This window comes from Streptomyces cinereoruber (assembly GCF_009299385.1).
In the GTDB taxonomy this organism is placed as follows: domain Bacteria; phylum Actinomycetota; class Actinomycetes; order Streptomycetales; family Streptomycetaceae; genus Streptomyces; species Streptomyces bikiniensis.
In genome coordinates, this window is record NZ_CP023693.1 from 4875000 (window position 1) to 4990342 (window position 115343).

General features: G+C 70.8%; 95 protein-coding genes (1 of these 95 only partly in view). 54 read left to right on the plus strand and 41 right to left on the minus strand.

The genetic code is table 11. The features are described from left to right. The 3 genes in view from CP977_RS22160 to CP977_RS22170 are tightly spaced (each overlapping or abutting the next) and all read right to left on the minus strand, a layout consistent with a single transcriptional unit that may run on beyond the window. Positions 1 to 151, minus strand: the start of a protein-coding gene (locus tag CP977_RS22160) for an FtsX-like permease family protein (RefSeq protein ID WP_109185616.1). Its footprint begins 2225 nt before the window's first position; only the first 151 of its 2376 coding nucleotides appear in the window; it begins with the start codon at positions 149 to 151; its stop codon lies beyond the left edge, outside the window. Then, positions 148 to 831, minus strand: a complete 684-nt coding sequence (locus tag CP977_RS22165; protein ID WP_062752445.1) for an ABC transporter ATP-binding protein — start codon at positions 829 to 831, stop codon at positions 148 to 150. Before CP977_RS22165 ends, CP977_RS22160 begins: the two co-directional genes overlap by 4 nt. After that, positions 828 to 1352 (minus strand): PadR family transcriptional regulator, encoded by a 525-nt coding sequence (locus CP977_RS22170; protein WP_062752444.1) that lies wholly within the window; start codon positions 1350 to 1352, stop codon positions 828 to 830. The genes CP977_RS22165 and CP977_RS22170 overlap by 4 nt, the downstream gene beginning before the upstream one ends. A 303-nt stretch (positions 1353 to 1655) precedes the next feature. Between CP977_RS22170 and CP977_RS22175 the strand changes: the two genes are divergently transcribed. Next, positions 1656 to 3881, plus strand: a complete 2226-nt coding sequence (locus tag CP977_RS22175) for a transglycosylase domain-containing protein (protein ID WP_152370700.1) — start codon at positions 1656 to 1658, stop codon at positions 3879 to 3881. Positions 3882 to 3964: 83 nt separating this feature from the next. On the opposite strand, the gene CP977_RS22180 is transcribed toward CP977_RS22175, so the two are convergent. From CP977_RS22180 to CP977_RS22190, 3 genes are all read right to left on the minus strand, one after another. After that, positions 3965 to 5911, minus strand: a complete 1947-nt coding sequence (locus CP977_RS22180) for an ATP-binding SpoIIE family protein phosphatase (RefSeq protein ID WP_152370701.1) — start codon at positions 5909 to 5911, stop codon at positions 3965 to 3967. Positions 5912 to 6222: 311 nt separating this feature from the next. Beyond that, the gene (gene fomD, locus CP977_RS22185) at positions 6223 to 6888 is read right to left on the minus strand and encodes a cytidylyl-2-hydroxypropylphosphonate hydrolase (RefSeq protein WP_062752441.1); all 666 of its coding nucleotides are present in this window, start codon (positions 6886 to 6888) and stop codon (positions 6223 to 6225) included. A gap of 82 nt (positions 6889 to 6970) precedes the next feature. Next, positions 6971 to 8380 carry a class II fumarate hydratase gene (locus CP977_RS22190; protein ID WP_152370702.1) on the minus strand — a complete coding sequence of 470 codons (1410 nt, stop codon included), beginning with the start codon at positions 8378 to 8380 and terminating at the stop codon, positions 6971 to 6973. A gap of 106 nt (positions 8381 to 8486) precedes the next feature. Between CP977_RS22190 and CP977_RS22195 the strand changes: the two genes are divergently transcribed. Continuing rightward, a complete protein-coding gene (locus tag CP977_RS22195; protein ID WP_062752439.1) occupies positions 8487 to 10031 on the plus strand; it encodes a ricin-type beta-trefoil lectin domain protein in 1545 nt (514 codons plus the stop codon). A gap of 63 nt (positions 10032 to 10094) precedes the next feature. On the opposite strand, the gene CP977_RS22200 is transcribed toward CP977_RS22195, so the two are convergent. From CP977_RS22200 to CP977_RS35540, 5 genes are all read right to left on the minus strand, one after another. After that, positions 10095 to 10781, minus strand: a complete 687-nt coding sequence (locus tag CP977_RS22200) for a lipoprotein (RefSeq protein ID WP_062752438.1) — start codon at positions 10779 to 10781, stop codon at positions 10095 to 10097. 38 nt (positions 10782 to 10819) lie between these two features. Next, positions 10820 to 11470 carry an HAD family acid phosphatase gene (locus tag CP977_RS22205; RefSeq protein ID WP_062752437.1) on the minus strand — a complete coding sequence of 217 codons (651 nt, stop codon included), beginning with the start codon at positions 11468 to 11470 and terminating at the stop codon, positions 10820 to 10822. Positions 11471 to 12043: 573 nt separating this feature from the next. Then, the gene (locus tag CP977_RS22210; protein ID WP_109185295.1) at positions 12044 to 12445 is read right to left on the minus strand and encodes a VOC family protein; all 402 of its coding nucleotides are present in this window, start codon (positions 12443 to 12445) and stop codon (positions 12044 to 12046) included. Next, a complete protein-coding gene (locus tag CP977_RS22215; RefSeq protein WP_109185618.1) occupies positions 12442 to 12963 on the minus strand; it encodes a cupin domain-containing protein in 522 nt (173 codons plus the stop codon). Before CP977_RS22215 ends, CP977_RS22210 begins: the two co-directional genes overlap by 4 nt. Before the next feature lie 70 nt (positions 12964 to 13033). Then, positions 13034 to 13657, minus strand: a complete 624-nt coding sequence (locus CP977_RS35540; protein WP_372460615.1) for a hypothetical protein — start codon at positions 13655 to 13657, stop codon at positions 13034 to 13036. Positions 13658 to 13818: 161 nt separating this feature from the next. Here CP977_RS35540 and CP977_RS22225 point away from each other — a divergent pair, with 161 nt between their 5' ends. Then, on the plus strand, positions 13819 to 14325 hold the full coding sequence (locus tag CP977_RS22225) for a MarR family winged helix-turn-helix transcriptional regulator (RefSeq protein WP_152370703.1): 507 nt from the start codon (positions 13819 to 13821) through the stop codon (positions 14323 to 14325). A 392-nt stretch (positions 14326 to 14717) separates the two neighbouring features. On the opposite strand, the gene CP977_RS22230 is transcribed toward CP977_RS22225, so the two are convergent. Next, positions 14718 to 16388 carry a fumarate hydratase gene (locus tag CP977_RS22230; RefSeq protein ID WP_152370704.1) on the minus strand — a complete coding sequence of 557 codons (1671 nt, stop codon included), beginning with the start codon at positions 16386 to 16388 and terminating at the stop codon, positions 14718 to 14720. Between the two features lie 196 nt (positions 16389 to 16584). Between CP977_RS22230 and CP977_RS22235 the strand changes: the two genes are divergently transcribed. Beyond that, entirely contained in the window at positions 16585 to 17307 is a 723-nt protein-coding gene (locus tag CP977_RS22235; RefSeq protein WP_062752433.1) for a DUF1707 SHOCT-like domain-containing protein, read from the plus strand. A 169-nt stretch (positions 17308 to 17476) separates the two neighbouring features. Continuing rightward, positions 17477 to 17848 carry a WhiB family transcriptional regulator gene (locus tag CP977_RS22240; RefSeq protein WP_062752432.1) on the plus strand — a complete coding sequence of 124 codons (372 nt, stop codon included), beginning with the start codon at positions 17477 to 17479 and terminating at the stop codon, positions 17846 to 17848. Between the two features lie 138 nt (positions 17849 to 17986). Here the strand turns inward: CP977_RS22240 and glpX are convergent, their stop codons facing one another. Continuing rightward, a complete protein-coding gene (gene glpX, locus CP977_RS22245; RefSeq protein WP_053645839.1) occupies positions 17987 to 19018 on the minus strand; it encodes a class II fructose-bisphosphatase in 1032 nt (343 codons plus the stop codon). A 140-nt stretch (positions 19019 to 19158) separates the two neighbouring features. On the opposite strand from glpX, the gene CP977_RS22250 reads away from it, so the two are divergent. Next, a complete protein-coding gene (locus CP977_RS22250) occupies positions 19159 to 19692 on the plus strand; it encodes a DUF4245 domain-containing protein (protein WP_183953231.1) in 534 nt (177 codons plus the stop codon). Positions 19693 to 19803: 111 nt separating this feature from the next. On the opposite strand, the gene CP977_RS22255 is transcribed toward CP977_RS22250, so the two are convergent. The 4 genes from CP977_RS22255 to CP977_RS22270 form a co-directional block, all read right to left on the minus strand. Beyond that, complete coding sequence (locus CP977_RS22255; protein ID WP_062752431.1) at positions 19804 to 20394, minus strand: malonic semialdehyde reductase; 591 nt, start codon at positions 20392 to 20394, stop codon at positions 19804 to 19806. Positions 20395 to 20566: 172 nt separating this feature from the next. Next, positions 20567 to 20815 carry an exodeoxyribonuclease VII small subunit gene (locus CP977_RS22260; protein ID WP_062752430.1) on the minus strand — a complete coding sequence of 83 codons (249 nt, stop codon included), beginning with the start codon at positions 20813 to 20815 and terminating at the stop codon, positions 20567 to 20569. Positions 20816 to 20871: 56 nt separating this feature from the next. Next, the gene (gene xseA, locus CP977_RS22265) at positions 20872 to 22089 is read right to left on the minus strand and encodes an exodeoxyribonuclease VII large subunit (RefSeq protein WP_062752429.1); all 1218 of its coding nucleotides are present in this window, start codon (positions 22087 to 22089) and stop codon (positions 20872 to 20874) included. Positions 22090 to 22227: 138 nt separating this feature from the next. Then, positions 22228 to 23616 (minus strand): APC family permease, encoded by a 1389-nt coding sequence (locus CP977_RS22270; RefSeq protein ID WP_229991394.1) that lies wholly within the window; start codon positions 23614 to 23616, stop codon positions 22228 to 22230. A 130-nt stretch (positions 23617 to 23746) separates the two neighbouring features. Here CP977_RS22270 and CP977_RS22275 point away from each other — a divergent pair, with 130 nt between their 5' ends. Continuing rightward, positions 23747 to 24790 (plus strand): 4-hydroxy-3-methylbut-2-enyl diphosphate reductase, encoded by a 1044-nt coding sequence (locus CP977_RS22275; RefSeq protein ID WP_079131047.1) that lies wholly within the window; start codon positions 23747 to 23749, stop codon positions 24788 to 24790. Positions 24791 to 24854: 64 nt separating this feature from the next. Next, positions 24855 to 25601 carry a polyphosphate--glucose phosphotransferase gene (gene ppgK / locus CP977_RS22280; protein ID WP_062752427.1) on the plus strand — a complete coding sequence of 249 codons (747 nt, stop codon included), beginning with the start codon at positions 24855 to 24857 and terminating at the stop codon, positions 25599 to 25601. Between the two features lie 198 nt (positions 25602 to 25799). On the opposite strand, the gene CP977_RS35545 is transcribed toward ppgK, so the two are convergent. Continuing rightward, complete coding sequence (locus CP977_RS35545; RefSeq protein WP_372460614.1) at positions 25800 to 26600, minus strand: DUF6542 domain-containing protein; 801 nt, start codon at positions 26598 to 26600, stop codon at positions 25800 to 25802. A 161-nt stretch (positions 26601 to 26761) separates the two neighbouring features. On the opposite strand from CP977_RS35545, the gene ychF reads away from it, so the two are divergent. The 7 genes from ychF to CP977_RS22320 all read left to right on the plus strand — a co-directional run bounded on the left by ychF (position 26762) and on the right by CP977_RS22320 (position 40140). Beyond that, a complete protein-coding gene (gene ychF, locus CP977_RS22290) occupies positions 26762 to 27850 on the plus strand; it encodes a redox-regulated ATPase YchF (protein WP_062752426.1) in 1089 nt (362 codons plus the stop codon). A 623-nt stretch (positions 27851 to 28473) separates the two neighbouring features. Beyond that, on the plus strand, positions 28474 to 32157 hold the full coding sequence (locus CP977_RS22295; protein WP_152370705.1) for a DEAD/DEAH box helicase family protein: 3684 nt from the start codon (positions 28474 to 28476) through the stop codon (positions 32155 to 32157). Beyond that, a complete protein-coding gene (locus CP977_RS22300; RefSeq protein WP_167308895.1) occupies positions 32154 to 33671 on the plus strand; it encodes a restriction endonuclease subunit S in 1518 nt (505 codons plus the stop codon). Before CP977_RS22295 ends, CP977_RS22300 begins: the two co-directional genes overlap by 4 nt. A gap of 5 nt (positions 33672 to 33676) precedes the next feature. Next, the gene (locus CP977_RS22305; RefSeq protein ID WP_152370707.1) at positions 33677 to 35317 is read left to right on the plus strand and encodes a class I SAM-dependent DNA methyltransferase; all 1641 of its coding nucleotides are present in this window, start codon (positions 33677 to 33679) and stop codon (positions 35315 to 35317) included. A gap of 132 nt (positions 35318 to 35449) precedes the next feature. Further along, positions 35450 to 36961: an HsdM family class I SAM-dependent methyltransferase gene (locus CP977_RS22310; protein ID WP_167308894.1), complete on the plus strand. Its 1512-nt coding sequence runs from the start codon at positions 35450 to 35452 to the stop codon at positions 36959 to 36961. A gap of 58 nt (positions 36962 to 37019) precedes the next feature. Next, on the plus strand, positions 37020 to 39170 hold the full coding sequence (locus CP977_RS22315; RefSeq protein WP_152370709.1) for an AIPR family protein: 2151 nt from the start codon (positions 37020 to 37022) through the stop codon (positions 39168 to 39170). 76 nt (positions 39171 to 39246) lie between these two features. Next, positions 39247 to 40140: an IS982 family transposase gene (locus CP977_RS22320; RefSeq protein ID WP_152370710.1), complete on the plus strand. Its 894-nt coding sequence runs from the start codon at positions 39247 to 39249 to the stop codon at positions 40138 to 40140. A 103-nt stretch (positions 40141 to 40243) separates the two neighbouring features. Here CP977_RS22320 and CP977_RS22325 read toward each other — a convergent pair whose 3' ends face one another. Next, positions 40244 to 40636 (minus strand): type II toxin-antitoxin system VapC family toxin, encoded by a 393-nt coding sequence (locus CP977_RS22325; RefSeq protein WP_152370711.1) that lies wholly within the window; start codon positions 40634 to 40636, stop codon positions 40244 to 40246. Further along, on the minus strand, positions 40633 to 40899 hold the full coding sequence (locus CP977_RS22330; RefSeq protein ID WP_152370712.1) for a hypothetical protein: 267 nt from the start codon (positions 40897 to 40899) through the stop codon (positions 40633 to 40635). Before CP977_RS22330 ends, CP977_RS22325 begins: the two co-directional genes overlap by 4 nt. Positions 40900 to 41291: 392 nt before the next feature. On the opposite strand from CP977_RS22330, the gene CP977_RS22335 reads away from it, so the two are divergent. Beyond that, on the plus strand, positions 41292 to 42368 hold the full coding sequence (locus CP977_RS22335) for a tyrosine-type recombinase/integrase (protein WP_229991393.1): 1077 nt from the start codon (positions 41292 to 41294) through the stop codon (positions 42366 to 42368). A 358-nt stretch (positions 42369 to 42726) separates the two neighbouring features. Here the strand turns inward: CP977_RS22335 and CP977_RS22340 are convergent, their stop codons facing one another. The 5 genes from CP977_RS22340 to CP977_RS22360 all read right to left on the minus strand — a co-directional run bounded on the left by CP977_RS22340 (position 42727) and on the right by CP977_RS22360 (position 51140). Further along, positions 42727 to 43470, minus strand: coding sequence for an HNH endonuclease family protein (locus CP977_RS22340; RefSeq protein ID WP_152370713.1), 744 nt, complete (start codon positions 43468 to 43470; stop codon positions 42727 to 42729). Between the two features lie 32 nt (positions 43471 to 43502). Then, entirely contained in the window at positions 43503 to 44879 is a 1377-nt protein-coding gene (locus tag CP977_RS22345; protein ID WP_152370714.1) for an AAA family ATPase, read from the minus strand. Positions 44880 to 45064: 185 nt separating this feature from the next. Continuing rightward, a complete protein-coding gene (locus CP977_RS22350; protein ID WP_229991392.1) occupies positions 45065 to 48307 on the minus strand; it encodes a type I restriction endonuclease subunit R in 3243 nt (1080 codons plus the stop codon). Beyond that, positions 48304 to 49530, minus strand: a complete 1227-nt coding sequence (locus CP977_RS22355; protein WP_152370715.1) for a restriction endonuclease subunit S — start codon at positions 49528 to 49530, stop codon at positions 48304 to 48306. The genes CP977_RS22350 and CP977_RS22355 overlap by 4 nt, the downstream gene beginning before the upstream one ends. After that, positions 49530 to 51140 carry a class I SAM-dependent DNA methyltransferase gene (locus tag CP977_RS22360; protein WP_208420661.1) on the minus strand — a complete coding sequence of 537 codons (1611 nt, stop codon included), beginning with the start codon at positions 51138 to 51140 and terminating at the stop codon, positions 49530 to 49532. Before CP977_RS22360 ends, CP977_RS22355 begins: the two co-directional genes overlap by 1 nt. A 570-nt stretch (positions 51141 to 51710) precedes the next feature. Between CP977_RS22360 and CP977_RS22365 the strand changes: the two genes are divergently transcribed. Next, entirely contained in the window at positions 51711 to 52811 is a 1101-nt protein-coding gene (locus CP977_RS22365) for a tyrosine-type recombinase/integrase (protein WP_229991391.1), read from the plus strand. Between the two features lie 224 nt (positions 52812 to 53035). On the opposite strand, the gene CP977_RS22370 is transcribed toward CP977_RS22365, so the two are convergent. Both CP977_RS22370 and CP977_RS35550 read right to left on the minus strand, forming a co-directional pair. Continuing rightward, on the minus strand, positions 53036 to 53428 hold the full coding sequence (locus tag CP977_RS22370; RefSeq protein WP_062752425.1) for a hypothetical protein: 393 nt from the start codon (positions 53426 to 53428) through the stop codon (positions 53036 to 53038). Further along, on the minus strand, positions 53428 to 53709 hold the full coding sequence (locus CP977_RS35550) for a hypothetical protein (RefSeq protein ID WP_062756887.1): 282 nt from the start codon (positions 53707 to 53709) through the stop codon (positions 53428 to 53430). Before CP977_RS35550 ends, CP977_RS22370 begins: the two co-directional genes overlap by 1 nt. A 104-nt stretch (positions 53710 to 53813) precedes the next feature. Here CP977_RS35550 and CP977_RS22380 point away from each other — a divergent pair, with 104 nt between their 5' ends. Continuing rightward, on the plus strand, positions 53814 to 55994 hold the full coding sequence (locus tag CP977_RS22380) for a DEAD/DEAH box helicase (protein ID WP_183953232.1): 2181 nt from the start codon (positions 53814 to 53816) through the stop codon (positions 55992 to 55994). A gap of 301 nt (positions 55995 to 56295) precedes the next feature. On the opposite strand, the gene CP977_RS22385 is transcribed toward CP977_RS22380, so the two are convergent. After that, the gene (locus tag CP977_RS22385) at positions 56296 to 57546 is read right to left on the minus strand and encodes a hypothetical protein (protein WP_152370719.1); all 1251 of its coding nucleotides are present in this window, start codon (positions 57544 to 57546) and stop codon (positions 56296 to 56298) included. A gap of 634 nt (positions 57547 to 58180) precedes the next feature. On the opposite strand from CP977_RS22385, the gene CP977_RS22390 reads away from it, so the two are divergent. From CP977_RS22390 to CP977_RS22410, 5 genes are all read left to right on the plus strand, one after another. Continuing rightward, positions 58181 to 59032 carry an AzlC family ABC transporter permease gene (locus CP977_RS22390; RefSeq protein ID WP_199834577.1) on the plus strand — a complete coding sequence of 284 codons (852 nt, stop codon included), beginning with the start codon at positions 58181 to 58183 and terminating at the stop codon, positions 59030 to 59032. Beyond that, positions 59029 to 59361 carry a branched-chain amino acid transporter permease gene (locus CP977_RS22395; RefSeq protein WP_062752420.1) on the plus strand — a complete coding sequence of 111 codons (333 nt, stop codon included), beginning with the start codon at positions 59029 to 59031 and terminating at the stop codon, positions 59359 to 59361. Before CP977_RS22390 ends, CP977_RS22395 begins: the two co-directional genes overlap by 4 nt. A 177-nt stretch (positions 59362 to 59538) precedes the next feature. Continuing rightward, the gene (locus CP977_RS22400) at positions 59539 to 60522 is read left to right on the plus strand and encodes a helix-turn-helix transcriptional regulator (protein ID WP_062752419.1); all 984 of its coding nucleotides are present in this window, start codon (positions 59539 to 59541) and stop codon (positions 60520 to 60522) included. Positions 60523 to 60681: 159 nt separating this feature from the next. Beyond that, positions 60682 to 63330, plus strand: coding sequence for an AfsR/SARP family transcriptional regulator (locus CP977_RS22405; protein WP_152370720.1), 2649 nt, complete (start codon positions 60682 to 60684; stop codon positions 63328 to 63330). A 142-nt stretch (positions 63331 to 63472) separates the two neighbouring features. Next, complete coding sequence (locus tag CP977_RS22410; RefSeq protein WP_109185303.1) at positions 63473 to 64240, plus strand: DUF4232 domain-containing protein; 768 nt, start codon at positions 63473 to 63475, stop codon at positions 64238 to 64240. A 55-nt stretch (positions 64241 to 64295) separates the two neighbouring features. On the opposite strand, the gene CP977_RS22415 is transcribed toward CP977_RS22410, so the two are convergent. After that, positions 64296 to 65126 (minus strand): pyridoxal-phosphate dependent enzyme, encoded by an 831-nt coding sequence (locus CP977_RS22415; RefSeq protein ID WP_152370721.1) that lies wholly within the window; start codon positions 65124 to 65126, stop codon positions 64296 to 64298. Positions 65127 to 65316: 190 nt separating this feature from the next. On the opposite strand from CP977_RS22415, the gene CP977_RS22420 reads away from it, so the two are divergent. Beyond that, complete coding sequence (locus CP977_RS22420) at positions 65317 to 66894, plus strand: S8 family peptidase (RefSeq protein ID WP_062752417.1); 1578 nt, start codon at positions 65317 to 65319, stop codon at positions 66892 to 66894. Positions 66895 to 67096: 202 nt separating this feature from the next. Then, on the plus strand, positions 67097 to 68266 hold the full coding sequence (locus CP977_RS22425) for a DUF4190 domain-containing protein (RefSeq protein WP_159072871.1): 1170 nt from the start codon (positions 67097 to 67099) through the stop codon (positions 68264 to 68266). A gap of 64 nt (positions 68267 to 68330) precedes the next feature. Here the strand turns inward: CP977_RS22425 and CP977_RS22430 are convergent, their stop codons facing one another. Beyond that, positions 68331 to 69695: a glycoside hydrolase family 18 protein gene (locus tag CP977_RS22430; RefSeq protein WP_062752416.1), complete on the minus strand. Its 1365-nt coding sequence runs from the start codon at positions 69693 to 69695 to the stop codon at positions 68331 to 68333. A gap of 243 nt (positions 69696 to 69938) precedes the next feature. Here CP977_RS22430 and CP977_RS22435 point away from each other — a divergent pair, with 243 nt between their 5' ends. From CP977_RS22435 to CP977_RS22455, 5 genes are all read left to right on the plus strand, one after another. Beyond that, on the plus strand, positions 69939 to 70691 hold the full coding sequence (locus tag CP977_RS22435; protein ID WP_062752415.1) for a GntR family transcriptional regulator: 753 nt from the start codon (positions 69939 to 69941) through the stop codon (positions 70689 to 70691). Between the two features lie 617 nt (positions 70692 to 71308). Continuing rightward, on the plus strand, positions 71309 to 71488 hold the full coding sequence (locus tag CP977_RS22440) for an SPOR domain-containing protein (RefSeq protein WP_062752414.1): 180 nt from the start codon (positions 71309 to 71311) through the stop codon (positions 71486 to 71488). 46 nt (positions 71489 to 71534) lie between these two features. After that, on the plus strand, positions 71535 to 71963 hold the full coding sequence (locus CP977_RS22445; RefSeq protein ID WP_062752413.1) for a (deoxy)nucleoside triphosphate pyrophosphohydrolase: 429 nt from the start codon (positions 71535 to 71537) through the stop codon (positions 71961 to 71963). A gap of 267 nt (positions 71964 to 72230) precedes the next feature. Continuing rightward, positions 72231 to 72653, plus strand: a complete 423-nt coding sequence (locus tag CP977_RS22450; protein ID WP_062752412.1) for an ATP-binding protein — start codon at positions 72231 to 72233, stop codon at positions 72651 to 72653. Between the two features lie 144 nt (positions 72654 to 72797). Continuing rightward, a complete protein-coding gene (locus CP977_RS22455) occupies positions 72798 to 75368 on the plus strand; it encodes a SpoIIE family protein phosphatase (RefSeq protein WP_062752411.1) in 2571 nt (856 codons plus the stop codon). A gap of 34 nt (positions 75369 to 75402) precedes the next feature. Here CP977_RS22455 and CP977_RS22460 read toward each other — a convergent pair whose 3' ends face one another. Both CP977_RS22460 and CP977_RS22465 read right to left on the minus strand, forming a co-directional pair. Further along, positions 75403 to 76110, minus strand: coding sequence for a PspA/IM30 family protein (locus CP977_RS22460; protein WP_062752410.1), 708 nt, complete (start codon positions 76108 to 76110; stop codon positions 75403 to 75405). A gap of 62 nt (positions 76111 to 76172) precedes the next feature. Beyond that, on the minus strand, positions 76173 to 78284 hold the full coding sequence (locus CP977_RS22465) for a TPM domain-containing protein (RefSeq protein ID WP_152370722.1): 2112 nt from the start codon (positions 78282 to 78284) through the stop codon (positions 76173 to 76175). A 259-nt stretch (positions 78285 to 78543) separates the two neighbouring features. Between CP977_RS22465 and CP977_RS22470 the strand changes: the two genes are divergently transcribed. From CP977_RS22470 to CP977_RS22530, 13 genes are all read left to right on the plus strand, one after another. After that, complete coding sequence (locus CP977_RS22470; RefSeq protein WP_152370723.1) at positions 78544 to 81039, plus strand: ABC transporter family substrate-binding protein; 2496 nt, start codon at positions 78544 to 78546, stop codon at positions 81037 to 81039. A 348-nt stretch (positions 81040 to 81387) separates the two neighbouring features. Next, positions 81388 to 83289, plus strand: a complete 1902-nt coding sequence (typA, locus tag CP977_RS22475) for a translational GTPase TypA (protein WP_062752407.1) — start codon at positions 81388 to 81390, stop codon at positions 83287 to 83289. A gap of 560 nt (positions 83290 to 83849) precedes the next feature. Continuing rightward, positions 83850 to 85487 (plus strand): peptide ABC transporter substrate-binding protein, encoded by a 1638-nt coding sequence (locus CP977_RS22480; RefSeq protein WP_062752406.1) that lies wholly within the window; start codon positions 83850 to 83852, stop codon positions 85485 to 85487. 171 nt (positions 85488 to 85658) lie between these two features. Then, complete coding sequence (locus tag CP977_RS22485) at positions 85659 to 86591, plus strand: ABC transporter permease (protein ID WP_062752405.1); 933 nt, start codon at positions 85659 to 85661, stop codon at positions 86589 to 86591. Further along, on the plus strand, positions 86584 to 87540 hold the full coding sequence (locus CP977_RS22490; RefSeq protein ID WP_062752404.1) for an ABC transporter permease: 957 nt from the start codon (positions 86584 to 86586) through the stop codon (positions 87538 to 87540). Before CP977_RS22485 ends, CP977_RS22490 begins: the two co-directional genes overlap by 8 nt. 14 nt (positions 87541 to 87554) lie before the next feature. Next, positions 87555 to 88610 carry an ABC transporter ATP-binding protein gene (locus CP977_RS22495; RefSeq protein WP_062752403.1) on the plus strand — a complete coding sequence of 352 codons (1056 nt, stop codon included), beginning with the start codon at positions 87555 to 87557 and terminating at the stop codon, positions 88608 to 88610. Then, positions 88603 to 89715, plus strand: coding sequence for an ABC transporter ATP-binding protein (locus CP977_RS22500; protein ID WP_062752402.1), 1113 nt, complete (start codon positions 88603 to 88605; stop codon positions 89713 to 89715). The genes CP977_RS22495 and CP977_RS22500 overlap by 8 nt, the downstream gene beginning before the upstream one ends. Before the next feature lie 182 nt (positions 89716 to 89897). Further along, positions 89898 to 91523, plus strand: a complete 1626-nt coding sequence (locus CP977_RS22505) for a peptide ABC transporter substrate-binding protein (protein ID WP_062752401.1) — start codon at positions 89898 to 89900, stop codon at positions 91521 to 91523. Positions 91524 to 91617: 94 nt separating this feature from the next. After that, a complete protein-coding gene (locus CP977_RS22510; RefSeq protein WP_062752400.1) occupies positions 91618 to 92541 on the plus strand; it encodes an ABC transporter permease in 924 nt (307 codons plus the stop codon). Continuing rightward, entirely contained in the window at positions 92534 to 93520 is a 987-nt protein-coding gene (locus tag CP977_RS22515) for an ABC transporter permease (RefSeq protein ID WP_062752399.1), read from the plus strand. The genes CP977_RS22510 and CP977_RS22515 overlap by 8 nt, the downstream gene beginning before the upstream one ends. 6 nt (positions 93521 to 93526) lie before the next feature. Beyond that, positions 93527 to 94510, plus strand: a complete 984-nt coding sequence (locus tag CP977_RS22520; protein WP_062752398.1) for an ABC transporter ATP-binding protein — start codon at positions 93527 to 93529, stop codon at positions 94508 to 94510. After that, positions 94503 to 95702 (plus strand): ABC transporter ATP-binding protein, encoded by a 1200-nt coding sequence (locus tag CP977_RS22525; protein WP_062752397.1) that lies wholly within the window; start codon positions 94503 to 94505, stop codon positions 95700 to 95702. Before CP977_RS22520 ends, CP977_RS22525 begins: the two co-directional genes overlap by 8 nt. 181 nt (positions 95703 to 95883) lie before the next feature. Further along, on the plus strand, positions 95884 to 96822 hold the full coding sequence (locus tag CP977_RS22530) for a hypothetical protein (RefSeq protein ID WP_229991390.1): 939 nt from the start codon (positions 95884 to 95886) through the stop codon (positions 96820 to 96822). A gap of 19 nt (positions 96823 to 96841) precedes the next feature. Here the strand turns inward: CP977_RS22530 and CP977_RS22535 are convergent, their stop codons facing one another. Further along, complete coding sequence (locus CP977_RS22535) at positions 96842 to 99037, minus strand: S9 family peptidase (protein ID WP_152370724.1); 2196 nt, start codon at positions 99035 to 99037, stop codon at positions 96842 to 96844. Between the two features lie 178 nt (positions 99038 to 99215). Here CP977_RS22535 and CP977_RS22540 point away from each other — a divergent pair, with 178 nt between their 5' ends. From CP977_RS22540 to CP977_RS22560, 4 genes are all read left to right on the plus strand, one after another. Continuing rightward, on the plus strand, positions 99216 to 99410 hold the full coding sequence (locus tag CP977_RS22540) for a hypothetical protein (protein ID WP_015035959.1): 195 nt from the start codon (positions 99216 to 99218) through the stop codon (positions 99408 to 99410). Between the two features lie 101 nt (positions 99411 to 99511). Then, entirely contained in the window at positions 99512 to 100402 is an 891-nt protein-coding gene (gene mshB, locus CP977_RS22545; protein WP_062752395.1) for an N-acetyl-1-D-myo-inositol-2-amino-2-deoxy-alpha-D-glucopyranoside deacetylase, read from the plus strand. Beyond that, positions 100399 to 100878: a DUF6113 family protein gene (locus CP977_RS22550; RefSeq protein ID WP_222987458.1), complete on the plus strand. Its 480-nt coding sequence runs from the start codon at positions 100399 to 100401 to the stop codon at positions 100876 to 100878. The genes mshB and CP977_RS22550 overlap by 4 nt, the downstream gene beginning before the upstream one ends. Before the next feature lie 175 nt (positions 100879 to 101053). Then, a complete protein-coding gene (locus CP977_RS22560) occupies positions 101054 to 103222 on the plus strand; it encodes a hypothetical protein (protein WP_208420660.1) in 2169 nt (722 codons plus the stop codon). Between the two features lie 84 nt (positions 103223 to 103306). Here CP977_RS22560 and CP977_RS22565 read toward each other — a convergent pair whose 3' ends face one another. From CP977_RS22565 to CP977_RS22575, 3 genes are all read right to left on the minus strand, one after another. Continuing rightward, the gene (locus tag CP977_RS22565; RefSeq protein WP_109185312.1) at positions 103307 to 103618 is read right to left on the minus strand and encodes a hypothetical protein; all 312 of its coding nucleotides are present in this window, start codon (positions 103616 to 103618) and stop codon (positions 103307 to 103309) included. A 188-nt stretch (positions 103619 to 103806) separates the two neighbouring features. Then, positions 103807 to 104685, minus strand: coding sequence for a transglutaminase family protein (locus CP977_RS22570; RefSeq protein ID WP_109185313.1), 879 nt, complete (start codon positions 104683 to 104685; stop codon positions 103807 to 103809). Further along, positions 104682 to 105683, minus strand: a complete 1002-nt coding sequence (locus CP977_RS22575) for a GNAT family N-acetyltransferase (RefSeq protein ID WP_062752392.1) — start codon at positions 105681 to 105683, stop codon at positions 104682 to 104684. The genes CP977_RS22570 and CP977_RS22575 overlap by 4 nt, the downstream gene beginning before the upstream one ends. Positions 105684 to 105795: 112 nt before the next feature. Here CP977_RS22575 and fdxA point away from each other — a divergent pair, with 112 nt between their 5' ends. Both fdxA and CP977_RS22585 read left to right on the plus strand, forming a co-directional pair. Continuing rightward, a complete protein-coding gene (fdxA, locus tag CP977_RS22580) occupies positions 105796 to 106116 on the plus strand; it encodes a ferredoxin (RefSeq protein ID WP_015035968.1) in 321 nt (106 codons plus the stop codon). Positions 106117 to 106255: 139 nt separating this feature from the next. Continuing rightward, on the plus strand, positions 106256 to 107353 hold the full coding sequence (locus CP977_RS22585; RefSeq protein WP_152370726.1) for a bifunctional succinyldiaminopimelate transaminase/glutamate-prephenate aminotransferase: 1098 nt from the start codon (positions 106256 to 106258) through the stop codon (positions 107351 to 107353). 83 nt (positions 107354 to 107436) lie between these two features. Here the strand turns inward: CP977_RS22585 and CP977_RS22590 are convergent, their stop codons facing one another. Next, positions 107437 to 107844: a hypothetical protein gene (locus tag CP977_RS22590; RefSeq protein ID WP_062752390.1), complete on the minus strand. Its 408-nt coding sequence runs from the start codon at positions 107842 to 107844 to the stop codon at positions 107437 to 107439. A 312-nt stretch (positions 107845 to 108156) separates the two neighbouring features. Further along, on the minus strand, positions 108157 to 109086 hold the full coding sequence (locus tag CP977_RS22595) for a hypothetical protein (RefSeq protein WP_062752389.1): 930 nt from the start codon (positions 109084 to 109086) through the stop codon (positions 108157 to 108159). 29 nt (positions 109087 to 109115) lie between these two features. On the opposite strand from CP977_RS22595, the gene dapE reads away from it, so the two are divergent. Both dapE and CP977_RS22605 read left to right on the plus strand, forming a co-directional pair. Continuing rightward, positions 109116 to 110210 (plus strand): succinyl-diaminopimelate desuccinylase, encoded by a 1095-nt coding sequence (gene dapE / locus CP977_RS22600; RefSeq protein WP_062752388.1) that lies wholly within the window; start codon positions 109116 to 109118, stop codon positions 110208 to 110210. A gap of 105 nt (positions 110211 to 110315) precedes the next feature. After that, positions 110316 to 111065, plus strand: a complete 750-nt coding sequence (locus CP977_RS22605; RefSeq protein WP_062752387.1) for an LOG family protein — start codon at positions 110316 to 110318, stop codon at positions 111063 to 111065. A 54-nt stretch (positions 111066 to 111119) separates the two neighbouring features. Here the strand turns inward: CP977_RS22605 and folP are convergent, their stop codons facing one another. After that, a complete protein-coding gene (folP, locus tag CP977_RS22610) occupies positions 111120 to 111980 on the minus strand; it encodes a dihydropteroate synthase (protein ID WP_062752386.1) in 861 nt (286 codons plus the stop codon). Between the two features lie 102 nt (positions 111981 to 112082). Here folP and CP977_RS22615 point away from each other — a divergent pair, with 102 nt between their 5' ends. Both CP977_RS22615 and CP977_RS22620 read left to right on the plus strand, forming a co-directional pair. Beyond that, a complete protein-coding gene (locus tag CP977_RS22615; protein WP_062752385.1) occupies positions 112083 to 112496 on the plus strand; it encodes a hypothetical protein in 414 nt (137 codons plus the stop codon). After that, positions 112493 to 113119: a DNA-3-methyladenine glycosylase I gene (locus CP977_RS22620; RefSeq protein WP_062752384.1), complete on the plus strand. Its 627-nt coding sequence runs from the start codon at positions 112493 to 112495 to the stop codon at positions 113117 to 113119. The genes CP977_RS22615 and CP977_RS22620 overlap by 4 nt, the downstream gene beginning before the upstream one ends. 9 nt (positions 113120 to 113128) lie before the next feature. Here CP977_RS22620 and chcB read toward each other — a convergent pair whose 3' ends face one another. Then, the gene (gene chcB, locus CP977_RS22625) at positions 113129 to 113932 is read right to left on the minus strand and encodes a 2-cyclohexenylcarbonyl CoA isomerase (protein WP_062752383.1); all 804 of its coding nucleotides are present in this window, start codon (positions 113930 to 113932) and stop codon (positions 113129 to 113131) included. 311 nt (positions 113933 to 114243) lie between these two features. Here chcB and CP977_RS22630 point away from each other — a divergent pair, with 311 nt between their 5' ends. Then, positions 114244 to 114411 carry a DUF3117 domain-containing protein gene (locus CP977_RS22630; protein ID WP_009997451.1) on the plus strand — a complete coding sequence of 56 codons (168 nt, stop codon included), beginning with the start codon at positions 114244 to 114246 and terminating at the stop codon, positions 114409 to 114411. 196 nt (positions 114412 to 114607) lie between these two features. Here the strand turns inward: CP977_RS22630 and CP977_RS22635 are convergent, their stop codons facing one another. Further along, entirely contained in the window at positions 114608 to 115273 is a 666-nt protein-coding gene (locus CP977_RS22635) for an O-methyltransferase (protein WP_079131044.1), read from the minus strand. Positions 115274 to 115343: the final 70 nt, after the last annotated feature.

Genomic DNA, 115343 nt, shown 5'->3' on the forward strand with positions numbered 1-115343 from the left:
TGTTCGGCAGGGAGGCGGCGAGCAGCAGCAGCGCCACGCCGAAGCCGACGCCGGTCGCGGTCAGCAGGGTGCGCAGCAGGCCGGGGCGGCCGCCGGTGACGGCGAACCGGGCGCCGAGGGTCAGGTCGCGGGCCCAGACGCGGAGCTTCATGCCGCCCACTCCGCGTCCCGTACGCGCCCGTCGCGCACGACGATCTCGCGGTCCGAGTAGGCGGCGACCCTGGCCTCGTGGGTGACGAGGACGACGGCGGCGCCGGTGTCCCGGGAGGCCTCGGTGAGCAGGCTCATGACCCGTTCGCCGTTGAGGGAGTCGAGGGCGCCGGTCGGTTCGTCGGCGAAGATCACCCGCGGGGCGGTGACGAGCGCGCGGGCGACGGCGACGCGCTGGCCCTGGCCGCCGGATATCTCGCCGGGCCGCTTGGCCGCGACGTCGTCGACCTCCAGGCGGGCGAGCCATGCGACGGCCCTGGCCTCGGCGGTCTTCCGCTTCTCGCCGTTGAGGCGGAGCGGGAGGGCCACGTTCTCGGCGCAGGTCAGCTCGGGGACGAGCTGGCCGAACTGGAAGACGAAGCCGAAGTCGGTGCGGCGCAGGGAGCTGCGCTCGCGGTCGGAGAGGGCGGTGAGGTCGCGCCCGTCGTAGGCGATGGTGCCGGCGTCGGGGCGGACGATGCCGGCCAGGCAGTGCAGCAGCGTGGACTTGCCGGAGCCGGAAGGGCCCATGACGGCGACGACCTCGCCGGCCCGCAGCGAGAAGTCGGCGCCGGCGAGCGCCGGGGTCGGCCCGTAGGCCTTGTCGAGGCCGGTGGCCTTCAGAAGGGGTGCGGAGGTCATCGGCGGACCTCCTCGGCGAGCCGGTCCAGCCGGGCGGCGGTCAGTTCCAGCCAGCGCAGGTCCGCCTCCAGGTGGAAGAGGGCGTGGTCGCAGATGAGCTGGTCGGCGAGGTCGCCGTCCTTCTTGCGCCGGGTGAGCTCGCGCATCAGGCGCAGGTGCTCGGAGCGCTGGGCGTCGAGGATCCCGTCGGCCCCGCGGCCGGTCAGGAGGGCGAGGACGACCTTGGTGTAGAGGGTGGACTGGAGGTACGGCTCCGGCTTCTCGGGGGTGGCGAGCCACTGGGCGACATCGGTGATGCCGGCTTCGGTGATGGCGTACCGCTTCCGCTCGGGGCCGCCGCCCGCCTCGACGCCGTCGACGACCACGAGGCCGTTCTTGAGGAGCCGGGACATGGTCGAGTAGACCTGGCCGTAGTGGAGCGGCCGGTCGTGGCCGAATCTGTCGTCGAAGGCGCGCTTGAGGTCGTAGCCGTGGCGCGGGCCGGACTCCAGGAGCCCGAGAAGGGTGTGGCCGATGGACATGCCGGTCACTGTACACGGCGTGTATACCTGCGATGTATAGCGGCCGGACGGGCGGCGGGCGGGTGGTGGTCGGGTGCCGGGCGGGCCGCCGCCGGTAAGCGGAATGCTCCCTTCATGCAACCGATCGACGTATTTGGGCGTCGGTTCCTCTGGACGCGGGTGCTGATTCTCACGTCCGGAAAAGACGTGATCGGTCTCCTATGTCCGTCCTGTCGGTGTTAGCTTGCTGAGCTGATCCGACACGCACGGCACGCGCCGGAGCGCCGGGAGCCGGGACACACGACGAGCGGAGCGACGGGACACATGGGCCGACCTGACACGGGCAAGGCGAAGAAGAGCGGCATACGCCGCCTCTTCTCCTGGAAGAAGCTCCTGGGCACCTTCTTCGTGTGCTGCCTGCTCGGCATGGGCGCCCTGTACGTCGTCTACCTCATGGTCCCGGTGCCGACGGCCAACGCCGAGGCGACGATGCAGAGCAACATCTACAAGTACTCCAACGGCAAGATCCTCGCCCGCACCGGCGAGATCAACCGCGAGATCGTCGGCCTCGACAAGATCCCCGAGCAGGTCCAGAAGGCGTTCGTCGCCGCCGAGAACAAGACCTTCTACAAGGACAACGGCGTCGACATCAAGGGCACCACCCGCGCCGCCTGGTCCACCGTCACCGGCAAGGGCAAGCAGGGCGGCTCGACCATCACCCAGCAGTACGTCAAGAACTACTACCTGAGCCAGGACCAGACGGCGACCCGCAAGCTCAAGGAAATGGTCATCGCCCTCAAGGTCGACCAGAACATGAGCAAGAACGAGATCCTCGCCGGGTACATGAACACCAGCTACTACGGGCGCAGCGCCTACGGTGTCCAGGCCGCCGCCCGCTCGTACTACGGCGTCGACGCCTCCCGGCTCACCACCGCCCAGGGCGCCTACCTCGCCGCCCTGCTCCAGGCCCCCAACCAGTACGACTGGACCTCCGCGAACGCCACCGGCCGCAAGCTCGTCGAGCAGCGCTGGAACTACGTCCTCGACAACATGGTCGAGGAGGGCTGGCTGCAGCCGTCCGAGCGCGCCGGCATGAAGTTCCCCGTGCCGCAGAAGCCCAAGCCGCTCCCCGGCATGGAGGGCCAGACCGGCTACCTGGTCGAGGCCGCCAACCAGGAGCTGATGCGCCGGGGCGTCAGCGAGGAGGACATCAAGGCCGGCGGCTGGACGGTCACCCTCAACATCGACGAGAAGAAGCAGAAGGCCCTCGTCAAGGCCGTCGACCGGCAGCTGGAGGCCAAGCTCGACCGCAAGGGCAACGAGAAGCACGCCGTCGTCCAGGCCGGCGCCACCTCCGTCGACCCGAAGACGGGCGCGGTCGTCGCCATGTACGGCGGCGTCGGCGCCACCGAGCACTGGATCTCCAACGCGACCCGCCGCGACTACCAGCCCGCCTCCACCTTCAAGCCGATCGTCCTCGCCTCCGCCCTGGAGAACCGCTCGGAGACCCAGGACGGACGCCGGATCGGCCTCGGCACGGTCTACGACGGCACCAGCAAGCGCAAGGTCGTGGGAAGCGACATCCCCTTCGACCCGGAGAACGAGAACGACCGCAGCTACGGCCCCATCACCGTCCAGAAGGCCACCAACAGTTCGGTCAACTCGGTCTACGCCCAGATGATCGTCGACGTCGGCCCCGGCAAGGTGAAGAAGACCGCCCTCGCCCTCGGGATGAAGGACGGCGAGGACTTCCCCGAGGCCCCCGCCATCTCCCTCGGCGTCATGAACGCCTCGACCCTGGACATGGCCGGCGTCTACGCCACCCTCGACAACCACGGCAAGCTGGTCACCCCGACCCTGGTGAAGTCCGCCGAGCACAAGGAGCGCACGGTCCGCGGCCAGAACGCGATCGGCGGCCAGGTCATCTCCCGCGAGAGCGCCGACACCGTCACCAAGGCCATGGCCGGCGTCGTGCGCAGCGGCTCCGGCACCAACGCCGCCGGCGACTACGCGGCCGCCGGCAAGACCGGCACCTCCGAGAACAACCGCTCCGCCTGGTTCGTCGGCTACACCCCCGAACTCGTCACCGCCGTCGGCCTCTTCGGCGAGGACCCCAAGGGCAACCAGGTCACCCTGACCAACACCATCAACCGGGGCCGCGCCAACGGCGGCGGCATCCCCGCCAAGGTCTGGGGCGACTACACGACCCGCGCCCTGAACGGCGGCTCCGACGCACAATTCGACCTGAAGACCGACGGCACGGACGCGGTCGAGCCGGATCCCAGCCGCACCACCGAGGCCCCCGAGGAGCCCACGGACGAGCCGACCACGGCCTCGCCCACCACGACCCCGCCGGCGACCGAGCCCGCCACCACCCCGCCGACCCGGACGAGCGACCCGGCCACCACCCCGCCGACGCCCACCGAGGAGCCGACGACCGAGGAGCCGTCCCCGCCGCCCTCCATCGAGCCGCCCGACGGCGGCGGCCCCGACCCGGAGCCGGGCGGCGACCCGACCGGCAGGCCCACCCGCTCGACGACACCGCGCTAGCCGCACGGGGACACCCGGAGACACGCGGAAGGCCGGACCCCTTCGAGGGTCCGGCCTTCCGCGCGTCCGGGCACGTGCCCCGCTCAGGTACGGGTCGCCAGCTCGAACCAGACCACCTTGCCGCCCGAGAGCCGGGTCGCCCCCCAGCGCCGGGCCAGCCGGTTCACCAGGAACAGACCGCGCCCGCCCTCGTCCGTGTCCCGCGCCCGCCGCTGCCGGGGCAGCTGCGGCGAGTCGTCGCCGACCTCGCAGCGCAGCACGTCCGTACGGAGCAGCCGCAGCGTCACCGGCCGCTCCGCGTACCGCACGGCGTTCGTCACGACCTCGCTGATCAGCAGCTCCACCGAGTCCGTCAGCTCCTCCAGGCCCCAGCGGGCCAGCGCCCGCCGGGCGAGCCGCCGGGCCCGCCCCGGAGCCGCGTCCTCCGGATCCAGGAACCAGTACGCCACGTCGCTCGGCGCGATCCCGTCGAACCGGGCCGCCAGCAGCGCGATGTCGTCGTCCCGGTCGCCCGGACCCAGCATGTCGAGGACGTCGTCGCAGAGCGCCTCCAGCGGCGGCGAGTGGTCCGGGCCGGTCAGCTGCGCGGTCGCCGCCAGGCGCTCCCGCAACTGCTCGATCCCCGTCCACACGTCCCGCAGCCGCGACTCCACCAGACCGTCGGTGTACAGCAGCAGCGTGGCACCGGCCGGGGCGTCCAGCTCGACCGCCTCGAAGTCCACCCCGCCCACCCCGATCGGCGCGCCCGGCGGCACCCGCAGCACCTCCGCGCGCCCGCCCAGGTGGAGCAGTATCGGCGGCGGATGGCCGGCGTTCGCCACCGTGATCCGGTGCGAGACCGGGTCGTACACCGCGTACAGGCAGGTGGCCATCCGGTTCTCGCCGAGCCGCTGCGCCTGCTCGTCCAGGTGGTGCAGGACCTCCTGCGGCGGCAGGTCGAGCCCGGCCAGGGTCTGCGCGGTGGTGCGCAGCTGGCCCATGATCGCCGCCGAGGTCATGGAGTGGCCCATGACGTCGCCCACGACCAGGGCGACCCGGCTGCCGGGCAGCGGGATCGCGTCGTACCAGTCGCCGCCCACCCGGGCCGTCTCGGCCGCCGGCAGGTAGCGCGAGGCGAGCCGCACCCCGGTCGGCTGCGGCAGCGAGTCCGGCAGCATCGTCCGCTGGAGCTCGTCCGCGATGTACGCCTCCCGGCCGTACAGGACGGCCTTGTCGATGCCGAGCGCCGTGTGCGTGGCCAGCTGAGCCGCCACGAGCAGGTCGTTCGGCTCGAACCCGGCCCGCTCCGGGCGGCGCAGGAACACGGCCGCGCCGATCACCCGGCGCCGGCCGCGCAGCGGAGCCAGTATCGCCCGCAGCCCGCCGGGCAGCGGCCGGTCGGTGCCGAGCAGCTCGGTCAGCGCCTCCCGGGCGGCGGCGGAGTCGCCGAAGACCGGCCGCACCCCGCGCAGCACCTCGGCGAGGGCTCCCCCGGACCGCACCTCGCAGAGTTCGGCCGCGGGGGTCGGATCCGGCTCGGGCACGAGCACGAGCTCCTCGGACTCCGGGTCCGTTAACCGCAGCCGGTCCGTCCGGCGCAGCCGCAGCACGAACGGCGCCACCGGGCGCTCGTCGCCCACCGGCAGGGGGTCGCGGAGATAGACCAGGATCTCGTCGGAGAAGGTCGGCACGGTCGCCCGGCACAGGCCGAGCACGATCTCGTCCAGGTCGATGCCGCGGGCGATGCGGCGGGTCGCCGCCCCGACGAACCGCAGCCGCTCGCCCTCCCGCCGCGCCGAGGGACCCCCGCCGCCGGACGGCTGCGGGGAGACGGCGACGGCCACGGCGCCGGAGCCGACCGGGGCGCCGGTCCCGAGGGGCGCGGCGGGCGCGGTGGACGCCGCCGGGGACTCCGTACCGGAGACCGCCGCTCCGCCCGGCTGCGCGGGCACGTCGGGCAGGCCGGCCGCCTCCTGGCGGGGGCGCGCACGTTCCTGCGGCCGGGCAGCCAGGGGCTGCCGGCCTTCGTGGGAGGTGGGATGCTCCGTCACGCGTGGGATTCCGTCCGTCCGGGCCGGTGGTGCGATGCACTCGCTCTTCTCGCCGATGCCGCGCCTTCGACGGGGATAAACCCCTCGTATGCAGCGGATGCGGACGCTCCGCGAGTCGCGGCGACGACGGGGGTCGGAACACCCGGGCAGACGTCCGGCACTGCTCTCCCCCTCGTGGGTGACTGGCGGTCAGGTCCAGTGTGCTGTTCGGTCGCTGACGTACTGTTCGGTAGGTCCGACGTGCTGTCCGATCCGTCTTTGACGTGCGGAGGACGATCCTACGTTTGGACCCCGGGGGTGCATCAAGGGTCTCACGGACCGGTGTGCGCCGGGGTGCGATCCCAGTCCGCCGGCAGGTCCGGAACCCGCCAGGCCGGATCGGGCCGCCAGTGCTCCCAGCCGTCCGAGAACGGCGCCCCCCACTCCTGGATCCGCTCCACCGCGCGCCGCCCGGCCTCCCGCACCCCGGCCGCCTGCTCCGGACCCATCAGACCGGACCGCTGGGCCTGCGCGAACTCGTCCTCGTCCCGCCACAGCCAGCTGCGGTCCGGGTAGACGGAGATGTCGAGGAAGTGGTCCTCGGAGTCGACGCCGCCGGACCAGCGGGTCCGCGGCTCCTCCAGGTTCACGTACCAGCTGCGGAAGCGCCAGCCGCGCTCCCAGAACAGCCACACCGACCACGGCTCGCCGGGCCGCGCCAGCTTCAGCACCCCGCTGCCCGCCCAGCGGGCCCGCTCGGTGGTCCGGGGCGCGGTGTAGCGGGTGGCGAGCGGCTCGTCGTGGACGGAGGTGCCGTCGGCGAGCACGGGCCGGACGCACTCGGTGCCGGGCGCCATCCAGACCGCGAGCAGCTCGGGCGTGTCCTGGACGACCGTCACCGGCCGGCAGATGTGCACGGCTCCGGTGCCGTTGCCGCGGTAGCGCCAGAGGACGTGGTCCCCCGGCGCCCAGTGCTGAGAGGCGTCCGATCCTGTCATGCGCAGATCTTAGGGGCGCGCTCCCACCGCCGCTGCGGCGCGGGTCACGGACGAGCCGTCCGGCCGTCCTCCCCGCGAGGCTCTACGGGTGCGTCATCCGCAGCACGTCCAGCGCCTCGTCCAGCTGTTCCACCGTGAGGTCGCCCCGCTCGACGTAGCCGGACTCCAGGACCACCTCGCGGATGGTCTTCCGCTCGGCCAGGGACCTCTTGGCGACCTTCGCGGCCTCCTCGTAGCCGATGTACTTGTTGAGCGGGGTGACCACGGACGGCGAGGACTCGGCGTACTCGCGGGCCCGTTCGGCGTTGGCCGTGATCCCGTCCACCGTGCGGTCCGCGAGCAGCCGGGAGGCGTTGGCCAGAAGCCGTACGGATTCCAGCAGGTTCTTGGCCATCACCGGCAGCATCACGTTGAGCTCGAAGTTCCCGGCCGCGCCCGCCACCGCCACCGTGGTGTCGTTTCCGGTCACCTGCGCGGCGACCATCAGGACCGCCTCGGGGATCACCGGGTTCACCTTGCCCGGCATGATCGAGGAGCCGGGCTGGAGGTCGGGCAGGTTGATCTCGGCGAGGCCCGTGCGCGGCCCGCTGGCCATCCAGCGCAGATCGTTGGCGATCTTGGTGAGGGAGACGGCGATGGTCCTGAGCTGCCCGGACGTCTCCACCAGACCGTCGCGGGCGCCCTGCGCCTCGAAGTGGTCGCGGGCCTCCGTCAGCGGCAGTCCGGTCGTCCGGGCGACCTCCGCGATGACGGCCGCCGAGAAGCCGGCCGGGGTGTTGATGCCGGTGCCCACCGCCGTACCGCCGAGGGGGAGTTCGGCGAGCCGGGGGAGCGCGGCGCGCAGCCGCTCGATCCCGTACCTGACCTGGGCCGCGTAGCCGCCGAACTCCTGGCCGAGGGTGACCGGGGTGGCGTCCATCAGATGCGTGCGGCCGGACTTCACGACCTTCGCGAATTCGGCCGATTTTCGCTCCAGGGAGGCGGCCAGGTGCTCCAGGGCGGGGACCAGGTCGCGGGTGACGGCGCCGGTCGCCGCGATGTGGATGGAGGACGGGAAGACGTCGTTGGACGACTGCGAGGCGTTCACGTGGTCGTTGGGGTGCACCTCCCGGCCCTCCGGCAGCCGCTCGGTGGCGAGGGTGGCGATCACCTCGTTGGTGTTCATGTTGGACGAGGTGCCCGAGCCGGTCTGGAAGACGTCCACGGGGAAGTGCGCGTCCCAGCGCCCCTCCGCGACCTCCTCCGCCGCCGAGGCGATCGCCTCCGCGCGGTCCCCGTCGATCACCCCGAGCCCGGCGTTGACCCTGGCGGCGGCGGCCTTGATCCGGGCCAGGGCCTCGATGTGGGCGCGCTCCAGGCGCTGGCCCGAGACCGGGAAGTTCTCCACCGCCCGCTGGGTCTGGGCCCGCCACTTGGCGTGCGCGGGGACCCGCACCTCGCCCATGGAGTCGTGCTCGATCCGGAAGTCCCCGGCCTGCTCGCTGTCGTTCATCTTCTCCAACCTCCCGTAAAAGGTGAGCACTTGTCTTGTTCGATGTATTCCCAAGGCGCGTACCGGCCAGTAAAAACCGTGGGTAACCCCACTTCCAGGAGGCGCAATGACGCGCACCAGGTACAGATTCCGCCGGTCCGCCGCCGCCGTCGCCACGGCCGCCGCGATCCTCGGAACGATGATCGCGGCCACCGCTCCCGCCGGCGCGGCCGACACGACCACGGCGGCGGGTCCGAGGGCGGCCACCGCCTCCGTACCCCTGCCCCCCGCCCTGGAGGCCATCCGGGCCGCCGAGGCGACCAAAATCTACGGAAGCCCCGAGGAGCGCCCGCTCGACCAGCGCAAGAGCGGCCTGATCTCGCTCGGCGACAGCGAGATCTCCGGCGAGGGCGTCGGCACCTACGAGCCCCCCACCAACGGCCCCACCAACTGGTGCCACCGCTCGCCCGAGGCCGCCGTCCACCGCACCGGAATCCCCGCGGACCTCACGTTCAACGTGTCCTGCTCCGGCGCGTACACCGGGAACATCAGGATCGGCGGCTCCAAGCAGTACGCCGACGAACTCGTCCAGAGCGACAGCCTCGCCATCAAGGCCCGCAACACCCGCATCAAGATGGTCCTGCTCGTCGCCGGGGCCAACGACGACCTCCAGTTCGGCCCCGTCATGACCGACTGCGTCACCCGCTACCTGCTCAGCCAGGGCGCCTGCGAACCCAAGTACGCCCCCGGCTGGCAGGCTCGCGTCGACGGGCTCGTCCCCAAGGTCGAGCAGACCGTCCGCGACCTCAGGACCGTCATGCGCGACGCCGGATACGCCGACGGCGACTACAAGCTCGTCCTCATGGGCTACCCGAGCCCGATCGGCCCCGACTTCCGCGACAACCCGAACTTCCCCGGCAAGCTGGTCTGCGGCGGCCTGGGCTACGACTCCGACACCGTCTGGGGCCGCAACACCGCCGTCCCCGCCTTCGAGCGCGGCATGCGGAAGGCCGCCGCCTCCACCGGCGCCACCTACCTCGACAACTCCCGCCTCTTCCACGGCCACGAGGTCTGCACCGAGGACCCCTGGGCCCGGGGCCTCTACATCGACCTCTCCAAGCCCGGCCTCCCGGACGAGAACTCGGTCCGGCAGTCCTTCCACCCCAACGCGAGCGGGCACGCCGCCTTCGCGTCCTGCCTCACCCAGCTCTACGCCTCGGGCCTGCGCGAGGCGAGCTGCGCCGACGTGAACTCCACCGGGAAGCCCGCCCTCTTCCCGCTCGCCTGGGACGACGCCTACCGCCCGCTGAAGAACCGGGCGACCGGCAACTGCCTGGACGCCGACGCCGCCGGCAGCGCCAACGGCACCCGGGTCCTCGGCTGGGACTGCCACGACGGGCGCAACCAGACCTGGTGGTACGACTCCGCCCGGCAGACCGTCCACACCGGCCTCACCCAGGACCGCTGCCTGGACGTGCCCGACCTCCAGTACCGCGCCGGCACGGGCCTGATCCTCTGGAACTGCCACGGCGGCGCGAACCAGAAGTTCGTCCGCGACGGCGACACCCTCCGGCCCGCCGCCGCGACCGGCATGTGCCTCGCCCAGGGCGCGGCGAAGGAGCAGATCAGGCTCCGGGCCTGCGACGGCTCCGCGAGCCAGAAGTTCGCGTAGCCCGCACCCGGCCGGGAACGCCGCGGCCCCCGTCCGACGAGGGACGGGGGCCGCGGCCGTGCCTCAGAGCGCCTTCAGGGTCGTACGGGCCAGCTCGTACGCCGGGAGCATCTCGCGGTGCTCCTCGGTGTCCATGCCGCCGAGGTGGACGACGACCGCCCCCTTCGGCGTGGAGACGGCGAAGGCGCGTTCCTCCTTCTCCTCGTCGAGGAGTTCGCTCCGTACCGTGTAGGTCACCTCGACGGCGGGCAGCGCGCCCGCCGTCGTCTCCCGGTACGAGGCGCCGGAACTCCCCTTCTCCGCCTTCACGAACCCTTCGAGCACGGCCCGCGCGGAGCCCTTCTTCGCCGTCCACACCCGTAGGAAGCCGATGTGTCCGGCCGGCTTGGCGTCCACCTCGCAGCGGACGGTGGCCGGTCCCTGCCGGGTGAGCACCGCGAAGTCCGGGTTCTCGGGGTCCCTGATCGCCTTCGGCTTCCAGTCCTTCGCGAGGGAGAAGGAGACCGGCAGCGGGCAGGCCGTCCCCGGCCCGCCGAGGGAGGCGGCGGCGACGGCGGGGCCCGACGGTCCGGCGCTCGAAGGGCGGGCCGTCGAGGGTGCGCCGGTCGACGGCGCGGGGGCCGACGGCCGCGCGCTCGTCGGCCGCGGCGCCGGGGCGGCCTCGGGGAGCGGCTCGGGGCCGCCGCAGCCGGTCAGCAGCGGCCCCGCCGCGAGGAGGACGGGGGCCAGCAGCCGTATCGGGAGTCTCATGATCGGCAGGTTAACCGCCCCCGGAGCCGGAGAGGACGTCAGGAGAGCTTGCCGCCGTAGTCCGGCAGCTTGAAGGCGCGCTCGGCGTGCCCGCCGACCAGGTCGGTGGTGTTGTTGCCGATGTTCGCGATGATCGTGTAGCCCTTGGCCTCGATCTCCGCGCGCTTCTCCGTCTTGTACGCGCTGACCTCGGCGAACAGGTCGGGCAGCGAGCGCACGTACAGGCCGTCGACCGGGTAGCCGGCCTTCTTCAGGTTCCAGTCGGTGAGCGAGTGGATGATCCCGGGCCGTGCGGTGACGAAGAAGACGTCCACCCCGCGCGCGTGCGCGTCCCGGACGAGGTCGCGGACCTCGGCGATGGCCGGGGTGGGCAACTCCCAGAACGGGTGGAAGTCGGTCTCCAGGGAGCTGTTGTCGATGTCGAGGACCAGGGCCTGCTTCTCGCGCCCGGCGTCCTTCGCGCGCTCCTCGACGTACGGGCGCGCCTCGGCGACGACGGCCGCGACGTCCCGGCGCCAGGTGGCGTAGTCGACGCCGGCGAGCGCGGCGGTCGACACCAGGTGGTCGTCCGGGTCGGAGGCGGTGGCGGCGGAGGCGGTGGGCGCGGGTCCGACGACGAGGAACGCGGAGAGCGCGAGCGCGGCGGCGGATCCGGCGGCGGCGCGCCCGCGGAGGGGGGTGGAGGGCATGGGGGCTCCCGAGAGGTCGACCACTGCGGACTGATCGGTGGGTGCTGCTCAGTGCTTGTCATGCTCGCGCCCCATACTGACGGGTAGGCGACGGGAGGGCTACCGGTCGGTAGCGACTTTCTGACCCCACGGCACCGGGACGCGACTGCGTACGGTCCGACGGCGCCCAGTCGCGACGGCTCGCACACGGCCGCGTCCGGACGCGACCGCGCCCCCGACCCGAAGGGGCCGGGGGCGCACCTGGGGCTGCGCGGGAAGCCGATGAACCGCGAGACCCGATCGGCTGTGGCACAGCCGCGACAGCGGGGGGGGGGGGGGGGGGGGGGGGGCACGTAAGCCCAGTCGCGTACCCGGTAGGAGATTCAGGTCCCGCCGTCGCGGACTTTCCGCGAGGCCGCTGCCAGACAGCCGGCCAGATCGTGCAGCTGCGTCTGTCGGCGTCCAGCGCCATGGACAAGAGCTCGTACATCGGCTCCTTCGGCCGGGCCGGCTGCTCACCGCCGGACGGGTCTCTCCGCACCTGCCTCGGTGGCGAAGACCGCCCGTCCGCGGGTCGCTTCGCCCGCCGCGGGCTCAGACGCCCCAGGTGCGTGAGCACAGCACCAGGCGGTAGCCGTCCGGATCGGTGATCGTCACTCCGTGTTCGTCCCAGTACGGGTTGTGCGCGCCGACCTGGGTGCCACCGGCCGCCACGAGGCGGTCGATCAGGGTTTCGTCCACCGGTTTGCCGAGGTAGACGACGAAGAGGTCGTCCACCGTCGGGGTCGGCTCCAGCGGGTGGTCCGGATCGTGTGTCAGCTCGAAGTGCCAGCTGCCGCCGGTCGGGCCGAGCATCAGCAGGTCGTGCTCGCCCGGCACGCGTTCGGTCGTCCGCCACAGAACTTCCAGTCCCAGGCCCGCTACGTAGAAGCGTTCTGCGGCGGTGAGGTCGCACGAGGGCCGGGCCACCCGGACCCGGGTCGCGGAGTCGATCATGCGGAACGCTCCAGGGCGGCGCGCCAGACGGGGCTGTCGACGTAGTGGTTGTCGAAGCGCTCCGAGGACTCGGCGATCTCCTTCGGGTCCGCCTCGCCCCGCATCACCCGGCCGAGCAGGCGCAGGTAGTCGAACCTGTCCATGCCGGGGGTGAAGACGAACAGGACGTCCGCCTCGCAGCCCGGGGCGGCGGCGAAGGCGTGCGGGGTGCGGGGTGGCACCGAGAGGAAGTCGCCTTCGTTGAGGACGGTGATCTCGTCGTCCACCAGGACCTGCAGGGACCCACTGATCACGAAGAACAGCTCCGTCGCTCGGGTGTGGAAGTGGGCCGGCGCCCCCACCGCGCCCTTCGCGAAGGTGGATCGGTAGCTCGTGCAGCCGCCGGCGGTGCCGTCCGAGTCGGCCAGCAGGGTCATCACGCTGCTCGGGTCGGAACAGGTCTCGGCGTCCGCGTGGCGGGTCAGTACCGCTGCGGGCGGAGTCGTGGTCGTGGACGCGGCGGGTGTTTCCTTGTTCATGATCATGATCCTGGGATTGTGAGTGGTTGGCATGCAGGTCATTGCCGGCTCGCGTTCGCGAGAGGGCGTTTCAGTCGCCCAGGCCCAGGGCGATCGGGGCCGCGATCGCCGGCCCGAAGGCGCCGCCGAGCTGGTGGCAGAGGTTGAACGGGCCGATCGCGGTGGGGCGTTGGCTGGTCGGCGCGGCCCGGGTCGCGTACACCGCGAGCGACGCCTGGCCCGCACTCGCCGTGAAGACGGCCGGCGTCGCGACCGGCAGGAGCAGCGGCGGCCGGGGGCTCAGTGCTGCGGTGGGCGGAGCCAGGGCTCCGGCCGTGAGCAGGATGGCCGGGAGGCACGGGCGGCTCGTCCGGGTCGAGGAGGCGGCCGGCGCCATGGAGAGCGTCGAGCCCGCGAGGAGGGCGACGAGCCGACCGGTGCCGATCGTGGCGGTCGACCAGCCGGTACGGTCGCGCAGCAGCCGCGGAACGGTGAAGGGCGGCGTGAGATAAGCCGCCCGGAACGTCCGGTCGGGCAGGGCCGGCTCCTCGCGGACCGGGCGGGCGGCGAAGACGACGTCCTTGGCCCGCGGAGAGTGCGGGAGCGGCGCGGGAAGCTCCTCATGGAACTCGTTGTCGGCGGCGAGGACCGCGACCGGCGGCGCGGCCGAGGTCTTCGACCGGTCGCCCTCGGTCATGTGCTGCGCGGGCCTCACGGAAGAGGAGGTCCTGGGCGGCGGGATCGAGAGTGGGCGCGGACATCGGGTGCTCCTGTCATTCAGCCTTGATAATCTCAACGTTGAGATAAAATCAGCTCGACTCCCTCAACGTCAAGTATCTCAACGTTGAGAAGGTGTCCATTGAGAGGAGTGCGGCGATGAGCGATGCCGTGGACGTGATCATCGGCCAGTGGGTCAAGGAGCGCCCCGATGCGGCGGAGGATCTCTGGCCGGTGGAACTCTTCGCCCGGATCCAGCGGCTGGCCAGGGTGGTCGACAAGTCAGCCAAAGCCACGGCCGCCGCGCACGGAGTGGAGCACGGCGAGTTCGACGTTCTCACCACGCTGCAGCGCTCCGGACCGCCGTACGCCCTCACCGCCGGGGCCTTCCTCAAGGCGTCCATGGTGACCTCCGGCGCGATCACCAACCGCATCGACAAGATGGAGGCCAAGGGCCTGGTCGAGCGGGTACGTGAGAGCGACGACCGGCGCACCGTCAAGATCCGCCTCACCGCACGCGGACACGAGGTCACCCGGGTCGCCTTCGCCGACCATCTGGCGAATTACGCGCAGTTGCTCGCCGGTGTGGACCGCGGCCTGGTCGAGAAGACCGCCCAGGGCCTCCGGCAGGTGCTTGAGGCCCTGGGTGACACCACTGTCAAGTGATGGCCACCCGGCTGTCGCGAGACGGATGCGACAGGCCATCGCACTCCTCGGAGCCCGCACCCGGCCGAAGAAGCTTGCGCTTCGCAGGTGGTCGCGAGCGGTCGATCCGAGTGGCGGCCGAACGCCACCTCGCCGACGTCCTGAGCCTTTTCCGTCTGACCGTCAGCTCCTTCGGTCATGCCCGGCAGAGCCTCCGCAACGCGATGGCCCACTGCGGATCTGCTGGTCACGGACCTGTCACCAGTTGGCGTGATCCCTCAAAGACGCGCCCTCGACCGGCACGGACGTGAGGTCGAAAAGGGCTCGGGGCTTACCGAGCGGCGAGCGCGTCACGGCAAGGGGAGAGCCCCCGGCCGTCCGCCGGGGGCTCTGGCGGTTCCGGGGGGGGCGCCTCAGGCCAGACCGGGGCCCCGCACCGGGATGTGCGTGAACGTCGGCTCCGGGGCCGGGTTCTGGAAGAAGTCGTTGCCCTTGTCGTCCACGACGATGAACGCCGGGAAGTCCTCGACCTCGATCTTCCAGACCGCCTCCATGCCGAGCTCCTCGTACTCGACGACCTCGACCTTCTTGATGCAGTCCTGCGCCAGCCGCGCCGCCGGGCCGCCGATCGAGCCGAGGTAGAAGCCGCCGTGCGCGCCGCACGCGTCCGTGACCTGCTGGGAGCGGTTGCCCTTGGCCAGCATGACCTTCGAGCCGCCCGCCGCCTGGAACTGCGCCACGTACGAGTCCATGCGGCCGGCCGTCGTCGGGCCGAAGGAGCCGGAGGCGTACCCCTCGGGGGTCTTCGCCGGGCCCGCGTAGTACACCGGGTGGTCCTTCAGGTACTGCGGCATCTCCTCGCCCGCGTCCAGGCGCTCCTTGATCTTGGCGTGCGCGATGTCGCGCGCCACGACCAGCGGGCCGGTGAGCGAGAGGCGGGTCTTGACCGGGTGCCTGGTCAGCTCGGCGAGGATCTCGTCCATCGGCCGGTTGAGGTCGACCCGCACGACGTCGGAGGCCTCGTCGAGGTGCTCGTCGGTGGTGTCCGGCAGGAACCGCGCCGGGTCCGTCTCCAGCTGCTCCAGGAAGACGCCCTCGGCGGTGATCTTCGCGACGGCCTGGCGGTCGGCCGAGCAGGAGACGGCGATGGCGACGGGCAGCGAGGCGCCGTGGCGGGGGAGGCGGACCACGCGCACGTCGTGGCAGAAGTACTTGCCGCCGAACTGCGCGCCGATGCCGATCTTCTGCGTCAGCTCGAAGACCTTCTCCTCCAGCTCCTTGTCGCGGAAGCCGTGCCCGGTCTCGGCCGAGCCCTCGGTGGGCAGCTCGTCCAGGTAGTGCGCGGAGGCGTACTTCGCGGTCTTCAGGGCGAACTCGGCGCTGGTGCCGCCGACGACGATCGCCAGGTGGTACGGCGGGCAGGCGGCCGTGCCGAGCGAGCGGATCTTCTCCTCCAGGAACTTCATCATGGAGGCCTCGTTGAGGACCGCCTTGGTCTCCTGGTAGAGGAAGGACTTGTTGGCGGAGCCGCCGCCCTTGGCCATGAAGAGGAACTTGTACGCGCCGCCGTCGGTCGCGTACAGCTCGATCTGCGCGGGCAGGTTCGAGCCGGTGTTCTTCTCCTCCCACATGGTCACCGGGGCCATCTGCGAGTACCGCAGGTTCAGCTTGGTGTACGCGTCGTAGACGCCCTTCGACAGGGCCTCCTCGTCGCGGCCGGAGGTCAGCACGTTCTGGCCGCGCTTGCCCATGACGATCGCGGTACCGGTGTCCTGGCACATCGGCAGGACGCCGGCGGCGGCGATGTTCGCGTTCTTGAGGAGGTCGAGCGCGACGAACTTGTCGTTCGAGGACGCCTCGGGGTCGTCGATGATCCGGCGCAGCTGGGCCAGGTGGGCCGGGCGCAGGAAGTGCTGGATGTCGTGGATCGCCTCGGCGGCCAGCCGCCGCAGCGCCTCGGGCTCGACCTTGAGGAACGTACGCCCGTCGGCCTCGAAGGTGGAGACGCCTTCGGCGGTCACCAGGCGGTAGGGCGTGGTGTCCTCTCCCAGGGGGAGCAGATCGGAGTACGAAAACTCTGGCATGACGGCGGTCATTCCTCACTCGGCGGGCGACGGCGCCGCCTCCGTCGGCAGCGCGCCCTCCAGCGTAGAACGCACCCGTTCCGCCGGTCCTGTGAGGTAAGGCTCACTTGGCGCGGACCGACCCGGTCCGGCTCCGTCCGCAGGACCCGGCCCCGCCCCCTGGTCGCGATCTATCGCGTTTCGCTAGGCTGGCTCCGTGGACCTCGAAAAGCAGCCCGAACCCGAGAAGCAGCCGCAGCCGCAGCGGCCGGCCGCCCCCGCCGAGACCGCCCCCGCGGAGCCCGCCTTCGCCGATCCGCGGGGCGCGCTGCGGGCCTCGGACGCGGACCGGGACCGGATCGCCGACATCCTCAGGGACGCCCTGGCCGAGGGACGGCTCGACGCCGAGGAGCACTCGGACCGGATCGACGCGGTCTACCGGGCCAAGACGGTCGGGGAGCTGGAGCCGATCGTCCGCGACCTGCCGGCCGCCCGGACCTCCCGGCCGGGGCCCGAGCCGGCCTACTCCTACGGCCCCGACGACGAGGGGGGCGCCCCGGACAACCTCGTCGCGGTCTTCTCCAGCACCACCCGCAAGGGCCGCTGGCGGGTCAGCCGCCGGACGAACGCCTTCGCGCTCTTCGGGAACATCGAGATCGACCTGACCGAGGCGATCTTCGCCCAGCGCCTGACCACGATCAACGCCACCTCCATCTTCGGCAACGTCGAGGTGCGGGTCCCGGAGAACATCAGCCTGCGCGGCAACGGCAGCGGCATCTTCGGGAACTTCGAGGTGGTGACCCTGGAGGGCGTCGACCCGCAGGCCCCGGTCGTCGTCATCAACGGCTACTCGGTCTTCGGGAACGTCGAGGCGCGGCCCAAGCGCGGCAAGTGGATCACGGACCTCCAGGACAAGATGCGCAAACACCTCGGCCACTGACGGGCGTTCGCGAGCGGGGAGCCCCTCCGGGCGGGCGACCGGAATGCGTCGCGGGGCATCCGCAGTGCGGAACGGCGCGGCACCCAGTGCATAGGCGCGCGCACAGCGGGTAAGGCTCGTGGCATCGCCTCTCGCTCGCGAAGTCGCCGTCAGTCGTCAGGAGTAGACCGTGCTGCAACTGCCGCATCAGCCCCTCCAGGCCGTCGCCGTCCCCCCTTCCCGCACCCCGGCCCGCGAGGACGAGGGCGGCCCGTGGCACGCGGAGGCGGTCTGCCGCCGTGACGAGGCAGGACTCTTCTTCGCCCCCTCCAAGGAGCCGACGGCCGCGCGCCTCGCCCGCGAGGAGGCCGCCAAGCGGGTCTGCGCGCGCTGCCCCGTGATGGTCGAGTGCCGCGAGCACGCACTGCTCCAGCCCGAGCCGTACGGGGTGTGGGGCGGGCTCACGGCGGCGGAGCGCCGCGTGGTCCTCGCCCGGCGCCGGCGGCGCGAGGTGGAGCTGAGGAAGACGGCCGCGCCGGAGCGGATCGCCAAGGCGGGCTGACGGAGGCCGGAGACCTCCGCCGGTCCGCACGAAGAGGGGCGCCCCCACCGCACATGGGGGCGCCCCTCTCCGTTGTCTTCTCTTCGCGCCGCTTCTTCGTGCCGTCCGGCGGGCGGGTGCCCGCCCGCCGGCCCGCGGCTACTTGGCGCGGTCGAAGTCGATCTTGCTGTACGCGCGCAGCTTCGAGAGCCGGTGCGTGGAGTCGATCTGGCGGATCGTGCCGGACTTCGAGCGCATGACCAGGGACTGCGTGGTCGCCGTCTCGGCGCGGTAGCGCACCCCGCGCAGCAGCTCGCCGTCGGTGATGCCGGTCGCGACGAAGAAGACGTTGTCGCCGCTGACCAGGTCGTCGGTGGAGAGGACCCGGTCCAGGTCGTGGCCCGCGTCGAGCGCCTTCTGCCGCTCGGCGTCGTCCTTCGGCCACAGCTTGCCCTGGATCACGCCGCCGAGGCACTTGATCGCGCAGGCGGAGATGATGCCCTCGGGGGTGCCGCCGATGCCCATGAGCATGTCGACGCCGGTGCCCTCGCGGACGGCCATGATCGAACCGGCGACGTCGCCGTCCGAGATGAACTTGATCCGGGCCCCGGTCTCGCGGATCTCCTTGACGATGCCCTCGTGGCGGGGGCGGTCCAGGATGACGACCGTGATGTCCTCGGGCGAGGAGTTCTTCGCCCTGGCGACCCGGCGGATGTTGACCGAGACGGGGGCGTTGATGTCGACGAAGTCGGCGGCCTCCGGGCCGGTGACCAGCTTGTCCATGTAGAAGACCGCGGACGGGTCGAACATGGTGCCGCGGTCGGCGGCGGCCAGGACGGCGATCGCGTTCGGCATGCCCTTGGCGTTGAGGGTGGTGCCGTCGATCGGGTCGACCGCGATGTCCACCTCGGCGCCGGTGCCGTCGCCGACCCGCTCGCCGTTGAACAGCATGGGCGCTTCGTCCTTCTCGCCCTCGCCGATGACGACGACGCCGTCCATCGAGACGGTGGAGATCAGGGTCCGCATGGCGTTGACCGCCGCGCCGTCCGCGCCGATCTTGTCGCCCCGGCCGACCCAGCGTCCCGCGGCCATGGCGGCGGCCTCGGTGACGCGCACCAGTTCGAGGGCGAGGTTGCGGTCGGGGGCCTCGGGGGAGACCTCCAGTTCGGGCGGGAGGGTGTGCTCGGTCATCGTTGCGCACCTTTCTGTACGGCGACGGCCGGAAATCTGTACGGCGACGGCCGGAGAATACGAGGGTGCTGCGACTCTATCGTCAGGTCGACAAATTGAGCAGAGGGGCCCACGTATGAGCGCGGGACCGTGATGCGACCATGGGGGGCGTGGCAGGTATGCGAGGCAGGCAGACGGTACGCGGGATGTTCCAGTCCCTCGGTGTGATCATGGTCGCCGCGGGCGTGATGTATCTCTTCATCCCGCACGACGAGGACGCGGACCCGGTGAAGGCGAAGGACTACCGGGTCGAACTCCTGACGGCCCAGCGGGCGGCGCCGTACCCGGTGCTGGCCCCCCAGGGCCTCGACGAGGGCTGGAAGGCCACGGTCGTCTCGTACAAGCGCGAGAACGCCGACGCCTGGCAGCTCGGCTTCCTCTCCCCGGACACCCAGTACGTGGCGATCCACCAGTCGACGGCGAAGCCGGGCGCGTTCGTGCCCAAGGTGTCCCAGGGCGCGAAGGACACCGGGAAGACCGAGACGGTGGCCGGCCAGGCGTGGCAGCGCTGGGAGGGTCCGAAGTACGACGCGCTCGTGCGGACCGAGGGCGGCGCGACGACCGTGGTGACCGGCACGGCGTCCTTCGAGCGGCTGGCCGAGATGGCGGCCTCGCTGCGGTCGCAGAAGGTCTGAGCGGTACGCGAAGGCGCACGGCACACGGGATTACGGGAAGGGCCCCGCACTCGTGGAGTGCGGGGCCCTTCGGCGTGCCCGTACGGGCCGTGGTCACCGGCCTCGGACGTCTCAGACGGTGGTGACGACCTCGTCGAAGGAGAGGCGCGGGGAGCGCGGGAACCAGGCGTCCTCCCCCGGCTTGCCGATGTTGACGACCATCAGCGGGGTGTGGTCGGCGTCCAGGAACTCCTTCTGGACGCCGGCGAAGTCCAGGCCGGTCATCGGGCCGGCGGCCAGGCCGGCGGCGCGGACGCCGACGATGAAGTACGCGGCCTGGAGGGCGGCGTTCAGCAGGGCGGACTGCTCGCGGACCGGGCGCTCGGCGAAGAACATGTCCTTGGCCTGCGGGAAGTGCGGGAGCAGGGCCGGCAGCTCCTCGTGGAACTCGTTGTCCGCGGAGAGGATCGCGACGAGCGGCGCGGCGGCGGTCTTCGGCCGGTTGCCCTCGGCCATGTGCTTCACCAGGCGCTCGCGGGCCTCGGGGGAGCGGACCAGGGTGATGCGCAGCGGGGACTGGTTGAAGGCGGTGGGGCCGTACTTCACCAGGTCGTAGATCGCCTGCACCTGCTCGTCGGTCACCGGCTCGTCGGTGAACGTGTTGGCGGTGCGGGCCTCGCGGAAGAGGAGTTCCTGGGCGGCGGGGTCAAGGGCGAGGGACATGCTGCGTACCTTCCGGACTGCACGAGACTGCACAAGGTGGGGATCGCTCGTACAAAGTTCAAGCGATGTCCTCGACAGTACGCCCGTGATTGGTGAAACTTCAACTACCTGATCCGGATAGTGATCCGCTTCACTCGTGAAGTGTACGCCGGGGCGGGAGCTCCCCGGCGACTCACTCCCCGGCGCCCCCGTCCTCGCCGTCCGCGTCCGCCGCCAGCGCGGCGTCCAGGCGGGCCCGGGCGCCCTCCAGACGGAGCCGGCAGACCTTCGCCAGCTCCTCGCCGCGCTCCCAGAGCGCGAGGGAGTCCTCCAGGGTGGTGCCGCCCGCTTCGAGCCGCCGGACGACCTCGATCAGCTCGTCCCGCGCCTGCTCGTACCCGAGGGCCGCCTCGTCCGCGCCCGTGCTCGTACCCGCTGCCATGTCCGTCCTTCCGTCGATGTGGTGATCTTCAGGGGCTCCTCGGGCCCTCGGGCCGCTCAGCCGGGGTCCGCCACGCGCCGTACCGCGAACTCGCCCTCCGCGACCCGGGCCCGCAGCTCCTCGTCCCCGGCGACCTCGCCGGGGGAGCGGACCACGGTCCCGTCGGCCCGCTGGAGCACCGCGTACCCCCGGTCGAGGGTCGCGGCGGGCGACAGCGCGCGGACCCGCGCCCGCGTGTGCGAGAGCTCCGAGTCGGCCCGGTCGAGCAGGTGGCCGAGGACCCGCCGGCTGCGGGCGAGCAGCGCGGACACCTCGTCCTCGCGGACCTCGACCATCCGCAGCGGCTGCTCCATGACGGGCCGCGCGAGCGCGTGCGCCAGACCGCGCTCCTCCCGGTCCAGGAGCCCCTGCACGGTCCGCAGCGCCCGGTCCCGCAGGCCGCGCACCCGCTCCAGCTCCTCGCCGACGTCCGGGACGACCTTCTTGGCCGCGTCCGTCGGCGTCGAGGCGCGCAGGTCGGCCACCAGGTCGAGCAGGGGCGAGTCCGGCTCGTGCCCGATCGCGGAGACCACCGGCGTACGGCAGTCGGCCACGGCCCGGACGAGCTGCTCGTCCGAGAACGGCAGCAGGTCCTCGACGCTGCCGCCGCCCCGGGCCACGACGATCACGTCCACGTCCTCGTCCGCGTCGAGCTCGCGGACCGCCTGGACGACCTGCGGGACGGCCTTCACGCCCTGCACCGCGACGTTCCGCACCTCGAAGGCGACGGCGGGCCAGCGGCGGCGCGCGTTCTCCAGGACGTCCCGCTCGGCCGCCGACGCGCGACCGCAGACGAGACCGATCCGGCGCGGCAGGAACGGCAGCCGCTTCTTCCGCTCGGGCGCGAACAGCCCCTCGGCGGCCAGGGACCGCTTCAGCTGTTCGAGCCGGGCGAGCAGCTCCCCGATCCCGACCGGCTTGATCTCGGCGGCCCGCAGCGACAACTGCCCGCGCGGCGCGTACCACTCGGGCTTGGCGTGCACGACGACCCTGGCCCCCTCCGACACGAGGTCCGCGACCGCGTCGAAGACCTGCCGGTAGCAGGTGACGCCGACGGAGACGTCGTGCGAGGGGTCCCGGAGCGTCAGGAAGACGACCCCGGCACCGGGGCGCCGCGACAGCTGCGTGATCTGCCCCTCGACCCAGACGGCCCCGAGCCGGTCGATCCAGCCCCCGATCATCCGGGAGACCTCACCGACGGGCAGCGGCGTTTCGGCGGACGTAGTCAGAGCCATGGACCGAGCGTAACGGCGCGGTACGACAACGTCAGGACGGCGGAGGGGGGCGGGGCGGCCGTACGGAGCGGGGGCGCGGGCCCCGGTCTCGTATGCCCCTCGCCCGTACGCCCTCTGCCCGTACGCCCCCGCCCGTACTCACCGCGTCCGCGAAGCCCCCTGGACGGCCAGGACCACCAGGCCCACGCCCAGCCAGACCACGCCCACCACCTGGGCCTCCACCGAGGCCTCGACGATCACCGCGAGCAGGATCGCCGCGCCGACGACCGGCGCCACCACGTGCTTCAGCACGTGCGGCGGCCCCTCCGCCCTCCGTACGGCGAACCAGCCCACCACGCTCGCGTGCAGCAGGACGAAGGCCGTGAGCGCGCCGACGTCGACCACCGACACCAGGTGGTCCAGGCCGTCGTCCCGCCGGGCCGCCCACACCGCCGCGACCATCGTCACCGTGGCCGACACCAGCAGCGCCACGCGCGGCACGCCCCCGTCCGTACGGGCCAGCAGGTGCGGCAGCCGCCGGTCGCGGCCCATCGCGAAGAGCAGCCGCCCGCCGGCCGCCTGCCCGGCGAGCGCCGCGAAGGCCGCGCCGATCGCCTTGGAGGCGGCCACCAGGTCGTGCAGCCAGTCACCGACCGAGGCGTCCACGGCGTCGTAGAAGGCGGAGCCCTGCTTGCCGGGGTCGGCGGCCAGCTCGGCCGAGGAGACCGGTTCGAGCAGCGCCACCAGCCAGGTCTGCGCCACGAAGAGCACACCGGCGAGGGCCAGGCAGAACAGCAGCGCCCGCGCCACCTTCGCCGAGCCGCCCGTGACCTCCTCCGCGAAGGAGGCGATCGCGTCGAAGCCCAGGTAGGACAGGACGGCGACCGAGACCGCGCCGAGCACCGCCGCGAGCGAGAACGACGCGTCGCCGACCAGCGGCGACCACCAGTCGCGCCGTGCCCCGTCCCGTACGAGCACCACCACGGCCGACACGACGAAGACGAGGAGGACGGCGATCTCCGTCGCGAGCACCGCGAAGCCGACGCGGGCCGCCGCCCGCACGCCCCACAGGTTGAGCAGGGTGGTCAGGACCACGGCGATCCCGGTCCACACCCACCGGTCGACCGCCGGGACCAGCGCCTCCATGGCGATGCCGGCGAAGAGGTAGGCGACGGCGGGGATCAGCAGGTAGTCGAGCATCGCCATCCACCCGGCGACGAAGCCCGGCCCCTCCCCGAGCCCCTTGCGCGCGTACGTGAAGACCGACCCGGCCTGCGGCGCGACCCGCACCATCTGGGCGTAGCTGAACGCCGTGAACGCCATGGCGACCGTCGCCACCACGTACACCAGCGCGACCGCGCCGTGCGACTTGGCGTCGAGGGTGCCGAAGACGCCGACCGGCGCCATGGGCGCGATGAAGAGCAGCCCGTAGACGACCAGGTCGCGGAAGCCCAGGTTCCGCCGGAGCCCGGTGTGGTCCGTACCGCCACCACCGTCGTCGCCACCGTCACCGTTCCCGCCCGCCGCCACCTGCGATTCCTCGGCCATGGGGTCAGTTTCGGCCATGACGGCGGCCGGATCGCCGAGCGACGCGGCCGTGGGGGAGACGGCGGTGCGGAGCCCGTCCGGGGCGCCCGCCGACACGGGCGCACGGGGAGGCGGCCTTACGAGCCTTACGATGGGACGCATGACTGCAACGCCCGCGCCGACGCCCGATTCCGCCTCCGCGACGAACCGCCCGAAGCGTGTCCTGCTCGCCGCTCCCCGCGGCTACTGCGCGGGCGTGGACCGTGCCGTGATCGCGGTGGAGAAGGCCCTGGAGCAGTACGGGGCCCCGATCTACGTCCGGCACGAGATCGTCCACAACAAGTACGTCGTCCAGACCCTGGAGCGGAAGGGCGCGATCTTCGTCGACCAGGCGACCGAGGTGCCGCCGGGCAACATCGTGATGTTCTCCGCGCACGGCGTCGCCCCGACCGTCCACGAGGAGGCCCGGCAGGGCCGGCTCGCGACCATCGACGCCACCTGCCCGCTGGTCACCAAGGTCCACAAGGAGGCCGTCCGGTTCGCCAAGGAGGACTTCGACATCCTCCTCATCGGCCACGAGGGCCACGAGGAGGTCATCGGCACCTCCGGCGAGGCCCCGGACCACATCCAGCTGGTCGACGGCCCCGAGGACGTCGCCAAGATCGAGGTCCGCGACCCCTCCCGGGTCGTCTGGCTCTCCCAGACCACGCTGTCGGTGGACGAGACGATGGAGACGGTCGACGCGCTGAAGGAGAAGTTCCCGCAGCTGATCTCCCCGCCCTCCGACGACATCTGCTACGCCACGCAGAACCGCCAGACCGCGATCAAGGAGCTGGCCGGCCAGGCCGAGCTGGTGATCGTCGTCGGCTCGAAGAACTCCTCGAACTCGATCCGCATGGTCGAGGTCGCCAAGCAGGCCGGCGTGCCCGCCGCGTACCTCGTGGACTTCGCGAGCGAGATCGACGAGGCCTGGCTGGAGGGCGTGACCAGCGTCGGCCTCTCCTCCGGCGCCTCCGTCCCGGACGTCCTGGTGCAGGAGGTCCTGGAGTGGCTGGCCGAGCGGGGCTACGCGGACGTCGAGATCGTCAAGACGGCCGACGAGTCCCTGACCTTCTCGCTCCCCAAGGAGCTCCGCGACAAGAACCTGCGGGCCGTGGCGGAGCGGCTCGGCGCGGAGGAGCCGGCCGAGAAGTGACGACGCGCCCGGGGAGGGCCCCGGTCGAGGAGTAACGGGCCGCCCCAGCCCTTACGGTGGGTCCATGAACGTCTTCGGAGTGGACATCGGCGGCTCGGGCATCAAGGGCGCTCCCGTGGACCTGGAGCGCGGCACGCTCACCGAGGAGCGCCACAAGGTACTGACCCCGCAGCCCGCCACACCCGACGGTGTGGCGGGCTGCGTCGCGGAGGTCGTGGCGCACTTCGGCTGGACGGGCCCGGTCGGGATCACCTTCCCCGGCGTGGTGACGGGCTCCACGATCCGTACGGCCGCGAACGTCGACAAGTCCTGGATCGACGTCGACGCGGGCGCGCTCATCGGCCCGCGGATCGGGGGCCTCCCCGTGACCGTCCTGAACGACGCGGACGCGGCCGGGATCGCGGAGATGACCTTCGGCGCGGGCCGGGGCCGCAAGGGCACGGTGATCATGCTGACACTGGGCACGGGCATCGGCTCGGCCCTCTTCGTCGACGGCCGGCTCGTACCGAACACGGAGCTGGGCCACCTGGAGCTCAAGGGCCACGACGCGGAGAAGCGGGCCTCGACGAAGGCCAAGGAGGACGAGGACCTGAGCTGGGAGCACTGGGCCACCAAGCGGGTGCAGAAGTACCTCGCGCACGTGGAGATGCTGTTCTCGCCGGAACTCTTCATCATCGGCGGCGGAGTCAGCCGCAAGGCGGACAGGTTCCTGCCGCTGATCGAGGGGATCAGGGCGGAGATCGTCCCGGCGGAACTCCAGAACAACGCGGGGATCGTGGGCGCGGCGATGGCGGCGGCGGGGAGGGCGTAGGGCGGGGGCTGGTGCCGGGGCTGGTGCGGGGCCGGGGCGGGGCTCCGGTACGACGGGAGCCCCGAGGGTTTCGCGGAGGTGCGGGGACGGCGGATCACGGGGGCAACGGGGGTGCCGGATGGCCGGGGCGCCGGATCACGGGGCGCTGGGACACCGGACTACGGGCTCAGGGGCTCACCGGACTACGGAGTCACCGGCTCACCGGGCCTTGGCCGCCTTGGAGCTTTTGGCGACCGGATCGGCAGGCTTGACGGCCCCGGCGGCCCCGTTGGCCCCGGCGGTGCCGGTGGCGGTCCGGGTGCGCTGCTGTCGGCGCCCCATGTCCCGTACCTTCCGGACGCTGGCGATGATGCCGGCGACCAGGGTGCCGCCGTACAGCCATCCGGCGTGCACGGCGAGGGCGGTGACGACGGCCATGGCCTGGCCGCCGAGGCCGCCCGTGCCGCCCGCGATGGGGAGGACGCCGACGGCGAAGGCGATGGGGACGCCGATGGGGGCGGTGACCAGGTCGGCGGTACGGACCCAGAGCGCGGTCAGGGCGCTGACCGGCAGGAACAGCAGCCCGTAGACGACGGGGGAGCCGTCGAGGAGCAGCAGGTCGAGGAAGCCGATCGTCAGCATGACGGCGGAGGCGAAGAGCCCGGCGCCGAGCCCGGTGAGGCGGGGCGAGGGCAGCCGCCGCAGGGCGAGGACGACGGGGGGCACGGGCCGGCGGGCGGGGGCGGTCGTACGTCCCGGAGCGCGACCGGCGGTACGGCCGGTGGTACGGCGGACCGCGCCGCCCGCCGTACGGTCCGGGGCGCCCGGTGCCGAGGCCCGCTCGACGCGGGCGCCGCCGGGGGTACGGGAGGCTCTGCCGGTCACGCGGTACACGGAGGCGCCCTCCACGAGCGGGCCGGAGGGTGCGGCGGGCGCGGCGGGGGGCGGGGCGGCGGTCGGCGAGCCGGACGGCTTCGGCCGCCGGCGCCCCTGGGGCTGACTTGTCCTGTGCTGCTCCACCCGACCAACGTAGGCGGGGAGGGGGCGGGAACCGGGTCCGGGACACGCCCTTTGGGTGACCTTGCCCCCGAGATCGGCCGGAGGGCGACGTCACCGGCCGGTTCGGGCCGCCCGTAAACTGGGGGATCGGCCCACCATCCACACTTCAGGAAGTCGCCACCGTGTCGCTCACGATCGGAATCGTCGGTCTGCCGAATGTCGGCAAGTCGACCCTGTTCAACGCCCTGACCAAGAACGACGTGCTGGCGGCCAACTACCCGTTCGCCACGATCGAGCCGAACGTCGGCGTCGTCGGCGTCCCGGACGCCCGCCTGACCAAGCTCGCGGAGATCTTCGGCTCGCAGCGCGTCCTCCCGGCGACGGTCGACTTCGTCGACATCGCGGGCATCGTGCGCGGCGCGAGCGAGGGCGAGGGCCTGGGCAACAAGTTCCTGGCGAACATCCGCGAGTCGGACGCGATCTGCCAGGTCATCCGCGCCTTCAAGGACGAGAACGTCGTGCACGTCGACGGCAAGGTCTCGCCGAAGGACGACATCGAGACGATCAACACGGAGCTGATCCTCGCGGACCTCCAGACGATCGAGAAGGTCCTGCCGCGCCTCCAGAAGGAGTCCCGGATCAAGAAGGACGTGGCGCCGAAGGTCGCCGCGGTCGAGGCGGCGCAGGCGATCCTGGAGAAGGGCGACACCCTCTTCTCGCAGGGCATCGTCCAGGGCTCGGAGAAGGCGGAGCTCCTCCACGACCTGCACCTGCTGACCACGAAGCCGTTCCTCTACGTGTTCAACGTGGACGAGGACGAGCTGACGGACGACGCGTTCAAGGCGGAGCAGAGCGCGCTGGTCGCCCCGGCGGAGGCGATCTTCCTCAACGCCAAGCTGGAGCAGGACCTCGCGGAGCTGGACGAGGAGGACGCCATGGAGCTCCTCCAGTCCGTCGGCGCCGAGGAGCCCGGCCTCGCCACCCTCGCCCGCGTCGGCTTCGACACCCTCGGCCTCCAGACCTACCTGACGGCAGGCCCCAAGGAGTCCCGCGCCTGGACGATCAAGAAGGGCGCCACGGCCCCCGAGGCGGCCGGCGTCATCCACACGGACTTCCAGAAGGGCTTCATCAAGGCCGAGGTCATCTCCTTCACCGACCTCGTCACCACGGGCTCGGTGGCCGACGCCCGCGCGGCCGGCAAGGCCCGCATGGAGGGCAAGGAGTACGTGATGCAGGACGGGGACGTGGTGGAGTTCCGCTTCAACGTCTGAACTCCACCACATCGGTGATGTGGTGGAGTTCAGTTCAAAGGTACAAACAGCTGATGGGGCTGGGACGAATCTTCCTGGCCCCGTCAGTCTTTCAATCCGTCCTCAGAGGTGCCTGCCAGCAGCTCGGGGTCTGAGCAGCTTATGGAGTGGACCAGACTCATCACGTTGGGCGCCTGACCGACAAAGTCGCTCACCGAGGACAAGGCGTTGTAGGTCCGCATGAACGGCGGGGGCATCCGCAGCGCTGTCGTCGGCCGTGGCGTCGTGGGCACCGCCTGTGAAGTGGTCACGCAGTTGGCCATAGATTCCACGTCTGGACAGCGGCGACATACCGCAGCTGGTCGCATGTGCGGCTTTGAACTGCAGATTTGTTCGACGGTGCGAGTCGAAGGGGGCAGTGTCAGTGACGGACATGCGCGTTTTGACCGCCTGGCGTCGCAACGGACATCCGTAGGTGTCAGTCCTCGACGTACCCACGTCCGTCTCCAGACCCCGGAAAGTCCGCTCTTCGGTACACGCAAAAACCGACCCGCCTTCGAACATCCCAAAGTAGGGTCGTACGGCGATTAAGTCGCGCTTCTCGCGCTGCGCGGCTCACCCGCCCCAGAAAGTGGTGACACAGTATGAGTGCGGTCGGCTCGCCCGGCACCCAGGACGCCAAACTGGCCAGGCTGGCTCAGCAATCGCGGAACTTCGGCTTTCTACTGCCGCACACCCCCCTGCTCGTGGCCTACGGGGCAGCAGCCGAGAGCTACGTCTTCAGCGACCCCAATACTTCCTTGATCAAGTCGAGGCAGTTCGGTGAGACGCTCGCGGCGGACCTGGTCCGCAGGGCGCGGATCAGGAACGCGGGCACCACACAGTTCGAGCGGCTGAAGGCCCTCGACAAGGAGGGGTTCCTGCACGGAAATGTCGGGGCCGCCTTCCACGAGGTCCGCGCTCTTGGCAACGACGCCAACCACGGTGACCGAGACAACTCCGACGACGCATTCCGAACCCTGCGATCCTGCTTCAGGCTCGGAGTCTGGTACCACCGCCTGCTGACCGGCTCGCGCGAGCAGATCGCATTCGTACCCCCGGACCCGGCCCGTACGCCGGCCGCACGCAACCAACGTCTGCGCGATCAGGTGGCCCAGGCCCGCAAGGCCCTCGAAGAGGCCCGACTCACTTACCAGGACCAGGCGTCCAAGGCAGAGGCCGAGCAGGCGGCTCGAGCCGCCGCCGAACGTGAGCTCTCCGCGGCTCGCGCCGAGCAACAGGATCTCGCCCGTTCGATTGCTGCGCTCCAGGAGCAGCTGAAGCAGGTCGAAGCGGCCCAGGAGGCCGACTACGCACGGCAGCGCCGGGCCGAAGCCACCGACAGCGCGGCGGCCTCCACCGCCGTCGCGGAGCGCGCCCGCCTCCTCGACAACGCCGAAGCGGCCGCCCGCGAGCCCCTCACCGAGGTACAGGTTCGCGCCCGCCTCGACCAGATGCTCACCGAGGCCGGCTGGCAGGTCCAGGACATCGCGGAGCAGAACCTTTGGCATCAGGGCGACCACCGGGGCAACGGCGTCGCCGTCCGCGAGACCACGACAGCACGTGGCCGGGCCGACTACGCGCTGTACGTGGACCGCAAGCTGGTCGGTGTCATCGAGGCCAAGCGCGAAGGGGCTGACCTGTCCGCTGCCGAGGCTCAGGCCGACCGGTACGCCGACCACCCCACCGACGCCCAGCAGCGCATGCTCGCTTGGAGACGAGAGGAACCCCTGCCGTTCCGTTATGTGAGCGACGGTGGCGAGACTCGTTTCCGCAGCACCCTCGACCCCGACTCCCGTACCCGCCGGATCTTCTCCTTCCACCAGCCGCGCACTCTGGCCCGCTGGATCCGCCAGGCCGACGAAGACCCACAGGCGCCGAGCTACCGTGCTCGTCTCCGCTGGCGCATGCCCGAGCTGGACGAGCACCCACTGCGTCCCGCGCAGATCTCCGCTGTCCGTGGGGTCGAGGACTCCGTAGCCCTCGGCCGGGGCCAGCAGGGGATGGGCCAGCCCCGCTCTCTGGTACAGATGGCCACCGGCGCTGGCAAGACCTTCACCGCGGTGACCTTCTCGTACCGGATGCTGAAGCATGCGCGCGCCGAGCGAGTCCTCTTCCTCGTCGACCGCAACAACCTGGGGGACCAGGCAGTCGCCGAGTTCGAGAACTTCATCACCCCTGACGGTGCCCGCAAGTTCGCCGACCTCTACCACGTCCAGCGACTCGGCGCCGAAGGCATGAAAGCGTCCTCCAAGGTGGTCGTGTCCACGGTCCAACGCCTGTACATGGAACTGACCGGCGAACGCCCGACAGGCGCACTCGCGGAAGACGCCGAGGGAGAACAGCCCTACGACATTCCCGGCCCGGTCGAGGTCAGCTACAACCCGGACATTCCGCCGGAGTCCTTCGACCTGATCGTGGTCGACGAGTGCCACCGATCCATCTACGGCAAGTGGCGCTCGGTCCTGGAGTACTTCGACGCCCCTATCGTGGGCCTCACCGCCACTCCGGTCGCCCAGACCTTCGGCTACTTCAACGGCAACCTGGTCAGCGAGTACACCTACCAGGAGGCCGTCGCCGACGGTGTCAACGTCGACTTCTCCGTGTATGAGATCGGCACCCGGATAACGGCCGAGGGCGGTGTCATCGCCCAGGGCACCATCCCGGTCCGCGACCGGCGCACCCGACGCCAGCGCTACGAGGACCTCGACGAGGACGTCGAGTACGGCGCGAACCAAGTCGGTGTGGGCGTCATCAGCAAGGACCAGCTGCGCACCGTGATCCGCACCTTCCGAGAGCGGCTCTTCACCGAGATCTTCCCCGAACGCGGCAAGCGTGACGGCTCCACTGGTGAGCTGCTGTGGGACGAGATGTACGTCCCCAAGACCCTGATCTTCGCGAAGAACGACAACCATGCCGAAGAAATCGTCGAAGTCGTCCGTGACGTCTTCGGCAAGGGCAACGATTTCTGCGCCAAGATCACCCACGCGGCGAAGAAGGCTGATGAGCGCCTCGCGGACTTCCGTAACCTGCCTCAGCTGCGGATCGCCGTCACCGTCGACATGATCGCCACCGGTACCGACGTCAAGCCCTTGGAATGCCTGCTCTTCCTGCGCGACGTGAAGAGCTGGGCCTATTTCGAGCAGATGAAGGGCCGCGGCGCCCGCACCCTCTCCCTCACCGAGTTCGAGAAGGTGACACCCGGCGTCGGCCCTAAGACCCGTTTCGTCATCGTCGACGCGGTGGGCGTCACGCAGAAGAAGAAGGTCGACGCGGCTCCGCTAGAGCGCCACACCGAGAAGCAGGTCAGCCTGGAGAAGCTGCTGCGGAAGGCTGGCGCCGGCACCATCGAGGAGGAAGAGGTCTCCACCCTCGCCGCCCGCCTTGCCAAGCTCGACATCCAGATGACCCCTGAGGAGCGCGGCGAGATCGAGCAGCTCACCGGCGGCCGCCCCCTCAAGGAGATCATTCACGGCATGATCCGCGCGGTCTCGGTCGACGACCAGCAGAAAGTACGGGACGCCGCCCACCTCACCGGCCGCGACCCCGAGCGGGAGGTGCGGGCGCTCATCGACCACGCCGTCCAGCCCCTCGCCGCCGCCCCGAAGCTGCGTGCCCGGCTGCTGGAGATGCGTCGCGCCAAGGACATCCTCTACGACGAGACCAGCCGAGATGAGCTGGTCACTGCGGGGGCCGTGGTCGAGGACGAGGCGGCCTCCCGCGATGTCGTCACCAGCTGGCGGCAGTACATCGAGGACAACCGCGACGAAATCGCTGCCATCGCCATCGCCTTCAGCGCCGACTCCGACACCCCGCCGGCCGACGCCCTGCGCCGTCTGCAGAACGTGGCCCGTGCCATCGCCCGCCCCCCACGCGCCTGGACCCCTGACCGCCTGTGGACCGCCTACGAGCAGGTCGGCGAGGCCGCCCTCCGCGGTGCCCACGCCCGCCGTACTGCGGCCGACCTCCTCGCCCTGCTCCGCTACGAACTCGCTGGCGGAGCCGAACGCGGCGCCCCCCAGCCGATCCCGCACGAGGAACGCGTCCGCGAACGCTATGCGGCCTGGCTCACCCGCCAGCATCAGGCAGGCGTCCGTTTCAGCGACCGTCAGCGCTGGTGGCTCGACCACATCGCAGCCGCCACGATTGAACGTGTACGCTTCGACACCGCCGACCTCGACTATGCCCCGTTTGCCGCCCGTAACGGCACGGACGGCTTCCTCGCCGAATTCGGCGAACGACAGGCAGAACACATCATCGACGATCTCGACAGGGAGCTGAGCGCGTGACGGGGACCGCCGTGGAGGCCAATAACGGAGGCGGAGGTAACAGCGCCTCCGGCGTGACGGACACCCCAGGGCTGCCAAACGGATGGGCCATCGCCACCATCGGCGAACTATGCGACGTCAATCCGCGCGGATTCGCCGAGGAGCCGAATGACGATGACCTCATCTCGCAGGTTCCTATGGCCTCGGTCGAAGCCGAAACCGGACGGATGGACCCATCAACGCTGGTCCGTTACGGCGAATTTAAGAGAAAGTCTCTGACTCGATTCCAAGAGAACGACGTCCTGTTCGCCAAGATCACTCCGTGCATGGAGAATGGGAAGATCGCCCAGGCGAGAGGACTGACCGGTGGACGCGCGCTCGGCAGCACGGAGTTTCATGTGCTCCGCAGCCGTGGGGCCCTTCTTCCCGAGTACCTGACACTTTACCTACTGCAGCGAAGCGTGCGGAAAGCAGCGGAACCGTACATGTCCGGCGCCGTAGGGCAGCGGCGAGTCCCCCGCCTCTACCTCGAAGGGCTCCATATCCCGGTCCCGCCGCTTGCAGAGCAGCGTCGTATCGTTGCGCGGCTTGACGAGCAGCTGGCTCACGTCGAGGCTGGCGAAGCCTCCGTTCGGACAGCACTCAACAAGTGTGAATCCTTTGTGGAGCAGATCCTGGCCTTGGGAACGAGCGGTGCCCTGAGCCACACGGATCGGTTCTTTACTGGTATTTCCCCTGCGGACTCAGATGATGGTAAACTCCCCGATCTTCCTGCCGGATGGACTTGGAGGCGACTTGGCGAGATCGCGGCCGTCGTCGGCGGAATCACCAAGGACAGCAAGAAACAGGGAGATCCGGACTACGTCGAAGTTCCCTATCTTCGCGTAGCTAATGTGCAGCGCGGTCGACTCATGCTGGACAGAGTAGAAACTATCCGGGTGCCCCCTGCTAAGGCTGAATCTCTCCGGCTGGTTTCGGGAGACGTACTTCTCAACGAGGGAGGGGACCGTGACAAGCTCGGCCGGGGATGGGTCTGGGAGGGGCAAATCGATGACTGCATTCACCAGAATCATGTCTTCCGAGCCCGTGTAATTGGCGATGTTCTTTCACCTCTGCTCCTCGCATGGCATGCGAACAGTTTCGGGAAGTCTTGGTGCGACCGCAACGGCAAGCAGACAGTGAATCTCGCGTCTATCAGCCTTCGCAAGATAAAGCTGCTCCCTGTCCCTGTTCCTCCACGTGATGAGCAAGACAATCTGGTCCAGCTCATCGAGAACTACGTGGAACAAGCCGAAGTCTTTCGGCAGACAGCGAAGGCGTCCCTTGCCCAGGTTGCCGACCTAAGAGCTGCTCTCCTACACGCCGCCTTCACTGGCACTCTTGTCCCCCAGGACCCCACCGACGAGCCCGCTTCCGTACTGCTCGACCGCCTCCGCGCTCAGCGCTCCGCCGCCAGCACGAGGAGCACGCGCCGCCGCGCCCCGCGCACCAGCAAGTCGACCGGCAACCCCGGTCAGGGAGAACTACCCCTGTGAGCACCATGAGCACCGACAAGCCCGTCTCGGCACAGGAGTCGCCCCAGGGAACCGTTCCCCTGGGCCCTCAGGCCACGCCCAGGGTGACCGCAATCGAGTCGACCAGCACTCTCGTCAATCGACTCTGGTCGTACTGCGAGCTCCTGCGCCACTCCGGGGTCTCGACTCTCGACTACGTCGAGCAGCTCACGTACCTCCTCTTCCTGAAGATGGCGGACGAGCGGGCCAACCGCCCGGCCAAGTTCCGCCGTAATTTCCCGGAGGAGCCTCTCGTTCCCCCGGGCCGGGACTGGGCGAGCCTAACCACCCGCTCAGGTGATGCGCTGCTCGATCACTATGAGTTCATCCTCAAGGACCTCGGTTCGCGAGGCGGCACTATGCTCGGTGAGGTCTTCGCCAAGTCGAGCAACAAGATCCACGAACCTGCCGTCCTGGAGCGGCTGATCAAGGACCTGATCAACCCGTACCGGTGGACCACCGAGGACCAGGACCTCAAGGGCGACGCGTACGAGGGCCTGCTGCAGCGCGGCGCCGAGGACCGCAAGACCGGCGCCGGCCAGTACTTCACTCCCCGCCCTGTCATCGACGCCATGGTCGACTGTGTCCGGCCTCAGGTCGGCGAGACCATCACCGACCCGGCCTGCGGAACGGGCGGCTTCCTCATCGCCGCCCATGCCCACCTCAATCAGCACTACCAGGAACAGCTCTACGGTGACGAGGGCCGCAAGCTGCAGACCGGCGCGATCACCGGCTACGAGTTGGTCCGGGAGACCGCTCGTCTGGCGCTGATGAACATGCTGCTGCACAACATCGGCACATCCGAGGCCAAGCCACTGATCACCGTGCAGGACTCCCTGGCAAAGTCTCCCTCGCAGTTCTACGACATCGTCTTCGCCAACCCCCCCTTCGGCGTTGGCTCGGTGACGGGCGAGGCATACACCGCTCGCAAGGACTTCTGGACTCAGACCACCAACAAACAGCTCAACTTCGTCCAGCACATCTACAACCTGCTGAAGACCAACGGCCGGGCAGCCGTCGTTCTCCCCGACAACGTGCTCTTCGAGTCAGGTGCCGGCGAGACGATCCGCCGCAACCTGCTGAACTTGTGCGATGTGCACACGCTGCTGCGCCTGCCCACCGGCATCTTCTACGCCAACGGTGTCAAGGCCAACGTCCTGTTCTTCGACAAGACCGGTCAGCGCACCGGAGGCCGCCCCGGCACCAGGCAGCTGTGGGTCTACGACTTCCGCACCGACCAGCGGTTCACCCTCAAGCAGCGGCAGCTGCGCCGCGAACACCTGGACGACTTCGTCGCCGCCTTCCACTCGGGCGGCACCGACTTCTCCGCTCGCAAGCCCACTGATCGCTTCCAGGCTTACGATTACGAAGAACTGATCTCTCGTGACAAGGTGAATCTCGACCTGACCGTCCTCCGATCGGGAACGGACTCCACGCATACGGCCCTTGCGTCGCCTGACGTGATCGCCCAGGAGATCGTGCACGAACTGGAGGCCGCTTTGGTCGAGTTCACCACCGTGGCACGCGCTCTGAAGAGGGAAGCGGGCTCGGAGAGCATCGCGCGAACTGGAACAATCAACACAGCCGACGACGACAGCGACGAAACAGGGGAAGCCCGCGCGGGGTAGGCCCGTCCTTCCGTTCCCCGAGTCAGGGTCCGGAAGGCAACCGGCCGTGGCCCGAGCCCGGGTGACAGCGGAGGGAAGCAGAACAGTATGGGTACGGGGCGGGGCAGTGCTGGATCCGCAAGCATGAGTGGGATGTCGGGGATTCCGCCGCAGGGTGGGCAGCTTGAGAGGCACTGGACCGCCGAATCGATCGTCCGCCGCTGGTGGGAGTTCTACAACTACAAGACCAGCATCCGGGCCCTGACAAAGATCGAGTTCGCTGAGCACATCGCCTACCTGCTCTTCCTCAAGCTCGACCACGAACGCGCAAACCGACCCGGCAAGTTCGCCTCCCGTCCGGTCGCGCCGTCGATCGACACCTGGCCGCACCTGGTCGAACGCGGCGGCGAAGACCTCCACAGCTACCTGGCCCGCACCATGCGCACGCTCGGCACGCCAACCCCGGACAACCAGCGTCGCACCACTGCCAGCGTCCTCTTCCATGACGCACAGCCGTGGAACATCGACCGGATGAGCGAGCTGCGACAGCTCATCACCGAGGAGATTAACCCGTACCGTTGGGCCCAGGTCCCTGACGGCGAGCTCGGACGGGCCTTCGCCCAGCTTCTCTCCGACTGCTACGACGACATGCTCAAGAAGCGCCAGACCGGACAGTTCCTGACCCCACCGCCACTCCTCGCCGTGGTCGCCAAGGCCCTCGCCCTCACCCCCGACGACCGGATCATCGACCCGGCCTGCGGCATTGGCAGCACGCTGATCGCCGCCCACCGGGAGATGGAGAGCCATGGCACCAAGGTGGACGACTCCGCCATCGCGGGAGCCGACATCGATCCCCAGATGTGCCGTCTCGCCACCATGAACGTGCTCCTCAACACCCGCCGGCTGTTCGCGGGAATCCCCCCGATACAGCGTTCGGACTCCCTTTCCCGCAAGGTAAGGGCCATTCAGCGGCAGGACCGGGATGTCGCCGCGACCGTGGCTCTGTGCAACCCGCCCTTCAAGAGCACCGACGCGGCCGTCGACACCACCCACCGCGACGACTTCTGGGCACCCAAGGCGGACCTTCCCACCAACTTCCTCCAGCACATCGCCATCACCTTGCCGCAAGGTGCGCGAGCCGCCGTCTTCGCCCCCGACAGCGTGCTATTCGGTACGGGCGCCGCGGCCACCGTACGCCGCAATCTGCTCCTCAACTGCGACGTGCACACTCTGCTGCGTCTGCCCACCGGCATCTTCCGGGGCACCAACGCCAAGGCGAACATCCTCTTTTTCACCAAGTCCGCCCCTCGCCCCAGCGGCGAGCCCGCCACGCGCGCCCTGTGGGTCTACGACGCCCGCACCGGTAACCACCGCACGGACACCGGCAACCCGCTCACCGAGGACGACCTGTCCGACTTCCTCGCCGCCTACCGCCCGGACGACCCCGACCACAGCAGCCGTACACCGTCACGCCAGTTCAAGCCGTACCCCGTAGCCGATCTTCTGGCCCGCCCCAGCGCCAGCCTGGAGCTCTGGGCCGACCTCACCGAAAACCAGCAGGACCTCGGTTCCCCACGCGACATCGCGGCCTCCATCGTCGCCGAACTGAACAGCGCGAGCAGCAGCTTCCAGGCCGTCGTGGACTCACTCGCCCCCGGCCAGTGACGCGCACCAGCCGCGTTCCCCACACCTGTTACGTTTGTCCGCCCCGCACGGGAGAACCATGAGCACCCCTCCGCGCCGCCCCCACGTTCCCACCCAGGTCCGCCAGGTCGCCAACTTTCTCGACGCGACGTATGGCGGCCTCATCGATATGAGCGACTTCGGCAACCGCAAGCCGGACGATCTCGTCATCGCGCGGCGGTCCCGTGCCCTCGCCGCGCATGCCGTGCGCATGGTGACCGACTGGACGCCCGCCCAGGCGGCGGCCTGTGTCATCGACGGCGGCAACGACCAGGGGATCGACGCGATCGCCGTTGACCAGGACGCGGCGCACATATACCTCGTCCAGTCGAAGTGGAGCGAGACCGGCACTGCCAAAGCCGATGAAACCGCAGTCCTCAAACTGTTCTCCGGACTCACTCTGATTGACGCGGGGGAATCCCGCCAGTTCAATCCGCGCGGCCGCGTCCTGGCCGAGCAGGCCAAGTCGCTGCTGGGGTCGGACCTGACCAAGGTGACCCAGGTGATCGTCCTCATGGGGACGAAGGAACTTGCCCCAGGGGTACGCCAGGCCATCAAGAACGGGGAGAACGACTTCAACCACGACGGTACGCACGTCTTCCACCGTGTGATCCACTCGCCGGAGATCTACGCGCGAGCCCGTGACGACCAGAGGCCCAAGCCGATCACCCTCCAGGTGACGATGTCCCCGTGGTTCGCATTCTCGCCCTCCGACCAACAGGCCTACCAGGGCGTGGTGCAGGCCGAGCAGATCGTGGAATGGGCGGAGTACGGCAACCGACTCTTCGACCACAACATCCGCAACCCGCTCGGGCTGACACCCATCAACAGCGAGCTGGTGGAGACGCTCACCGAAGAGCCCGCCAACTTTTGGTACTTCAACAACGGCATCACCATTCTGTGCGACTCCCTGGAGATCGAGAAGGGATCCAAGAAGCAGCCGGAACGTCTCCCGCTCCGCCTCACCGCGCACGGTGCGAGCGTGGTGAACGGGGCGCAGACCGTCCGGGCCGTCATCGATGCGGCGAAAGAGGACGAGCAGGCGGAGTCGGCCGAGGTAGGGGTCCGCATCATCGTCACCGGCGGGGACACCGACTTCGCCCAGCGCACGACCCAGGCCACCAATCGGCAGAACCACATCACCGACCGCGACCGCATCGCCCTGGACCCCGTGCAGGCCGTCCTGATCGAGGAGTTCCGGGCCGAACTGGACCTGGTGTACAGCGTCCGTCGAGGCGAATTGGAGCCCCAAGGGGACGAGGGTTGTTCCGTCGTTGAGGCCGCGTGTGCTCTGGCCTGCGCACACTCCGCCAGCCGCTTCACTGCCCGGCTGGTGGCGGCCGACTCCACCGACGTGATATGGCAGCGAGGCAGCGGATCCATCTACGACCCGCTGTTCCGTTCCGTACCCGGAGTCTTCGAGGTCTGGAACGCCGTACGCGTCCTCCGCGAGACTCGCAAAGCCCTGCGTACCGTGCGCGACGGGTACGAGAAGCGGGGAGCCGCCGTCATCGACGATGGAGCCTTCCTCCTCACTCACCTCATCTTCCGCCAACTGCTCGTAGAAGACGCGGGCATGGGCGAGCCTGACCCCGCAGACCTCACCGCCGCCTGGTTCGTCAAGGCAAGCAACCGGATCCCCGAATTGCTGGAGCGCACCGTACCCGTGTTGCTCGGTGTGCTGGACTCCCGGCACGGGACCCGCTCGGACCTCAAGCGAGTGTGTATCGACGACGCGGCGTGCGCAGCGCTCGTGACCGATGTCCTGGACGTGCTGTCCGCCGGCGGCCAGACGCAGGACGTGTCCCCATACCTCCGCAAGGAAGAGCGGCCCCGTAAGCCGCGCCGCCCCAACTCGGTTCACGTCATCGTCAACCAAGGGGCACTCTCGGAAGGTGCCCCTCTTCGCCTGAACCTCTACGTACCAGCCGAGCAAGAAGCACTGGAATCTTGGCTCGCAGCAGATGAGAGTCGCTCGCGTGCCTCGTGGACGGGGGAGACCGGCAAGGCTCTCATCTGGGAGTACGACCGCCAGCGCTACTCGCCCAGCGGTCTGGTCTCCCGCATGTGGGAACTGGCCGGCTGGGAGGGACGGCCGGTATCCAACCAGGGCACCGCCCGCTGGATGACCCAGGATGGCGAAACCCTTGCCGAACTCGCCGAACGTCTCCTGACAAGCCTTGAGGCGTAGGGGCTGGTTGGCACCAACTAGACGAGTAAGTCCGAAGTCTTCGCGCGCATGAAGCGAGGGTCTCGCTGGTTCGTGTGTGACGACAAACCTCGAGACCCTCGCGACAGCACTGTACGTGAGGATTGACGACTCTCTGGCAGAAACGCGGCGATCGGGCCGGCCGCCGAGGCTGACGGATGCCGAGCTGTTGACACTGGCGGTCATGCAGGCCGTGCTCGGCTTCGTCTCCGAGACCCGCTGGCTGCGGTTCGCCCGTGCCCATCTGGCCGCGGAGTTCCCCTACCTGCCCGGACAATCCGGCTACAACAAACGTCTGCGCGGCGCGAACACGCTGATCAGCCGGTTCATCCGGACCCTGGCCCGGGACACCGACCTGTGGCACGACGACGTATGGATCGTCGACTCCACCCCCGTCGAGTGCGCCCGCTCCCGGCCCACCGTCAAACGCTCCGACCTCGCCGGCTGGGCCGGCTACGGCTACTGCCCCTCACACTCCCGCTTCTTCTGGGGCCTGCGCCTGCACCTGCTCTGCACACCCGGCGGCCTCCCCATCGCCTGGGCCCTGGCCAACCCCAAAACCGACGAACGCGAAGTCCTCACCGATATGCTCACCGGCGACCAGGACCTGCTGACCACCCACCCCGGCCAGACGATCGTGGGCGACAAGGGCTATGTCTCCAAACACCTCGACGCCTTCATGACCGACCTGGGCCTGACCCTGATCCGGCCCAACTACCGCAACCTCAAGCCCCGCCCCGGCGAGCGACTGCTCAAACCGATCCGGCAACTGATCGAGTCGGTCAACGACACCCTCAAAGGCCAGCTCGACCTCGAACGTCACGGAGCCAGAACCCCAGCCGGAGTCCTGGCCCGCGTCGGACAACGCATCCTCGCCTTGACCACAGCCATCTGGCAAAACCGAGCCACCAGCACACCCCTGACCAGGTCACTCATCGCCTACGACCACTAACCAGACATCGGAATTACTCGTCTAGTGCCGGATTCCTGAGCTGACCCCGGTTCCGTGGAGTCTGATGTGCCCCGACTCCATCGGACCCGGGGCACATCAGTTGCTAGACGGTGCGGATGACGGGGGCGGGTTTGATGTCCTGGGCGTCGATGAGGGTGCGGATGTCGTTCGGGTCCGAGGTCCAGATGATGGCGCCGAGGCTGGCTGCCATAGTCACGACGGTGGCGTCGACGATGTCGGAGGTGCCAGCCTTGCCGCAGAGGGTGCCTGCGGCTTTGGCGGTTTCGATGCCGACGGGTACGACGTGGCACCCGGCGAGGAACCTGCCGAGTCTGACCTGGCGGCGGGAGTCCCGCCATGCCTGGCTGACGACGACGGACGGAACGTGGATGTCCCGGCCGTCTTCGAGGGCCAGGCTGTGGCGGGCCCACATGCGTCGGTCGTCGTTGTCGATGGCGATGAGCACGCCGGCGTCGTATAGGTAGGGGATGTTCACGCGGCCGAGGCTCCCGGGCTGCTGAGGTACTCGGCGTCGGCGGCGGCCAGGTCCGCGCGGGCGGCGGCGAGCTCTTCCGGAGTGAACGCGCCGTGTTCTGCCTGCCACTCCTGGATGACGGCCCGGCCGGCCCGCAGGCGCAGCTCGCGCTCGGCCGCTCCGGCGACGAGACGGGAGAGCGGGATGCCTTCTTCCTCGGCGGCTCCGGCCAGGGCTTCGACCAGGGATTCGTCGAGAGTGATAGTCACCTTCTTGGTAGCCATATATCAACCATAGCGCGGTATGGCCTTCGGTGCTGGTGCGTGGATCGCGCGGCAGTGTGCGCAGAGGGCGTGAGCGCATCCGGCGAGGAGGGTCTCGCCGACCCGATGGCCCGCGGGACCGTGGGGAGCTTGGGTCCGCATTCGCTGGAAAGAGGGGTTTAGCGGTGAAGCCCTTGCCCGTCCGTGAGGTGTCGGTGCACGGTTTCGAACACGGGTCGGGCGGAGGAACACGGGGGCTTGAGGTGGCGAGCGTCTTTCAGAAGTGCAAGAAGGACGTCCGGGACCGGAACTTTCCCTGTGATCGTCCGCGGTGTCGGCATGGGTGGACGGTGCGGTACCGGGAGCCGGGCGGTAGGCGTGGGCGTCAGCGGGAGAGGTCGTTTCCCCGTCGCGTGGGCGCGGATGGTGCGGACGCTTTCGCCGACAAGGTCGAGAACGACAAGAAGGCCGGCGTCCACTTCGATCCCGCGCGAGGGCTTGTGCCGTTGCGGGTCTGGGCTCAGGAGTGGCTGGAGCGACGGGTCATCGGTGAGTCGACGCGCCGCAACTACGAAGGGTTCATCCGTAACCATCTCGTGCCGCGCCTGGGACGGAAGACGTTGGCCGGCCTGGCGCGGCGCGACTTCGAGGAGTTCGCCAAGGACGTGCATGCCTCCGGTGCGGGGCTGTCGGTCTCCACGGTCAATGACCGGATGGTGATGGTGGCCGCCATCCTGGAGGCAGCCGTCGCGGACAAGCGCATCCCGGACAATCCCGCCCGCGGCGTCCGGATATCCCGGGCGGTTCCCTGCGCGGTGGACGAGGACGAGATTCCCACGCTGGGCGAAGTCGATCTGATCGCGGCGCATATCGCCCCGCAGTACCGGCTCGCGGTCTACCTCCAGTCGGGTACCGGCCAGCGCACCAGCGAGGTCCTCGCCTTCTCCGCCGAGTGCCAGCGGTCTGGTTTCGTCAGGATCCGGTGGCAGGTCAGTGCCAAGGCTCACCGCAGCGACTGCCGCACGGTCTTCGTGCCGCTCAAGCACCGGACGGAGGGTGAGTACCGAGACGTCCCGGCCGCCCCATTCGTCGAGCAGGAGATCGATGCTCACCTCTCGCGGTGGGAGCCGGTTGCTGTGACCTTCCCCGGCCAGCGGGGCAAGCGACGCCGGCTGGAGACCTTCTTTATCCCGCGTTCGCGCGGCAAGGGCGAGATGCCCACCGCCTCCACCTACGGCTACCACTTCAAGAAGGCCTGTGTGTCGGCCGCCCTGGTCGACGCGGACGGCAAGGCCAAGTACACGCCCGGCAGTCTCCGGCACTTCTTCGCCTCGACCGCGCTGGGCGCGGGCATCCCGATCCACGAGGTCTCGCGCTGGCTCGGCCACAAGTCGATCAAGACCACGGTGGACATCTACGGACACCTGGTTCCCGAGTCGTGGGACCATTGTCGGGACATCATGCAGACGGCCTTCGCTCCTGCGGCGTGAGGCTCCTGCGCTGGGATGAACCTCCCGTGCTGGGATGGTGCTGGGATGGACCGTTGTGAGGGAACGTTTCCGCAGGTGGGAGCGCCTTGCTCGACATTCCGGTTCAACGTGTGATCAGTCAATCACTAAACGTTAATGCGATTCATTTAGTGTGCAGCTTGGGGTCGAGTTCTCGTGAGCTCGACCCCAAGTCGTTCCCGTACAGGCTCTGGCTATGCCAGGTTGACGGCTGGCGTGTGATGCAGGGCGGGGTGGAGCGTCGGCAACCGCCTCAGGCGGAGCACAGGAGTAGTGACTGACCAGTTGGCACACGCCAGCGCGTTCTAGAATTTCGAACGCCTGCGGCATAGTGAGAGGTTCAGGGATGCGGTGAAAGCGGGGCACCGAGACCCGTGCGCATCGAAGGAATCCATCCCCGCTGATGCCGGATAGCGGCCCAGGCGGTGAGTGCCTCAGGGAAGTGTCTGTCCTCCAGAACCGAGGCGAGAGGCGTTCCCGCCAGACTTTCCAGAGATCGGAGAACCTCTGGGAAGTCTGCCCGGTATAGACGTACGGCTGTGCGCGTGGCGGCGTCGATCTTTCCAAGCTGCACCTGGTCGTGCCATCGGATGAGTCCGGAGATGAACATCTCGCAGGCGTCCGCGCGCCCCTTCCGCAGCTCGTCGCGGTTCAGTCCAAAGACCTCGATGCTGTGCCTACCCTTGGGCGTGCGGCATTTCAGCTCGCCCGTCCTCGGCAGTAGCTTCAGGTGATCCGCAGGGTCGTCTACAGTCGGGTCGATGAGCAGGCAAGCGCCCGTCTCGGGGTCACAAGGAAAGAGGTGACGTTTCTCGTTGCTGTTGCAGTGAGAGCAGGCCAGCAGATGGTTGTCCCAACAAAAGGTCCGAAGCGGGGTACGAGACTTCGGCTCGAAGTGGTCGATGTCGGTTCCCTGGTTATCCAGGCAGTACATGCAACGGATACGCCCCGGGGCCATCCGCTCCAGCAGACCTTTAATGTGTCTTCGGGCAGCTCGAGCATCCTTCCACTGCTCGTCGGCTGCCTTGCCTGTGGCTCCAGCGTCCTGGATCTTCTTGGTGCGAAAGTCGCAGAGCTTGGTCATCGCGTCAGTGGCAGGCAGGCGCTGGACGGGGATCATTCGCCACCTGCGAGGTGCGCCGCCATCTCATAGACCCGTGCGGTGCGGGAGCTCGACAGCTTGGCCGCCAGGTTCTTGTACTCCGCTACTTCGTCGGCATTCGCTTCCTCGTCGAAGACTTTCTCTTCGAGATACACGAGCCGCTTTCGCAGGTTGTCTGCGCGCTCGGAGTATGGGGTCTCTAGACCAAAGAGCTCGGAGAGCACAGCATCTTCGCCGCTGCCGTACACGATCCTCTGGTACAGGTCCGGTGCTACAACCTCAGGCGCTCGCTGTTCCTCAGGTCCCGGCAGCCGAATCAGGCCACCTGGGTCAGCAGCCTGACAGATGTAGGGGCTATGGCTGGTCACGATGAACTGGATCCTTGGAAAGTGGCACTTCAGCCAGTCGCCGATCGCCCGTTGCCAGGTGACGTGCAGATGGGCGTCCACCTCGTCGATAATGACCACTCCTGGCATCCGCACGATGGGATGACCAGTGTTGTTGGTCCCGATGTCGAGAGTCCCATAAGCGGTTTGGAGTTGTCGGACTATGTCGAGAACCAGGGCCACGACGGTTCGGAAACCGTCGCTCATCTCCCTTAGGGGATAGGCTCGATCTGGGGCGTCGGCCGGTGCCACCCACAGTCCTTCGGACGAGACCCGCAGTGCCCGAAACTTGTTGGGCAGCAGGCCGTCGGAGAGCAGCTCTTTAACGGTATCCAGAAGCTGGGTGGCTTCCTCGCTGCCCTCTAGGCTGCGCAGCCGCAGTTCCTTGAGCCAGCTGACGCCCTCGGCGAGCGAGGCGTCCTCGTGGAAGAGCGAGGCCATCCGCCCCGCAGGTCCCGGCGAGAGCATGAGCCGTTGGGCCTCCCCGCTGCCACCCATCAGCCGACGGAAGGGGCCGTATGCGGCACAGAACCAGCCTTGCGGATTGTCAGACCAGGGGCCGCGCTCAGCTGACGGAGACCCGTACTTGACGCCGTCGTATGGGGACAGTGAGGGCTGTACGGGGCCGCCGAAGGTGTTGTGCTGGACGTCGTTGGCGTTCGGTAGCGTCCAGTCCAGACCGAGCATCATGCGGCCGTCCGGTCCTCGGCCTCGGCCGGTGAGCTGGTCGACTGCGTAGTCAGGTGAGACAGCCGCCTGACACCAGGCGGCTGTCTCACCAGTAGTGATCCAACCGCCGAAATTCTGGGTGAGGGCACGAGCCACCCGCGGGCCGGCGAGCGCGAGGGCCAAAGCGCGCAGGAGTGTGGACTTCCCGGAGCCATTGCGTCCCGCGATTACGGTCCAACTGCCGCCATCGCCGGGTTGGGGCAGGGCGAGCGCGTCAACAGCGCGGGCTCCATGAAAACCCCGGACGCTGGAGAGGCCGAACTCTGTAACGTACACCCAGCCCTCCTTGTCGATCTTCGGTTCCCCCGCTGGGGGCGGCAGTCTCAGCTTCTCATGCGCTGCTGACACTGCCGTCTGCCTCAGCTCAGCCGATTCGGACGGTCCCTAGCCGAGATGCGATAGGCCCTCTTGCGGGGCGAGATCCAAACCTCACGACCCACCTCCGCACACTGGTAAGGACGTCAGGCCAGATCGTCCGCGATGACCTCAGTCTGCTTCAGGACGCGGTCGACCGCGTCCGGCTCCTCGTCCGGGGGGTACCCGAAGAAGTTGAGCAACAGTTTGACCTTGGCGCGAATGCGATCCTGGGCCTGGCTCTTGACGCGCCAATCAATGGTGACGTCTCCCGCGACCTGCTCGTACAGCTTGCGGGCGATCCTGGACAGGATGTCCTGTCCCATTTCCAGGGCCTTCGGATTGGCCGCGATGGCGTCATAGAAGGCCATCTCATGTTCAGACAGGCCGAGTTCGGCGGCAAGCGCGCGGGAACTGGATACCTCTTGGGCCATCTCGACGAGGAGTCTTGCCGCCTCGGCAGAACCGATGAGGCCGTTGTGATAGCGGTTCATCACGGCCTTCATCGCTTCGGAGTACTCCTTCTGTCGCGTGAGGTTGCTCGGGTGCGCTTCCTGGATTTCGCGGGCGATTGCGTCCCGCAGGGCCTTGAGCGCCAGGTTCGGATGGCGACTGTCCCTGAGCTGCTGCACGAAGCCCGCGTCGAGGTGAGAGAGATCGGGTTTGGTGAGGCCGGCGGCGTCGTAGATGTCCACGACGCCGTCCGCGACCACCATCTCAGCGTTGAGCTGCTCGATCATGCGGCGGACATCTGCCTCGGTGGCAAGGCCGAGCTGCTGCCGATGTTCCGCAGTCAGCTTCTGGTAAGTCGTGCGTAGGGTCGCGAAGAAGTGGATGTCGGGCAGCAGGCCCTGCACGTCGGGATGGGTAGGGCAGAGAGAGAACGCCTGGGAGAGCAGCCGGCCGAAGTGCAGGAAGCGCTGTGCCCGGGTGGGTTCACCTGGCGGCAGGGCAGGCTCGGCGGTCTCCAGGAGGTCCAGGGCCTCGCGGAGCGCCTCGCGGTGTCCGACATCCCGCAGAACTGTTCGCCAGGGGCAGTCCCGCAGTGCAGCATCGACTTTGCTGTGCATGCCGTGTACAGACTTGACTGCCTCGGTGATGTGCGCGCCGATGGTCTCCTGTTCCTGGTCAGCCTCCGAGTACGTGGCCAGCGCGTATTTGAGTTCTCTGGCTACGCCTAGGAAGTCCGCCACTAGGCCGGAGGGCTTCTCGTCCCAGGTGCGGTTGACGCGCGCGATGGCCTGCATGAGGGCGGCGCCGCGCATGCGGCGATCCAGGTACATGGTGTGCAAGGGAGGGGCGTCGAAGCCTGTCAGCCACAAGGACTGAACGATGATCAACTCAAGTTCGTCTTCAGGCTTGCCGACACGGTCCTGGATCTTCTTGAGCTGGGTTGGGGTGCGTACGTAGTCCGCGATGTCGGGCGTGTCCTTGCCGGGGTTGCCGGTGAAGACCACCCGGATCTTCCCGGAGTCGTCTGGGTACAGCTCGGTCTCAGGGTCGGGAGTACCGGTCCAATCCCGGCGGCGTTCGGCCAGAGCTCGGAACAGGCGGGCGGCGTTACGGCGTGAGGAACAGACAATCATTGCCTTGCCAGGGCTGCCCGTGAGCTTGATCATCTCGCGGCGGCGGATGTCCCAGTGGGAGAGGATCGTGTCGGCGATGGAGCCTATACGTTCGGGGGCACCGATTAGGTCCTCGAAGCGGGCGAAGATGCTGCGCGCCCGGGCTTGCTCGTCCGCAGTGAGACCTTCGACGAGCCCTTCGGCCTTGGCGTTGAGTTCGTCCAGGTCTACGCCTTCTGGGAGGTTGACCTTGTGCAGGATCGGCTCGTAGAAGACGGGTACGGTCGCCCCATCGTCGACGGCCTGTGTGAGGTCGTATGTATGGATAGTCGGTCCGAAGACCTGATGGGTGGAACCGGTCCGGTTGTCGATGGGGGTGCCGGTGAAGGCGATGAAGGTGGCGTTTGGGAGGGCATCGCGGAGGTTGCGGGCGAAGCCATCCTCCAGGTCGTAGTGGCTGCGGTGGGCCTCGTCGACGACGACGATCACGTCACGTCGGTCTGTGATGACGGGATGCCGGGCGCCGGCCTTCCGTTCCTCTTCGCTCACCCGGAACTTCTGAAGCGTTGAGAAGACGATGCCCCCGCTGTCTGCTCGGCGGGTGAGTAGCTCGCGCAACTGGCTGGCCTTGGTTGCCTTCTTCGGGCTGCCGCTGACCATTTCTAGGCTCTTGCTCTGTGCGAAGGTGTCGAAGAGCTGGGAGTCCAGGTCGATGCGATCTGTGAGCAGCAGGACCGTGGGGTTTGCGACCTCGGGGATGGTGGCGGCGAGTCCTGTGTAGAAGAGCATCTCCTCGCTTTTGCCCGCGCCCTGGGTATGCCAGATGACGCCGGCCCGACCGTCAGTGGCGACGGCTGAGGCGGTGGCGGTGATCGCCTGCCTCACTGCAACGTACTGGTGGGCCTTGGCAAGTTTTACGGTGTCGACCTCGCCGCCCATCCCCTCGGCGGAGAACGAGAGGAAGTTCGCGATCAGGTCGAGGAAGCGATCGGGCTCGAGTGCGCCGTGGATCATGCGGTCGAGCGCGAGGTCATCGTTCCGCTCGTGCTTGCGAAGGAGAGTGCCGTCCTCCTCCGCGTGCCAGGGGGCCATGTGCTGCCAGGGGGTATGCGGGGTACCAAGGCGGGCGGTTATCCCGTCACTCGCGAGCGAGAGGAGCAGCGTACGAAAGACGCGGTCGAGTTTGAGCTCGCGGCGGTAGTTCTGGATCTGGTCGTATGCGGATCGGGAATCGTCCGTGCCGCCGGCTCTCTTCAATTCGATGATGGCGAGCGGGATTCCATTGACGTACAGGACGATGTCGAATATGAAGACGCGTCCTCGGGCTCCCTTGACGCGAACCTGGTTCGCAGCGACGAGGTCGTTGCCGTGAGGGTTGGTGAAGTCGACAGGTCGGACAGTGACATGTCGTTCCTGCTGAGTGACGGGGTTGGTGTAGGACACCTTCACGCCGGCCTTCAGGTGCTGGTAGAAGCTCCAGCTGAGGCGGACTTCGTTTGCCGGGAAGGTGTTGAGTAGCCGCTCCATCGCGTCCTCTACCGCGGACGAGGGCAGGTCGGGGTGGCGTGAGGTGATGGCCGCGCGCAGGCGAGGATAGAGGATGAGGTCGTCCCACCCTTTCCGGTGCCCATCCCGGGGGCGGAGGTTCTTGCCCCGGATGTGCTGCCAGCCGCGCTCGGCGAGCTGATTGAGCGCGTGGAGTTCCCAGTCCGACTCGGACATCGCACGGCCAGCGGCCGTGCCGATCTCCATCTCCATAGGATCCGTTCCCCCGTCGGTGGTCATGCGGCGTCCTCCACGATCCTTTCGGCGTCCTTGACGCGGATCTTTCCGGTGATGAGCTGGGGGAGCAAGGTGTCGCGGAGGGCGGTGAGAGTGTCGTTCTCGCGCCGTGCGGCTTCAGACTGCTCCTGCATCGGGTTGCAAACCCTGCTGAACTCGGAGAGATCGGCGGGAGACGGAACTGTGATCCGGAGCGCTCGGATATCGCGAAGGCTGAGGTAATCTGCCATGTCGGTCTGGCCTTTGAGTCCGCCTGCTTGACTCCAAAATTCCTTTCCCTGGAACCAATGGAGCATGTAGAGGGGGGAGACTGGGCTACTTTCCGCGAGTCGGAAATAGCAGACCTGTGGGCTGTAAACGAACTCAGGCTGGCCAGAATCGATAAGCGCTACGCGGCCGACGGTTCCCTTCGTGGTCAGGATGACATCGCCTTGTTGGGACACCTTCGGACCCATCGCGTCCCGATACGCATCGCTGACGTAGTGGGTGAAGCTGGGAGTGATGGTCCCGTGTCCGACATCGGCTACTCGAAGGATCGGGAGCCCCGGTTCGCCGTGCTCGGACTGCTTGGTGCGGTATCCGTCTCCGAGGGCCATGAATCCGCGCTTGGCCAGTTCTGCCAGCGTATAAGTCGAAGTCTCGGCGTATCCACGGTTGATGATGCGTTCGTGCCACGCAGAACAGAGCTCGTTGAGCGTGATGAGCTGACGCTCATTGGACGCGATCTTGTCATCCAGGGCGCCGAGAACCTCGGCTACGGCCTGTTGTTCGTGCAGCGGAGGCGTATGGATCTGCAGCTTGCGCGCAGATCCGATGTTGAAGTGTTGCTGCACGGCACCCACTGTGTGGGCGGAAACGAAGGCTCCGGCAGTTGCGTTGATCGCGTAGCACAAGAATCGGGGGGAAACTTGCTCCGTTGGGCGCGCGATGATGATGTCAGAGCAATTGGCCTCGCCAAATCCATCTGGGATCAACGCGGCGGCACCCGGAGTCCCGGTGCGAACGATGGCGATGTCGTTCGCGAATAGCTGAGATTTCCTGATTCGCTGGTGAAAGTCAATCCCCACGTAGGCGAGATCAGTCAAGTCGAGTCGCCCAGGGCGGATATTCTTTGAGCGGAGAAAGGGGATTCCGCTAGGCAGGTACTCGCCGGCCATTGCGCTGACGTGTCCGACGGTGATTTTTGCGCAGAGCTCGCTGAGGGTTCGGAGCGGCCATGCATCCATCAGAGCCTCCCCAACTGCTCGGACACGATCCTTGCCAGGTCCTCCGACTCCGCGAACTGTTCCCGCAGCAGCGCCGTGAGGCGCGTGATCTTCGCCTCCACCGCTTCCGCGTCCGGATCGTCCGCGACTTCCGCCGCTCCTACGTACCGCCCTGGCGTAAGGATGAAGTCGTGTTCGCGCAGCTCGTTCAGGGAGACGCTGCGGCAGAAGCCTGCAACGTCCACGTACGCGGCTTCGCCCTCGACTCCGCGCCAGGAACGGAACGTTCCGGCGATCCGCCCCAGTTCAGCCTCGCTCAGCTCCCGCATCGTCCGCGTGGCCATGAAGCCGAGCTCTCGCGCATCGATGAAGAGGACTTGCTCCGCCCGTTCCGCCGACACCCATGGCGACCGCGCTGGGCGCTTTCCCTTTCCCTCCGCCAGGAACCACAGGCACGCTGGGATCTGCGTCGACCGGAACAGCTGTCCCGGCAGCGCCACCATGCACGCGACCAGGCCCTCCTCGACCATCGCGCGCCGGATGTCGCCTTGCCCGCCCGACGTGCTGCTCATTGAGCCGTTGGCCAGGACGATTCCGGCCCGCCCGCCGACCGCGAGCTTGCTGACCATGTGCTGGATCCAGGCGAAGTTGGCGTTGCTGGCCGGCGGAGGGCCGTACTTCCAGCGCTCGTCGCTGGCGAGTAGCTCGCCACCCCAGTCGGAGATGTTGAACGGTGGGTTGGCGAGGACCACATCGGCCTTCACGTCGCCGTGCTGGTCATTACGGAAGGAGTCCGCAGGCTCCTCGCCCAGGTCCACCTCGATTCCGTGGATGGCGAGGTTCATCTTGGCGAGCCGCCAGGTCGTCTGGTTCCGTTCCTGGCCGTATACCGAGACGTTGAAGCGGTTGCCGCCGTGCGTCTCCACGAACTTCTCGGCCTGTACGAACATGCCGCCCGATCCGCACGCGGGGTCGAGTACCCGCTCACGTTCCTTCGGCTCCAGCATCTCTACGAGCAGCCGTACCACCGAGGGCGGCGTGAAGTATTCGCCTCCCTTGCGCCCCTCGGCGAGTGCGAACTGCGCGAGGAAGTACTCGTACACCTCACCCATCAGGTCCCGCGCGCCTACTCGCTTCCCGTCCAGAGAGATCTGCGACTGGAAGGTCAGCTGGTCAAGGAGTCGCACTAGTTCGGCGAGAGTGGGCTCGTCGACGCGACCGCTGTTGTACATCCTCGGGAGGGTGTCCTTCAGAGGCCGGTTGAACTTCTCAATGGTCCCCATCGCGCCGTCGATGACCTCACCGACGCTCGGCCCGTCTGTACTCACCTTGGCGTGCTTGAGCACCTCGTTCCACCGTGCCGTCGGTGGCACATAGAAGATCCCGGCCCCGGTGTACTGGAGCGGGTCCTCGACCGTCTTGCGGATCAGCTCTTCTGGGGCCGTACCCTCGAGTCCCATCCCGGCGAGCATGCCGCCGCTCCGCAGCTCCTCCTCCAGTAGCTCCCGCTTCTCCTCCATGGCGTCCGACACGTACTTCAGGAAGACCAGACCGAGTACGAAGTGCTTGTACTCGGCCGCATCCAGGCTGCCACGCAGCTTGTCGGCGGACTTCCAGAGGATGGACTTCATGTCCTCCGGCTTGGCTGGCTTCTTCTGGCGGGGTGGCACGTGAGGCTCGCTTCGTCGTGTAGCGGGGATCAGGGAGACGTCTGTCGCGGTTCAGTCTCGTACAGATCTACGCCACATCCGTCACGTGGGCGCAAGATTGTCACTAAAGGATCCGGCCGCGATCTGATCAGTTCGCCCCTCCCCGGGCCGTAGCTAGCGACAGGCTTCAGGGCGGAGTGGTCCAGCGCGCTCAAAGACGTCCCCATCTTTACGGCATCTGTGAGCGGCATCACAGATGAGGCTTGCGGGTTCACCGGAAGAGGTGGATTAGCGATGAATGTCTTCCCTCTCTAGAGGGTGCGAGCAACGATCTTCTGTGCTGGGGCAGACGGCAGGGGGGCATGGATGGCGAGCGTCTTTCAGAGGTGCAAGAGGGATGCCCGAGATCGGAACTATCCCTGCTTGCGCCCAAGGTGTGGCCATGGGTGGACCGTGCGCTATCGGGAGCTGGGCGGTAGGAGGGGGCGGCAGCGGGAGAAGTCGTTTCCGCGGAGGATCGGCTTGGACGGTGCGGATGCCTTCGCTGCCGCCGTGGAGAAAGACAAGCAGACTTGCGTGCGCGTCGAACCTGCTCGTAGCGCTGTCCTCTTATCAGTCTGGGCCGAGGAGTGGCTTGAGCGACGAGTCATCGGCGAGGCGACTCGTTGCAACTACGAAGGGTTCGTTCGCAACCATCTCGTGCCGAGCCTTGGCCGTAAGCCGCTGGCTGGGTTGGCGCGGCGGGACTTTGAGAGGTTCGTCAAGGACATCTACCGAGGCGGTGCAGGGCTGGCTGCGTCGACGGTGAACGATCGCATGGTGATGGTGGCCGCCATCATGGAGGCGGCCGTCGTCGACAAGCGCATCACGGAGAACCCCGCCCGGGGCATCCGGATATCCCGTAGGGATGCTGTGGCAGTGGACGAGGACGCAGTGCCGACGCCAGCCGAGGTGGATCTGATCGCTGGGCACATCACGCCACAGTTCCGCCTCGCCGTCTACCTTCAGTCCGGCACAGGCCAGCGACCAAGCGAGGCCCTGGCTTTCTCCACCGAGTGCAGGCGGTCTGGCTTCGTCAGGATTCGATGGCAGGTGAGTGCCAAGGCGCACCACGAGGACTGCCGGACACCCTTCGTCCCCCTGAAGCATCGGCTGGAGAAGGAGTGCCGAGACATCCCCACCGCCCTGTTCGTCGAGCAGGAGATCGATGCTCATCTCCGCAGGTGGAAGCCGGTGCCCGTGGTTTTTACTGGGCAGAAGGGCAAGCGGGTTCGCCTCGAGACCTTCTTCGCCCCGCGTCAGCCTGGCGCCCGGGTGATGCCGTCCATCGCTTCCTACGGCTACCAGTTCAAGAAGGCATGCCTCCTGGCAGGCCTGGTCGATCTGGACGGCAAGGCCAAGTACACGCCTCGCAGCCTGCGGCACTTCTTTGCTTCCACCGCCCTGGCAAACGGCGTGCCGATCCACGAGGTGTCGCGCTGGCTGGGGCACCGTTCGGTCAAGACGACGGTCGACATCTACGGGCATCTACTGCCCGGCGCGTGGGAGCGCTGCCGGGAAGTCTTGCAGCGCTCCATGCGGCCAGAGCCCCTGGACGTGACGTCCCTGCCGTCAGAGGAGGCGAGCTCGAACGCCGGCAACCAGGCTGTGTAGGCATGCGAGGGCTGGCTGGCCTGCGCGGTGCTGGGACGGAACGCCCGTGCTGGGATGGTGCTGGGATGTCCACTGCAAAATGCGCATTTCCGCAGGTGGGAGCCCTGCACTACAGGTTCCGCTTCAACGTCTGACGCTATGTCCATACCTGTGCCCGACCCGCCTGTTGGTGGGTCGGGCACAGCTGTGTGTCCGCAGTGGGTCCCCGATCCCGCGATGCGGTCTCAGACCTTGACGACCTCCACGGAAGGGCCGCACAGGAGCGTCAGGTCCTCGGGGTCGGAGGCGAGGACGGTGACCGGTTGGGGCGCGTTGCGGGCGATGGCGGCGAGAGCGGAATCGATGGCGTACTTGTGGCCGTGAAGGTGACGGGTGCGAAGGAGGACTGCGGCCCGGTCGGTGATCTCCTTGGTGACGTCGTGGACGTCGACGCGGGAGAGGACCCACTTGATGCGGGCCGGGTGAATGCGCTCGCAGTCGGCCTCAAGCGTGGTCATGGCGCTGGTGGCGACTCGGACGCCCTCCTCCGACGCCGCCTGGACCAGGGCCACCACGGTGCGGTCCTTGCGGTAGAGCTTCGAGAGTCCTTCGCTGTCGAGCAGGAGGGTGCCGGGCATCAGGCGGTGGCCCCTCCGGCCTGCCGGTGGTCGTGGCGCAGCAGCGCCCGGGCGGCCTCGACCTCCTCGCGGGTGAGGGCTTCGTTGTCGGTCTCGAAGTCGGCGACGATCTCCCGCAGCTTGTCCATGGCGGCCCTCTGTTCGAGGGCCTCGGCGACGTAGGCGGAGAAACCGCCGGGCCCGGCGTGGGCGCGTACGGCCTCGGCGAGATCCTCGGGCAGGCTGACCGAATACTTCCTGCTACCGCTCCTACCGGTGGTCGTAAGTCTGGGGGTGTGGATGAACGCCCCGAGGTTCGGTCGATCGGCAGGGAGCTGCGAATGCCCGTCGAGACCCCGTGTGGGCGGTGGAAGGATGCGGGGAGGGTCGGAGAGGGGCGGGAAGCGTGGGGCGTGGCGAGCGGGACACAGTCGCGAGGGGAACGCGACTGTACGAGGCGGCGCAGGCAGTGGTCGGTGACCATGGAAGGGCGGTGGAGGCGGTACGCGCGGCACTGAAGCCGATCCATGATGCGGCGGTGAGGCGGGAGCTCGACGCCATACCCGTCGCTCGGCTGCAGGACGTCACCGAAGGGCGGCTGCGGCTGGGGAGCGTCGAGAAGAGCGGACTGCGCACCGTGGGCAGTGTTCTCGAAGCGGGCCCCTACCGGCTGCGGCAGATTCCCGGTGTAGGGCAGCGCACCGTCGACCAGATGCTCGCCGCCGCCCGCCGGCTCTCCGAGGCCGTGCACGAGACCGTGGCCGTCCACATCGACGTGGACCGGCCGGAACCGCGCACCACCGCGCTCGTCATGGCCCTGCACGTCCTGGTGGAGGCAGGCCCGGACGCCCGGCGTGCGGTCGACAAGGCCACCGTCCTGGCGGAACGGCTCGGTCCGCTGCTGGCCGACGCCAGGCCCGCCGCCGGAAGGGTCCGGATGCTGCTGGCCGGCCGGGAGAAGAAGGCTCGCGCGTGGGCGGCGGTCGCCGAGACCCGGTCGCTGGTGGACGAGGCGGAGCAGGCCGGCCTGCCCGAGCTGCTCGCCCAGGCGTCGGTGGACCTGCTCCGGGGGCTCTCGTCCGACGTCGCGGCCTGGGTGGACTTCGAACTCCGCTCCGCCGAGTACTACAGCCTGCTCGCCGAGATTTCCGGGCGGCTGCCGGACGCGGCTGCCGCAGAGGGCTTTCTGCCGGACGAGATCGCGGAGCGGGTACGGACCCAGTACCTCGACGACACGCACCGGCGGGTCTCCCTGCGCGGTTACCAGTCGTTCGGCGCACGGTTCGCGCTTGCGCAGCGCAAGGTGATACTCGGCGACGAGATGGGCCTCGGGAAGACCATCCAGGCGATCGCCGTCCTCGCCCACCTGGCTGCCGAGGGGCAGAGTCACTTCATGGTCGTCTGCCCGGCGAGCGTCCTCGTGAACTGGACTCGGGAGATCGAGGCCCGCAGCGCCCTGCGCGTCATGGTGCTCCACGGCCCCGACCGGCACGACGCGTTCGCCGACTGGAAGGGGCGGGGCGGGGTGGGGGTGACCACGTTCGACGCACTGCGCGGATTTCCGGCGCCGGGCGGTGGGGAGGTCGGACTCCTCGTCGTCGACGAAGCGCACTCCGTGAAGAACCCGAAGGCCAAGCGGTCTCAGTCGGTCGCCCTGTGGGCGGAGCGCTGTGAGCGCAGCCTCTTCATGACCGGGACCCCGATGGAGAACCGGGTCGTGGAGTTCCGCAACCTGGTCCGGATGCTCGACGGCGACGTCGCGGACTCCCTCGGTGAACGGGACGCGCTGGCCGGATCGGTCGCCTTCCGCAAGGCGGTGGCCCCGGTCTACCTGCGGCGCAACCAGGAGGACGTGCTGACGGAACTCCCGAGCCTTCAGCAGACCGACGAGTGGGAGGAGCTGAGCGCTTCGGACGAGGAGGCGTACCGCGAAGCCGTGCGCGCGGGCAACTTCATGGCCATGCGCAGGGCCGCGTACATGCGCCCCGAGAAGTCGGCCAAGCTGGACCGGCTCCGGGAGATCGTTCAGGAGGCCGGCGAGAACGGGCAGAAGACGGTGGTCTTCTCCAACTTCAAGGACGTCCTGGGCGTGGCGAAGGAGGCCCTCACGGCCGGAACCGCCGGGGCCGCTCCGGTGTTCGGTCCGCTGACCGGCGGCGTCCCGGCCCAGCGTCGCCAGGAGATCGTCGACGACTTCGCCGGTGTCCAGGGCCCGGCGGTGCTCCTGGGACAGATCCAGGCAGCGGGCGTCGGCCTCAACATGCAGGCCGCCTCCGTCGTCGTCATCTGCGAACCCCAGATCAAGCCGACCGTCGAACATCAGGCGGTGGCCCGGGCCCACCGTATGGGCCAGGTCAGGCCGGTTCGCGTGCACCGTCTCCTCGCCACCGGGGGCGTGGACGAACGCATGGTGAAGATGCTGGAAGCCAAGACGCGCCTGTTCGATGCCTACGCCCGCCGCAGCGCCGTGGCCGAAGCCACCCCGGACGCGGTCGACGTGTCGGACACCGAGCTGGCACGTCGGATCGTCGAGGAGGAACAGGCACGTCTGGGTATGACGGACGAGAGGCTCATGTCGGCCGAGTGAGGGTGTCCTCCGGTCCGCAGGACACCCGTAAACGGCTGTCGGGAGCCAACACGTGCCGACCAGGAAACCCCAGGTCAGAGCCCTCCGTGAGGCTCCGCCGCAGGTCAGGATCGGCCCGCAGGCATTCCGCTTCAACGTGTGGCGGGTGCCGCGCCACCATGTCGATGACTTGGCGAGCACGTGGGTCACGTGGGGCCCGGCCATGAAAGGCCGGGCCCCACGTCGGTTTCTGTGCCTGAGGAGGGCTCTCCGTCACGGTGTTCGGTGAAGGGGAGCCCCCGAGGGGCGGCTGTTCACCGGATCAGCTTCTGGACCCGTCGTCCTCCCGAACGCGAGGCGTGGTGGGGCGGTGCGAGCTGTACGAGGGGTCCCAGAAGGACGGGGGTGCCATGTCGTCCTCGTCGGCTTCCCACCGGCCCCGGTCCTGTTCGTCCGCTTCCGGGGCCGTGGCCGTATCGGTGGACAGCGAGTCATCGAGGTCCGAGAAGCGTGGTGGCCAGGGCCCCGTGGCGTCCCCTTCGCCCGAAGGCTCCTCGTCCCCCTCTTCGCCGGGTGTCGAGAAGAAGGTCCGCGCGATCTCCTCGGCGGCCTCGTCCAGCCCCTGCTCTCTCAGACTCCGCACCACACGGTGCGCGAGCACCGCGTATCCGTCCATGTCCGGCTTCAGGCCCGCCTCCGCCAACAACAGGTGCAGCCGGACCGAGACCCCCACTTCCCGCTCGCGATCGAACACCTCCTCTCCTTGGCCGCTCACGGGCGGCACGAGCAGGTGACGGAAGAGTTCGGGCACCTCCTCGTCGTTGGCCGCCGCCGAGATCTGGGCGAGCGGGCCGATCATGCGGACCGCCTTGTCGATCTCGTCCTCGTGGCGGGCGAGCCACCACACCACCGCGCTGCCCGCGCTCTTGAGCACATCCTCACTGAGGTAGCGACGCTTGTTGCGTTCGTGTTGACGCTCGTACTCCCAGAGCTCCTCGTCCTTGCGCAGGTCGTTCAGTTTCCGCAGGCGCTCGCGGTCGGCGGGGGCGAGAACCAGCGTCACCCCCTCCGCCAGCGCCTCCACCCGCCCGCTCCGGTGCGGGAGCAGGACGCCCAACTCCCCATCCAGGAGGTACTGCGCGAAGCTCGCCCGGCCGGGTTCCTCGTGACGGACGATCTCACGGGCCCGGCTGACGATCGAGGACCTGGCGAGCGAGGCGAAGGCGCTGTCGGACCGGTCGGTGTGGTCGGGGACCGGTCTCCACCACACAGTGGCGGAGAAGAGGAAGTCGTAACCGTCCGTCGCGCTCGGCAGCACCGCGTCGATCACCTGTGTCCCCTGGTACGGCGGCTCCGCCGGAGCAGCGGGCGGCTCGGTCTCCCCGGACTCGTACGGGCCGGCCGGCGCACGACCACCGCTGAGGCCCGCCATCACGAGGAGCAGGGAACCGGAGGTCGTGACCATGGACATGAAGCCCCACAGCCATGCCGACCAGTGCACGAGGTGTCCGAACACAGCTGGTGCGAGGCCGCAGAGAGCGACCAACAACAGGCTGGGAAAACGGTGTCTCATCGTGTCTCTTCCGTGGTCCGTGGTCCGGCGCCCGCACGCCCCGTACTCTCGGCGCGGGCGCCCTCACGGAACCGTCGTCAGATGATCACCGGGCGACGCGAGCCCCGACGGTGTTGCCCGTTGCCTCTTTCGTCGGCCATTGCTCCCTGTCCATTCCTCGGAGTGACCGGGATCGACCATGACCGGGACGAAGTGTTCGAGAATGACGGGACCATGGGTGGGGCCTCTGCTTCACGAAGTCGCAGTGCTTGATCCGGGCAGGGGCGACGAAGCCGCCCTCGGCGTCCTGGTGACGCTGCTGCCCCCGCTGACCGGAATGGCGGCCGGCCTCTCCGAGGCCACCTCCTCGGACGTGGGCCTGCACCTGAACTCCGGTGTCCTCGCCGTCGTCGGGGGCACGGTGAACGGGGCCCGTCGGCGAAGGCGGTGGACGCGCGGCGTCGCCCCGGCCTCCGTCCCGTACCCCTCAGGTCGGGGCCCCCGCGGGTTTCCGGGCGGCTCCTGGCACATCCGTGCCATGCAGCTTCGTGGCACCCGGCGAGCGGTGACAGGCGGATCGGAGCGGGTGAAGCTGGGTCCCTCCCGGCCGTTCGGCCGCCCTGCCCCACGTACACGAACTCGCAGGAGACCGCGCATGCGCGCATCGCCACCCCTCACGGACCCCGAGGAACGGACGGACCCCACGGAACGCACGGACCCCGAAGGACGGACAGGCCCCACGGAACAGGCGGACCCCATGGAGCAGGCGGGCCCCACAGAACGGGCGGACCCCACGGAACAGGCGGACCGCCCGCAACCCCAAGGCGGCACCGGGGAAGCGTTCCGGCTCACCGTGCCCGTCGCCATGGCCTACATCCCGCTGGGCGTCGCGTTCGGCGTGCTGCTGACCGCGAGTGGCGTCAACTGGTACTGGGCCCCGCTCTCCACCCTCCTCATCTACGCGGGCTCCATCGAGTTCCTCGCCGTCGGCTTCATGGTGGCCGGACTGCCGCTCTACCAGGTCGCGTTCACCTCCCTGATCGTGAACTTCCGGCACATCTTCTACGGCCTCTCCTTCCCGATCGGCCGGCTGCGCGGACGGGTCCGGAAGGCGTACGGCGTCTTCGCCCTGACCGACGAGACGTACGGCATCACCTCCGCGGGCCCCGGCGCGCACCTCACCGGACGGCAGATCACCGTCCTGCAAGTGGTCAGCCACGTCTGGTGGTTCCTCGGCGCGCTGCTCGGCGCCCTGCTCGGCCAGGTGGTCCCGGAGAGCGTCAAGGGCTTCGAGTTCGCCCTCACCGCCATGTTCCTGACCCTCGCGGTCAACGCGGTGCGCAGCAGCAGGAGCGCGGCCCTCGTCCTGCTCGCCCTGGGCGCCGGGGCGGTCGGGTACGTCGTGGACCGGTACGTGGTCGGCGAGTCGTTCCTCGTCGTGAGCCTGCTCCTCTACGTGGCCCTCATCAGCGCCACGTACCGGAAGGACGAGGAGGCGGCGGAGTGAGCACCCTCTCCGACGCGCACGCGTTCGCCGTCGTCGGCGTGATCGCCCTGGTCACCCTGGCCCTCCGGGCCGCCCCGTTCCTCGCCCTGCGGAAGCCCGCCGCCCACGGCTACCTGCGCCACCTCGGCGAGAAGATGCCGACCGGGGTGATGGTGCTGCTCGTGGCGTACACCGTCAAGGACGTCGACGTGACCGCCCACCCGTACGGACTCCCGCACCTGGTCCCGCTCGCCGTCGCGGCGCTCATGTACGCGAAGACGGACAATGCCCTCCTGTCGATCGGCGGCGGCGTCGCGCTCCACATGCTCCTCGTCAACGGCGTGCTCTGACGCGGGGGCACGACACCGGGGCCCCGACCCGGCGCCCGTCCGGCGTCCGCCCGTCGGACGTGCGTTGCGCCGCCGCGGCCCGTGTCCGACACTGCGGTACGTCCCAGGGCGGCGGCCGCCGGCGCGCCGGGCCGCACCGCCCTCCGCAGCGCCGTGACGTGTGGGGGAGCTGTCCACGTGCTGACTCCGTTCGGTCTCACGGAAGCGGCCGACCGGCTCTACCGGTTCGTCCTCGCCCGGCCGGGGTGCGCCGCGGCGGAGGCCGCCGAGGAGTTCGACGGCTCGGCGCACGCGCTGGACGGGGCGCTCCGGGAGCTGACGCGGCTCGAACTGCTCACGTCGGACGGGCCGGACCCCGGCCGGCTGTACGTCGTGAACCCCAAGGCCGCCCTGGACACCCTGCTCGCGTTCCAGCAGGCCGAGATAGCCGAGCGGAACCGCACGCTGGCCCGCAGCCAGGCCGCCGCCGAGATGCTGCTCGCCCAGTACGCCGCGCGGCACGGCGGCGACGAGGAGCCGGAGGTCGAACACCTCCGCGGCGCCGAGGCGGTACGGGCCCGGATGAGCGACCTGGTGCCCACCATGCGCGACGAGTCCCTGGCCTTCGTGCCCGGCGGCGCCCAGACGCCGGAGGTCCTCGCGGCGAGCAAGGCGACCGGCGCGGAGCCGCTGGCGCGCGGGGTGCGGATGCGCTCGGTGTACCTGGACTCCATCCGCAACGCCCCGGGCACCCTGGAGCACGCCCGCTGGCTCACCGAGCGCGGCGCGGAGGTCCGCACCGTGCCCGCGCTCCCCATGCGCCTGTGGATCAAGGACCGGGAGCTGGCGATGGTGCCGATCGATCCGGCCGACAGCGCGGCGGGCGCGGTGCTGCTGCGCCAGCCCGGCGCGGTGACGGCGTTCCTCGCGCTGTTCGAGGCGGTGTGGGCGTCGGCGGTCCCGTTCGGCGAGGCCCCCCGGCGCAGCCTGGAGGACCCCGGCTCGCAGCCCCGCGAGCTGCTGCGCCTCCTGGCCCTGGGCCACACGGACGAGGCCGCGGCCCGCCGCCTGGGCATCTCCCTGCGCAGCGAGCGGCGCCTCATCTCGGAGCTGATGGAGAGACTGGACGCCCGCAGCCGCTTCCAGCTCGGCCAGCGCGCGGTCGAGAACGGCTACGTCTGAGGCGTGCGGGCCGCCGTACGGAACGCCACTGTGTGGAACACCACGTCCGGTTTCGGCCGATGCGCGTCGCGCGGGCAACTCCGCGTCGCGGAGGGCCCTCTTCCCCCACGTATCCTCGACTGCCGGGGAAAACGGGGGTGTGATCGCGGAGGTGTGAAGGTGGAGTTCCGGCTGCTCGGCTCCGTTGCGATGGTGACGGAGGACGGGGACGTAGCCCTGGGACCCGCCAAGCGGTCCAGCCTCCTCGCCATGCTCCTGCTCCGCCCCAACAGCGCGGTGAACGTCGGGCAGTTGATCGACGCCCTGTGGGAGGAGGAGCCGCCCACCCACGCCAAGACCGTCCTCCAGGGGCACGTCTCGCGGCTGCGGGCCCTGCTCGCCGAGCACGGGGCCGAGGCGTACGGGGTCGAGCTCGCCACCCAGGGCTCCGCGTACGTGCTGCGGATGCCGGAGTCGCTGGTGGACGTGCACCGGTTCGAGGAGCTGGTGGGGCTCGCCGGGGTGCAGCGGCAGCCCGCCGACGCGGTCCGGATGCTGCGGGAGGCGCTGTCGTACTGGCAGGGGCCCGCGCTCACCGGGACCGTCCAGAGCAGGCCCCTGGAGGCCGCCGCCACCGGGCTCGAGGAGCTGCGGCTCGCCACCGTGGAGGCGCTGGCGCAGGCGTACGGGCAGCTCGGCGAGCACGCCAGGGCCGCCGCCGTCCTGCGGACCGAGGCCGTCGCCCACCCCCTGCGCGAGTCCCTCGCCGCCGCCCTGATGCTGGCCCTCGGCCGCTCCGGACGCCAGTCGGACGCGATCGACTGGTACCACCGGACCCGGCGGCTGCTCGCCGAGGAGCTGGGCGTCGACCCCGGCGAGACGCTCAGCGAGGCGTACGCGACGCTGCTGCGCGCCGCCGAGCCCGCCCCCGTCGCCCGTCCCGTCGCCCCGCCCGCCGAGCTCCCCGCGCCGGAGGGCCTGCCCCGGGCGCCGCGCGGCTTCACCGGGCGGGGCGCCGAGCTGGCCGCGCTCGACCGGGCGGTACGCGGCGGGGACGGGCCCGTCTGTCTCGTCACCGGGCCGGCGGGCGTCGGCAAGACCGCCTTCGCGGTCCACTGGGCGTACGAGCGGCGCGCCGACTTCCCCGACGGGCGGCTCTTCGCCGACCTGAAGGGTTTCAGCGAGACCCCCGCGCCCGAGACCGCCGCCGTCCTGCGCGAGTTCCTGCTCGCCCTCGGCGTCCCGGACCGGCGGATGCCGGAGGGCGTCGAGGCGCGCGGCGCCCTCTTCCGCTCCCTCACCGCCGAGCGCCGGCTGCTCGTCGTCCTCGACAACGCCCGCTCCTCCGGGCAGGTCAGGCCGCTGCTGCCCGGCGGCGACCACTGCGCGACCCTCGTGACCAGCCGCGACCGGCTCGGCGGCCTCGTCGCCTCGGACGCCGCCCGGCCGGTGCCGCTCGGCCATCTGCCGGAGAGCGACGCCGCCGCCCTGCTCGCCACCGTCCTCGGCGAGGACCGGATCGCGGCCGAGCCCGCCGCCGCCGCACGGCTCGCCGGGCTCTGCGACGGGCTGCCGCTCGCGCTGCGGGTGACGGCGGCCCGGCTCGCCGAGCGGCCCGCCTGGACCCTGGACGCCATGGTCGGCGAACTCGCCGACGAGCAGAGCAGACTGGCCCTCCTCGACGTCGAGGACCGGGGCGTCTCCGCCGCGCTGCGGCTCACCGTGCAGCAGCTCCCCGACTCCGCCGCCCGCATGTTCCGCGCGCTCGGCCTGCACACCGGCGCCGACCTCGACCGGTTCGCGGCGGGCGCGCTCGCCGGGACCTCGCCCGCGCAGGCCTCCGCCGACCTGGACCGGCTCGCCGCCGCCCACCTGCTCACCGAGGCCGTCCCCGGCCGCTGGACCCCGCACGACCTCGTCCGCCTCTACGCCCGCCACCTCGCCCCGCAGGCCGACCCCGAGGGGCTGCACCGCCTCCTCGACCACTACCTCTACACGGGGCTCGCGGTCGACGCCGCCGCCGAGCCCGGCTCCCAGCCCTGCTACACGCTGCCCGCCGACGCCCGGCGGCCCGCCGCCGTCAGGGAGTTCGAGGACCGCGCGGCGGCCCTGGAGTGGTACGTGGCCGAGCGTGCCGCCCTGGAGGGCGCGGTCGCCGCCGCGGCCGCCCTCGGTCTGCACGACCGGGCCTGGCGGCTCGCGCTGGTCCCGTGGCCGCTGATGCTCATGCGGATCGGGGACGGCTGGACCCCGATCCTGGAGGCCGGGCTCGTCTCCGCCGAGCGGATCGGCGACGTCGACGCGCAGTCCCGGACCCGGGCGCTGCTGGGCTGGATCCTGCACGCGGAGGGCCGGGACGCCGAGGCGCTCGTCCACCTGGAGAAGGCGCCCGGCCTGGCCGCCCGCGCGGGCGACCCGATCAGCGAGGCCATCGCCTACGTCAACCACGCCGCCGTCCTGGACGCCACCGGGGAGCACGAGCGGGCCGGCCTGCTCATGCTGCACGCGGTCTCGCTCGCCGACCGCACCGGCCACCCCTCCACCCAGGTCCTCACCCTCCAGCACCTGGCGGACCACTGCCTGAAGGCGGAGGAGTACGGGGCGGCGCTCGCCCACACCCTGCGCGCGGAGGAACTGGTCGCCCCCGACGCGGCGGTCGTACGGGCCCAGCTCCAGATCGTCCGGGGCGAGGCGCTGGCCGGCATCGGACGCCTCGAAGAGGCCACCGACCAGCTGGAACGCGCGATCGTGGCCTCCGAGAAGGCCGGTTTCCCGGAGGGTTCGGCACGGGCCGCCGACCGCCTTGCGCGCCTGTCAGCCGATCGTTAGCGGCACGCAAGCGGGACGGCAGTACGGGACGGAAAGCTGGATACCGCACCGATCGACGAACCGGTGCGCACGCACCGAAAAGGTGCACCGGCGTGCGACCACCGAGCGCGCCGGCCGACCGCTTTCCCGGGGGAGAACCACCATGCGTCACCACCGCAAGAACACCGTCCTGGCCGCTGCCGCCGTCGCCGCCCTCTCGCTGGGCCTGACCGCCTGCGGCGGCTCCGACACGGGCGCCAAGGACGCCGGCAGCGCGAGCTCCGCCCCGCAGGCCGCCGCGGACCAGAACGCCGCCAAGGGCGGCGCGACCGCCACGACCGGCGGCTCCACGACCGAAGGTTCCACGACCGGCGCTTCCACGGCCGGAGGCTCCACGTCCGGCGGGACCACCGCCGGCGGTTCCACGGCCGGCGGCAAGGGCACGACCGCCTCCACCGCGTCCACCGGCTCCGCCACCGGCGCCAAGGCCTCCGCCAAGGCCCCGGCCTGCGCCCACGGCGACGTCAGGATCACGGTGGAGAAGGCCGACGAGGTCCCGACCGAGCACGTCGTCCTCACCGCCACCAACGTCTCCGGCCGCGCCTGCACCCTGCTCGAGTACCCGCTGCTGGCCTTCGGCCCGATCCAGACCGCCAAGGACGTCCCGGCCGTCGCGAAGAGCAAGCCGGCCGCCCCGATCGTGCTGAAGAACGGCGAGCCCGCCCACGCCAACGTGCGGGTCTCCCTCGGCGGCGTCCACGAGGACAACAAGGTGGTGAAGGAGTTCACCGTCAACCTCTTCGCCGCCGACGGCCCCGCCGAGGGCAGCGTCGTCGTCAAGGCCCCGGCCGGCGGCCTCGCGGTGAACGAGGCCGTCGCGAAGACGGGCTACTGGACGTACGAGCTGCGCAACGGCGCCGACGAGTTCTGACGGGCGGCCCCCGCACCGGTACGCGATCCGGTCCGTACGGGGCGGGGGAGCCGGCTCAGGGAGCCAGGCCCGTCTTCGCCCCCGCCCCGCACAGCGGCACCACCGTGAGGCCCGGGCGCGGCGGGGCCGCGTCCACCGCCGCCCAGCAGGCCGTGCCCGTGGCCTCCACGAAGAGACCGCGCCGCGCCAGGTCCCGCTGGGCGGCGCGGATCCGCTCCTCCGGCACCGTCAGGAACGTGCCGCCCGTCGCCCGGACCGCCCGCAGGATCTGCCGCGCCCGGGGCGGCGCCGGGATCGCGATGCCCTCGGCGAGGGTGGGGCGGGCGGCGGCGGGCCCGGCGATGTCGTCCGCGCCCGCGTGGAACGCCTCGCGGTCGCCGGGCACCTCGACCACCTCGGCGCCGTGCGCCCGGATCTGCTCCGCCTTCTTCGGGGACGTGCCTCCGGGAACGTACACGCGGCAGGCGAGCCCGGCCCGCGCGCAGTACGCGGCGGCGGCCGTGCCCGCGTTCCCGCTGCTGTCGGCCACGACCCGGTCGAGACCGCCGGCCCGCGCGAGGCGCAGGGCGTGCGCGGCGAGCACCGCCGCGCCCCGGTCCTTGAACGACAACGTCGGCATGAGGAAGTCGAGTTCGGCCGAAACGGACGCGGTGAGGGGCACGAGGGGCGTGCGGCCCTCCCCGAGGGTCTCCTCGGGCGCACACGGCAGCGGAGGCAGCGCCTCCGTGTAACGCCACAATGAATTCACACGTGACGCGAGTGACGGGAGGGAGACCGGTTCGCTCGCGAAGTCGAGGTCCCACGGCCCGCGACACCGCGGACAACACCAGGTGAGTGCGGAGACGGGGGAGGAAACGCGGCACCGGGGGCACGTGCAGGCGGCCATGCGGCCCAGGACGGCAGCCGTGTGGCGCGGACGTTACGGGGTGCCGGGCACCCTTGTGCGATTCCTATGGATCCGCCAATCTTTCGCTCGACAGCCGGACGTTCGAAACGGCGCGGACACCTCGCGTCTGCTTGTCATGTCCCTGTCGCACCCCCACAGCAGCGCACCACCAATGAGGAGGAACCCTCACATGTCAGTGATGCGTGATTCGCGTCGCAGAGTCGCCGCCGCCGCCGCGGTGGCCGTCGCCGCCCTCACCCTCGGCTCGCTCTCCGCCCTCCCGGCCACCGCCGCGCCGGCCGCCCCGGAAGGCGTCATCGAGAACGCCGGGGCCGAAGGCGCCATCGCGGGCAGCTACATCGTCACACTGGAGGAGTCGGCGCCGGCCGAGACCGCCGAGGGCCGCGCGGTCGCCGCCGAGTACGGCGCGAAGATCAAGAAGACGTACACCTCCGCGCTCAACGGCTACAACGTCGAGCTCTCCGAGGCGCAGGCCAGGAAGCTGGCGGCCGACCCCGCGGTGAAGTCCGTGGCGCAGAACCGCGTCTTCAGGATCAACGCCACCCAGCCCTCCCCGCCGTCCTGGGGCCTGGACCGGATCGACCAGCGGGCCCTCCCGCTGAACCAGAGCTACACCTACCCGGACAACGCGGGCCAGGGCGTCACGGCGTACATCATCGACACCGGTGTGCGGATCTCCCACAGCGACTTCGGCGGGCGCGCCTTCAACGGCTTCGACGCCGTCGACAACGACAACGTCTCCCAGGACGGCAACGGCCACGGCACCCACGTCGCCGGCACCGTCGCGGGCACCGCCCACGGCGTCGCCAAGAAGGCGAAGATCGTCGGCGTCCGCGTGCTCGACAACAACGGCTCCGGCACCACCGCCGGCGTCGTCGCGGGCATCGACTGGGTGACCCGGAACGCCGTCAAGCCGGCCGTCGCCAACATGAGCCTCGGCGGAGGCGCCGACGCCACCCTCGACGCGGCCGTCCGCAACTCGATCGCGTCCGGCGTCACGTACGCGATCGCCGCCGGCAACAGCAACGCCAACGCGTCGAACTACTCCCCGGCCCGGGTGACCGAGGCGATCACGGTCGGCTCCACGACCAACACCGACGCCCGCTCCAGCTTCTCGAACTACGGCACCGTCCTGGACATCTTCGCCCCGGGCTCGTCCATCACCTCGGCGTGGCACACCGGCGACACCGCCACCAACACGATCTCCGGTACGTCGATGGCGGCCCCGCACGTCGCCGGCGCGGCCGCGCTGTACCTCGGGAGCAACCCGACGGCCACCCCGGCCCAGGTGGGCACCGCCCTGGTGAACGCCGCCACGCCCAACGTGGTGACCAACCCGGGCTCCGGCTCCCCGAACCGGCTCCTGTACGTCGGTGACGGCGGCACCACCCCGCCGCCCCCCGGCAAGAACTTCGAGAACACCACGGACTACACCATCGCCGACCGGGCGACCGTCGAGTCCCCGATCACCGTCACCGGCGTCACCGGCAACGCCCCCGCCACCCTCAAGGTGCCGGTGAACATCGTCCACACCTACATCGGTGACCTCCAGGTCCAGCTGATCGCCCCCGACGGCTCGGCGTACACGCTGAAGGCCTTCGGCACCGGCGGCAGCACGGACAACATCAACACCACGTACACCGTGAACGCCTCCTCGGAGGTCGCCAACGGCACCTGGAAGCTGCGGGTCACGGACAACGCGACCTACGACACCGGGAAGATCGACTCCTGGGGCCTGCAGTTCTGACCCGCCCCGGGCCTCCTGAGCACTGAAAACCGAACACCGCACGCCGAACGACGAGGGGCGGGCGCCCGAGGGCGCCCGCCCCTTCCGCGTGTCCGGACGCTCCTCCCGCCCCGCGATACGCGCGCGACGGGTGTCGGTCCGACCGCGTACGATGCGCGCTCGTTCGCCTGTTCGCACCACCGCCCCGCAGGAGCACCCACCCGTGGACCCGATCCAGCCGCCCCCGCCGCCCCCGGGGAGCCCGCAGCCGCAGGAGTGGCCCGCCCCGGGGCCGTACACCTCCCCGGGAATGCCCTACGCGGCCGGCCCCTACGGCCCGCCCGGCGGCCCCGGCGCGGGCCCCCACGGGCAGCCCCCGCGGAGCACCAGCGGACTCGCCGTCGCCTCCCTCGTCTCCGGCGTCGTCTGCTGCCTCGCCCCCCTCGGCCTGGTCCTGGGCCTCGTGGCCCTCCCGCGGATCAGGAAGAGGGGCCAGGCGGGCAAGGGGCTCGCGATCGCGGGCATCGTCCTCTCCGCGCTCAGCTGCGTGCTCCTCGTCCTCGGCCTCGTGACCGGCGGCTTCTCCTCGGCGTGGAGCGGCTTCAAGAAGGGCGTCGAGGAGGGCGTGGACGAGGCCGCCCGCTCGAAGTCCCCGTTCTCGCTGCGCACCGGCCAGTGCTTCAGCGACCACGGCAAGACGAAGGACTACACGACGGAGGTCACCGTCGTCGACTGCGCCCGCCCGCACGACGGCGAGGTCACCGGCGGCTTCGAGGTCACCGGCTTCACCACCTGGCCCGGCGAGGACGCGATCGACGCGATCGCGGAGAAGCGCTGCGAGACGGTCAACCTCGCGTACGCGATGGACACCTGGGCGATCCCGGAGGACGTCTGGCTCTTCTACTACCTGCCCAGCAGCCAGAGCTGGAAGCTCGGCGACCGGACCGTGACCTGCGCGCTCGCCGGCGAGAAGAAGCCGTTCAGCGGCTCGCTGCGCTCCGACGCCACGACCCTGGACGCCGACCAGACGCACTTCCTGAAGTCCCTGAACCCGATCGAGACGGTCCTCTACCGGGAGCCGGAGGAGGACCCCGACGAGGACTTCGCGGCCAACAAGGCCTGGGCCGGCGAGGTCCTGGCGGCGATCGACGGGGCGCACGCGGCCCTCGGACGCCACTCCTGGCCCGGCGCCGCGACGAAGCCGGTCGCGACGCTCCGGAAGGACCTCGCGGCGACCTCGAAGCAGTGGCGCGCGCTGGCGACGGCGGCCGACGCCGACGCGTACTGGGAGGCGTACGACACGGCCTTCGACGCCCTGCCCGCCACCGGGGACGCGCGGGGCGCGCTCGGCCTGACGGACACCCCGCCGGAGGGCGCGGGCACCTCGACCTGAGGCGCGCCCGGCGGCCCCGTGCCCGGCCGCCGCTCGGCGGCCGGGCACAAGGGGGACGCAGGGGTCAGCGCCGCTTCAGGCCCCGGTCGACGGCGGTGATCAGCTCGCCGTCCGGGGTGTCCCCGTCGAGCGACCAGATCATCGCGCCGCCGAGCCCGTTCTGCCGGACGTAGGCCGCCTTGGTGCGCAGCACGGTGGGGTCGTCGTACGTCCACAGGGTGGTGCCGTCGAAGAGCCAGGCGTGCCCGTTCCTCTCGTCCCGGTAGAGCTTGTACGTCCCCGACTCCGCGAGCCGCTTCAGGAACTCGTAGTCCTCGGAGCCCGCCGTCCAGGTGGCGGGGGCGGGGCCGGCCGCGGGCTTGCCGAGGCCGTTGCCGCCGCCGGTGACCCCGGTCCAGCCCTGCCCGTAGAAGGGCATGCCGACCACGAGCTTGCGGGCGGGGGCGCCGCGCCGCAGCCAGGCCTTGACGGTCTGGTCGACGCTGAAGTCGTTCTTCGCGTACAGCGCGGACTGCTGTGCCGTCCTCGGCTCGCCGGAGACGTGGAAGTCGTAGCCCTGGAGGTTCACGAAGTCGAAGTCCCGCATGATCTTGGCGACTTCGAAGCCCGCGTCGATCTTGGCGGGGGCGGTGGGCACGTACGCGCTCAGCTCGTAGTGCTTGCGCTTCTTCAGCGAGCGCCCGTACGCGTCGAGCTGGACGCGGAACTCCCGTACGAGCTTGGTGAAGTTGGGCTTGTCCTCGGGGCGGATCACGTTCCCCGGGGCGCCGTCCGAGCCCGGCCACTCCCAGTCGAGGTCGATGCCGTCGAAGATCCCGGCGGCCGCCCCGGCGCCGCCGCGGGCGCCGTCCACGGGCAGGTTGCCCTTGATGTACGTGTCGATGCAGGAGGCCACGAGGGTCTTGCGGCCGGCGTCCGTGCGCACCGCGTCGGAGAAGTGCGCGGAGCCGGTCCAGCCGCCCAGCGAGATCATGACCTTGAGCCCCGGGTGCTCGGCCTTCAGCTCGCGCAGCTCGTTGAAGTTGCCGGCCAGGCGCTGCCCGTCGGCGTCCCCGACGCCGTCCACGGAGTTCGCGGCGTCGACGGGGCGCACGTAGTCGGCCCACGGGTCGGAGCCGGGGGCGTTGCCCATGAGGCACTTGCCGTCCGGGCCGATCACGCCGAAGGCGTAGTTGACGTGGCTGAGCTTGGCGGCCGTGCCGCTCGTCTCCAGGTCCTTGACCTGGAAGTTCCTTCCGTAGATGCCCCATTGGGTGAAGTAGCCGATCCGCTTGAGGTCCTGCCCGTGGGAGGGCTTGTGGGAGGACTGGTGGGCGGATCCGTGCGGGGCCTGGTGCGCGCCGGCGGTGGGGGCCAGGGTGGCGAGGAGGCCGAGGGTGACGGCGGTGGCCGCGCCGAAGGTCAGCTTGGACATGGCTCTGGGACGCATGGGCTCGTTCCTGTGCGAGGCGGGATGGAGCGTGCGGAGGTGCGCGTGCGTGCAGGGAGGAAAGTATTGGTCTGTACCAATGGGGTCAAGGGATCCGACCGCATCCGCCGAAGGGTGAATCCCGGTAGAGGAGGTGTACGGCGGGAAGCTTCATCACTTCGAGTGAAACTCTGGCCCATGCTTGCGGTCCGCGACCCACGGTTGTCACGCTGTAGCTGACAGTCAACCTGAGGGGAGTGTCCAGTGACGTTCGGTGAGCAGCCCGCCTATCTGCGCGTGGCGAGCGATCTGCGGGACAAGATCGCCAACGGCTCGCTTCCTCCCCATACCCGTCTCCCCTCGCAGGCACGCATCCGCGAGGAGTACGGGGTGTCGGACACCGTCGCACTGGAGGCCCGCAAGGTACTGATGGCCGAGGGGCTCGTGGAGGGCCGCTCGGGCTCCGGGACGTACGTGCGGGAGCGCCCGGTGCCGCGCCGGATCGCCCGCTCCGGCTACCGCCCGGCCTCCGGGGCCAGCCCCTTCCGGCAGGAGCAGGCGGCCGAGGGGGCCCGCGGCACCTGGGACTCGCACAGCGGGCAGGAGCCCGCGAGCCCGGAGGTGGCCGGACGGCTCGGTATCGAGCCGGGGGAGCGGGTGATGCGCACGCGGTACGTGTACCGGGACGGCGGCGAGCCCATGATGGTCTCCACCTCCTGGGAGCCCCTCGCCGTCACCGGCCGGACGCCGGTCATGCTGCCCGAGGAGGGGCCCCTGGGCGGCTGCGGGGTGGTCGAGCGGATGGCCGCCATCGACGTCGTCGTGGACAACGTGGTGGAGGAGGTCGGCGCCCGCCCCGGCCTCGCGGACGAGCTCCTGGCGCTGGGCGGGGTCCCGGGCCACGTGGTGATGGTCGTGGAGCGGACCTACTACGCCTCGGGCCGGGCCGTCGAGACCGCCGACGTGGTGGTCCCGGCCGACCGCTACCGGATCGCGTACCACCTGCCGGTGAGGTGACACGGGACGGGCCCTGCGCCGCGACCCCCGCCGCACCTCCCCCTGGCGCGCCTTCCGTGTGCCACGGGCTCCGCGTCGCGACCCTTTCCGCCGCCCCTCCCGTGGCGCGCCCTCTGTGTGTCACGGGCCCGCCTGGCGGCCCCTCCCGCCGTGTCTCCCAGGGCCGCGCCCCCGCGCCGCGACCCCCTCCGTGTCGCGGTGGTCCGTCGCCCGCGCCCCCTTCTCTTCGTGCCCGCCGCCGGACGCGGCTCCCGCCGCCGTGTCCGGCGTCGCCCCCCGTCGCGTCCGCGCGGTCCGCTGCCCGCCCGTGCCCGCGCGGGGGCTTCGGGGGTGTTCGGGGCGGTGGGGGGTGGGCCTGTCGGTCCCCGGGCCCGTGTCCTCGGGGCCCGGGCTCGTACTCCTGTGATCGGACGGGAGTCTGACGGCGGGTCGGGTCGCGCGGGCGTCCGGATCCGGGGCCTGACTTCGGCCGTGCTCCGTCGGTAACCGGCCGAACCGTGCCTCTTTGTGCAAACCCGTATCCGCTGTGTGAAGGTCAGGCGTAAGCTCCGGCATATGCGGATTGCGGTTTCCCGGAGATCCTTGACGACACGCGGACCGGCGGAGGGAGGAGCCCGATGACCGACGGCGGCCCTGTCCTCCCCTGGCTCGTCATCCGGCAGGACGACAACGGCAACCGCTACCGGGTGGGGCGGTACGCGACCGAGGACGAGGCGCGGAAGATCGCGGACAGCCTCGACGACCGCGGCCACAAGCAGCTCTACTGGGTCGAGCGCATCGGCAGCCCCGCCCTCTGAGCCGCCCGAGGGCCCCCGTCCCCGGGTCCCGGATACGCTCGCGCCCATGACGGAACGCACCACCGAGACCCCCCGCCACCCCGCTCCCGTGGTCGTCGTCGCGGGCGCCCTGTACGACCGGGGGCGCCTGCTCGCCGCCCGGCGCAGCGCCCCCGCCGACCTCGCCGGCCGCTGGGAACTGCCCGGCGGCAAGCTCGAACCGGGCGAGGGTCCGGAGGAGGCCCTGGTCCGGGAGCTCCGCGAGGAGCTCGGCGTGGAGGTCGAGCCGGGGGAGCGCATCCCCGGCGAGTGGCCGCTGAAACCCGGATACGTCCTGCGGGTGTGGACCGCCCGCCTGCTCTCCGGCGAACCGCGCCCCCTGGAGGACCACGACGAACTGCGCTGGCTCTCCCGGTCGGAGCTGGACTCGGTCGACTGGCTCGACCAGGACCGCCCCGCCGTCGCCGAGGCCGGGCTGCGGCTCCCGGAGCGCTGAGGTTCCCGGAGCGCCGAGGCCCGCGGAGTGCGGAGGCCCCCGAGCGCCGAGGCCCGCGGAGTGCCGGGGCACCTCGCGGCCCGGGCCCTTCGGGGGTGCGCCCTCCGGCGGTGCGCGCGGCCCGCTCCCTACGCCGTTCGTGCCACCGTGCGCCGGTGACCGCCCCCGGTGGGATAACTTGCCCCGAATGGTGGGTATGTCCCCATTGGTACCTCGCGCGAGGACGTGGGCCTTCCTGCTGACGCACGGCTGGGGAAGTGATCGGGTGTGATCTACACCGACGGCGACCGCGCCGAGTGGACCTTCCCGGCCGAGGCGAACGCCGTGCGCACCGCCCGCCACGCGGTGCGCGAGACCCTGCGCTCCTGGGAGCTCGACGGGCTCCTCGGCGACGTGACCGTCCTGCTGGTCAGCGAGCTGGTGACCAACTCCCTGCGGTACGCCTCCGGCCCCATCGGGGTCCGCCTGGTCCGCGTCCACCCCGACGGCGCCGACCCGGCCCGCTGCACGGCCCTGCTCGTGGAGGTCTCCGATCCGCTTCCGGATCCGCCGACCGCCAAGGCCCCCGGGCCCGACGACGAGGGGGGCCGCGGCCTCGGCCTCGTGGCCGGCACCGCCCGCCGCTGGGGGACCCGGAAGGGGACCGTCGGCAAAACCGTATGGTTCGAGCTGGCTCTCCCTGGTGAGTAAAGAGGGTGGGACAACGATCACCGGTACTCGGCGAGGAACGAACGAGACCACCCTGTGATCGTGAACGTCGTACCACCGGGGCCCGCCGTATTGAATACTGCGGGCATGGCCGGTCCGGTGCGGTGAGCTGGAGGGGACGGTCGCGTGAGCGAGATACCTGAGACGGCGAGCGGCGGCGTCGTGTGGCAGAGCAGCCCGCCCGGCTCCATCTACGACTACATCCGGGTGGCCTCCTTCTCGATCGGGCCCGACGGGCTGGTCGAGCAGTGGAGCCGGAGGGCCGTGGACCTCTTCGGCGTCACCGCCGAGGAGGCCAGGGGCAAGGACCCCGTGGAGGTCTTCATGCCCGCCGACCTGCGCGAGCGCGGTCACCGGAGGGTCAAGGAGATCCTCGACGGCAAGGAGTGGACGGGCCTCGTCCCCTTCCGCGTCCCCGGCGAGGAACGCCCCCACGGCGTCGCCGAGATGTACGTCATGCCGACCGAGACCGAGACGGGGGAGCGGGCCGCGCTGTGCATCGTCGTCGACGTGCGCGCCCTCCGCCGCATCGAGACCGACCTCGCCGCCTCCCAGGCGATATTCGGCCAATCCCCCTTCGGTTTCCTCCTCTTCGACACCGACCTCACCGTCCGGCGGGCCAACCGGCGCTTCGCCACCGTCTTCGGCGGCGACGCCGACGACCACCGCGGCCGCACCGTCCACGACTACCTGGGCCGCGCCGAGGCCGACCGGATGACCAGCGCCCTGCGGAAGGTCCTGGAGACCGGCGAGTCCGTCACCGACCTGAGGATCGTCGGCGCCGCCCCCGGCGCCAGGGACCGCCGCCACTGGTCCATCAACCTCTACCGCGTGCACAGCGGCTCCGGCCGCCCGATCGGCGTCGCGGGCCTCGGCATCGACGTCACCCGCCGCCACAACGCGGCCCGGGAGGCCGCCAGCGCCCGACGCAACCTCGCCCTCCTCAACCAGGCCGGCGCCCGCATCGGCAACACCCTGGACCTGGAGGCCACCGCCCGCGAACTCCTCGACGTCGCCGTCCCCGGCTTCTGCGACCTCGCCTCCGTCGACCTCTACCAGGGCCTCCTCACCGGCGACGAGGCGCCGCCGGGCCGCTGGGGCAGCTCCCACGACGTCGGCTACGGGGCCGGCAGCGCCGAACTGCGCCGGGTCGCCTTCGCCAGCGCCGTCTCCGACACCCCCCGCAGGACCGACGAGGGCCACGCCTCCGACCCCGGCCGCCCGGGCACCGTGCCCATCGAGGTCGGCGCCGTCCACCGCTACCCCTTCAACTCCCCGTACGCCGGAGCCCTCCGCACCGGCCGGATCCGCACGGTCCACGGCGACGACGGCGACCTCGCCCGGTCCACCCTGGTCGTCCCCATGACCGCCCACGACACCGTCGTCGGCCTCGTCCAGTTCTCCCGCGCCAAGGGCAGCGAGCCCTTCGGGGAGCGCGACCGGGCCCTCGCCGTCGAACTCGCCGCCCGGGCCGCCGTCTGCATCGACAACGCCCGCCTCTACCGCCGCGAGCACGAGCGGGCCCTCATCCTCCAGCGCAGCCTGCTCCCGCCCGGCGACCCCGAGGCCGCCGGACTCGACATCGCCTGCCGCTACCTCCCCGGCACCGACGCCACCGAGGTCGGCGGCGACTGGTTCGACGTCATCGAACTCCCCGGCCACCGCACCGCCCTCGTCATCGGCGACGTCATGGGCCGCGGCCTGCGCGCCGCCGTCGCCATGGGCGAACTGCGCACCGCCGTGCGGACCCTCGCCCAGCTCGACCTCGAACCGGCCGAGGTCCTCTCCCACCTGGACGAGATCGCCCGCGGCCTCGGCGCCCCCATCGGCACCCAGCAGTCCCGCGCGCACAAGAACCGCGGCCCCGAACTCTCCGAGGTCTACCTCGCCACCTGCGTCTACGCCGTGTACGACCCGGTCACCCGCCGCTGCACCTTCGCCAACGCAGGCCACCTCCCGCCCGTCCTCGTGGAACCCGGCGAGGAGGCCCTGCTGCTCGACGTGCCCCCCGGGATGCCGCTCGGGGTCGGCGGCGAGCCCTTCGAGGAGGTCGAGGTCGAGATCCCCGAGGGCGCCCTCCTCGCCCTCTACACCGACGGCCTCGTCGAGTCCCGCGACCACCCCCTGGACGAGGGCCTCAGCGCCTTCCGGCGCGCCCTCACCGACCCGTCCCGCCCCCTGGAGGACGTCTGCGACCGGGTCCTGGGCAGCCTGAACACCGGGCACGGCGAGGACGACATCGCCCTCCTCATGGCCCGCGTCCAGGGCCTGCCCGCCGAGGCCGTCGGCGACTGGCGGCTGCCCAGGGAGCCCCGCTCGGTCGGCCGGGCCCGCGAACTCGCCCGGGCCCAGCTCGCCGCCTGGGACCTCGAACCGCTGGTCGACACCGTCGAACTCCTCGTCAGCGAACTCGTCACCAACGCCCTGCGCTACGGCGAGGGCGAGATCCGGCTGCGCCTGCTGCGCGACCGCACCCTCGTCTGCGAGGTCTGGGACGCCGGCCTGGTCCAGCCGCGCCGCCGCCGCGCCAAGGACACCGACGAGGGCGGCCGCGGCCTCCAGCTCGTCGGCCTCCTCAGCTCCTCCTGGGGCTCGCGCCGCACCCCGCGCGGCAAGACCGTCTGGTTCGAACTGGCCCTGCCGGACGGGGAGGGGACGACGGAGCCCACGGTGGAACAGCTGCTCAGCATGTTCTGAGCCGTACGAGTACGCGTACGGGGGCGGCGCCGGGTCACTTCTTGAGCGCCGCCAGCCGGGCCTCGATCTCCGCGTCGTCCCCGAGCGCGTCCAGCTGCTCGAACTGCGCGTCCAGGGAGGAGGCCGCCAGCTCCTGCTTGCCGAGGGCCCGGGCCTCCTCCCGGCGCACCTTGTCCTCGAAGCGGCTCAGTTCGCTGGTCGGGTCGAGGACGTCGACGTTCCTCACGGCGTCCGTCATCGTGTTCTGCGCCTGCGCCGACTTGGCGCGGGCCACCAGTTCGTCCCGCTTGGCCCGGAGCTCGGCGAGCTTCGCCTTCATCCGGTCGAGGCCGGTCCTGAGCTTCTCCACCACCTCGGTCTGCGCGGCGATCGTCGGCTCCGCCGTCCGCGCCTCCTTCTCCGACTGGAGCTGGCGGCCCAGGGCCACCTTCGCCAGGTTGTCGAAGCGGTCCGCCTCCGCCGCCCGCCCGCCGCCCCGCAGCTCGTCCGCCTTCCGGCTGGCGGCGAGCGCCTTGCCGCCCCACTCCTTCGCCGCCTCCACGTCCTCCCGGTGGTCCTGCTCCATCAGCCGGAGGTTGCCGATGGTCGCGGCCACCGCCTCCTCCGCGTCCGCGATGTTGTTCGCATAGTCGCGGATGAGCTGGTCCAGCATCTTCTGCGGGTCCTCCGCCTGGTCCAGCAGGGCGTTGATGTTGGCCTTCGCCAGCTGGGTGACCCGGCCGAGGACGGTCTGCTTGCTCATGGGGCTTCTCCTTGAGGGGGATGAGGGGGGAGAGAAGGAGCTCGTGGGACGGCGGTCCCGGGTCAGAAGCGTCCGCCGCCGCCCAGCCGGCCGCGCGTGCCGCTGCCGCCGAAGCTGCCGGGCCCGCCGCCGAAGCCTCCGCCCCCGAAACCCCCGCCCCCGCCGAAGCCTCCGCCGCCGAAGCCCCCGGGCCCGCCGCCCCGTCCGCCGAAGAGGCCGCCGAGGATGATGCCGCCGAGCACCGCGCCGCCGAGCCCCCCGCCGGAGCCCCCTCCCGTGCCCGGCGGTCCGAACGGGCCGTTCGGGTTGCCGTAGGCGCGGACGTCCCGCTCGGCGAGGTCCTGCGCCCGCCGGGCGAGCGCGTCCGCCTGCCGGGCCTCCGCGAGGGCGGACCCCGGGTCGTCGGCCGCGAGGGCCTGGGCCTTCTCCCAGCGGCGCCCGGCCTCGGCCAGGCGCGTCCGGGCCTCGCTGCCCACCGCGCCCCGGTGGGTGGCGACGTAGTCGGAGGCCGCCCCGACGGCCGAACGGGCCGTCAGCATCGCCTGGTCCAGGAGCGCGCGGGCCCGCCGCGTCCCCGACTCGCGCTCCCTGGCCCCCTCCAGGGCCTCGTCCAGGGCCGCGTCCGCCTCCTCGACCCGGCGCAGGGCGCCGATCGGGTCGTACCGCCCGGCCTCCGCGCTCCGCCGCACCTCGGCCACCACCGCCTCGGCACGGGCGATCCGGCCCTGGAGGTCGGCCGTGGGCACCCCGGCGGCGGTCCCCTTCAGCAGGCCCCGGGCGTCCGCGAGGTCCGCGTCCGTCTCCGCCAGGACGCCCGGCAGCCGACCCACGGCCTCGGCCAGCTCCTGCGCCCGCCGGTCCACCGCCCCGATCAGCCGGGCCGCCTGGTCCACGGCACCCTCGGCGGCCCGGACGTGCACGGCGGCCCCGCCGTTGTCACCGGCGCCGATCCGCTGCCGGGCCTGCTCGGCGCGGTCCTCCGCGAAGACCAGCCGGTCCCGTGCCTGCTCCACGTCACCGGCCACGGGCGAGGCCGCCGTCTCCGCGTACCGCTCGCGCATGGCGGTCAGCGCCGCCTCGGCCGTGCCCATCCGGGCCGTCTGCTCCCGGAGCGCGGCCTCGACCGCCGCCAGCGCCTCGGGCGCGGTCCGCTCCAGGGCGCGCAGCCGGTCGAAGGACTCGGCCTCGGCGTCGAGCCGCGCGTCCGCCTCCCCGCAGCGGCGCAGGATCTCCTCCAGCATGGACCGGCGGGTCGCGTCGTCCTCGGGGAAGGCGTCGTCGAGCTTCTGCCGCAGCCGGAACGAGGCCGTCAGCTGCTCCTGGGCGAAGGCGACGGACTCCGTGAAGGGCCGCACCGCCTCGTCGCCGAACTGCGCCGACGCGAAGCCCAGCTCCTCCCGGCTGGTGCGGACGGCGTCGTCGGTGGCGACCAGGGTCCGGCGGGCCTCCCCGTCCAGCTCGTCCAGGGTCGGCGGCGCGGGCTCCTGCGGCGGCCCCCAGCCCTGCCCGTTCGCGGGCGTGGTACGGGTCCCGGCCCGCCTGCGCCGCTTGGTGTACGCGTAGGCCGCGACCGCCCCGGCGCCGCCGACCAGCACCAGGGGCAGGACCAGGTCGGAGCCGGAGGGGCCGTCGTCGGACGCGTGGCCCGGGTCGGCGGGCCCGGGGGTGATCGGGGGAGCGGTGACCGGGCGGTCCGCGAGGACGGCGCCGTAGCCGTCCGCCGCGCCGATGGCGGCCCCGGCCCAGTCGTTCTGCCGCAGCGCCGGCTCGATCGCGGTCCGGGCGACCTCGTCGAGCCGCGCCTGCGTGAGGCCGGAGCCGGGGTCGGCCGAGTAGCCGTACAGCCGGTCGTGGGTGGCGACGGCGAGCAGCAGGTCGTCGGCGCCGAAGCCGTTGCGCGCGGCGGTGGCGTCGGCCCAGTCCTGGCCCGAGCGCCCGGAGAAGTCCCGTACGTACACGACGAAGAGCTGGACGCGCTCCTGCTCGTAGAGGCGGTCCAGGGCCTGTTCCACGGAGGCGCGGCGGTCGCGGAGGGCGCCCACCCGGTCGGTGATCTGCCCGTCCCGGGACAGGACGACGGGGTCGTCGGCGCGGGCACCGGACACGGCGGGGACGACGAGCCACCACGCCGCCACCAGTACCGCGAGAAGGGCTCGGGTGGCTGTTCGCGTCACAAGCGTGAGGTTATGTCCGGGTATGTCGCACCGCGACCGGGCTGGAGCCGTCCGGAAGGCGCCGACGGGCCCGGCTCCGGTGATCCGGCCCCGGCGGCCCGGTCCCACTGATCGGACCCCGCCCGTTGGGCCGCCCGAGTGGCGTTTTCCGGCCATTCCGCCGTGTCGCCCTGGCCGGATTCCCTCCTTCCTTTTCAGTGGATGAGCAATAGGTGTGATCATCTCCAAATGGAATGAATCTGGACGAAGGGGTACAGACATGTCCCAGATCGGCGCCCCTCACGGGGGGACATGCCCCAAGAGCCCCCGCTCCCGGACGCTCCGCACCGTCGCCACCCTCACCAGCGCCGTCCTCGCCGTCACCGCCCTCGCCGGATGCAGCGCGGACGACGACGCCGACGCCGCCCCGGTCGCCGTCCAGGACAACGCGCCCACCCCGCGCGACCTGGTCGCCGACGGCGGCACCCTGCGCTGGGCCGTCGACGCCGCCCCCACCACCCTCAACGCCTTCCAGGCCGACGCCGACGCCACCACCTCCCGCATCGCCGGAGCCCTGCTCCCCGCCCTCTACACCCTCGACCAGCGGGGCCGGCCGCAGCGGAACCCCGACTACCTGGAGTCCGCGCAGGTCGTCGAGACCGAGCCCAAGCAGGTCGTCCTCTACAAGCTCAACCAGCAGGCCGTGTGGAGCGACGGGCGCGAGATCGGGGCGCCCGACTTCGTCGCCCAGTGGCGGGCCCTGAGCGGCCGCGACACCGCGTACTGGACCGCCCGGAACTCCGGCTACGAGCGGATCGAGAAGATCGAGCGGGGCAAGAACGACCTGGAGGTGCGGGTCACCTTCTCCAAGCCCTACGCCGACTGGCAGTCCCTCTTCACCCCCCTCTACCCGAAGCAGGTCATGGGGTCCCCGGACTCCTTCAACGACGGCGCCCGCACCACCCTCAAGGCCACCGCCGGACCGTTCCTGCTGAAGTCCGTCGACGCCAAGAGCGGCGACGTCACCCTCATCCGCAGCCCCCGCTGGTGGGGGCAGGCCGCCAAGCTCGACACCGTCGTCCTCAAGCCCGTCCCCCGGGCCGACCGGGCGGACGCCCTCGCCGCGGGCACGCTCGACCTGGCCGAGATCGACCGCTCCACGGCCGAGCGGATCTCCCTGGCGCTCAAGGACGCCCGCGCCGGACGGAACGGCGCGCAGGCCGCCCTCGCCCACGGCCCCGGCTCCTCGATCACCCCCTCCAAGGCCCTGAAGTCCTGGGCCCTCGCCCACGGCTCCGACGAGGAGAAGGCCGAGGAGGTCCGGGCCGCCCGCAAGAAGAACCAGGAGGCGATCGCCCGGTACGCGAGCGCGCAGGACACCCTCGCGACGTACGTGGTCCGCAAGTCCCTGGAGCCCGCCTACACCCAGCTCTCGCTGAACGGCGAGTCCGGGCCGCTCTCCGACGAGCGGGTGCGGCGCGCGGTGGCCCGTGCCATCGACCGCCAGGAGCTGGCCGAATCCGTACTCAAGCCGCTCGGCCTCCCGGCGAAGCCCCCCGGCAGCCACCTGGCCCTCGCCGGGCAGGCGGCGTACAAGGACAGCAGCGACGCCCTCGGCGGCCAGGACACCCAGGAGGCGCGGGCCCTCCTCGCCGACGCCGGCTGGGTCCCCGGCGGGGCCGAGCAGCCCGCCGGCACGAAGGCGGGCAGCGAGGCGGAGAAGAAGGAGGGTACGGAGAAGGGCGCGTCGGAGAAGAAGGAGGCGGAGAAGCCCGCGAAGAGCACCGCCACCCCCGCCGCCACCGCCCCCGCCGACGCCAAGAAGAAGAGCGACGAGGCCTCCGGGGACGCCCCCTCGGACGAGGGCCTCTACATCGTCGGCGACGACAAGCCGGGCGACCGCCGGGCCGTCCCCGCCCAGGCCGCCCCCGGGACCGGCACCCGCGTCCTCACCCCGGCCCCCGCCGCCGCGCTCCAGGGCGCCGCCCTCCAGGCCCGGGCCGAAGCCCTCGACACCCGCCCCGAGGCCCTCGAAGCCGGTACGGGCTCCGCCGCCCGGGCCGGCGCCCCGCAGGCCGTCAAGCCCGACCGGGGTGCGGCCGGGGCCTACGCCCCGCGCGGCACCGCCGCGCCCGCCGCCGTCCCCGGGGCGCAGCAGGCCCTCGGCAAGGACGGCAAGGCGCTCAGCCTCCGCTTCGTCCTGCCGTCCGGGCCCGGCTCCGAGTCGCTGCGGACCGTGGGGGACCGGATCGTCCGGATGCTCGACGCGGTCGGGATCCGCACCGAGGTCACCAAGGTCCCCGACGAGAGCTTCTTCAAGGACCACATCGCCTCGGGCGACTACGACCTGGCCCTCTACTCCTGGCCCGCCTCCGCCTTCCCCGCGACCGACGCCCGGCCGATCTTCGCCAAGCCCGAGCCCGCCTCGGACGGCTCGCTCATGGTCGAGCAGAACTACTCCCGGGTCGGCACCGACCGCATCGACCAGCTCTTCGACCAGGCGGCGGGCACCCTCGACGAGGAGGAGGCCCTGGAGCTGGTCCGCCAGGCCGACGCCCGGATCTGGGCCGCCGCCGGCTCCATCCCCCTCTACCAGCGCCCCCAGCTGGTCGCCGCCAGGGCCGATCTGGTGAACGCCGGGGCCTGGGGCTTCGCCGCCCCCCGCTACCAGGACATCGGCTTCGAGAAGGACGCGTCCCCGAAGAAGGCGGACAAGAAGGCCGACAAGAGGACCGGTGAGAAGACCGGCGAGAAGGCCGGCGAGAAGGCCGACTAGGGTCTGCCCGACGGATCGGGGCCGGGCCCCCCAGGGGCCGGCAAGCGCGCGGTACGAAACCACCGAAACCGCCGAAAGCATTGAAACCGCAGGTCACAACCTCAGAACCAGCTCAACTTCCTTGCCCGCCGGTAACCCCGGCGGGCAGGATCGCGTCGGCCCCTTGACCCGGCCGCACCACCTCCCCCACACCCTCGAAAGCTCCCCGTAGACCCTCTCGGAATCCGGGCGGGGAAGCCTCTTGCACGGCAGCCCCGTACCATGGGAGACAGCCGTGGCGCGTCCGCCCGGCGGGCGTAAGAGGAACTGACGCCGATTCCCACGATCCGAGAGAAGCGCAAGCCACCCATGCCCACGCGCCACGACATCCGTAACGTCGCCATCGTCGCCCACGTCGACCACGGCAAGACGACCATCGTCGACGCCATGCTCAAGCAGGCCGGTGCCTTCGCCGCCCACCAGCAGCTCGACGACCGCATGATGGACTCGAACGACCTGGAACGTGAGAAGGGCATCACGATCCTCGCCAAGAACACGGCGGTGAAGTACCACCCCAAGGACGGCGGGGCCCCGATCACGATCAACATCATCGACACCCCCGGCCACGCCGACTTCGGTGGCGAGGTCGAGCGCGGTCTGTCGATGGTCGACGCGGTCGTCCTCCTGGTCGACGCCTCCGAGGGCCCGCTCCCGCAGACCCGGTTCGTGCTCCGCAAGGCCCTCCAGCAGCGCCTGCCCGTCATCCTCTGCATCAACAAGACGGACCGCCCGGACTCCCGCATCGACGAGGTCGTCAACGAGACCTACGACCTCTTCCTCGACCTGGACGCGGACGAGGACCAGATCGAGTTCCCGATCGTCTACGCCTGCGGCCGTGACGGCGTCGCCTCGCTGACCAAGCCGGAGGACGGCACCGTCCCCGCCGACAGCGACAACCTGGAGCCGTTCTTCTCCACGATCCTGGAGCACGTCCCGGCCCCGACGTACGAGGAGGACGCGCCGCTCCAGGCCCACGTCACCAACCTCGACGCCGACAACTTCCTCGGCCGCATCGCGCTGCTCCGCGTCGAGCAGGGCGAGCTGCGCAAGGGCCAGACGGTCGCGTGGATCAAGCGGGACGGCACGATCTCCAACGTCCGCATCACCGAGCTGATGATGACCGAGGCGCTCACCCGCAAGCCGGCCGAGGTGGCGGGCCCCGGTGACATCTGCGCCGTCGCCGGCATCCCGGACATCATGATCGGCGAGACCCTGGCCGACCCGGAGAACCCGATCGCGCTGCCGCTGATCACGGTGGACGAGCCGGCCATCTCCATGGTCATCGGCACCAACACCTCCCCGCTGGTCGGCCGAGGCGGCACCGGCAAGGGCGCGGACGCCAAGGCCGCGGTCAAGGACCGCAAGGTCACCGCCCGCCAGGTGAAGGACCGCCTGGACCGCGAGCTGATCGGCAACGTCTCGCTCCGCGTCCTCGACACCGAGCGCCCGGACGCCTGGGAGGTCCAGGGCCGTGGTGAGCTCGCGCTCGCCATCCTGGTCGAGCAGATGCGCCGCGAGGGCTTCGAGCTCACCATCGGCAAGCCGCAGGTCGTCACCAAGATGGTCGACGGCAAGGTCCACGAGCCGGTCGAGCGCATGACGATCGACGTGCCCGAGGAGCACATGGGCGCGGTCACGCAGCTCATGGGCGTCCGCAAGGGCCGCATGGACAACATGTCGAACCACGGCTCCGGCTGGGTCCGCATGGAGTTCGTCGTCCCGTCCCGCGGCCTCATCGGCTTCCGTACGGAGTTCCTGACCCAGACCCGCGGCACGGGCATCGGCCACTCGATCCACGAGGGCCACGAGCCGTGGTTCGGCAACCTGACGACCCGTAACAACGGTTCGCTGGTCGCCGACCGCGCGGGCTCGGTCACCGCCTTCGCGATGACCAACCTCCAGGAGCGCGGCGTCCTGTTCACCGACCCCGGCACCGAGGTGTACGAGGGCATGATCGTCGGCGAGAACTCGCGCTCCGACGACATGGACGTGAACATCACCAAGGAGAAGAAGCTCACCAACATGCGCTCCTCCTCCGCCGACTCCTTCGAGGCGATCGTCCCGCCGCGCAAGCTCTCCCTGGAGCAGTCGCTGGAGTTCTGCCGCGACGACGAGTGCGTCGAGGTGACCCCGGAGGCCGTGCGCATCCGCAAGGTCGTCCTGGACCAGAAGGAGCGCAGCCGCTCGGCCTCGCGCGCCAAGAACGCCTGATCCGGGGCCGGTTGACCGGCTCCGCGCGTACGACCTGAGCCCCGCCGGCCCCGGCGGGGCTCAGTCGTGTCCTCGGGCCGGGGGACGTCGGGGGATTGTTCGGGGGGTGCGGTGGGGAAGCTCCGGAAGTGCCGCCCGGGTCACCTGTGAAGATCGTGGCGGAGGTCACCGCGGGGGAGGTCGCAGGGGTCGGGGAAGGGGCCCTTCCCGGACCGGCCGTCAAGTCGAATTCAGAGATCCGGCGTCCGGATAGCGGTCATCGCTCTCCGGAACGTGTATTAACAGTCCGTTTCGGGGGTGTCTGTCTGGACTCACTTTGTCCGGATTTCGGTACCTCGGGGGGTGGCGATGTTGTCAAAACGAGACCACTTAAGTGTGGTTTACGGCCCGGACGTACTTAATAGTTGGCTCCATTGAGCTCGGGTCAATGGGTCACGCACTGTGGGGAGTGCCGACTCACGAGCACACTCGGGGCACTTGAGTGCATAGCCGTCAGGGGTGTCGGCGAAACTCGGAGTGCCCCTCTTGTAGTGACAAAGTGGACTCATGAGGAGGAACCCATGCGCGGTGCCAAGAGCGCCAAGTGGGTAACGGGCGCGATCATCGTCGCCCTTGCTGCGACCGCCTGTGGCGGGGGGAAGAGCGACGGCGGCAGCGACGCCAAGGGCGCTGTTGACCCGAACGGAATCTTCTCCATCGAGCTCGGTGAGCCCGAGAAGCCCCTGTACACCGGCGACACGATGGAGTCCAACGGCTCCGCCGTCATGGCCGGCCTGTTCTCGACCCTGGTCGACTACAAGGCCGACGGTTCGCTGGAGATGATCAACGCCGAGTCGGTCACCACGACGGACTCGAAGACGTGGACCGTCAAGCTCAAGCCGGGCTGGACCTTCCACGACGGCACCCCGGTCACCGCCAAGTCCTACGTGGACGCGTGGAACTGGAACGCCAACGTCAAGAACGCCATGGGTCTCAACTCGTGGTTCGCCGACATCAAGGGCTTCGAGAAGCTCAGCCCGGAGGGCGAGGGCGCGCAGCCCACCTCCGACAAGCTGGACGGTCTGAAGGTCGTCGACGAGAACACCTTCACCATCGAGCTGACGAAGTCCGTCCCGTACTTCGGCCACAAGCTCGCCTACATCGTCTTCGCCCCGCTGCCCGAGGCGTTCTACAAGGACACCAAGGCCGCCGGCCAGAAGCCGATCGGCAACGGTCCCTACAAGTTCAAGAGCTGGGACCACAAGAAGCAGATCGAGATCGTCCGTTACGACGACTACAAGGGCCCGAACAAGGCGAAGAACGGCGGTGTGGTCTTCAAGAACTACACCACCCTCGAGGCCGCCTACGAGGACCTGAAGTCGGGCAACGTCGACGTTCTGCGCCAGCTCGCCCCGAAGGACCTCCCGGTCTACCGCGACGACCTCGGCGACCGCGCCGTCGACCAGGCGTACTCCGCGATCCAGACCGTGGCCGTCGCCTTCTACGCCGACCAGTGGAAGAAGCCGAAGCCGGTCGACCCGAAGGTCATCCAGGGCCTCTCCATGGCGATCGACCGCGCCACCATCACCAAGACGGTGCTCCAGGGCACCCGCGAGCCCGCCACCGGCTGGGTCGCCAAGGGTGTGCTCGGCTACCAGCCGAACGCGGTCGAGGTCACCAAGTTCGACCCGGCCAAGGCCAAGGAGCTCATCAAGGCCGGCGGCGGCGTCCCCGGCAACAAGATCAGCATCCAGTTCAACGCCGACGGCGGCCACAAGGAGTGGGTGGACGCGGTCTGCAACTCCATCACCCAGTCCACGGGCGTCGCCTGTGTCGGTGACGGCAAGCCGGACTTCCAGGCCGACCTGACCGCCCGCAAGACCAAGCAGGTCAAGTCGTTCTACCGCTCCGGCTGGGTGCTCGACTACCCGGTGAACGCCAACTTCATCTCGGACCTGTTCCGTACGGGTGCGGCGGGCAACCAGGGCGACTTCTCCAACAAGGAGCTGGACGCCAAGATCGCCAAGGCGGACTCCGCGGCGACGCTGGAAGAGTCGGTGAAGCAGTACCAGGCCATCGAGAAGGACCTGGTCAACTACATGCCGTCCATTCCGCTCTGGTACTACAAGGTCAACGCGGGCTACTCCGAGAAGGTTTCGGGCGTGGCTTACGGCCAGGACGGCGACCCGATCCTGACCGGTGTCGAGGTCCACAAGTAAACCCGAAAGCGTAGTCCGCATGCCGTCACGGGACTGACGGATCGTCAGTCCCGTCTCGGCGCCTTACGCAGCGGCTGGGGGGCCCTTCCACGGCACCGTGCTGTCCGAAACCGGGCAGGCGCGTCGGGGGAGGGCCCTCGGCTGCGGCCGTCACATCTCAACGGAGGCATGATGGGGCGCTATGTCGCACGACGACTGCTCCAGATGATCCCGGTTTTCTTCGGGACAACCCTGCTGATCTTCCTCATGGTCTACAGCCTGCCCGGTGACCCCGTGGCCGGTCTGTTCGGCGACAAGGGGGCGTCGCCCGCGACCATCGCGGAGATCAGACACAAGCTCGGCCTCGACCAGCCGATCCTGAAGCAGTACTGGGACTACATCAGTGGAATCGTCTTCCACTTCGATTTCGGTACGCAGATCCGCAACGACCGGCCTGTGACCGAAGTCCTGGGTGACGCGTTCCCCGTCACGATCCAGCTGGCGGCCCTCGCCTTCGCCTTCGAGCTCACGTTCGGCCTCACCCTCGGCATCATCGCCGGCCTGCGCGCCGGCCGCATGGCCGACAACGCGATCCTGATCTTCACCCTGCTGATCATCTCGATCCCGGTCTTCGTGCTCGGCTTCCTGATCAAGATGGTGTTCGCCTTCCAGCTCGGCTGGATCGAGCCGAACGTCAGCAACGACCAGCTGCTGACCGAGATGATCGCCCCCGCCATCGTCCTCGGCGGTCTCTCCCTTGCCTATGTGGCGCGGCTCACCCGCACCTCCATGGCGGAGAACCTGCGCGCCGACTACATGCGCACGGCCGTCGCGAAGGGCCTGCCGAAGCGCCGCATCATCGGCGTCCACCTCATGCGCAACTCGATGATCCCCGTCGTCACCTTCCTCGGCACCGACATCGGCGCCCTGATGGGCGGCGCGGTCGTCACCGAAGGCATCTTCAACGTCAAGGGCGTCGGCGGTCTGATCTACGAGTCGATCACCCGCCGCGAGGGCAGCACCCTCGTCGGCCTCGTCACCGTCCTGGTGGTCGTCTACCTGATCACCAGCCTGCTCATCGACCTGCTGTACGCGGTCCTGGACCCGAGGATCCGGTATGCCTGACGTGACCAAGACCGCTGCCGCCACGGCGGCGGACGCCGTCGCCACCCCCTCGGTGGAGGCACCCGCGCCGCAGGGCAAGGCGGAGAAGCCCCGCTCGCTCTGGGGCGACGCGTGGCGCGACCTGCGCCGCAACCCGTACTTCCTCGTGTCGTCGGTGCTCATCTTCTTCCTGCTGCTCATCGCCGCCTTCCCGGGGATGTTCACCAGCGCGTCGCCCACGGCCGGCGACCTCGTCAAGCACTACGTCGGCAAGCCCGAGCTCGGCAACATCGGCTCGCCCGGCTGGCTCGGCTACGACATCCAGGGCCGCTCCGTCTACGCCCGCCTGATCTACGGCACCCGCGCCTCGATCATCGTCGGCGTCTGCGTCACCCTGATCGTCACCGTCGTCGGCGGAACCATGGGCATGATCGCCGGTTACTTCGGCGGCTGGGTGGACGCGGTCCTCTCCCGCCTCACCGACGTCTTCTTCGGCATCCCCTTCCTGCTCGGCGCGATGGTCGTCCTCCAGGCCTTCGTCGAGCGCACCGTCTGGGTCGTCGTCTTCGCCCTCGCCTTCCTCGGCTGGACGCAGATGGCCCGCGTCATGCGCGGCGCCGTGATCACGGTCAAGCAGGCCGACTACGTCCACGCCGCCAAGGCGCTGGGCGCCGGCACCGGCCGGATCCTCTTCCGGCACATCCTGCCGAACGCCATGGCCCCGGTGATCGTCGTCGCCACCATCGCGCTCGGCGGCTACATCTCCGCCGAGGCGACCCTGTCCTACCTGGGACTCGGCCTCGCCTCCCCGACCGTCTCGTGGGGTGTCGACATCTCCGCGGGTGTTCAGGCGATCCGTACGTCGCAGCACATCCTGCTGTACCCGTCGATCATGCTGAGCCTCACCGTTCTGGCGTTCATCATGCTCGGCGAAGCCGTCCGCAACGCCCTCGACCCCAAGCTGCGCTGAGGAGGGCGTAAAAGATGAGCATCATCGACAAGACCGCGACCGTCCCCGGGCCGCGCGACGGGTCCCACGCCGGCCCGCTGCTCGAAGTCCGCGACCTGCACGTCGAGTTCCACACCCGTGACGGTGTGGCCAAGGCGGTCAACGGCGTCAACTACTCGGTGAACGCCGGCGAGACCCTCGCCGTCCTCGGCGAGTCCGGCTCCGGCAAGTCCGTCACCGCGCAGGCCATCATGGGCATCCTCGACATGCCCCCCGGCAGGATCCCCAAGGGCGAGATCCTGTTCCGCGGCCAGGACATGCTGAAGATGTCCGACGAGGAGCGCCGGAAGGTCCGCGGCCGCAAGATCGCGATGATCTTCCAGGACGCGCTGTCCTCCCTGAACCCGGTCCTCAGCGTCGGCTACCAGCTCGGCGAGATGTTCCGGGTCCACCAGGGCCTGTCCAAGAAGGACGCGAAGCTCAAGGCCATCGAGCTGATGGACAAGGTCAAGATCCCGGCCGCCAAGGCCCGGGTCTCCGACTACCCCCACCAGTTCTCCGGCGGCATGCGCCAGCGCATCATGATCGCCATGGCGCTCGCCCTGGAGCCGGACCTGATCATCGCCGACGAGCCCACCACGGCTCTCGACGTGACCGTCCAGGCCCAGGTCATGGACCTCCTCGCGGAGCTCCAGCAGGAATACAACATGGGTCTGATCCTGATCACCCACGACCTCGGCGTCGTCGCCGACGTCGCGGACAAGATCGCCGTGATGTACGCGGGCCGGATCGTCGAGCAGGCGCCCGTGCACGAGCTGTACAAGCGCCCGGCCCACCCGTACACCCGCGGTCTGCTGGACTCGATCCCGCGCCTGGACCAGAAGGGCCAGGAGCTCTACGCGATCAAGGGCCTGCCGCCCAACCTGCTCCGCGTGCCCACCGGCTGCGCCTTCAACCCGCGCTGCCCGAAGGCCGAGGACATCTGCCGCACGGAGATCCCGGCCCTGGCGCCGGTCACCGAGCAGGACGGCACGGACCTTCCGGGCCGCAAGAGCGCCTGCCACTTCTGGAAGGAGACGATCCATGGCTGACATCGGCAAGAACGACGAGGCCGTGGCCGCCGCCAACGAAGAGGCCCTGGTCGCCGCCATCGACGCCCCCGTCGAGCGGGGCGAGCCGATCCTCCAGGTGCGCGGTCTGAAGAAGCACTTCCCGCTGACGCAGGGCATCCTCTTCAAGAAGCAGGTCGGCGCGGTCAAGGCCGTGGACGGGGTCTCCTTCGACCTCCACCAGGGCGAGACCCTCGGCATCGTGGGCGAGTCCGGCTGCGGCAAGTCCACGGTCGCCAAGCTCCTGATGAACCTGGAGCGGGCCACCGCCGGCGAGGTCTTCTACAAGGGCCAGGACATCACCAAGCTGTCCGGGCGCGCGCTGAAGGCGGTCCGCCGGAACATCCAGATGGTGTTCCAGGACCCGTACACCTCGCTCAACCCGCGCATGACGGTCGGCGACATCATCGGCGAGCCCTTCGACATCCACCCCGAGGTGGCCCCGAAGGGCGACCGGCGCCGCAAGGTGCAGGAGCTCCTGGACGTCGTCGGTCTGAACCCGGAGTACATCAACCGGTACCCGCACCAGTTCTCCGGCGGCCAGCGCCAGCGCATCGGCATCGCCCGCGGCCTCGCGCTCAACCCCGAGATCATCATCTGCGACGAGCCGGTCTCGGCCCTGGACGTCTCCGTCCAGGCCCAGGTCATCAACCTGATGGAGAAGCTCCAGGACGAGTTCAACCTCTCCTACCTCTTCATCGCGCACGACCTGTCGATCGTCCGGCACATCTCGGACCGCGTCGGCGTCATGTACCTCGGCAAGATGGCCGAGATCGGTACGGACACCGAGATCTACGAGCACCCGACGCACCCGTACACGCAGGCGCTGCTCTCCGCGGTGCCGGTGCCGGACCCGGAGGCCCGCGCGCACCGCGAGCGGATCATCCTCACCGGTGACGTCCCGTCGCCGGCGAACCCGCCGTCGGGCTGCAGCTTCCGCACCCGCTGCTGGAAGGCGCAGGAGAAGTGCGCCCAGGAGGTGCCGCTGCTCGCGGTGCCGTCCGCCTTCGAGGGCCAGGGCGGTCCGGCCGCCCACTTCTCGGCGTGCCACTTCGCCGAGGAGAAGCAGGTCGTCCCGGCGCACTGACGTCCCGAGGTTCCGCACGGCCGGCTCCCGGCGCCCCACGGCGCCGGGAGCCGGCCGTTTCCGTGCGGTCCGCCCGCCCGGCGCACGCGGTCGCACCGATGGGCGCCGACAACATGCAGCCGTGGTGATACGGGGTGATATTGGGGCTCTCAGTGTGAACCAGGACATACGGGAGGCACTCCATGCGCGGAGCCACGCACGCCAAGTGGGCCGCTCTGGCCACCGCCGTCGCCCTCGCGGCGACCGCCTGCGGCGGCGGGGACAGCGGCGGCGGCGGAGGGGCCGACGGCATCGTGTCCTCCTCGTGGGGCGATCCGCAGAACCCGCTGGAGCCCGCCAACACCAATGAGGTCCAGGGCGGCAAGGTCCTCGACATGATCTTCCGGGGGCTCAAGCGCTACGACCCCAAGACCGGCGAGGCCAAGGACATGCTCGCCGAGAAGATCGAGACCACCGACTCGACCAACTTCACCATCACCGTCAAGGACGGCTGGACCTTCTCCAACGGCGAGAAGGTCACCGCCAAGTCCTTCGTGGACGCCTGGAACTACGGCGCCCACCTGAAGAACAACCAGAAGAACGCCTACTTCTTCGGCCAGATCGAGGGCTACGACCAGGTCCACCCCGAGAAGGGCGACCCCACCGCCGAGACCATGTCCGGCCTCAAGGTCACCGGCGACCGCACCTTCACGGTCAAGCTCACCCAGAAGTTCTCCACCTGGCCGGTCACCCTCGGCTACGCGGCCTTCGCCCCGCTGCCCCAGTCCTTCTTCAGCGACCGCGCCGGCTGGCTCTCGAAGCCCGTCGGCAACGGCCCGTACACGATCGACTCGTACTCCAAGGGCTCCCAGATGGTCCTGAAGAAGTGGGACGCCTACCCCGGCACCGACAAGGCGCAGAACGGCGGCGTGACCCTCAAGGTCTACACCGACAACAACACCGCCTACACCGACCTGATCGCCGGGAACCTCGACCTCGTCGACGACGTCCCCGCCGCCCAGCTCAAGAACGTCGAGGCCGACCTCGGCGACCGGTACATCAACGTGCCCGCCGGCATCATCCAGACCCTCTCCTTCCCGTTCTACGACCCGAACTGGAACAAGCCGAACCAGGCGAAGCTCCGCCAGGGCCTGTCGCGGGCCATCGACCGGAACCAGATCACCGAGACGATCTTCCAGAAGACCCGCACCCCCGCCGTCGACTGGACCTCGCCCGTCCTCGGCGAGGACGGCGGCTTCAAGGACGTCTGCGGCGACCTCTGCAAGTACGACGCCGCCGAGGCGAAGAAGCTGGTGGCCGAGGGCGGCGGCATCCCCGGCGGCACCATGCGGATCTCGTACAACGCCGACACCGGCAGCCACAAGGAGTGGGTGGACGCGGTCTGCAACTCCATCAACCGCGCCCTCGGCAACGACCGCGCCTGCGTCGGCAACCCCGTCGGCACCTTCGCCGACTACCGCAACCAGGTCACCACGCAGAAGCTCACCGGCCCCTTCCGCGCCGGCTGGCAGATGGACTACCCCCTCATCCAGAACTTCCTCCAGCCGCTGTACTACACCAACGCCTCGTCCAACGACGGCAAGTGGACGAACCCCGAGTTCGACAAGCTGGTGAACCAGGCCAACGCCGAGGCCGACACCGCCAAGGCCGTCGGCCTCTTCCAGCAGGCCGAGGAAGTCCTCCGCGACGACATGGGCGCCATCCCGCTCTGGTACCAGAACGGCAGCGCCGGCTACTCGGAGCGCGTGAGCAACGTCAGCCTGAACCCCTTCAGCGTCCCGGTCTACGACCAGATCAAGGTGAACTGACGGCGCAGCAAGGCCGACGGCCCGGCCCGCGGACCCCGCGCCGGGCCGTACGCCTTCCCGCATCCCTTCCCGGAGCCAACCCCCGGAGTCCCTCATGGGTCGATACGTGATCCGGCGACTGCTGCAGATGATCCCGGTCTTCTTCGGCGCCACGCTGCTGATCTTCCTGATGGTGAACGTGATGGGCGACCCCGTCGCCGGACTGTGCGGCGACCGCCAGTGCGACCCGGCGACCGCCGCCCAGCTCAAGAAGGAGTTCGGCCTCGACAAGCCGGTCTGGCAGCAATACCTGACCTACATGGGCAACGTCTTCACCGGAGACTTCGGCACGGCCTTCAACGGTCAGGAGGTCACCGAGCTGATGGCCAACGCCTTCCCGGTCACCATCCGCCTCACCATCGTGGCGATCCTCTTCGAGATCGTCATCGGCATCAGCCTCGGCGTCCTCACCGGCCTCAAGCGCGGCCGGCCCGTCGACACCACCGTGCTGCTGCTCACCCTGGTCGTCATCTCCGTCCCGACCTTCGTCACCGGCCTGCTCGTCCAGCTCCTCCTCGGCGTCAAGTGGAAGTGGATCGACCCCTCGGTCTCCTCCGCCGCCACCTTCGACGAACTCATCGTCCCCGGCCTGGTCCTCGCCTCCGTGTCGCTCGCCTACGTCACCCGGCTCACCCGGACCTCGATCGCCGAGAACAAGCGCGCCGACTACGTCCGCACCGCCGTCGCCAAGGGCCTGCCCCGCCGCCGGGTCATCACCCGGCACCTGCTGCGCAACAGCCTCATCCCGGTGGTCACCTTCATCGGCACCGACATCGGCGCCCTCATGGGCGGCGCCATCGTCACCGAGCGGATCTTCAACATCCACGGGGTCGGCTACCAGCTCTACCAGGGCATCCTCCGCCAGAACACCCAGACCGTGGTCGGCTTCGTGACCGTCCTCGTCCTGGTCTTCCTGGTGGCCAACCTGCTCGTCGACCTCCTGTACGCCGTCCTTGACCCGAGGATCCGCTATGCCTGAGATGCCCGAGCACCACGACGAGGGGTCGGCCATCGCCTCGACCGGCGCCGGCGGCGCCACCGACCTCGCGATGTCCGAGGCCGAGACCCTCGAGAAGGTCCCCGGCGGCCCCGACGGCACCGGACCCGACAAGAAGGCCCGCTCCCTCTGGTCCGACGCCTGGCACGACCTGCGCCGGAACCCGATCTTCATCATCTCCGGCCTGATCATCCTCTTCCTGGTGGTCATCGCGATCTGGCCGCAGCTCATCGCCAGCGGCAACCCGCTGGACTGCGACCTCTCCAAGGCCCAGGAGGGCTCCCAGCCCGGCCACCCCTTCGGCTTCAACGGCCAGGGCTGCGACGTCTACACCCGCACGGTCTACGGAGCCAGGGCCTCCATCCAGGTCGGCGTCCTCGCCACCCTCGGCGTGACCCTCCTCGGCTCGGTCCTCGGCGGCCTCGCCGGCTTCTACGGCGGCGCCTGGGACGGTTTCCTCTCCCGGATCACCGACATCTTCTTCGCCATCCCCGTCGTCCTCGGCGGCCTGGTCCTCCTCTCCGTCGTCAGCAACAACAGCGTCTGGCCCGTCATCGGCTTCATGGTGCTGCTCGGCTGGCCGCAGATCTCCCGCATCGCCCGCGGCTCCGTCATCACCGCCAAGCAGAACGACTACGTCCAGGCCGCCCGCGCGCTCGGCGCCTCCAACTCCCGGATGCTGCTCCGGCACATCACGCCCAACGCCGTGGCCCCCGTGATCGTCGTCGCCACCATCGCCCTCGGCACGTACATCTCCCTGGAGGCGACGCTCTCCTTCCTCGGCGTCGGCCTCAAGCCCCCCACCGTCTCCTGGGGCATCGACATCTCCTCGGCCTCGCAGTACATCCGCAACGCCCCGCACATGCTGCTCTGGCCGGCCGGCGCGCTGGCCGTCACGGTGCTCGCCTTCATCATGCTCGGCGACGCCGTCCGCGACGCCCTCGACCCCAAGCTGAGGTAGGGATCCATGCTGCTCGAAGTGCGCGACCTGCACGTGGAGTTCCACACCCGGGACGGGGTGGCCAAGGCGGTCAACGGCGTCGACTACTCCGTCGACGCGGGGGAGACCCTCGCCGTCCTCGGCGAGTCCGGCTCCGGCAAGTCCGTCACCGCCCAGGCCGTCATGGGCATCCTCGACATCCCGCCCGGGAGGATCACCCGGGGCGAGATCCTCTTCCAGGGACAGGACCTCCTCAAGCTCAAGGAGGACGAGCGGCGCAAGATCCGGGGCGCCCGGATGGCGATGGTCTTCCAGGACGCGCTGTCCTCCCTCAACCCCGTCCTCAGCGTCGGGGACCAGCTCGGCGAGATGTTCCAGGTCCACCAGGGGATGTCCCGGAAGGACTCCCGGGCCAAGGCCGTCGAGCTGATGGACCGGGTCCGCATCCCCGCCGCCAAGGAACGCGTCGGCCAGTACCCGCACCAGTTCTCCGGCGGCATGCGCCAGCGCATCATGATCGCCATGGCGCTCGCCCTCGAACCCGAGCTGATCATCGCCGACGAGCCCACCACGGCTCTCGACGTGACCGTCCAGGCCCAGGTCATGGACCTGCTCGCCGAGCTCCAGCGCGAGCTCAACATGGGCCTCATCCTCATCACCCACGACCTCGGCGTCGTCGCCGACGTCGCCGACAAGATCGCCGTGATGTACGCGGGCCGGATCGTCGAACAGGCCCCCGTCCACGAGATCTACAAGGCCCCCGCCCACCCCTACACCAAGGGCCTCCTCGAATCGATCCCGCGCCTGGACCAGAAGGGCCAGGAGCTGTACGCGATCAAGGGCCTGCCGCCCAACCTGCTGCACATCCCGCCCGGCTGCGCCTTCAACCCGCGCTGCCCGATGGCCCAGGACGTCTGCCGGACCGACGAGCCCCCGCTGTACGAGGTGACCGAGTCCCCGGTGCCGCGCGCCAGCGCCTGCCACTTCTGGAAGGAGTGCCTCCATGGCTGAGACGGCCGGGACGACCCGGGCGGCCGGGACGGGCGAGGCGATCCTCGAAGTCCGGGACCTCCACAAGCACTACCCGCTGACGCAGGGCATCCTCTTCAAGAAGCAGGTCGGCGCCGTCAAGGCCGTCGACGGCGTCGACTTCGACCTCGTCGCCGGCGAGACCCTCGGCATCGTCGGCGAGTCCGGCTGCGGCAAGTCGACCGTCGCGAAGATGCTGGTCAACCTGGAACGGCCCACCTCCGGCACCATCCGCTACAAGGGCGAGGACATCACCAAGCTCTCCCCGCGCGCCCTCAAGGCGGTCCGGCGCAACATCCAGATGGTGTTCCAGGACCCGTACACCTCGCTCAACCCGCGCATGACCGTCGGCGACATCATCGGCGAGCCGTACGAGATCCACCCCGAGGTCGCGCCCAAGGGCGACCGGCGCCGCAAGGTCCAGGACCTCCTGGACGTCGTCGGCCTCAACCCCGAGTACATCAACCGCTATCCGCACCAGTTCTCCGGCGGCCAGCGCCAGCGCATCGGCATCGCCCGCGGCCTCGCCCTCCAGCCCGAGGTCATCGTCGCCGACGAACCGGTCTCCGCCCTCGACGTCTCCGTCCAGGCCCAGGTCGTCAACCTCCTGGACCAGCTCCAGTCCGAGTTCTCCCTGTCGTACGTCTTCATCGCCCACGACCTGTCCATCGTGCGGCACATCTCCGACCGGGTCGGCGTCATGTACCTCGGCCGGATCGTCGAGATCGGCACCGACGCGCAGATCTACGACCACCCCACCCACCCCTACACGCAGGCGCTGCTCTCCGCCGTCCCCGTCCCCGACCCCGAGGCGCGCGCCCACCGCGAGCGGATCATCCTCACCGGCGACGTGCCCTCCCCGGCCGACATCCCCTCCGGCTGCCGCTTCCGCACCCGCTGCTGGAAGGCGCGCGAGCGCTGCGCCCAGGAGGTCCCGCTGCTCGCGGTCCCGGCCGTCTTCCGGCTCACCGACAGCCCGGCCCGCCACGACTCGGCCTGCCACTTCGCGGAGGAGAAGCACGTGGTCGCGGAGGAACACCGGGCGGTCCTGGAGAAGGGCGACCCGGGGGAGGACGGGACCCCGGACCTGGAGAAGAGGCCCGGCCCCCCGCCCCCGGGCGGCAGCCACCTCCTCCGCCCGGACGACGACACCCCGCCCCCGAACACCCCTTAACACCGGGGCAATCCGCCCGACTCGGCTCCGATATACGGACGCGGCAGGCTGCACAGCGTACGGCCGTGCGGGTGCCGTGGGCCGGCCGGAGCGCACCAGGCGCTCCGGCCGGCCGCCCCGCCCCTCCCCGGATATCCGGAACCGCTTGTTTCGGCCGGTCGCGACCGTGAGTATCGAAGCCGTGACTCTGACGCGCCCGGCACGACTCACCGGCGCCGCGCTCTGCGCCGCGCTCGTCCTGACAGCCGCCGTGTGGATCCTCAAGGACCTCGCCGCGCTCGGCTCGCCCGCCGACCTCGCGTGGTACTGGGCCGGGGACCGGTTCTTCCTCGCCCGGGGGCGGGCCGCCACCTCCCTGGTCGACCCGGTGCTCCTCGTCGTCTCCGCGGCCGCCGCCGTCGCCGCCCTCCGCTCGCGGCACGCGGCCTCCGCGCTCGCCGCCACCGGCGCCGTCACGCTCGCCCTGCGCCTGCCCGGCCTCTGGGCGCCCGACAGCGGGGTCCTCGTCACCGCCCTGCTCGAACTGGCCCTCGCCGCCGGCCTCGTGCTCGTCGCCGCCGCCGGACGCCGCCCGGCGAACGCCCCGTACGAGCCGCTTCCCGGCCGCCCCCGCACCGGCGCCGCCGTCGCCGCCGGGGTCCTGCTCGCGGTCGCCGCCGCCGCCGTCGCCGGCTGGGAGCTGTACTGGGCGTCCCGGCTGCCCGCGGAGATCACCGTCGACCGGTTCACCGGCGGCCGGTCCGTCGTCAAGGCGCCCCTCGGGCCCCCGCCCGGCTGGCTGGCGGCGGTCCTCGTCGCGCTGTACGCCACGGCCGCCGCCTCCGCCTTCGCGCGGGCCCGCCACACCCGCGCCTTCGGGCTGCTCGCCGGGGCGCTCCTGGCCGCCCACGGCCTCGCCGGGACCGCGGGGGCCGCCCGGTCCGGGATCCTCGAACGGCTCGCGGACCTCCCCGAGCCGTACCGGTCGGACGCCCTCACCTCCCTCTTCGGGCTCCTCGCGGGCGTCGCCGTCCTCGCCCTCCTGGCCGGGCGCGGCGCCCCCGCCGCCTCGCCCGCCCCGTACCCGCCGGCCGGGGTGCTGCCCCCGCCCCCGCCGCACCCCCGGCCACCGGGCTGGTGACCCGGCCCCGGCTCCGGCCTCAGTCCCGGTCGAGGCCGAGGGACCGCTTCAGGAAGTCCACCTGGAGCAGGAGCAGGTTCTCCGCCACCTGCTCCTGCGGCGTCATGTGCGTGACCCCCGACAGCGGCAGCACCTCGTGCGGCCGGCCCGCCGCGAGCAGCGCGGAGGAGAGCCGCAGCGCGTGCCCCACCACCACGTTGTCGTCCGCGAGCCCGTGCACGACCATCATCGGCCGCACCGGCACCTCCGGGGAGGACAGCCCGTCGTCGGTGAGCAGCGACTGCGCCGCGTACACCTCCGGGTCGTCCTGCGGGGTCCCGAGGTACCGCTCGGTGTAGTGCGTGTCGTAGAGCCGCCAGTCCGTCACCGGCGCCCCGACGACGGCCGCGTGGAAGACGTCCGGCCGCCGCAGCACCGCCCGCGCCGCCAGGTAGCCGCCGTACGACCAGCCCCGGACCGCCACCCGCCCCAGGTCGAGGGGGAAGCGCCCGGCGAGCGCGTGCAGCGCCTCCACCTGGTCGTCGAGCGTCGGCGTCAGGTCGCGCAGGATCGCCTTCTCCCAGGCGGGGGAGCGGCCCGGGGTGCCGCGCCCGTCCGCCACGACCACCGCGAAGCCCTGGTCCGCGAACCACTGGGACGTCAGGTGCGGGTTGTGCGCGGCCACCACCCGCTGCCCGTGCGGGCCGCCGTACGGGTCCATCAGGACCGGCAGCGGCCCGTCGCCCTCCGCGTACCCCGAGGGCAGCAGCACCGCGCACGGGATCCGCCGGGGCCCGGCCTCCGTGAGCCGGGGCCGGGCCGCGATCACCGGCCGCTGCGCGTACGAGGCGACCACCGCGACCGGTTCGCCGTCCCGCAGCACCCGCGCCGTGCTCCCCGGCCCGTCCGGGCGCGCCGACACCAGGACGGTCACCGCCCCCGCGCGCACCGCGCCGTGGACGCCCACGCCCTCGGAGACCCGCTCGGCGCCCTCCTCCGTCACCCGGTACACGTGCGTCTCGCCGGTCTCCGGCGCCTCGGCCGCCGCGCCCGCCGACGCCGACACGAGGACGTCGTCCGGGCCGACGTCGAGCACCGCCCGGACGTGCAGCCGCCCGTCGGTGAGGACCCGGTCCCCGACGGCCAGGACCCGCGTCCCGCCGTCGCCCGTGTCCACGTCGGAGCCGCCGTCCGCGACGTCCGCGATCCGTACGAGCCGCCCGTCCGCGCTCCACGCCGGCACCCCCGGAAGCAGCTCCAGCCAGGCCGGGTCCTCCTCCACCCGTACGACCGAGGTCGCCCCGGTCGCCGGGTCCACCGCCAGGTGCGCCTGCTCCCGCTGCCCCCGCGTCTGGACGAGCAGCAGCGGCGCCCCGGCCGCCGACCAGTGCACCCGCGCCAGGTACGGGTACCGCTCCCGGTCCCACGCCACCTCCGTACGGGACCCGTCCAGGCCCACGACGAAGAGCCGCACCTCCGCGTTGTCCGTCCCCGCCGCCGGGTACGCCACCCGCTGCGGCTCCCGCTCCGGGTGCGCCGGGTCCGCGATCCACCAGGTCCGCACCGCCCGGTCGTCCACCCGCGCCACGAGCAGCCGGTCCGAGTCCGGGGACCACCAGTGGCCGCGATACCGCCCCATCTCCTCCGAGGCGATGAATTCGGCCAATCCGTAGGAGACGTGCGGGTCCTCCGGAACGGCCAGCGCCCGGTCGTCCGAACCGTCCGCGCCCACCACCCGCAGCACGCCCTCCGCCACGTACGCCACGAGCCGCCCGTCAGGCGAGGGACGCGGGTCGATCACCGGGCCCGGCACCGGCAGCTCCCGCGCCGTCCCGGCCCGCAGCTCCGCCGCGAACAGCCGCCCCGACAGGGCGAACGCCGCCAGCTCCACGGCTCCGTCCACCGCGTACGCCACGATCCCGGCCGAGCCCTCCCGGCTCCGCTCCCGGCGCGCCCGCTCCTGCGGGGACAGCTCCTCCTCCGCGCCCGCGAGGAGCACGTCCGGGTCGGCGGCCACCCGCTCCGCCGGCTCGCCGCCCGGCGGCAGGTCGAGCACCCAGAGCCGGTGCGAGCGGTCCGTGCCGGAGGCGGACCTGACGAACACCACGCGCTCCCCGTCCGGGGAGACCGAGAAACCGCGCGGGACCCCCAGCGTGAACCGCTGGGTCCGGGCGTGCTGGCGGGGGAAGGAGAGGCCGGCCGAGGGTGTGGCGGGCTGCTGTCGAGACAGGGTCATGAGGCCGAAACTAGCGCTGTGCGCCCCCCTCGTGCCTCCGTCCGCCGATCGATGCGATGGCACGGATAGTTATGATCCGTAGCGCTGGGTGGGTAGACATCCGTCCGGCACATGCTTTCCGCTCCTTGCCCGAACCGCTCCGAACAAACCGACCGAAGAAGTGTGGAGGTGAACCGCCGTGGCACTCTCGATCTCCGTGGTGGTGCTGCTGGCGATCGTCGTCTTCCTTCTGATCCGGAAATCCGGGCTGAAGGCTGGACATGCGGCGGTCTGTGCGCTCCTGGGCTTCTACCTGGCGAGCTCGTCCATCGCCCCGTCCATCAGCACCCTCACGACCAACGTGGCGGGCATGATCGGCGGCCTCAAGTTCTGAGCCCCGGGTTCCGACCCCGCGCACCCGGCGGCCGTCCTCCCGGTCCGGCCGCGCGGGGCGCGGGGCGCGTCCGGCGGGGCGGGGTCTCGTAGGGTGGGGACATGCCCGATCTCCCCGCCCGCCGTCTGCTGCTCGTGCACGCGCACCCGGACGACGAGTCGATCAACAACGGCGTCACCATGGCCAGGTACGCGGCCGAGGGCGCCCTCGTCACCCTCGTCACCTGCACGCTCGGCGAGGAGGGCGAGGTCATCCCGCCCGGCCTCGCCCACCTGGCCCCGGACCGCGAGGACCGGCTCGGCCCGCACCGCGTCGGCGAACTCGCCGCCGCGATGGCCGCGCTGGGCGTCACCGACCACCGCTTCCTCGGCGGCCCCGGGCGCTTCCGCGACTCGGGGATGATGGGCGTCGAGCAGAACCGGCGGGACGGCGCCTTCTGGAACACGCACGTCGACACCGCCGCCCCGTACCTCGTGGAGGTGATCCGCGAGACCCGCCCGCAGGTCCTGGTCACCTACGACCCCGACGGCGGCTACGGCCACCCCGACCACATCCAGGCCCACCGGGTCGCCACCCGCGCCGCCGAACTGGCCGCCGACCCGGACTTCCGCCCCGACCTCGGCCCGGCCCACGCCATCGCCAAGGTCTACTGGAACCGCGTCCCGCGCCCCGTGGTCGAGGCCGGCTTCGCCCGGCTGCGCGCCGAGGGCTCCGCCTTCCCCGCGGTCGCCGCGGTCGGGGACGTCCCCGGCGTCGTGGACGAGGACCGGATCACCGCCGAGATCGCCGGGACCCCGGAGCAGGCCGCCCGCAAGAGCGCCGCGATGGCCGCGCACGCCACCCAAGTCGCGGTCGACGGCCCCTTCTTCGCCCTCTCCAACGACCTCGGGCAACCGCTCCTCACCACCGAGTACTACGAACTGGCGCACGGCACCTCCGGCGCGCCCGAGGGCGAGCGCGAGACCGACCTCTTCGCGGGGGTGACCGCGTGAGCCCCTCCTCCTCGCCGAAGCCCTCCCCGGACTCCTCCCCGGACCCGTCGTCGCGGGGGCGCGCGGCCTCGTCGGGCCGCCCCGCCGCGCCCGGCCGCCCCGCCGCCGCGTCCGACGGCTTCCCCGTCGCCCGTACCGCCCGATACGTCTGGTACGGCCTCCTGTTCGTCCTCGGCGCCCTCGTCGGGGCCGCCGGGGCGCTCGTCCAGGCCGCCTGGCTCCCCGCCGGCCTGCTCCTCGCGCTCCTCGCCACCGGGGGCCTCTTCTACGGCGGACTGCGCGCCACCGGCACCCAGGCCGGCGTGGCCGCGGCGGGCGGCGGCTGGCTCCTGGCCGTCGTCCTGCTCAGCTTCGGACGCCCCGAGGGCGACGGGGTGTTCGGCGGGGGCGTCGGCGAGCTGTTGTTCCTCTTCGGGGGCATGGGCGTCGCTGTGATGTGCGCCACGCTGGTCAGGCTGCCGCGACCGCCCCGGTGAGCAGGAGGACTTGAGGTCGGAGACGTCCCGACTTCGGTCGGATTGCCCGTCGTCGGGGGCCCGGGGGTCGGGTGCGTGACGGCGGCGGCCAGTATGGTGGTGCGCGCCGCCGAACCGCCCGGGTCATACGAGCATCAGCAAGAGCGGGCGGTGGAGCCAACCGGGAGATCCTGCTTTGAGTCGTGAAACTGGTCGAGAGACTGACAGTTCGTCCTCCGGCGCCCAGGGGCGCGGTGGAGCCGCGTACCCCTCGGGTACCCCGCCGTACGGATCCCGCCAGTATCCGTCGCTCCACCCCTCGCAGGACGCGCCGGAGGAGACCGCCGCGTCCGCACCGCCGGAGGAGCCCAAGACCGAGACGACGCTGACGACCCGGATCCGGATCAACATCCCGGGTTCGCGTCCGATCCCGCCGGTCGTGGTCCGCAAGACGGTCAACGAGGCGTCCGCCCCGGAGGCCGCGCCGGAGACCGCCCCCGCCGCGGAGCCGGAGCCCGAGCCGGTGGCGGCCCCGGAGCCGCCGAGGGCCGAGGAGCCCGCCGCCCCGAAGGGGCAGGAGACGAGCGACTGGTTCGCACCGCGCAAGTCCCCGGCACCCGCCCCGGCCCCGGCCCCGTCGCCGTCCCCCGCGCCGGCCCCGAAGCGGACGGCGCCCGGCCCGGACGCCCCGGGCACGGGCTTCGCGGGCTCCGCGACCTCGGGCGTCCCGACGGTCGGCAGCACCCCGTCGAGCCGCCCAGTCACCCCGTCCGGCCCCGTCCCGGGCAACCCGCTGTACGAGACCGGCACGCCCGCGGGCGGCACGCCGCTGTACGAGGGCACCCCGGCCGGCGGGACCCCGCTGTACGACGGGACGCCCGCCGGGGGCACGCCGCTGTACGAGGGGACCCCCGCCGGGGGCACGCCGCTGTACGACGGCACCCCCGCCGGAGGTACGCCCCTGTACGACGGCACCCCGGCCGGCGGCACGCCCGTCCAGGGCGGTCCGGCGGCTCCGTCCGGTCCGACCACCGGCCCGATGAGCGGCATCGCCTCGCTCGGCGGCCCCGGCGGCCAGGGCCCCTTCCGGGGCCAGGGCGTTCAGGGCGGCCAGGGCCAGGGGCCGGTCGGCCCGGGGCCCGTCGGCCCGGGCGCCCAGTACCCCGACGGCGCCCCGCGCATGTCCGACGACACCGCCGTCCTGACGCCCCAGCAGCCCGCCCCTGCCCCCGGCCGAGGTCCGGGCCGCGGCGGCGGCCCGGCGGCCGAGGGCGCGGGCCACGTCTCCGGCGACACGCTCACCAGCGGCATCCCCGTGGTCCCGCCGGCGCAGGCCCGCCCGGACCTCACCCCGCGCGTCGAGGAGCGGCCGGCCCCCGCCCCCGCCCCGGCCGCGCGCCAGGCCCCGGCCAAGAAGAAGGGCCGCTCCAAGCTGGTCCTGCTCGGCGCCGGAGTCGTCGGCCTCCTCGGCGTCGCCTACGGCGCGGGACTGCTCCTCAACCACTCCGACGTCCCCAAGGGCACCACGGTGCTCGGCGTGGACATCGGCGGCGGTACGAAGGAGGAGGCCGTCAACAAGCTGGAGAAGGCCCTCGGCCCGCGCGCCCACGCCCCGCTCCAGCTCTCCGTCGGCGGCAAGAAGGTCCAGATGCCCCCGGACAAGGCGGGCCTCTCCCTGGACAGCCAGGAGACCGTCCGGAACGCCGCGGGCAGCGACTACAACCCCGTCTCGGTCATCGGCTCCCTCTTCGGCGGCGAGCGGGTCGCCAAGCCGGTCTTCCCGGTGGACGAGGAGAAGCTGGCCGTCGCCCTGACCGACCTGGCGGGCGCCTCCGGCTCCGCGACCGAGGGCACGATCCTCTTCGCGCCGAACAAGGTGACCCCGGTCGAGGGCAAGCCCGGCAAGGGCCTGGACGTCCGGCGCTCGATCTACTCGGTGCGGGACGCCTTCCGCGCCCAGGTCGAGACGGGGCGGACCAACTTGGTCGAGCTGCCCGTCACCTCCCGCCAGCCGACGGTCACCAAGGCCGAGCTGGACCGGGCGATGAAGGAGTTCGCGGAGCCCGCGATGTCCGGCCTGATCACGATCAGGGCGGGCGGCAAGGAGATCCAGTTCGGCCCGGCGCGGTCGCTGCCGCAGATCCTCTCCATGAAGCCCGTCAACGGCCGCCTGGTCGAGGTCTACGACAAGAAGGCGATCGAGCGGCTCCTGGACGGCGCCTTCGACGGCGTCATGATCACCAAGGGCGACGGCAACAAGCACGAGGTCTCCGCCGACGACGTGGCCTTCGTGATGCGCGACGCGCTCCTGGGCAAGACGCCCGCCGAGCGCACGAAGACGATCGACCTCTCCGGCGAGGGCTGACGGCCCGCAGGGCCGGGAACGGCGGCGGTACGGCGCTCGGGCGCCCGTACCGCCGTCGTCGTCTCCGGGCCCGGCGGCGGGGCGTCAGACCTCGCCCAGCAGCCGGCGGCAGAGGTCGGCGCGCACCCGGTCCGCCCACTTCCGGGAGCTCCGGCCGCGCTCGGTGACGAGCGGGTGGTGGACCTCCGGGCCGAGCAGGGTGCAGTCGATGTCCGCCGCCCGCTCGACCGTCATGCCGGCGGGCAGGGGGTGCTCCTTGGCCAGGGCCCCGACCAGCTTCTCCTGGACCTCGCGGCGCTGCTCCTTGTTCCGCTCCCGGGGCGGGCCGATCTCCTCGTTCCCGAGGGCGGCGGCGTTCCGCAGGACCTCCAGGAGGCCGACGGCCCGGCGGGCCACCCGGGCGGCCGGGCGCTGGAGGGCGCGGTCTTCCTGCTCTCCGTCCTGAGCACACTCCGGGTGCGACGGGCGCCGGCGGCGTGGCCACCCGCACGGAACCCGCCGGAACGGCCCCGAGGCGGACGGCCCCGGAGGGGACGCGGCCGGGCCGGGCCCGCGGCCTCCCCGGGCGCCCCGCGCCCCCGGCCTCAGTTCAGCCGGGCCCGGGCCGCGAGGGCGCGGCGCCGGATCGTGGTCGCCGCCTCCGGGTCCACCGCGTCCATCACCCGCGCGTACGCCTCCATCTCCACAGCGCCCGTCAGGAAGTCCCCGCGCCGCACGAGCAGTTCGGCGCGCTCGTAGCGCAGCCTCGCCGGGTGGGAGGGGAGGAGCAGGGCCAGCTCCACCGCCCACAGGGCGACGCCGGAGCGCTCGGGGCGGTGGGCCGCCCAGGCGCGGATGTTGTTCAGGACGCGCAGCACGATCGCGCCGGGCTCGGCCGGCCGGAGCATCGAGCGGTCGAGCGCCTCGCCCGTCGCGCTCGCCACGAGCAGTTCGGCGTCCGCGCCCGTCATGGCCCGCCCGCCCGCGAACGGGTCCGCGAGGTCCAGGTCGGCCGGATCGCCGAAGCCGACGACGAAGTGGCCGGGCAGCCCGAGCCCGTACACGGGCGCCCCGGCCCGCCGGGCGACCTCCATCCACACCACCGAGAGCAGGATCGGCAGCCCCCGGCGCCGCCGGAGCACCTCGTGCAGCAGCGAGGACTCCAGGCGCTGGTAGTCGGCGGGCACGCCCTCGAACCCCTCGCGGCGCCCGAGGAGCGCGGCGAGCGCGGCGGCCCAGTCGCCGGTGACCCGGGTGGCGTACGGGACGAGCCCGGCGAGCCGGTCGAGCTCGACCTCGGCCGCGTCGAGGTCGTGCCGGGTGACGGAGGGGTCGGCCACCGCCCCGATGAGCAGGCAGAGCCGCGCGAGGTCGGGCCGCTCGCCCCGCGCCTCCTCCGCGAACTCCCGCCGCCAGTCCGGCGGGCCGGGGGGCCCGCCCTCCGGCCCGCCGACCGGATCGCCGTGGGGGTCTTCCGCCGTCACGCCTCCGCCCATCGGTAGTGGTGGTAGTGGTGGTGGGGCGCGAAGCCCATCCCGTCGTACAGCGCCCGCGCGCCGTCGTTGTCCGCCTCCACCTGGAGCCAGGCCGCCGACGCGCCCTCGTCGAGGGCCCGGCGGGCGAGCGCGGTCATCACGGACGTGGCCAGGCCCCGGCGCCGCAGCTCCGGGGCGACCTCGACGGCCATGAAGCCGGCCCAGCGCCCGTCCACGACGCAGCGGCCGATGGCCGCGGGCACCCCGTCCGGGCCCGCGACGGACGCGAACCACACGCTCGGCCCGGAGGTGAGGAGCGCCCGCACCGCCGGGCCCGGCTCCCCGAAGCGCCGGTAGCGGCGCAGCCACGTCCCGTCGAAGGCGCGGGAGAGGCGCACGGCGGAGACGTCGGCGTCCAGGTCCCCGATCGGCGCGAGCGCCCCGATCCGCACCTCGGCGGACACCTCGCGCCGCCAGCCGAGCCGGTCGAGTTCGGCGCAGAGCAGCTCCTGGGTGCCCTCGGCGCCGGTCGCGGCCTGCACGTACGCGGGCAGTTTCCGGTCCGCGTACCACTGACGTGCGTACGCCAGAGCCTCGGCCACCGGGAGCCCCGGATCACCGAGGGGGAGCACCGAGTTGGCCCGCCGGGTGAATCCGTCGGAGGCGCGCAGGACCCACCCTCCCAGGGCCTCGCTCTCGACCGGCTCCCACGCGCGCGCGGTGGCCCGCGCCAGCTCCGGGAAGGTGGCCGAAGGACCCCGTCGGCGGGCCGGGGCGGCGGGCACGACCTTCCCCGCGACCAGGGAGGATTCCGCGATCCGGACGGCCTCGCCGGTCCTCCGCGTGATCAGCAGCACCCTGTCGTCCCATGATGTGAGAACCCCGACCGCGTCGGTGAACATGCCGCCCGCCTCGCCCGAGCCGGTCACGTACCGAACGGAGACACGTTTTCCCACGTCAGCGCTGGTGACACGGATCTCAAGGCGTCCACCGCCGGTGAATTCCACTGCTTCTCCACCCCTCCTGTTCGGATCGCCCCCGAGAACGGAGATACTAGGTGCGGGCATCGACGACGCCGCGCTCCCGCGCAGACCAGCCCTATCGAGGAGGAACGACAGCGTGACCTACGTCATCGCGCAGCCTTGTGTCGACGTCAAGGACAAGGCGTGCATCGAGGAGTGCCCCGTCGACTGCATCTACGAGGGCAAGAGGTCCTTGTACATCCACCCGGACGAATGCGTCGACTGCGGGGCCTGTGAACCGGTCTGCCCGGTCGAGGCGATCTTCTACGAGGACGACACTCCGGAGGAGTGGAAGGACTACTACAAGGCGAACGTCGAGTTCTTCGACGAGCTCGGTTCGCCCGGTGGTGCCTCCAAGCTCGGCGAGATCGAGCGCGACCACCCCTTCATCGCCGCCCTGCCGCCGCAGAACGGCTGATCGACCGCATCCGGTCCCGTACGGCGCCGAGCGCCGTGCGGGACCGACGCGCTTCCCGAGCCGGCCAGACAGCCAGTCAGCCCGCGTCCGCCCGTCCGTACCGGCCCGCACGCGCCCGTACGAGGAAGTGAGCCAACCCGTGAGCGCAGTCTCCTCGCGCCTCCCCGTCTTCCCCTGGGACAAGCTGGAGCCGTACAAGAAAACGGCCCTGGCGCACCCGGACGGGATCGTGGACCTGTCCGTCGGCACGCCCGTCGACCCGGTCCCCGCGCTGATCCGGGAGGCCCTGGTGGCGGCGGCGGACTCGCCGGGTTATCCGACGGTGTGGGGGACCCCGGCGCTGCGGGACGCGCTCACCGGCTGGTGCGAGCGGCGCCTCGGCGCGGTCGGGCTCGTCCACGAGAACGTGCTGCCGGTGGTCGGCTCCAAGGAGCTGGTGGCCTGGCTGCCGACGCAGCTCGGGCTCGGCCCCGGGGACGCGGTCGCGTACCCGCGGCTCGCCTATCCGACGTACGAGGTCGGTGCGCGGCTCTGCGGCGCGACCCCCGTCGTCTACGACGACCCGGTCGCCGACCTGGACCCGGCCGCGGTCAAGTTGCTCTGGCTCAACTCCCCGTCCAACCCCACCGGGAAGGTCCTCCCGAAGGAGGAGCTGACCCGGATCGTGGCCTGGGCGCGCGAGCACGGCATCCTGGTCTTCTCCGACGAGTGCTACCTGGAGCTGGGCTGGGAGGCCGACCCGGTCTCCGTCCTGCACCCGGACGTCAACGGCGGTTCGTACGAGGGGATCGTCGCCGTCCACTCGCTCTCCAAGCGCTCCAACCTGGCCGGTTACCGGGCCGCTTTCATCGCGGGCGACCCGGCCGTGCTCGGCGAGCTGCTCCAGATCCGCAAGCACGGCGGCATGATGACCGCGGCCCCGGTGCAGGCGGCGACGGTCGCGGCGCTCGGCGACGACGCGCACGTGGCCGAGCAGCGCGCGCGGTACGCGGCCCGGCGGGCGGCGCTGCGGGCGGCCCTGGAGGCGCACGGCTTCCGGATCGAGCACAGCGAGGCGAGCCTGTACCTGTGGGCGACCCGGGACGAGCCCTGCTGGGAGACCGTGGCGTACCTGGCGGAGAAGGGCATCCTGGTGGCGCCCGGCGACTTCTACGGCGAGGCCGGGGAGCGGTTCGTGCGGGTGGCGTTCACGGCGACGGACGAGCGGGTCGAGGCGGCCGTCAAGCGCCTGGGCTGAGCCCGGAGCGGGTGACGCGGAAGGGCCCGGGGAGCGATCACGCTCCCCGGGCCCTTCCGGTGTTCCGCCGCTCCGCGTGGAGGTCAGCCGCCCAGCGGCAGGCCGCCCAGCGTCTGGCCGGTCGGCAGGCCGCCGAGGCCGCCGCCCAGGGCGCCGCCGGTCGGGCCCTCGGCGCTCTCGACGGCCGCGCCGGCGGTCTTGCCGACGACCTCGCCCGCGGCGGTGCCGGCGGTGTCGCCGGCGACCTTCTGGGCGACCGGGGCGGCGGCCTCGCCGGCCTGGCCGACGACGCCGGCGGTGGACCGCGAGGCGCCGTCGACGGTGCTGCCCGACTCGGAGACGTCCAGGGCGGTCAGGCCGCCCAGGGCGCCGGTCGGCGCGAGGCCGTGGTCGAGGGCGCTCGCGGAGCCGGCCGCACCGACCACGGGGGCTGCTCCGGCCGCGACGATGAGGGCGGCGCGGGCGATCCGGCGGGTCAGGGGGAGGGACATGGTGCTCCTTCGACGAGGTGCGACGTGTGCGTTCGGACGCAGTGACAACCGGCCCCGGGGAGGGAGAGGTTGCGGCGGTCGAAGGTAAAGAATTGGCAATGCGTCGTATTGTCGGGCGGGGAGGAAAACGGACGAACGCGTCATTGCGCAAGCGCCTGGCGAACCGTCACTTCCCTTGTCCCGCAAGGGAATTGAGGGGACGTGACACCCCCCGGGAAAACCGCTCCGAAACCCCGCCGAATTCCCCGCGCCCCGCACCGCCCCCGTGCCACGGGCGGGTGAGGGAGGGAACGGCCGTACGGGGACTTCCGGCTACTGCGCCAGCCGTATGCGGACGGAGTCGCCGCCCGCCGCCGCCCCGCCCGAGTGCTTCGACCAGCCGCCGAGGGCCTCGCCCGCGCGCCACACCCGGTCCCCGTAGGAGACCTCCGTGATGCGCAGTGCCTCCGCCCGGGCCACCGCCCACTGCGCCAGCTCCCAGCCGCGCCGCTCGTCCGCGCCGGACCCCGCGACCGGCCGCACCGGCACCACGAGCACCGGCGGCTCCGCCGCCGACCGCCCCGCGCTCGGCCCGCCGGTCACCGCCGTCGGGGCCGCCTTCTGGCCGAAGGCCCGTATCAGCTCCGTACGCACCCGCTGCGGATCGCCCGGCTCGCCCTCCTTCGGGTTCGCCGTGCAGGAGAGCCCGGCCGGCGTCCGGCCCGTCAGGGCGGCGGCGAGCAGCGCGGCGTCCGGCTCGTGCTTCGCGTACGCCTGCGGGAACCCGCTCTTCTGCACCTTCTGCGCCGCCACCGTCAGCGGCAGCCGCGAGTACCCCGGGACCTTCTCCAGGCCCGCGTAGAACCTCCCCGCCGAGTACACCGGGTCCATGATCTGCTCCGGCGTCCCCCAGCCCATCGAGGGACGCTGCTGGAAGAGGCCGAGCGAGTCCCGGTCGCCGTGCCCGATGTTCCGCAGCGCCGACTCCTGGAGCGCCGTCGCGAGCGCGATCGTCACCGCCCGCTCCGGCAGCCCCCGGGTGGTGCCCACGGCCGAGATCGTCGCCGCGTTGGACGCCTGCTCCGGAGTGAACTCGTACCGGTGGTCGCCGCTGCCCACGCTGCACCGCGGGGTGCCCTTGCTGCCGGTCATCTGGTGGAGGCCGACATACGAGGCGAGGCCGAGGAGCACGGCGAAGGCGGCCGCGGAACGGGCGAGGCGGCCACGGCGGGCGGGGCGGATGGGCTCGGACACGGGGCCCACCGTACTGGAGGCCGGGTTAGGGTCGGCACATGGCTGACATCACCCCGCTCGACGCCCCCCTCGACCTGTCCCTGGACGGGGCCGCCCTCACCGCCGCCCTCGTCGACTTCCCGTCCGTCAGCGGGACCGAGCGGCCCCTCGCGGACGCGATCGAGCGGGCCCTGCGCGCCCTGCCGCACCTCACCGTCGACCGGTACGGCAACAACGTCGTCGCCCGCACGACGCTCGGCCGCGGCGAGCGGGTCGTCCTCGCCGGCCACATCGACACCGTGCCGATCGCCGACAACGTGCCCTCGCGGCTCGACGAGAACGGCGTCCTGTGGGGCTGCGGCACCTCCGACATGAAGTCCGGCGTCGCCGTCCAGCTCCGGATCGCCGCCACCGTCCCCGCCCCCAACCGCGACCTCACCTTCGTCTTCTACGACAACGAGGAGGTCGCCGCCGACCTCAACGGCCTCGGGAAGATCGCCGCCGCGCACCCCGAGTGGCTGGAGGGCGACTTCGCGGTCCTCCTCGAACCCTCCGACGGCCAGGTCGAGGGCGGCTGCCAGGGCACCCTCCGCGTCGTCCTGCACACCGCCGGCGAGCGCGCCCACTCCGCCCGCTCCTGGATGGGCTCCAACGCCGTCCACGCCGCCGCCCCGATCCTCGCCCGCCTCGCCGCGTACGAGCCGCGCAAGCCGGTCATCGACGGCCTGGAGTACCACGAGGGGCTCAACGCCGTGGCGATCTCGGGCGGCGTCGCCACCAACGTCATCCCCGACGCCTGCACCGTCACCGTCAACTACCGGTACGCGCCCGACCGCTCCCCGGCCGAGGCCCTGGCCCACGTCCGCGAGGTCTTCGCCGACTGCGACATCGCCGAGCTGGTCGTGGACGACGAGAGCCCCGGCGCCCTGCCCGGCCTCTCCCACCCCGCCGCGGAGGCCTTCATGAAGGCCGTCGGCGGCAGCGCGCACCCCAAGTTCGGCTGGACCGACGTCTCCCGCTTCAGCGCCCTCGGCGTCCCCGCCGTCAACTACGGACCGGGCGATCCCATGTACGCGCACAAGCGCGACGAGCACGTCGTCGTCGAGCGGATCCACCACTGCGAGGCCCGGCTCCGCGACTGGCTGACTGCCTGACTTCCGTAATTTCGCGTTTCGTCACCTGTGTCGTCCTACCCTGACCGGACCAGAAGATCAGTTGGCGGTCCACGGCGGACCGCCGATCGGCGGAGGGAGCAGGCCATGGGCATTCCCGAGGGAGTGGCGAAGCCCGAGGAGCAGCGGCTGGGGCCGGTGCTCAGGCGCAGGGACCAGGTCCAGCCGGGCACGACGGACCAGCGGCTGCTCGACACCGAGGGCGACTCGGAGTGGGTGCACACCGACCCCTGGCGGGTCATGCGCATCCAGTCCGAGTTCGTCGAGGGCTTCGGAGCCCTCGCCGAACTGCCGAGCGCGATCAGCGTCTTCGGCTCGGCCCGCACGAAGCCGGACTCGCCCGAGTACGAGGCGGGCGTACGGATCGGCCGCGCGCTCGTCGACGCGGGCTTCGCGGTCATCACGGGCGGCGGTCCGGGCGCCATGGAGGCGGCCAACAAGGGGGCCAGGGAGGCCAAGGGCGTCTCGGTCGGCCTCGGCATCGAGCTCCCCTTCGAGCAGGGGCTCAACGCGCACGTCGACATCGGTGTGAACTTCCGGTACTTCTTCGTGCGAAAGATGATGTTCGTCAAATACGCCCAGGGATTCGTGGTCCTGCCCGGCGGCCTCGGCACCCTGGACGAGCTCTTCGAGGCGCTCACCCTGGTCCAGACCCGCAAGATCACCCGCTTCCCGATCGTCCTCTTCGGGACGGAGTACTGGAAGGGGCTCGTGGACTGGCTGCGCGACTCGGTCGTCGCGGGCGGCAAGGCCGCGGAGCACGACCTGCTGCTCTTCCACGTCACGGACGACGTGGAGGAGGCGGTGGCGCTGGTGACGAAGGAGACGGGCAAGTAGCTCCGCTCCCGGGGGCGCCGTACCGCGGCGCCCCCCTCACCCTCCGGACGGGCCCTACGCCAGCCCGCGCCGCGCCACGGCCGGCGGGCGGTGGCCCGCGATGGACGCCACCATGTCCAGGACCTGCTTGGTCTCCGCGACCTCGTGCACCCGGTACACCCGGGCTCCCAGCCACGCGGACACGGCCGTCGTCGCCAGGGTGCCGATCAACCGCTCCTGCACCGGGCGGTCCAGGGTCTCGCCCACGAAGTCCTTGTTCGACAGGGACACCAGCACCGGCCATCCGGTCTCCGCCATCTCGCCGAGCCGCCGGGTCGCCTCCAGGCTGTGCCGGGTGTTCTTCCCGAAGTCGTGCCCCGGGTCGATCATGATCCCGTCCCGGCGCACCCCCAGCGCCGCCGCCCGCTCCGCGAGGCCCACGGTCACCCGCAGCACGTCGGCCATCACGTCCTCGTACTCGACCCGGTGCGGCCGGGTCCGCGGCTCCGCGCCGCCCGCGTGGGTGCAGACGAGCCCCGCCCCGTACTTCGCCGCCACCTCCGCGAGCCGCGGATCGACCCCGCCCCACGCGTCGTTCAGGACGTCCGCGCCGGCCTCGCAGACCGCCTCGCCGACGTCCGCCCGCCAGGTGTCCACGCTGATCACCACGTCCGGGTGGCGCCTGCGGACCTCGGCGACGAAGCCGACCGTGCGCCGCGCCTCCTCCTCGGCCGTCACCTCCTCGCCGGGGCCCGCCTTCACCCCGCCGATGTCCACGATCGCCGCCCCCTCGGCCACGGCCCGCTCGACCCGGTCGAGCGCCGGCTCGTCCAGGAAGGTCGCGCCCCGGTCGTAGAAGGAGTCCGGCGTCCGGTTCACGATCGCCATGACCACCGGCTCGTGCGGCCCGAATTCACGCCGTCCCAAGCGCAGCATCCCTTTTGTCCTCCCTCGCGTCCGTTCGCCTGCGACCCTAACCGTCGGTGACGCATGGCACGATCGGCACCGGACGGTTTCCACTCCGGGGAGAGGCGCGCAGTGTTCTGGTTTCTGCTCATCACGATGGTCGTGGTCGTGGCCGCGGTGACCCTGGCCGTGGTCGGCGGCGGCGACAGCGAGGTGCTGCCCGAGGTGGCGCCCGAGCAGCTCGTCGACCCCCTGCCGCTCGCCCGGCCGGTCGACCGCGCCGACGTCGAGGCGCTGCGCCTCCCCGTCGCCGCCCGGGGCTACCGGATGGCGGACGTGGACGACGTCCTGGTCCGCCTCGGCGCCGAACTGGCCGAGCGGGACGCCCGGATCGCGGAACTGGAGGAGGCGCTGGCGGGCCCGGACGCGGGCGACGGCCCGGGGACGGCCCCCGGCTTCGGTCCCGGCCCCGACTCCGGCCCCGACCTCGGTCCCGGTTCCGGCCCCGGCCCCCGTCCCGGCGACGCGCGGGACGAGCGCCCGTGACCGCCGGCGGCACGCTCACCGGACCGGACGGCCTCGCGCGCTGCCCCTGGGGCCTGTCGGCCGAGGACTACACGGCGTACCACGACGAGGAGTGGGGCCGCCCGGTCCACGGCGACGACGCCCTCTTCGAACGCCTCTCCCTGGAGGCCTTCCAGTCGGGCCTCTCCTGGATCACGATCCTGCGCCGCCGCGAGGGCTTCCGGCGCGCCTTCGCGGGCTTCGGCATCGCCGCCGTCGCCGCCTTCGGCGAGGCCGACCGCGAACGGCTCCTCCTGGACGCGGGCATCATCCGCAACCGGGCCAAGATCGACGCCACCCTCGCCAACGCGAAACTGCTCGCCGGCTGGGAGCCGGGCGAGCTGGAGGCCCTGATCTGGTCGTACGCCCCCGACCCCGCGACCCGCCCGGCCCCGCGCACGCTCGCCGACGTCCCGGCGGTCACCGACGAGTCCACGGCCCTCTCCAAGGCCCTCAAGAAGCGCGGCGTCCGCTTCGTCGGCCCCACCACGGCCTACGCGCTGATGCAGGCCTGCGGCCTGGTCGACGACCACCTCGCGGACTGCGCGGCCCGGGGCGGCGGCCTCGCCGCCACCCCGGAGAAGGCCCCGGCGGAGACCGCCTAGGAGAACGGTCTAGCGGCCCAGGTACTTCGGCTTCTCCTTGGCGACGAAGGCGCGGACCGCGATGGTGTGGTCCTCCGACGCGCCCGCCAGGGTCTGGAGCTCCTCCTCCTTGTCCAGCGCCTCGGAGAGCGAGTGGTCGGCGCCGTACGCCAGGGACTCCTTCAGGGCCGCGTACGCCACCGTCGGGCCCTCCGCGAGCTTCCGGGCCGTCTTCTCGGCCTCGGCGGCCAGGTCGGCGGCCGGGACCAGGCGGTTCGCGATGCCCAGCTCGTACGCCTCCTGGGCGCCGATCGAGCGCGGGAAGAGCAGCAGGTCGGAGGCGCGGCTCGCGCCGATCAGGCGCGGCAGCGTCCAGGACACGCCCGAGTCGGCGGTGAGCGCCACGCCCGCGAAGGAGGTGTTGAAAGAGGCCGTGTCCGCGACGACCCGGTAGTCCGCCGCGAGCGCGAAGCCGAAGCCGGCCCCCGCCGCGACCCCGTTCACGCCCGCCACCACCGGCTTCCTCATCCCGGTGAAGGCCCGCACGATCGGGTTGTAGTGGTCGCGGACCGTGTTCATGGTCTCGCGCGTGCCGGACTCCTGGTCCGCCAGGAGCAGCCCCACGTGCTCCTTCAGGTCCTGCCCGACGCAGAACGCCCGGTCCCCGGCCGCCGTGAGCAGCACCGCCCGTACGGCGGGGTCCGACGCGGCCGTCTCCGCCGCGTCCCGGAGGGCGACCTTGGTCGCCACGTTCAGGGCGTTCATGGCCTCGGGCCGGTTGAGCGTGATGGTCGCGAGCCCGTCGCTCACCTCGTACAGGACCGTGTCCGCCATGGGTTTCCTCCGCCTCGTCGCGTGGTTGACCAGCACAGCATGGCGGAGATCGTCCCCGCCGCACATGTGAGCTGCGTCAAAGAACGGAGGTGTCCTGGCGGACGCCGAGCGGCGAAGTATCGCAGGCCGACCGCCGAAATGTGGGGTTATGAGAGAGCGCGTTGCGCAAGCGATGCCATTCGATGTTGGTCATCGGGTCCTGCCATGCGGGATAATGACCTGGAAGCAATGTGTTCGAAGCCGGTGACGCGTGCTCCACACCAAGGAGCTGCCCGGTTGTCGATGGGCTGGTTTCAGGAAGGGGAACAAGCATGGCGGCCATGAAGCCGCGGACGGGTGACGGCCCGCTCGAGGTGACCAAGGAGGGGCGGGGCATCGTCATGCGCGTTCCGCTCGAAGGCGGCGGTCGGCTTGTCGTCGAGCTGACCCCCGACGAGGCCGAGGCGCTGGGCGACGCCCTCAAGAAGGTCGTCGGCTGACCCTCTCTCCAGTGATTTTCCACCGCTGCCCCGGTCCGGTCCGCCGCACCGGGGCAGCGGTGTCTCCGGAGCCCGTACGGCTCCGGGCCCGGCGGTGCCGTGAGAAGGCGTACGGTCCCGAGGGGTGCCGGTCGATCGGACGTACGGCTCCGGTGCCGGAGGCGTCTTCGGGTGCGTACGGCTCCGGGGGCTCCGGTCAGCCGCGGCGCACCGCGCACAGCAGGCCGTCGCCCACCGGCAGCAGCGAGGCCACCAGGTCCTGGCTCTCCCGCACCGCCCGCAGCAGCTCGCGGACCCGCTGGACCTCCGCCGGCTGCGCCGACGAGTCGATCGTCCGCCCGTCCGCGAAGACGCCCTCGAAGCAGACCAGACCCCCAGGTCGGAGCAGGCGCAACGATTCAGCGAGATAGTCCAGGTACTCCAGGCGGTCGCCGTCGCAGAACACGAGGTCGTACCCGCCGTCCGCGAGCCGGGGCAGCACGTCCAGGGCGCGCCCGGGGATGAACCGGGCCCGGTTGCCCGCGAAGCCCGCCGCCCGGAACGCCGTCTTGGCCAGCTGCTGCCGCTCCGGCTGGAGGTCCACCGTCGTCAGGACCCCGTCCGGCCGCATCCCGAGCAGCAGGTAGATGCCCGACACGCCCGTACCGGTGCCGATCTCCGCCACCGCCTTGGCGTCCGCCGTCGCGGCGAGCAGGCGCAGCGCCCCGCCGGTGCCCGGCGACACCGAGGGCAGCCCTGCCTCGTCAGCCCGCTCGCGGGCCCAGCGCAGTGCTTCGTCCTCGGCGACAAAGGCGTCGGCGAACGCCCAGCTCGTCTGCCGGTTGGCGGTAATGGCCCTCTCCTGTCCCCTTAGTTGACGCAACGGTGACTGTATCCGCTGCCGACGGGAACCCGCAGATGGGACCGGGCGTTCACCAGGGGAGGGACGCGAC

Bases quoted from the DNA above. Each gene is read 5' to 3' on its own strand.
- CP977_RS22505 (WP_062752401.1), top strand. From the start codon at position 89,898: ATGCGCGGAGCCACGCACGCCAAGTGGGCCGCTCTGGCCACCGCCGTC.
- CP977_RS22515 (WP_062752399.1), top strand. From the start codon at position 92,534: ATGCCTGAGATGCCCGAGCACCACGACGAGGGGTCGGCCATCGCCTCG.
- CP977_RS22340 (WP_152370713.1), bottom strand. From the start codon at position 43,470: ATGACCAAGCTCTGCGACTTTCGCACCAAGAAGATCCAGGACGCTGGA.
- CP977_RS22310 (WP_167308894.1), top strand. From the start codon at position 35,450: ATGTCGGGGATTCCGCCGCAGGGTGGGCAGCTTGAGAGGCACTGGACC.
- xseA (WP_062752429.1), bottom strand. From the start codon at position 22,089: ATGGCTCTGACTACGTCCGCCGAAACGCCGCTGCCCGTCGGTGAGGTC.
- CP977_RS22445 (WP_062752413.1), top strand. From the start codon at position 71,535: ATGACGGAACGCACCACCGAGACCCCCCGCCACCCCGCTCCCGTGGTC.
- glpX (WP_053645839.1), bottom strand. From the start codon at position 19,018: ATGACCGAGCACACCCTCCCGCCCGAACTGGAGGTCTCCCCCGAGGCC.
- CP977_RS22440 (WP_062752414.1), top strand. From the start codon at position 71,309: ATGACCGACGGCGGCCCTGTCCTCCCCTGGCTCGTCATCCGGCAGGAC.
- CP977_RS22470 (WP_152370723.1), top strand. From the start codon at position 78,544: ATGTCCCAGATCGGCGCCCCTCACGGGGGGACATGCCCCAAGAGCCCC.
- CP977_RS22370 (WP_062752425.1), bottom strand. From the start codon at position 53,428: ATGCCCGGCACCCTCCTGCTCGACAGCGAAGGACTCTCGAAGCTCTAC.
- CP977_RS22350 (WP_229991392.1), bottom strand. From the start codon at position 48,307: ATGACCACCGACGGGGGAACGGATCCTATGGAGATGGAGATCGGCACG.
- CP977_RS22205 (WP_062752437.1), bottom strand. From the start codon at position 11,470: ATGCCCTCCACCCCCCTCCGCGGGCGCGCCGCCGCCGGATCCGCCGCC.
- folP (WP_062752386.1), bottom strand. From the start codon at position 111,980: ATGCTGCGCTTGGGACGGCGTGAATTCGGGCCGCACGAGCCGGTGGTC.
- CP977_RS22630 (WP_009997451.1), top strand. From the start codon at position 114,244: ATGGCGGCCATGAAGCCGCGGACGGGTGACGGCCCGCTCGAGGTGACC.
- CP977_RS22165 (WP_062752445.1), bottom strand. From the start codon at position 831: ATGACCTCCGCACCCCTTCTGAAGGCCACCGGCCTCGACAAGGCCTAC.
- CP977_RS22520 (WP_062752398.1), top strand. From the start codon at position 93,527: ATGCTGCTCGAAGTGCGCGACCTGCACGTGGAGTTCCACACCCGGGAC.
- typA (WP_062752407.1), top strand. From the start codon at position 81,388: ATGCCCACGCGCCACGACATCCGTAACGTCGCCATCGTCGCCCACGTC.
- chcB (WP_062752383.1), bottom strand. From the start codon at position 113,932: ATGGCGGACACGGTCCTGTACGAGGTGAGCGACGGGCTCGCGACCATC.
- CP977_RS22190 (WP_152370702.1), bottom strand. From the start codon at position 8,380: ATGAACGACAGCGAGCAGGCCGGGGACTTCCGGATCGAGCACGACTCC.
- dapE (WP_062752388.1), top strand. From the start codon at position 109,116: ATGGCTGACATCACCCCGCTCGACGCCCCCCTCGACCTGTCCCTGGAC.
- CP977_RS22430 (WP_062752416.1), bottom strand. From the start codon at position 69,695: ATGCGTCCCAGAGCCATGTCCAAGCTGACCTTCGGCGCGGCCACCGCC.
- ppgK (WP_062752427.1), top strand. From the start codon at position 24,855: ATGAACGTCTTCGGAGTGGACATCGGCGGCTCGGGCATCAAGGGCGCT.
- CP977_RS22315 (WP_152370709.1), top strand. From the start codon at position 37,020: ATGAGCACCCCTCCGCGCCGCCCCCACGTTCCCACCCAGGTCCGCCAG.
- CP977_RS22360 (WP_208420661.1), bottom strand. From the start codon at position 51,140: ATGAAGTCCATCCTCTGGAAGTCCGCCGACAAGCTGCGTGGCAGCCTG.
- CP977_RS22225 (WP_152370703.1), top strand. From the start codon at position 13,819: ATGAGCGATGCCGTGGACGTGATCATCGGCCAGTGGGTCAAGGAGCGC.
- CP977_RS22410 (WP_109185303.1), top strand. From the start codon at position 63,473: ATGCGTCACCACCGCAAGAACACCGTCCTGGCCGCTGCCGCCGTCGCC.
- CP977_RS22385 (WP_152370719.1), bottom strand. From the start codon at position 57,546: ATGAGACACCGTTTTCCCAGCCTGTTGTTGGTCGCTCTCTGCGGCCTC.
- CP977_RS22260 (WP_062752430.1), bottom strand. From the start codon at position 20,815: ATGGCAGCGGGTACGAGCACGGGCGCGGACGAGGCGGCCCTCGGGTAC.
- CP977_RS22605 (WP_062752387.1), top strand. From the start codon at position 110,316: ATGGGCATTCCCGAGGGAGTGGCGAAGCCCGAGGAGCAGCGGCTGGGG.
- CP977_RS22200 (WP_062752438.1), bottom strand. From the start codon at position 10,781: ATGAGACTCCCGATACGGCTGCTGGCCCCCGTCCTCCTCGCGGCGGGG.
- CP977_RS22390 (WP_199834577.1), top strand. From the start codon at position 58,181: ATGCGCGCATCGCCACCCCTCACGGACCCCGAGGAACGGACGGACCCC.
- CP977_RS22590 (WP_062752390.1), bottom strand. From the start codon at position 107,844: ATGTCCCTCCCCCTGACCCGCCGGATCGCCCGCGCCGCCCTCATCGTC.
- CP977_RS22510 (WP_062752400.1), top strand. From the start codon at position 91,618: ATGGGTCGATACGTGATCCGGCGACTGCTGCAGATGATCCCGGTCTTC.
- CP977_RS22255 (WP_062752431.1), bottom strand. From the start codon at position 20,394: ATGTCCCTCGCCCTTGACCCCGCCGCCCAGGAACTCCTCTTCCGCGAG.
- CP977_RS22525 (WP_062752397.1), top strand. From the start codon at position 94,503: ATGGCTGAGACGGCCGGGACGACCCGGGCGGCCGGGACGGGCGAGGCG.
- CP977_RS22460 (WP_062752410.1), bottom strand. From the start codon at position 76,110: ATGAGCAAGCAGACCGTCCTCGGCCGGGTCACCCAGCTGGCGAAGGCC.
- CP977_RS22495 (WP_062752403.1), top strand. From the start codon at position 87,555: ATGAGCATCATCGACAAGACCGCGACCGTCCCCGGGCCGCGCGACGGG.
- CP977_RS22250 (WP_183953231.1), top strand. From the start codon at position 19,159: ATGGGGGGCGTGGCAGGTATGCGAGGCAGGCAGACGGTACGCGGGATG.
- fomD (WP_062752441.1), bottom strand. From the start codon at position 6,888: ATGACAGGATCGGACGCCTCTCAGCACTGGGCGCCGGGGGACCACGTC.
- CP977_RS22195 (WP_062752439.1), top strand. From the start codon at position 8,487: ATGACGCGCACCAGGTACAGATTCCGCCGGTCCGCCGCCGCCGTCGCC.
- CP977_RS22215 (WP_109185618.1), bottom strand. From the start codon at position 12,963: ATGAACAAGGAAACACCCGCCGCGTCCACGACCACGACTCCGCCCGCA.
- mshB (WP_062752395.1), top strand. From the start codon at position 99,512: ATGCCCGATCTCCCCGCCCGCCGTCTGCTGCTCGTGCACGCGCACCCG.
- CP977_RS22500 (WP_062752402.1), top strand. From the start codon at position 88,603: ATGGCTGACATCGGCAAGAACGACGAGGCCGTGGCCGCCGCCAACGAA.
- CP977_RS22305 (WP_152370707.1), top strand. From the start codon at position 33,677: ATGAGCACCGACAAGCCCGTCTCGGCACAGGAGTCGCCCCAGGGAACC.
- CP977_RS22170 (WP_062752444.1), bottom strand. From the start codon at position 1,352: ATGTCCATCGGCCACACCCTTCTCGGGCTCCTGGAGTCCGGCCCGCGC.
- CP977_RS22355 (WP_152370715.1), bottom strand. From the start codon at position 49,530: ATGGATGCATGGCCGCTCCGAACCCTCAGCGAGCTCTGCGCAAAAATC.
- CP977_RS22420 (WP_062752417.1), top strand. From the start codon at position 65,317: ATGTCAGTGATGCGTGATTCGCGTCGCAGAGTCGCCGCCGCCGCCGCG.
- CP977_RS22175 (WP_152370700.1), top strand. From the start codon at position 1,656: ATGGGCCGACCTGACACGGGCAAGGCGAAGAAGAGCGGCATACGCCGC.
- CP977_RS22275 (WP_079131047.1), top strand. From the start codon at position 23,747: ATGGGACGCATGACTGCAACGCCCGCGCCGACGCCCGATTCCGCCTCC.
- CP977_RS22230 (WP_152370704.1), bottom strand. From the start codon at position 16,388: ATGCCAGAGTTTTCGTACTCCGATCTGCTCCCCCTGGGAGAGGACACC.
- CP977_RS22210 (WP_109185295.1), bottom strand. From the start codon at position 12,445: ATGATCGACTCCGCGACCCGGGTCCGGGTGGCCCGGCCCTCGTGCGAC.
- CP977_RS22295 (WP_152370705.1), top strand. From the start codon at position 28,474: ATGAGTGCGGTCGGCTCGCCCGGCACCCAGGACGCCAAACTGGCCAGG.
- CP977_RS22270 (WP_229991394.1), bottom strand. From the start codon at position 23,616: ATGGCCGAGGAATCGCAGGTGGCGGCGGGCGGGAACGGTGACGGTGGC.
- CP977_RS22480 (WP_062752406.1), top strand. From the start codon at position 83,850: ATGCGCGGTGCCAAGAGCGCCAAGTGGGTAACGGGCGCGATCATCGTC.
- CP977_RS22490 (WP_062752404.1), top strand. From the start codon at position 86,584: ATGCCTGACGTGACCAAGACCGCTGCCGCCACGGCGGCGGACGCCGTC.
- CP977_RS22485 (WP_062752405.1), top strand. From the start codon at position 85,659: ATGGGGCGCTATGTCGCACGACGACTGCTCCAGATGATCCCGGTTTTC.
- CP977_RS22330 (WP_152370712.1), bottom strand. From the start codon at position 40,899: ATGGCTACCAAGAAGGTGACTATCACTCTCGACGAATCCCTGGTCGAA.
- CP977_RS22535 (WP_152370724.1), bottom strand. From the start codon at position 99,037: ATGACCCTGTCTCGACAGCAGCCCGCCACACCCTCGGCCGGCCTCTCC.
- CP977_RS22415 (WP_152370721.1), bottom strand. From the start codon at position 65,126: ATGGCCGCCTGCACGTGCCCCCGGTGCCGCGTTTCCTCCCCCGTCTCC.